This window comes from Paenibacillus sp. 203 (genome assembly GCF_037027525.1).
Classification (GTDB): Bacteria; Bacillota; Bacilli; order Paenibacillales; family Paenibacillaceae; genus Paenibacillus; species Paenibacillus polymyxa_B.
In genome coordinates this window covers 1-96,256 of sequence record NZ_JAXCHD010000016.1, presented here as the reverse complement: position 1 = coordinate 96,256, position 96,256 = coordinate 1, and the positions used below count along the sequence as shown (strand labels likewise).

Below are 96,256 nucleotides of genomic sequence, written 5' to 3'. Positions count from 1 at the left end.
AATTCATGTTTGGTGGCGATAGCGGAGGGGTTCCACACGTACCCATCCCGAACACGACCGTTAAGCCCTCCAGCGCCGATGGTACTTGGACCGCAGGGTCCTGGGAGAGTAGGACGTCGCCAAGCAATAAGTAAAGAGAATCATGATCTCGTTGAGATTATGATTCTTTTTTTTGCATATACGTATATTTTAGAAATATCCTTACAAAAGGAAGGTAACATTTTTGTTACGGAATGTAGGAGTAAACCCTGTATAATATAGGTATTGAATCCCATACACACACGCTGCATTATTGCAGAATTATGCAAACTCCATCATAGGATTTTGTATAGTCAATCAGGCTGGTAAGGAGGGAAGATCATGCGGCGAAATAAATGGCTTGCTCTATTGGTGCTATTCAGTGTCGCTGTCGCGATTCTTACCGGGTGCGTGGAAGAGGAGCCTTCTTGGACATCGTTTGAGGGTGCTGCCAACGAGAAGACGTTTCCGGTTCCTAAAGAAGCTAGTAAAACCGATCGGGCCAGCAGTAATTCGGACATGGACTATGTTCGCTATGCACTGCCAGCGTTGAAGGAAAGTGATAGTCTACCTGCTCCTTATCTAGAGGAGATTGCAGCTTGGGGCTGGACTGAGGAACCGAATTTATCCACCTCGAATCAGAAGGTGTTTCAGAAAAATAAGCATATGGTGCATTTGTCTGTGCATGATGGTTCTTTTACTGTATTGGTTCCAAAAGACAGAAAGGCTGTTGTGAAGAGCAAAAGCGTGGATCTTAATTAGGGACACGGTTTTCAACCGAGTAAGTAGCATAGGATTTATTGTAGATCATATTTATAGTAAACTCAGCATATTGTATGCTGTGTATCATGATGAATGAAGAGATCGGATATGGGGAAGCACTCAGGACTGCCGTTGAGTAGGGAGTGGCTTCCTTTTATATATTTGCATGTTGATCAAATGCTCTACATGAATAACGAGGATAACGATGAGGAAAAGTTACTTGATAAGAGAATAAAGCGATTTTAATTGTTAAACCATAAAAAAAGGAGTAACCGTTTGAGGTTGCTCCTTTTTTATTGCTTCAGTCTAGATTGTTGATAGGTTAGTTCAGACCTGAGTTTTCTATCTGTACGGATAATGAGTGGTTAAATTTACTGTTGATAATATGAGGCATCTTCATCGCTAAACTTCAACATGCCGTCTTTTCTCTCGCCTGTAAGCCGACTGAGGATGTATAGACGCGGTGCAATAAGCCACAGATGCCAGAAGAGTAAGGATACAGTAAAGGCTGGTGGAGACCAGAGAATGAACACGGCTGATAAGCAGATACCGATCCAGAGGGTATGTATGTGCACACGACGAAAGATGCTATAGCCTATGTACTGGTCTGTCATATAGCCTAGCCAAGGTAATTTACGGTGGAATGCCCAGCGTTTGCGGAAGGATGTTCCGCCACCGATGTATAGGACAGATCGTGAGATTACGAAGTGTACCCATAAGGTTAGGAAAAAGGCAAGAGCAAACAAAAACACGCTAGTCCAGGAAAAGGCAAGAAGCAGAAAGAGAAGCATAATAACAGGCAGTGTGATATGACTCCATATTAGTTGACGCGGTATACTGATTTTTTTAATGAGCTTGTAGTGATAGTAGGTAGCTTTGGTTCCGGTTTCCTCTGTCATGCGAACAGTCCTTTCATTAATCTACTGCATCACAAGTGGCTTCCCGTCCACAGCCGGAAAAAGGGACGGTACTTCGCTCATGCCGCTTTAAATAAGCATTTAATCGTTTTTGTAGAAATACAGAATGATCGACATCCAGTGTTAGCTAGCCTACTCTATAATTACTGGAAAAGCTATCACTGATGAAGTGTTCAAGGGCTCCGATGAAAGGGTATCCATACATAAGAGCTTTTCTTATTATATCGGCATAGACGGCTGTTTTTTAAACATACGGGGTACAAACACCATAATGGCCCAGATGGAATATATATAGAGTATTATCGTCGAACTGGGCTATGAAAAGGTTTAAAATAGTAGAAAGTGCCCCATACTAATAGTAAAAGAAACAAGGTGGGATGGATATGCATGATCAAGGCGGCCACCGCTGTATTATATGCGGGCAGCACAAGCATGAAGGCATTTTTATCGTTTCCGAGTTTATCTGTGATACGTGTGAAGCTGAAATGGTGCACACGGATGCAACTGATGCCAAATATCATTTTTTTATTGATCAACTAAAGCAAATCTGGGTACAGAAAAATGCATAATATCCTTTGCTAATTAGTCTTTGAAGGATTGGCATTCTAAGGTCTGTCGATACGGGCCTTTTTTTCTGTGAGTAAAAGTAGGATTCCGCTTGATTTTACGATAAAATAAGGTAGATATAAAGCTTTGTTTGGAAGGATTGCAGAATGATGGGGAAAAAGGCGGTACATGCACCATTAATGGAAGCTCTAATACGTTACCGGACTCAGGGCAATGCTTCTTTCCATGTACCCGGTCATAAAAATGGACAAGTATATGAGCATGAAAATATTGCATCTCTGTTGCAAGAAGTGATGTCTATTGATGCGACAGAAATTACTGGACTGGATGATTTGCATCACCCAGAAGATGTGATTCGTGAAGGGCAAGAGCTGGCTGCAAAGTGCTTTGGTGCTGAAGAGAGCTTTTGGTTAATTGGAGGAAGCACGGTCGGTAATTTGGCTATGATTTTAACTGTATGTACGGAGCCGGGAGATCTACTGCTGGTACAGAGAAATGTACACAAGTCTGTCCTGAACGGTCTCATGCTGTCAGGGGCTAATGCGGTATTCCTAGATCCGGAAATAGATACACGAAGCGGGCTGGCAGTTGCCCCAACGACGGATACAATAAAAGCTGCACTGAAGTCCTATCCTTCGGCTAAAGGGGTGTTACTTACACTACCTAATTACTATGGGATGGGGCATGACCTGAAGGCAACGGCTAAGGCCTGTCATGCAGCCCATGTGCCGCTATTGATAGATGAGGCACACGGTGCCCATTATGGGCTGCATCCTCGTTTGCCAGCCTCTGCGCTATCCTGCGGGGCTGATGTAGTCGTCCAGTCGACACATAAAATGCTTCCAGCCATGACCATGGGGGCCATGTTACATGTGCAGGGAGAGAGAATCCGTCGGGAACTGCTTCGTCAGCGTTTGGCGATGGTGCAAAGCTCTAGCCCTTCTTATCCGTTAATGGCTTCACTGGATTTGGCAAGATGGTATATAGAGGCGTATGGAACAGATGCTTTTACAGGGGGCTTAGCGGCGGTAGATGCTTTTAGAAAGGGCCTGGAGCAGCTCCCACGCTTTCGCTTGCTAGAACCTACACAGCAGGCACTTGGGGGGAAATACGCTCACAGGGGAATCTCTGAGGTCCTAGAAAGGGCTGATGAGGGAATAAGCGGATATTCAACCCAGGATCCTTTTAAATTGGTGCTGTATGATACATGGGGTATACTGGATGGGTTTGGACTCAAGCATGAGTTGGAGACTTACGGATGTGTTCCAGAGATGAGCGACGAAAAACATGTTGTTTTATTGTTTACGTTAGGCTCTACGGCTAAGGATGCGAGTCACCTGTTGCAGGCTCTTATGCATATAGATAATGATATAAGATTTAAGGAGACGGCTGGTGAGCCGGGGGCAACGGAAAAAGAGCAGCAAAGACTCGAATTAGATTTTTCCACGTGGAACAATGATAGAATGAAGGGATACTCTAGTCCGGTGCCGTTTGGGCTTCGACCGATTAGCCCGGATCAGATGGAGACCGTGCCTGTAGACGAATCCGCTGGCAGGGTAGCGGCTGAAATGATTATCCCGTATCCTCCAGGTATTCCACTGCTATATGCAGGAGAAACGATTACAGAAGCGATTGCTTTGCGGATGAGTCGTCTACGTGAGCTGGGAGCCAAGTGGCACGGGGGAGCAGATGAAAGTATGCTTACAATTCGGGTATTCCGTTTACAATAAAGATTAGATACTAGAGACTTAACAAATACAGAAGACTGAATAAAAGAAGCATACGTAGCCTATGGGTGACTTTTATTTTTCAGGCAGGAAAGCAGGGAATAACATGAATCGCAAAGGCATTTTTATCACACTGGAGGGGGGAGACGGCTCCGGTAAAACAACTATGATTCAACGGCTGGCGAAGTTTATGGAGGAAGAAGGCTATCCAGTCATCACGACGAGGGAGCCGGGTGGCATCGAAATTTCCGAAAAGATTCGTTCTATCATTTTGGACCCTGCTCATACCAGTATGGATGCTCGAACAGAGGCACTTTTATACGCGGCGGCGCGGCGTCAGCATTTGGTGGAGAAGGTAAAGCCGGCTATTGAACAGGGAGCTATCGTATTATGTGATCGTTTTGTGGATAGTAGCTTGGTCTATCAAGGATTTGCAAGAGGGATCGGAATTGAAGAGGTAGCTTCAATTAATCGCTTCGCGGTGGATGATTGGGAGCCGGATGCCACATTTTATCTGGATATTGAGCCCGAATTGGGATTGGCAAGAATTAATGCGTCACGAGGAGCAGAAATGGACCGCCTCGACATGGAGAGTATATCGTTTCACCATAAGGTGCGAGAGGCATATTTGGAGTTGGCTCGCAAATTTCCGGAGCGAATTACAATTGTTGATGCATCTCCGGCGCCAGAGCAGGTGGAGCAAGTATTGAAGGATTTGCTGAAAAAGCGGTTTGTTCAGAATTTTAGCATATAATTGTCGAAGGATATACGGTAAAATTGAGCTAGGGACAAGGTTGTCTCTAATATGACTTGAAGGAGGAATACAGGATGAAGCTGATTATTGCGATTGTACAGGATAAGGACAGTAACAGATTATCCAGCGGACTGGTGAAAGCTAATTTCCGTGCTACTAAATTGGCGAGCACAGGAGGATTTCTGCGTGCTGGTAATACCACATTTATGATCGGTGTTGATGACAATCAGGTGGACTCATTAATGAACGTCATTCGCAGCAGTTGCAAGGTTCGTGAACAGCTGGTCACACCCGTTACCCCTATGAGCGGGACGACGGATTCCTATTTACCGTTGCCTGTTGAAGTCCAGGTGGGTGGAGCGACGGTATTCGTGATGCCTGTAGACCGTTTCGAGCATTTCTGAATCTACACAATAGGGCCTATTCTACCGATATGATAGGGGAATCGCCTGTATCTTCTCACATGATGAGAGTGAGGGCAGATCCACTAAAACGGCAGCGCTACAGCGCAGTCCCCGGAAAGCCGAAGAAACCCTGAGTTCTAGATTGAACTGTTCATGAAGGGGGAAAGTGGAAGCATCCGGGGAGAAAGCAGGTTTATATGAAAATAAATCCGGGCTATCGCCCTTTACAAAGTACATTGTCTACAAATGAAATGAGTGCAAAGCCAATTCAGCCCAAGAGCTTCTCCGACGTTATGCAGCAAAATGGGGAACAAGCTTCGCAGGAGGAATTGAATCGACGCTTTAAGGAAATACAAATGCAGGGAGATCGTCTTGCACGTTCAATGACGATTCGTGAGCTGAAGGCCTATAAGATGTTGGTTAAACGGTTTTTGGAAGATACCGTTCGGCGAGGCGTGTCCATGAAGGACACGAAGGGCTGGGATCGCCGGGGACGCAGCAAACGTTATAAGCTGATTGATGAAGTGGATGAGCTGTTGCTCAAAATGGCGGATGAGCTGCTCGAAACCGAGCAAGGCAAGATTGAGCTTTTGCAAGGGGTCGGTGAGATCAGAGGATTGCTAATTAATCTCTCATTTTAATGTAGACTTATGTTATAAATGAATACAGACGGGCTGTTGCCACGAAGAAATAATCTGCTTGCTGATCATGCTGGCAGATTATTTTTGACTATGTACATGCCTGGAAGAACAACGATTTGTTGAGGGATCACAGTTGTTTTCAGTGGAGAAAGTGAGGAAATATGTCTTTTCAACATATAATGGGCCAGGATGTAGCCAAAAAAATGCTGCAAAGTGCACTACGGAATCATACGGTCAACCATGCCTATGTTTTTAGCGGGCCGCCGGGAAGCGGGCAGATGAACATGGCGCAGATCTTTGCTAAGGCTTTATTTTGTGAGCGACAGACGGATGATGCATGTGGGGAGTGTTTGTCATGCCGCAAGGTAGAGCACGGGAATCATCCAGATTTGCATATTGTAGAGCCCGATGGAGCTACGATTAAAATTGATCAGATTCGTGGGCTTCAACGTATATTTTCTTACAAATCTGAAAGCTCCAATCCGAAGGTATATATCATTCGGCAGGCGGATACCATGACAGTGCAAGCTGCTAATAGCCTACTTAAATTTCTGGAGGAGCCCCAGATTCCAGTGGTCGGCATACTCATTTCTGAAAATGGACAGGCGTTACTGCCTACGATTCAATCACGGACGCAGCAGGTTCCTTTCCATGCTTTACAGCCAGAGGTGATGATGCAGGCATTAATTGGGGAAGGCTATACGGCAGGGATTGTCCGGTCGGTCGTTCATATTGCTTCAGGACTGGAATCATGTAGAGAAATTCTCCAGCAGAATTGGTTTGCAGAAATTAGAAACGTAGTGTTACAATTAGTGAAGGAGTCCATGAGTCGGGGAAGCTCGTCTATTATTCTGGCTCAACAGAAGATTTTTAAAACTGGACTTTCTGAACACCTGGATATTCTGTTTCATCTGTTTCATTTGTGGTTTAAGGATATGCTTCATTTCCGTTACGGAAGGCACGAAAGCATTGTTTTCATAGATCATTTGGAGTCCGTCTCCAAATTGGCAATCACCCGCAGCACGGAACAATGGGTCTCTTATATGGATTTGGCCGCGAATTGCAGGAAGAAGCTCCGTTTTCACGTCAACGGGCAATTATGCGTGGAGCAGCTTCTGATTGGGTTGTCCGATACAAGCGGTTCTATCACCGGCTAACAGGAAGGCGCGCTTGTTCCACTCTGCACAATCCGCGACGCCAGGTTCCCGGTTTGTGCGACAGTGAGACTTCAATTGCGGCCATTCGTACAATGTCGGCTTCAAATGAGGTTTAGTGGCATACAAGGGGGTTAATTTTTGTATAGTGTAGTGGGTGTCCGTTTCAAGAAGGCGGGCAAGACTTATTATTTTGATCCGCTGGATCTTCCAGTGGAGAAAGAAAACTGCGTCATTGTAGAGACCGCGCGCGGTATTGAATATGGCAAGGTTGTAGTGGGCAAAAAAGAGGTAAATGATTCGGATGTTGTCCTGCCCTTAAAAAAAGTCATTCGTATTGCTGGGGATGATGACGCTCTTGTTGTAGAAGAGAATAAATTGGCGGCCAAGGATGCATTCGGCACGTGTTTAAATAAAATTAAAGACCATGGCCTTAAAATGAAGCTGGTAGATGTAGAATTTACATTTGACCGAAATAAGATCATTTTTTATTTTACGGCAGAGGGTCGGGTGGATTTTCGAGAGCTTGTAAAGGACTTGGCCAGTATTTTTCGTACACGGATCGAGCTGCGGCAGATCGGCGTACGGGATGAGGCTAAAATGCTTGGCGGAATCGGACCTTGTGGACGTATTCTGTGTTGCTCCTCATGGCTGGGGGATTTTGAGCCGGTATCTATTAAGATGGCGAAGGATCAGAGTTTGTCGCTGAATCCGACGAAGATTTCCGGGTTGTGCGGGAGATTGATGTGCTGTCTCAAGTTTGAACATGATAACTACGAAAGCATGCGAGAAGAGCTACCTCAGGTGGGTAAGATGGTTATCACCTCTTTGGGAGAAGGTAAAGTCGTAGGTGTGAATGCAGGTCATCGCACGGTGCATGTTCAACTATTTGAGATCAGTAAGGTCAAGGAACTTCCAATGGACGATGTAGTCGTCAAGTAAACCATTAGGTTGCTTCGGGGTGGAAACTTGGATAAATTAAATGTTTTTGCGCGTATTCACGAAATGGAAACCCAAATGGGACAGTTGCATAGCGATCTGGGTGAATTGAAACTGGCAGTAAAAGAGCTGCTGGAGGAAAATCAACGACTAACGATTGAAAACGAACAGGTGCGCAAGATGCTCAAACGTGAAACCTCTGGAGAAGAAAAGACGGCAAACAAGCCGAAGCTTCCTCCTCCGATCGTCATTAAGGATGAAGGGCAAACGGGTGAGGTCGTGGGCGAAGGCTACGACAATCTAGCGAGGCTGTATCATGAAGGATTTCATATATGCAACGTGTATTACGGACATTTGCGAACGGAAGGCGATTGCCTCTTCTGTCTGTCATTTTTGAATAAATAAAAACAAGCCGTAGGAGCAAGATGCCTACGGCTTTTTTGTAAGGAAGTATGAGTGAAAAGCGATTTTGGTTATAAAAGATGGGAGAGCACTATGTACGAAAATGAAAAGAAGTCTGAACGAATTGATGATCTGCTTTCACATAATTTGCGCATTATCCAAAGTGATGAAGTATTCAGTTTCTCAATGGACGCGGTGTTGCTGGCACGTTTTGCCGGTATTCCGCAGCGTGGAAAGATTTTGGATCTGTGTACTGGCAATGGGGTTGTCCCGCTGTTGCTAACGACACGAACAAAGGCGTCTATTGAAGGAATTGAGATTCAACCACGTTTGGCAGATATGGCTAGACGTAGTGTCAGCTTGAATGGATTAGAAGCAGCAATTCAGATTCGGGAAGGGGACCTACGTGAGCTGGTTCACACCACGGGACATGGTGTTTATGATGCGATTACCGTGAATCCCCCCTATATGCCGCTAAATGGTAGCGATATCAAGCTGAATCCTCACCAAGCAATTGCCCGTCATGAAGTGAACTGCACACTGGAAGAAGTCATTCAGGCATCCACCCGGCTTGTACGTAATGGGGGAAAGGTATCTATGGTTCATCGCCCGCAGCGGCTGGGTGAGATTATAACCTTGATGCGTAAACATAGTTTGGAACCCAAACGAATACGTTTTGTTCACCCAAGAGTTCATATGGAAGCCAATATGGTCCTAGTTGAAGCATTACGTGACGGTAAACCGGAGGTTCGTTTGTTGCCTCCGCTCATTGTATATCAGGAAAATGGGAATTATACTCAGGAAATAAGAGATATCTATGGAGAAGTAAGCAAGGGGGATTCTGTGTGAAAGCAGCTGTACAAAAAAGCTTTAGTACCAGCGAAGAAGAACGGGGAAAGTTGTATCTTGTTGCGACACCTATTGGAAATCTGGACGATATGACCTTTAGGGCGATTAACACCTTAAAATCATGTAGTATTATCGCTGCTGAAGATACACGGCAGACACGCAAACTGCTCACTCATTTCGAAATTACACCGGATATGCTCTTCAGTTATCATGAACATAATAAGGCTGCTAGTGGGCCTGAACTGATACGTTATATAATAGAAGGAAAAAATTTGGCACTGGTTAGCGATGCAGGTCTACCAGCCATTTCTGACCCTGGTTCGGATCTGGTCAAACTGGCACTGGAAGCGGAAATTAGCGTCATTCCTATCCCAGGAGCAAATGCGGCACTATCGGCTTTAATTGCCTCAGGACTGGATACAGAAAGGTTCACTTTCGCTGGCTTTCCACCACGGGAGAAAAAGGACCTAGAGAAGCTGTTGCTATCGTTTCAGGTATCTCACGGCACAATTATTTTTTATGAATCGCCTCATCGTATTGTGAAGACATTGACGGTGTTGAAGGAAACATTAGGTTCACGCAAAGTGGTGCTTGCGCGTGAGCTGACCAAGCTGCATGAGGAATGGGTGCGGGGAACCGTGGAGCAATGCCTTGCTAAACTAGAGGAGAATCCGCCGATTGGTGAATATTGTCTGGTGATTGAAGGGAAAGACGAAGAGGAAGAGGAACAGGAACGTCAGGCATGGTGGCAGTCTTTATCTTTGGAGTCCCACGTCGCACATTATGAGGCAGAGGGACTCACACGCAAGGATGCAATGAAGCGTACAGCCACAGATCGTTCAATCTCCAAGAGAGATGTTTATAACGCACTCTTATGAATATCTGCCTAAACAAAAAAGGGCCTTCCAACGGTTGGGTTCAAACCGTGGAAGGCAACAAGGAGTATATATGAAAAAGGTTAGAATTAACAATATCTGATAAGTCTATTATATACTAAAATTCTCAGTTTGTCACAGGTGTTGGGATTTCAGAAATGCAATCTTGGCAAACAATTTTTCCTTTGAAGTAAATTACGTTCTCAGCATTGCCGCAGAAGATACAAGCAGGCTCGTATTTTTTAAGCATGATGCGTTCGCCATCAACATAAATTTCCAAAGCGTCTTTCTCTCCGATTCCCAGGGTACGGCGCAATTCGATTGGAATAACAACACGTCCGAGCTCGTCAACTTTTCTTACAATACCAGTGGATTTCATCATAATAAATCAGGCTCCTCTCGCCGTTTAAAATAATATAAGTGTCATGATTCGACAAAATTTTCTCTTTTCTGATATTTACTATACCAACGATTCCCAAAACAGTCAACCTTAAAAATGTAGTAACAGTCTGATTATGCAAAAGTATTTAGATTAAAGAGCTTTACTTGTGTGTATTGCCTTATCTCATTGATGATTTATTCAGTTTGTCGATTTGGAAATGTCGAAAAACTATAATTCGACATATTACGACAAAGAATGTCGAATGAGGGAAACCATTTAGGATTTTATTGTATTTTAATCCATTATTCCGAATATTAAAGGAGCTGATATCTTGCACCAGCCACTTAGTGAAGAAAAAGTTTTTAAAGACCCGGTACATAATTACATCCATGTTCAGGATACTGTGATATGGCGGTTAATCAACACGCCGGAGTTCCAACGTTTACGGCGAATACGGCAGTTAGGAACGTCGTATCTTACGTTTCATGGAGCGGAGCATAGCCGGTTTTCACACTCATTGGGCGTATATGAGATTACGAGAAGTATTATTTCTCAATTTGAACGTGGAGATTTCCCGGATTGGCCGAAGGAGGAAAGACTGGTTGCTCTGTGTGCAGCTCTATTGCATGATGTGGGGCACGGCCCATTTTCTCATTCAATTGAGGAAGCCTTTCATATGAACCATGAGGATTGGACATGCCGCATTGTACTGGGAGACACGAAGATCAACGCCGTGCTACGGCAAGTCGACGAGAAGCTTCCACAAAAGGTGGCTGCGGTTATAGCCAAAACGTATGATAAACCGATTGTTGTCAATCTGGTAACCAGTCCACTAGATGCCGATCGTATGGATTATTTGTTGCGGGATGCTCACTCGACAGGCGTCAACTACGGCACGATTGATTTGGATCGTATTTTACGACTGCTGCGTCCTCATAATGGGAGAATTGTTGTGAAGGAATCAGGTATGCATGCAGTAGAAGATTATTTAATGTCACGCTACCAGATGTATTGGCAAATTTATTTTCATCCTGTAACACGCAGCTCGGAAATCCTTTTACGTAAAATTTTCAAGCGAGCAAAGGAATTGTTTAAAAACGGATATGAGTTTGGATTTCTGCTGAACCCGTTGCCGGATCTGTTGAAGGGAGATCTTACAGTAGAGCAATATCTGATGCTCGACGAGTCATTAATCCAGACCGTATTTAGCCAGTGGAAACGAGAAAAGGACGAGATTTTAAGTGATTTGAGCAGCCGGTTTATGGACCGTAGATTGTATAAATATGTAGAGATTGAAAATATGGATACAGATACCATTGACAGTATTCGAGAAGCTTTGAAAGAGGCTGGTTTGCACCCTGAATATGATTTTGAAATTGATTTTCCGACAGATCTTCCTTATGATGTGTTTCGGCAGGGTGGCTCGACGGACAACCAGATTTTACTGCTTGGACGTCAGGGCGAGGTGAGTGAAATATCCGAAGTTTCGGAAATTGTGCGCTCAATAAGTGGTATTCACCGAGGGAAATATCATATGTATTTTCCCCAGAATAAATTAAACGCGGTAAAAGACAGGCTTCCTGCCGAAATAAGGAATTATTTTGTCAAAGAATAGACAACTATATAGAAATGTAAGTAAAAAAAGGAGATGTAAACCTTGGATTTATTCGACACTCATACTCACTTGGATGCGCCACAATTTGACGAAGATCGTGAAGAAGTTATAGCACGTGCTGTCGAATCAGGAGTAACGCGGATGATCAATATCGGATTTAATCGTGAGACCATTCCATCCACCATGAAATTGGCCGAGACGTATGATTTTATTTATGCGGCAGTTGGATGGCACCCACAGGATGCTATTACAATGCAGGAGGGCGATCTAGAATGGATTGCATCGTTATGCAGTCATAAAAAGGTTGTAGCCATCGGGGAGATCGGTCTGGATTATTATTGGGATACATCACCGAAGGATGTGCAGCATCGGGTGTTTCGAAATCAAATTGGTCTGGCTCGTGAGCTCAAGATGCCCATTGTTATTCATAACCGGGATGCACATGAAGATATTGTTAAGATTTTGCGCGAGGAAAAAGCGAGTGAGATTGGTGGAGTCATGCACTCCTTTTCGGGTAGCTGGGAGACAGCGAAAATGGTGCTGGATATGGGATTTCACCTTTCCTTCGGTGGTCCAATAACGTTCAAAAATGCCAAGCAGCCAAAAGAGGTGCTCGCACAGGTGCCGCTGGACCGTCTGCTCATTGAAACTGATGCTCCCTATCTGACGCCTCATCCGTTTCGTGGGAAGCGAAATGAGTCTGCACATGTGAGACTGGTAGCAGAGGCTGCAGCCCAAATCAAAGGGATTACAGTGGAGGAATTAGTGTCAATAACGACCCGAAATGCCCTGGAACGATTTGACATTCAATGAAAAAGTGAAGAAATCGATCAAAATAAAGAGATAGACGAAGCTAATCATGAATTTGTTGCAGGAAACTCGAGAATATTACAATATTTTAACCGAATATTTTAAAAAATGTACTTGAAACCTGCTTTACAACATGCATAGAAACAGGATATCATCTTTTCAGTGAATTGTTGTTTGAATGTAAACATCAACAAGTCATTTCATGAACCAGTCTCGCTGAGTCCCTTTTACAGGGAACGGGGGAACCGATATGGCTTACAGTAGGTCCGGCGTATGTGCAAGAAGGGAACGTCTCTTCCGCCAGCCGGCTCGACCTAAATTCTTTTCCCGGATGGGATTGAACAGGTGGAGGAGCCGTATTTCGATTTCTTTCTGGGTCTTCGGGGTGAATGTGAAGGCGACCGCCATGAGCGGTTGACCCAAGCTAGGGCGACTCTCTACGTCCGAACCCGACAGCTAACCCCGTAAGCGTAACAAGAGAGAAGCCATCTCGTGCATGAGTTTTCCCGCATATTCACACATGCCGGAAGCCACGAAAGAGCTCTCTAGTCTCTTTCTCTGGCTTTTTTTGTTGTGAATAAAAGAAAATCTGTCATCATACTGTGGTTAAACAGGGGAGGACAGCATGCCGCGAAGACGGGTACATGGTGCAGGACAGTCGTAATTTGGGCTTGTCTTGTAGAAAATCTGTTATAGTCACGTCAAATCTCAACTATGTCTTACTCCAGACGGCGGGCTATGTAAGGAGGACGGAGGAAATGGGCATTTTCCAGAAAAAGGATACCCATGAGTCACGCTCATCCAGCATGTCTTACGTATTGCGTTGGAAGCAAGAGAATGTGCGCCAGGCTGCTTTGGTTGCTATTTTTCTAATCGCGCTAACGATTATGATTTCAATTCTGATGTACACGCAATCTAAAAAACAAGTCTTTTTTGTCATCGATGGCAAGGCGTCTGCGGTAGAAACCCGGGAATCCAAGCTTCAAGATTTGCTGAGCGAGCATTCCATTTCACTTCAGCCGCATGATACAGTTTCCATGCCGCTAAATGGAGCAATACAGGATGGCGATCGCGTAGTCATTAAACGTGCCAATCAGGTTAAAGTATCTTCAGGCAATGAGACGAAAAAGCTGTACACAACAGAAAATACAGTAGAAGGTGCCATTCGTACCTCGGGCTATAAATTATCATCAACGGATAAAGTTTATCCTGCGTTGGATGCCTCTGTTTCGTCTAACATGGACATAAAAATCGTCCGTGTGAAGAAACAGCAGGTCGAACAGAAAAAACAGGTGCCTTATCAGGTCATCAAAACGGCCGATCCGAGTCTTTATAAAGGCGATAATCGGGTCATTCAAAGCGGCAAATCGGGTGTGGTCGTCCAGCACGTTCAAAAGGTATATCATGATGGAAAGTTGGTATCCAAACAGCTGGTTAACAAGGAAGTTGCACAGAACCGTGTGGATAAAGTCATTGCGGTAGGAACGAAGAAAAAACCGGTCGTTCTTGCTGCTTCCGTCGGTCCCAATGATGCGGTTAAGGCAACAACGGTTAGTTCGGGCAGTGCTGTCCGTAAAGCAGGCGTAAATTTTAAATATAGCAAAGTTTTACAAAATGTCTCCATGACGGCGTATTCCTCACAGGAGCCAGGTATCGGTACACGTACTGCATCCGGCGCACGTGTCACGGAAGGACGCACCATCGCGGTCGATCCGAGTATAATTCCAATCGGCTGGTGGGTGTACATCGAAGGGGTGGGCTTCCGTCGTGCGGAGGATACCGGTGGCGCGATTAAAGGCCACAAAATCGATGTGTATTATGAGAGTTTGAGCCGAGCCAACCAATTTGGTCGTAAGCACGGTAAAACCGTATATGTTATCGGACCGGTAAAGCCTGAAATCAACTAAAACAGGTTGTGTATGTTGAGGGCAATGCGATAGTATTAACAACATAGTTATGCCATGCTAAGAAGAGGATATCCTCTTCTTATTTTGTTTTCAAAAGCAGGGAAAGATAAATATAGCTTGCTGTGTAGCAGTGGAGGGAAACGCAAATGATCAAGGAAGTGATCGTGGTAGAGGGCCGGGATGATACGGTGGCCATTCGCCGCGCTGTTGAAGCGGATACGATAGAAACTGGCGGCTCCGCCATTAATAAAATGACGCTGCGTAAAATTGCATTGGCGCAGGAGCGGCGGGGGGTCATCATTTTAACCGATCCCGATCATGCAGGGGAGCGCATCCGTAAGATTATCGCTTCCAAGGTACCCGGCTGCAAGCAGGCCTTTATACCCGAGGCAGAAGCGACGCGTAAAGGAGATATTGGCGTGGAGAATGCCTCACCAGAAGCGATCAGACACGCTCTTGCACGGGTCCATACGACAGTGGAAGGCGCCGACCCGCTGATTGAGTGGGCGGACCTGATTGATGCTGGACTCATCACCCATCCCAATGCTGCTGCACGCCGTATGGCCTTAGGGAATGTGCTGGGTATTGGTTATTGTAACGGAAAGCAGCTACATAAACGGCTCTCTGTATTTCAGATCAGCCGCGAGGAATTTGCCGGGGCGCTGGCACAAATTGAAAGTGAAGGATTGTGATGTCCGTATGACAGGGATTCAAGATATAGCAACACCGCGGCGTACGAAGGAAATTATTCAACGGCACGGTTTTTCGTTCAAAAAGAGTTTGGGACAAAATTTCCTGATTGATCAAAATATTCTCAATAAGATTGTAAATGCTGCTGGATTGGATGAGACGAAGGGTGCACTTGAGATCGGTCCTGGGATTGGCGCTTTGACCGAGAAGCTGGCTCAATCGGCCAAGGCAGTTACCGCTGTCGAGATTGACCAGCGGCTGCTGCCAATTCTCGAAGAGGTGTTGGCCCCTTACGAGCATGTGAAGGTACGTCATGGAGACGTGCTGAAGCTGGATTTGCGAGAGGTGTTCGCAGCCGATTTTGCAGACGTGAGTAAAGTAAGTGTCGTGGCTAATCTGCCGTACTATGTTACCACACCGATTCTGATGAGGCTGCTGGAGGACAAGCTCCCTCTGGAGAATATCGTCGTTATGATCCAAAAAGAAGTGGCTGAGCGCATGGCTGCGTCTCCTGGAACGAAGGATTACGGCAGTCTGAGCATTGCAGTGCAATATTACAGCGAACCTGAATTAGTCTGCACTGTGCCGAACACAGTATTTATTCCCCAGCCAAATGTGGAGTCTGCAGTCATACGGCTGCGTGTACGGGAAGCCCCTCCGGTGGAAGTGGTGGATGAGAAGCACTTCTTTGAAGTGGTTCATGCTGCTTTTGCCCAGCGTCGTAAAACCATTTCCAATAACTTAAAAAGCCGTTTCTTCACCAAAGAGAACAGGGACACGCTGGAGCCGCTGTTGCAACAAGCTGGTATTGAACCCTCCCGTCGAGGAGAAACGCTAAGTATTGAGGAATTTGCGCGTCTCAGCGCTGTGCTGTTGGAGGCAGGTATATCCTAAGCTGGAACCAAACTGTGCATTCACCCATACGATATAGGAGGGGTGATACAGTGTGATGAGTTTAGGGGACTTGGTCGTTCGGAAATCGTACGGCGGAGATGTCACGTTTCGTGTTGAGGACATCCAGCGGGATAAAGCGATCATTAAGGGAATAGAATTTCGGCTGCTGGCCGATTCCCCGGTGAACGATCTGGTCAGAGTGCCTGCAGACCAGATTAGCGGTAAGACTCAGCAGGCCCACATTAAGGCTGGTGAGTCTCTTAATCTGTTGCAACGGGCACGCCAGCAGCAAGCTGCTCGTAGTCAGGCAGCTCTGGTAGGGGACTGGAGTGATCCGGTTGAGTCAACATATTTTGAAATGCCGGGAAAGGTTCTTCACCTGGATGGAGATCCCAGCTATCTGAAAAAATGTCTCAGTTTATATGAACAGCTCCGTGTTCCTGCAGAGGGACATCACGTTCACGAATCGGCAATGGCGGACACGTTGTACCGACTGCTTCCTCGTATCCGTCCGGATATCGTAGTCATTACCGGACATGACGGTGTGCTGAAGCAGCCACAGCCTTACGATTTGTACAGCTTGAAAAGTTATAAAAATTCGCAAAATTTTGTGGCGGCGATTCAGGTAGCAAGACAATATGAACGTCATCTGGATTCGCTGACGATTGTAGCGGGGGCGTGCCAGTCCCATTTTGAGGCGCTGCTACGTGCGGGAGCGAACTTCGCCAGCTCACCAGGGCGTATCCTGATTCACGCGCTGGACCCCGTTTACGTGGCTGCCAAGGCGGCCTTTACTTCGATCCGTGATACGGTCAACATGGGGGACCTGTTTCACCAGACAATCAGTGGCAGTCGCGGAGTGGGTGGAATTGAAACTAGGGGAAGCTATCGCATCGGCCTGCCGAAGCTTGAAAATTTATCAACGCTTAAAGTAACGCCTTCCGCAATCTAGGATTCAAATGTGCCAATAGGATTAACCTGAGCAAAAAGCCTCTGCTTTGAGGCTTTTTGTCATTTTTTATATAAATTATTCCTGTTCGCAAAAAATTAAATTGACAACTTATTTTTCGTGTTGTTATAATATTTAGCTTGATTTGACAATCCCTCTAAAATTCGTTATAATGGACAAGGAAAGAGGTGGTCGTTAGGCAATGGCTAAAAATACGCTGTTGGAAATCAAACGCAGTCTCGACGCACATGTAGGGCAAAAAATTTTGCTGCGGGCTAACGGCGGACGCCGTAAGACCGTCGAACGAACTGGTGTCTTGGAAGAAACGTACCCTTCTGTTTTTATCGTCAAGCTGGATCAGGAGCAACAGACGTTTAAACGTGTCTCCTACAGCTATGCTGACATTCTTACCGAGTCGGTAGAAGTCAGCGTATATGATCCCGACTCCCATACAAGTGTAGTCGAATATTTTGAAACACCTTAATTGATTTCGTGATTTATACCAGCTTTGCAGGTTTAACGACGGCTTCGTCATTTCAAATGACGGGGCCGTTTTGTATATACAGAGCAGGATGAAGCATGACATCTCTGCACATACTAAGCCGGGAATGATCTTCCTTATTCCATTGCCGAAGGAGGCGTATGTATGAGCCGAAGAAGACGGAGTGTCATGTCGGAGGAGCTAAAGTACGAGCTGGCCAAAGATCTTGGATTTTACGACACGGTCAAGGAAGAAGGCTGGGGAGGCATTAAAGCCAAGGATGCGGGCAATATGGTCAAGCGGGCTATCCAACTTGCCGAGCAGGCAGCTTCCCGCAAATCGTAGCTATCGGTGGTGCTGATGAAAAGCGGGGATATCCGGGATTAGACCGGGTCATCTCCGCTTTTTTGAACCTCATGACTTGACACGCTGAGTCTGATATAATATGTTAAGCTGTCTTGAGGGAAAAGTTGAAGGTGGGTGAACGCCTTGAAAATATATGAAAAAGCACCGGCGAAAATCAATTTAATGCTTGATGTTCTACGTAAGCGGGACGATGGTTATCACGAGGTCGAAATGATTATGACCATGGTCGATCTGTCTGACCGATTGACGATGTCTGAGTTACCGCGTGATACCATTATTATTTCAAGTCAAGCTGGGTACATACCATTGGATGAAAAGAACTTGGCTTTTCAGGCTGCTCGTCTGATCAAAGAACGTTATAACGTGTCTACGGGCGTCCACATTCATCTGGATAAGCATATCCCGGTGGCGGCAGGGTTGGCAGGTGGAAGTAGTGATGCTGCCGCAGCGCTGCGTGGACTGAACAAGCTATGGAAGCTTGGTATTTCGGATGCCGAATTAAGGGTGCTGGGTGCGGAACTGGGCTCAGATGTACCTTTCTGTATTACAGGGGGTACAGCTTTAGCAAGTGGACGCGGAGAACTGCTCAAGCCACTTCCGAATCCGCCACAATGCTGGGTGATCCTTGCGAAGCCGCCGATTAATGTATCGACGGCTGAAGTGTATGGTCGTGTCAAAGCAGATCAGATTGCGCACCACCCGTCTGCCCGCCAGATGGAGCATGCGATCCATAACGCTTCTTTTACGGATGTATGCAACGCGCTGGGGAATGTACTTGAGGATGTAACACTAAAGCTGTATCCAGAGGTAGAGCATCTTAAAAACTCCATGATACGCTTAGGAGCAGACGGTGTGCTGATGTCAGGTAGTGGACCTACAGTGTTCGGACTGGTATCGAAGGAAGCCAAAGTGCCACGGATTTACAATGGACTAAGAGGGTTTTGTAAAGATGTGTATGCAGTACGACTTTTGACCTGATTTTAGATATTTCTTTCATATTATAGTGGTAATTGTTGTACAAATACGTACGAAGATGATATATTTACTATTAAATATTCGGATTTTACTATATCACTTACATTCCGCCAGCAACCGGCCAGTCCGCCGGTGCTTTACTGTACAAAGCGGGCGGCAGGAGAATAGATCGCGAGGAATTGTTGTGAAAAAACTTAAAAGAAGCTCACGATTGGTGGAAATGACGCAATTTTTGTTGTCACGGCCGCATACGCTGGTGCCTCTTACTCATTTTGCGGATCGCTACGGGGCAGCTAAGTCCTCCATAAGCGAGGATCTGGCCATCATCAAGGAAGTTTTTGAGGATGAGGGCACTGGCGAGCTTCTGACACTGGCGGGAGCGGCAGGGGGCGTGAAACTGATCCCGAGGCTTTCCAAGCAACATGCGCTTGCGTTTGCGAACGACCTGTGTGCACAACTGGAGCAGCCTGACCGCATATTACCGGGAGGATACCTGTATTTGTCCGATTTGCTGGGCCAACCTGCGATGATGAACGAAGCTGGTAAAATATTCGCGACCGCTTTTGCCAATCGTCAGATTGATGTGGTTATGACGGTGGAGACCAAGGGTATTCCACTTGCCTATGCAACCGGAGCACAGCTTAATTTGCCAGTCGTTCTCGTACGGCGTGATCATCAGGTGACAGAAGGCTCGGCTGTAAGTATTAATTATGTTTCAGGATCACAAAAGAGCCTGCATACGATGTCTTTATCCAGACGTGCGATGCGTGAGAAATCGCGTGTGCTCATCGTAGATGATTTTATGAAGGCCGGTGGCACGATTCAGGGGATGGTCGACTTGCTGGCTGAGTTTGATGCTGAGGTGGCCGGTGTAGGTGTGCTGGTAGAATCAGGCGAGGTGGAGAACGAAGAGCGCCTGCTGCACGATTATATTTCACTGGCGAATCTGACCGCAGTCGATTCTCGAAGCAAGCAAATTACGGTCAAGCTGGGCAATTATTTTGATGAGTGAACAGGGCAGTAAATTGTCACAATCCATCATAAAATACCTAAATATGTCGAAAAGAAATCTTTTCAAAAAAATTACCTGAATTTAGGATACGAATTACCGAAAAAAAGAAGGATTTCGAACTGCTGTGTGGAATGTATACACCAAGTCCTATTTGGAAAAAGGTGGTGAAACACACATGCAGATTACGGATGTTAGACTCCGCCGAGTGAACTCAGAAGGAAGAATGAAGGCGATTGCATCCATTACGATTGATAACGAGTTTGTTGTTCATGACATCCGAGTTATCGACGGTAATAACGGGATGTTCGTAGCTATGCCAAGCAAACGAACTCCAGACGGAGAGTTTCGCGATATCGCTCATCCGATATCTTCAGGAACCCGTGAGAAGATCCAAGCTGCTGTATTGACTGAGTACGAACGTGCAGCTGTGGATGAAGAAGTTGCTATTGAAGAAGGCGCTTAATTCGCCTAAAGCAGGATTGGGGTACAAAAGAAAAAGAGAGCCACTAACTGTGGCTCTCTTTTCTTTTTGTCTGGAATGAGATATATTCTTTAGTGAGTTAACAGTCAGTTTTAAGGCAACTTGGAGCCATCCGGGCTGCCGAAGCGGCTTTTTCATAAGACAGGGACTAGGCAGAGATGCGTCCCGGGGATGAATGTCCAGCACAAGCTGGCCTGAAAAAATAGCCATTAACCAAAGGTTCGCCGTTATTTTTCAGGAGGATTGTGAAAAGTTAAGCAAAATCTGATCTGGGAATTAACGTTTTAGCCAAGGGGTAACTGTTATTTTCAGGATAGGAGGTTGGACTTGTTGGAAAGGTTGGCAGTCATTCTTGCCGCAGGGCAGGGAAAACGTATGAAATCCAAATTATATAAAGTTCTGCATCCGGTGTGCGGAAAACCGATGGTCGGGCATGTGCTCGACACGGTTCGTGAAATCGGTGTGTCCCGAAGTGTAGTCGTCGTGGGTCATGGAGCAGAGGCGGTACAGTCTTATTTGGGACCGTCGGCAGAATATGCGCTTCAGGCTGAGCAGTTGGGAACGGGCCATGCTGTCAAGCAAGCCAAGGACTTGCTCGGTCAGGAAAAAGGTACAACCATTGTCATTTGTGGGGATACTCCTTTGATCACAGCGGAAACGCTGGAGGGCTTGGTGCAACTGCACGAGAGCCGTGGGGCAGCTGCGACGATTCTGACCGCTGAGTTGGACGACCCGAAAGGATATGGACGAGTTATTCGTGATGCTTCCGGGGCCGTGCTCAAGATCGTGGAACAGAAAGATTGTTCACCTGAGGAAGATGCTGTCCGGGAGATCAATACGGGAACGTACTGCTTTGACAATGCCAAGCTGTTTGCAGCGCTGGACAAGGTAACGAACACCAATGCACAGCAGGAATATTACCTGACAGATGTCATTGGTATTTTGCATGGTGAAGGTGAGCAGGTTGAGGCGTATTTGACAGATGATGTGTCTGAATCCATCGGTGTTAACGACAGAGTGGCTTTGTCGGTAGCTGAGGGCTATATGCGTGAGCGCATTGTTCGCAAGCATATGCTGAATGGTGTCACTGTCATTGATCCCTCTTCTACCTATATCGGGAGCGAGGTTGTTATTGGTTCCGATACGGTACTGTACCCGAACACATGGCTGCATGGTCAAACACAAATCGGAGAAGATTGTGTGATTGGTCCACAGGCTGAGATTCAGAATACGATTATCCATTCAGGCGCAACGGTAAAACATTCGGTGTTGAACGAAGCGGAAGTGGGAAGCAGTACATCTGTGGGGCCGTTTGCTTATCTGCGTCCAGGCGCGAAGCTTGGCGAACATGTGAAAATTGGTGATTTTGTTGAGGTGAAAAATGCGACCATTGGAGATCATTCCAAGGTGTCTCATTTGAGCTATGTCGGTGATGCCAAGGTGGGTACAAACGTAAATATTGGCTGCGGGGCAATAACGGTCAATTATGATGGATATAATAAATCCATTACAGAAATTGAAGACGATGCCTTTATTGGCAGCAACGTGAATCTGATCGCCCCGATTAAGATTGGAAAAGGTGCTTATGTTGTAGCAGGCTCCACTGTAACACATGCTGTCCCTGATAACGATCTGGCCATTGCCAGACCACGTCAAGAGAACAAAGCCGGATATGCGGACAAAATCCGCGCACGTGCCAAAGCGAAGAAGAAAAGATCGGAATGACCTTAATCAGCAAGCTGTTGAATCTGTAATGAATGAACCAGCACGGAGGGTTTCTATTAATGACTTATTGCGATTCCAAACTCAAAATATTTACTTGTAACTCCAATCCGAAGTTAGCCCACCAGATTGCGGACTACATCGGCATCCCAATGGGGGAATCCCATACCACATCGTTTAGTGACGGTGAAATCCAGGTTAAGCTGTCGGAAAGCGTACGCGGCTGCCATGTGTATATTGTGCAGTCAACTTGTCTGCCGGTTAACGACAACTTGATGGAGTTATTGGTTATGATTGATGCACTTAAACGCGCTTCTGCCAAAAGTATCAATGTCGTTATGCCATATTATGGTTACGCTCGTCAGGATCGTAAAGCTCGTTCACGCGATCCGATTACAGCGAAGCTTGTCGCTAACTTGATTGAAAAAGCGGGAGCTCACCGCGTAATCAGCATGGATTTGCATGCGATGCAGATTCAGGGATTCTTTGATATTCCAGTAGATCATATGTTGGGAGCGCCAATTCTGGCCCAATATTTCCGTTCCAAGCAAATTGAGAACCCGATTGTCGTTTCACCCGATCATGGTGGGGTTGTTCGTGCGCGTAAGCTGGCGGACTTCCTGAGTGCGCCGCTCGCTATTATTGATAAGCGTCGTCCAGAGCCAAATGTCAGTGAAGTGATGAACATCATCGGGAACATTGAGGGTAAAACGGCTATTTTAATTGATGATATCATTGATACAGCCGGAACGATTGTATTAGGTGCAAATGCGCTTAAAGAAGGCGGCGTAAAAGATGTGTATGCGTGTTGTACACATGCTGTGCTGTCCGGTCCTGCTATGGAAAGACTGGAGAATTCGCCATTAAAAGAGGTGGTTGTGACGGATACAATCCCGATCGTTCACCCGAATCCGACAAGCAAGCTGAAGGTATTATCTGTGGCTCCATTAATGGGAGAAGCTATCATCCGTGTGCATGAAGAATTGTCGATCAGCAAACTGTTTGAAATCGAATAAGCGCTGGCTCATTAAAAAAGGGGTTGCCTTTTCCATATGGAAAAGGTAACCCCTATCAGCATGTCAGGCTAAAAGCCTGGGCGAGATATGAATGTGAAACGTTGACGATTGTATAGTGTGTCCTCTACTTCGACGAAATGCTCATTAAAACGCGCAACGATGCCAATCTGAATATGTACATTCCCGTCATAGATCTGGACAGGAACGGAATGTTTTAAATGATATAGAAAATGGCTGTCATATAAGAGGATATCACCTTGATTGAGCATACCGGCACGCACCTTCCTATTCAATACAACTATTTTACCAAAAAATCAAGACTGCGAAAGAGGGTGTCAAAGTTATGAAGTGGATTGTAGGATTGGGCAACCCCGGTCCCCAATACGAGAAAACGAGACATAATGTCGGATTTATGGCATTGGATGCTCTTGCCTCGCGTCATAACATCCAGATTAACCAAAGCAAATGCAAGGCGTTAATTGGAGAGGGTCACATTGGTGGCGTAAAAACCGTACTGATTAAGCCAATGACCTATATGAATCTATCAGGCGAGTCTCTACGTGCTTATATGGACTATTATAAGGCCGATATGGAAGATCTGATTGTCGTGTACGATGATCTGGATACAGAAGTCGGTAAAATAAGATTGCGTTATCAAGGTAGCGCAGGCGGTCATAACGGCATTAAATCGATCATTCAGCATACCGGCACGCAGTCCTTCAATCGGATTCGTATGGGCATTTCCCGCCCGGAGCCTGGACATGCTATTGTCGATTATGTTCTGGGTACCTTTCCCAAGAAGGAAAAAGAATTACTGGCCGGAATGATCAAGGACACGTGCAACGCCTTAGAACACAGCTTGAGTCATCCGTTTGAACGGACGATGGCTGAATTCAACAAGTAAGTTCAGACGTAGCAGACGGGCTTAAATGGAAGATTGTTGGACATACTGAAAGGTATAGAAAACTTTCAGGAGGCATATACATTACATGATTGTTAATTATGTATGCAGACATTGTCGAACTTTCTTGGGACGAATTGATTCCGCGGCAATAACCGAAGAAAGGTTGGGCTTCCATTCCTTGACCCCTGCCGAACGTAGAGATATAATAGCGTATAATTCGGGTGGTGAAGTGACCGTCAAAGTCATTTGCGAGCATTGCAGTCAGGCATTGGAGAATAATCCAGAGCTGAGTCTGCTCGTTAATCCGCTCCAATAACAGGTATTCAACTGGTAGGATGTACCAGCTTGAGAGGTGAAGCGGCAATTCCGCTTATGGAGCCTTGGCAGCATTGCTGAGGCTTCTTTTTCGGTTTACATGTAACTATTTATAAGCATAAAGGGGTGCCTTTTTTGTTACAAGCACTTATTCAGGCTTTTACGAAGGATGCTGATTATGCATCCATTGCAGCAGGTATTTCATCAGGGATGAAGGAACAACTGATATCAGGTTTATCAGGCTCTTCCCGACAGGTACTGATGGCCGCGCTTGCCGAAGATACCGGACGACCGTTAATGGTCATGACGCACAATATGTTTGCCGCTCAAAAAATAGCAGATGACTTACAGGAAGCGCTTTCTCCTGATCAGGTTTTATTGTATCCTGCTAATGAGCTGGTAGCTGCTGAAGCTGCAATATCCAGTCCAGAGACATTGTCCCAACGAATTGATGTATTGATACGCTGCGCCCAGGGTTTTCGTGGGATTGTTGTCGTGCCGTTTTCTGGTGTCCGACGTCTACTGCCAATCCCGGAAACATGGCGTGAGGCTCGTATTGAGCTGAAAGAAGGCGAAACGATTCAGCTGGAAGCGTTTTTGCTACATATGGTCGAGATGGGCTACCAGCGTGTAGAGCGTGTGGAATCACGTGGAGAGATGAGCGTACGCGGAGGAATTATTGATTTTTATCCAATGACAACCCGTTGGGGCTATCGTGTGGAGCTGTTTGACGATGAAATCGATTCGATCCGTAAGTTTGATCCGCAAGATCAGCGTTCGGTGGAAAAGATTCAGGACGTTACCGTAACACCGTGTAAGGAAGTTATTGCGAATAACCAGCGTATGGACCAGGCGGCGGATGCCGCTGCTATTTTGCTGGAGGAGCAGCTGGGCAAAATGACGGATCGTCAAGCTAAGCAGCACCTGAAAGAAGAGATTCATCGTGAAATTGAGTTACTGCGAGAGCATGTGTATTTTGACGAAATCTATAAATATATCTCCCTGCTGTATCCTGAACGTAAAACACTAGCAGACTATATGCCGGAAGATACGATTCTGATTATTGATGAACCGGCACGTATGCTGGAAACAGCCAAGCAACTGGAACGGGATGAGTCAGAATGGAATCTGCATTTGCTTCAAAACGGTAAAACGTTACCGCAGCTAGAACTGTCAGATGACGCGGACAATCTGCTGTACAACCGGAGATTTCAGACGTTGTTCCTGTCGATTTTTCTTCGTCAGGTTCCTCATACCCAGCCACAAAATATTTTGAATTTCATCTGCCGAGGCATGCAGGATTTCCATGGCCAAATGAATGTGCTCAAGGCGGAGATGGATCGTTGGCGCAAAGCCGGCACACAGGTTATGATGCTGGCAAGTGGAGATGAACGTCTGGACCGGATGCGCCGAGTGCTTGAAGATTACGGTATTGATGAACCGACGATGGCTATCGGCAATCTGCAAAGCGGTTTTGAAATGCCATCTATTCATCTGGCGGTCATTACCGAGGGCGAGATGTTTTCCCAGAAGCAGCGGAAAGCTCGTAAGCAGGGCCGGCATGTGGACAATGCAGAACGGATTAAGAGCTATAGCGAGCTGAAGGTGGGCGACTACGTCGTACACCAAAATCACGGGATCGGGAAGTACATGGGGATCGGCACGCTGGAGGTTGGCGGTATCCATAAGGATTACATGCATGTCCTCTACGCGGGTGGAGATAAGCTGTCAGTGCCGATTGAACAAATTGATTTGATTCAGAAATATGTCGGCTCAGAGGACAAGGAACCCAAGATTTATAAACTGGGTGGCAATGAGTGGACACGGGTTAAAAGTAAGGTGCGCAGCTCGGTTCAGGATATTGCGGATGACTTGATCAAGCTATATGCAGAACGACAGTCGGCACCAGGGTTTGCTTTTGAAAAGGATTCACCGGAGCAACAAGAGTTTGAGGATATGTTCCCGTATGATGAGACACGTGACCAGATTCGGGCCATCGAAGAGATTAAGAAGGATATGGAGCAGAGCCGCCCGATGGATCGTTTGCTATGCGGTGATGTAGGTTACGGCAAAACTGAAGTTGCCATTCGTGCTGCTTTTAAGTCTGCTATTGAAGGCAAACAAGTAGCGGTGCTGGTACCGACGACGATTTTGGCACAGCAACACTATGAGACATTCCGTGAACGTTTTTCAGGGTATCCGTTCAATATTCAGGTATTGAGCCGTTTCCGCTCGCGCAAAGAGCAGAATGAGACGATTAAAGGGGTCCGGCAGGGCACGGTCGATATTGTCATTGGTACCCATCGTCTGTTGTCGCAGGATCTGGTGTTTAAGGACCTCGGAATGCTGATTGTCGATGAAGAACAGCGATTTGGCGTAACTCACAAGGAAAAGCTGAAGAAGCTGAAAACGAACGTAGATGTGCTGACGTTAACGGCAACACCTATTCCGCGTACGTTGCATATGTCCATGCTGGGTGTACGTGACTTGTCAGTCATTGAGACGCCACCGGAAAACCGTTTTCCAGTGCAAACCTATGTGGTTGAGCACAGCCAAACTCTAGTTCGTGAGGCCATTGAACGCGAAATGGCACGCGGTGGACAGGTGTACTATCTGTATAATCGCGTGCAGGGTATTCAGGAGATGGCTGCCGAGATCAATGCGCTCGTACCGGAGGCTAAGGTGGGCGTGGGTCACGGACAGATGTCCGAAACCGAACTGGAGAAAACGATTTTGGATTTCCTGGATGGCGAATACGATGTGCTGGTCAGCACCAGCATTATTGAAACCGGCGTGGATATTCCAAATGTGAATACACTCATTGTGCATGATGCCGATAAAATGGGGCTATCTCAGCTTTATCAGTTGCGTGGGCGTGTAGGTCGTTCCAATCGGATTGCCTATGCTTATTTCACGTACCAGCGGGATAAGGTGCTCACGGAGGTGGCGGAGAAGCGCCTTCAGTCGATTAAAGAATTTACGGAGCTCGGCTCCGGGTTCAAGATTGCAATGCGCGATTTGTCCATCCGTGGAGCGGGTAACTTACTTGGCGCTGAGCAGCATGGTTTCATCGCATCCGTCGGTTTTGATCTCTACTCGCAGATGCTGGCTGAGGAAATTAATAAACGTAAAGTCAGCGTACTTGGAGAAGAGGATCAGTCCAATCGGAATTGGAGTACGTCGATTGATTTAGGCGTCGATGCTTACTTGCCAGGAGACTATATTTATGACAGCATCCAGAAGATTGAGATTTATAAAAAGGTTGCAGCGGTCAGCACCTTTGACGAGGCTTCCGAACTGGAGGATGAGCTGGTCGACCGATTTGGTGATCTGCCAGAGGCTGTGCGTCATTTGCTAGCCGTGGCTCGCCTTAAGGTATATGGACGCATGTATGGCATCGAGTCCATGGTGCAACGGGATGACAATATAGTGCTGAAATTCCATGAAGGGCGCCAGCAGGCGGTACAGACCGCCAAACTTGCCGAGATTGGCAATCGCTTTGAAAGACGTGTACAATTTGAACAGGGCACTTCTATGAGCGCACGCATAAAGGGCAAAGGTCTAAATGATCCACAGTTGCTAGAACTGCTGGAACAATTTTTGAGTGCATTGAAAGAAGCATTCACATTGAAGGAGGAACTGCAAAATGCCACAACTAAATAAAAGAAAACCTTGGAGAATGCTCTCCTTGGGAATGGCAGCGCTGCTAGCTATATCCGTGCTGGCAGCATGTACGAAGCAAGCGGATGAGAACAAGGTCAAGGATGAACCGAAGGACAACAGCAAGGTTGTCGTGACCTATAAGGGTGGAACCATTACCGAAAATGAGTTCAACCAAGAAATCAGCATGATGAAATTCCTTTACCCGGAATATGAGGCTGCGTTAGCTTCCGATCAGGTACGGGAGCAAATTGTAAAGCAGGAAGTGGTGTACAAGCTTCTGGCGGCCAAAGCGGACGACAAAGCCAAGGAGCAGGGTGCCAAAGAAGGGAACGAACAGCTGGAGCAGTATAAAAAGTCAGTCGGAGAAGATAAGTTCAAGACATTTCTGAGTGATAAAAAACTGACCGAACAAGGTGTGAAAGATTACTTCACGCGTGTAATGACGGTAATCAACAGCGAAACCAACAAAGTAACAGATGATCAGCTAAAACAGGAATTTGAGAAAAATAAAGATCAATTCACAACAGCAACTGTGCGCCATGTATTGATTAACTTCGAAGATCCTAAAACGAAGAAACAGCGCAAAAAAGAGGATACCCTCAAGCTGGCCAAAGAAGTGAAGGCGAAGCTGGATGGAGGAGCGGATTTTGCGACGATTGCTAAGAAATATTCAGAAGACCCAGGTTCTGCGTCTAACGGAGGTCTGTATGAGAATGCATCCGTAGCGCAATGGGTACCTGCTTTTAAAGAGGCCGCTGAGACTCAGCCGATTAACAAAATCGGTGAGCCAGTGGAAACGGAATACGGATATCACGTGATCAAAGTGGAGTCCCGCAATGAGCCAACGTTTGATAAATTGAAAGACAACGAAAAGGCAGCCCTGAAAAATAAATTGGCCGGGGAAAGTATCCAAAACTTTAGCGAAAATGATTTGGCGAAACTTGATTTGAAAATCAATCTGCCGAAAGTACCAGCTACGCAAGAGAAAAGCGGTGCAACTTCCGGGGCCGGTAGCACAACTACACCGGGCGCAACAACAAACGGTACAGGCAATACCAACGCAGGAACAGCCAAAGATGGAGCTACAAACGAAGGTAAATAACTGAACATGCATAAGGAATTGGGAACAGATGAATACTATGGTCAGATATCACCATAAACACCATGACCGTGACGTTCTTCGTGACCGCTTCTGGGGGAGTGGAAGCGTCTTTCGATACCGTCAGTAGTTTACTAAATTCTTCTTGAGAAAGTGGGGCAACATGTGAAATGAAAGCTACTGGTATAGTTCGCCGTATTGATGACCTTGGGCGGGTAGTTATTCCAAAGGAAATTCGCCGCACCTTGAGAATTCGTGAAGGAGATCCGCTTGAGATTTTTGTGGATCGTGACGGAGAAGTCATTTTGAAAAAGTATTCACCTATTGGTGAACTTGGTGATTTCGCCAAAGAATATGCTGAGTCCCTGTTTGAAAGCACGGGCCATATTACAATGATTACCGATCGGGACACCATTATTACGGTGGCTGGAGGCTCCAAAAAAGATTTTCTGGACAAGCCAATCGGTAGCATTATCGAAGGTAGTATGGATAATCGCAAAACTGTGCTGGAGACAGCCAGCGGCTCTTATGAGCTAACGCGAGACCACGAAGAAACACTCTCGTCCTTTGTGGCGGCTCCCATTGTTTCCGGTGGTGATCCCATTGGTTCCGTTGTATTGTTGAACAAGGACGAAAATGTAAAAATGTCCGAAATGGAAGTCAAAATGGCTGAAACAGCCGCTGGCTTCCTGGGCAAACAAATGGAACAGTAACATCCCGTTTCACCCCTGTATGACGTACAGAATGGCGAAAGCCGTCCTACGTTGTACAGGGTTTTTTTTCTTTCCGGGAGAAGAGGCGGTATAATAGGACTCGTGAAAGATGCATATTTCAGGTGGGAGTGAAGACGGAGAATGCAGGAAAATCGCGCCGCTTCGCGGCTGCTACGGGGTGCTGTCATTTTGACACTGGCAGCGGTAGCGAGCAAGCTGATCGGCACAGTGCAAAAAATCCCGCTGCAGAATATCGGCGGCGACGGCGTGTTTGGCATTTATAATACGGTTTATCCTTTTTATACGCTGTTCATTACCATTGCAGCTGCTGGATTCCCGGCTGCAATATCCAAATTTGTAGCTGAGTTTGAGGCAGTGGGAAACCGGGCAGCGGGGCAACGGGTTGCTCGGGTATCTTCGCTTGTCTTGGGTGTCTTTGGATTGATCCTGGGCGTGCTGATGTATACGTGTGCGCCGCTCATTGGTCAATGGATCGACAATGCTCACGTCATTCCGTCGGTGAGGGCAGCGGCGTTTGCCTTTTTGTTCGTGCCGGTTATGGCGGGACTGAGAGGATATTTTCAAGGTTTACAAAATATGCTTCCGACTGCTGTTTCCCAAGTGACGGAGCAGGCGATACGGGTAAGCGTGATGATTATGCTGCTGCTGCTCATGCTGTCCCAAGGGGCGGGTGCGGATATGATTGCCGCCGGAGCAGTGTTTGGTTCAGCAGCAGGTGGAGCAGCGGGCTTGGTCGTCATGTTGCTATATTGGCGAAATCACAGGAAGAGGCTTAGAAGGCAAGGGACGGTCATGGCGACAGTGCAAGCACAAACTGGAGAGCTACACCCGGCGGAAAGCAACGGTGCCTTGCTAAAGGCGCTGCTGCGTTATGCCTTGCCTGTTTGCCTTGGAGCGCTAGCCGTTCCGTTAATTAGCCTAGTAGACACATTTACCGTACCTCGCTTGTTAAAGCAGGAGGGTTTGGACGATACTGCGGTTATGGTGGCCTTTGGCGTGTATAACCGAGGTCTGCCGCTGGTACAGCTAGTCATGATGTTTGCCACCACCCTGTCGGCATTATTCATTCCATCGCTGGCTGAGGCCCGGGTAACCGGCGGTACGGAGCTGGCACGTCGCCAGTGCGAGCAATCGCTGCGCTGGTTTTGGTTACTGGGACTAGCCGCTGCGACAGGCTTGATCGTGCTGGCTGTGCCCGTCAATGTGATGCTGTATGCGGACGACACTGGCAGCGGGGTCATGCGCTGGATGGCGCTAACCGCCGTAGGCGGCACGCTCAGCATCATCTCGGCTGCGCTGCTGCAAGGGCTTGGCGCGGTTCGCGCGCCGGCTCTGGCGATGCTCGCGGCTGCAGTAGCCAAGGCACTGCTGAACTGGTTGCTCGTGCCGCAGCTAGGCACGGCTGGAGCCGCCATTGCGGGGGCTGTCGCCTATCTGCTGGCGGCGGTGATCAACATCGTGCTGCTGGCTCGATTGGTAGGCCTGCGTGGGAGCTGGTCCGCCAGCGTGCTCAAGCCGGCGGCACTGCTTATCGCCCTGGCTGGTGCGGCCGGGGCGGCGATGTGGGGCACCAGCGCTGTGCTGGGTGCCTTGGGGTGGGCTGCCGGAGGTCGTGCCACGGCAGCCGCGGAGAGCCTGCTGGGCGTAGCCGCAGGCGCCGTAGTGTTCGTGATCGGCCTCGCACGCTTGAGGCTGATCACGGAAGCCGAGCTTGTGGCGGTGCCCAAGCTCGGACGCCCGCTGGCAGCTGTGCTGCGCAGGCTGCGTGTACTGACATAGCCCAGGCATAGGGCTTTTAGGGCACGAAAGCGGCACAGCCATTTTATGAGCCTATACAACTTTGTGGTATAGTAAATGCCAAAGCAAAGGAAGCGGAAGCGGGTTAGGCCGTGTATTTTTTCGAGCATGAACCTTGTTTCTGCGAAACGGAGGATTGAATATGAGCGTAACATTAACGGTCGTAGGTTTGGGCTCGGGAGACCCGGATCAGCTTACGATAGGGATATTGAACAAAATGCGGGGCGCTTCAGCGCTCTATCTGCGGACCAAGGAGCATCCTGCGGTTCAAGTGCTGAATGAGTTTGAAGTGGCTTTTGAGTCGTTTGACAACGTATATGAGACAAAGGAGTCCTTTCCAGAGGTATACGAGGAAATTACCAGCCAATTAATTACGACGGCTGCTAAGGCGGCAGACGGAAGCGAAATCGTCTATGCGGTTCCCGGTCACCCGATGGTGGCAGAAGCAGCGGTGCAGTTGCTTAAGGAGCGTTGTCCTGCGCAAGGAATTGAACTGAACATTCTGGGCGGCGAAAGTTTCCTGGATGAAGCTTTTGTGCGTCTTGGTTTTGATCCGATTGAGGGTTTCCAGCTGTTGGACGCAGGTACACTGGATGCCAGCTGGCTCCAGCCTCAGCTGCATACGCTGATCGGACAGGTGTATGATACCTTCACGGCATCTGATGTGAAGCTGTGCCTGATGGAGCGGTATCCTGACGATTATGAGGTGTATGTCGGTCACGCTCTTGGGGTGGAAGGTGAGGAGGCGGTGCACAAGGTGCCGCTGTACGAGCTGGATCGAGTAGAGGGCTACGGGAACCTATCCTTGGTATACATACCTCGCAGTGAAGATGAGGCGCTGAAACGGCGTTCTTTTGACCGTCTACACGAGATTGTCGATATTTTACGCAGCCCGGAGGGCTGTCCATGGGATCGTGAACAGACACATCAGTCGATTCGCAAAAATCTGATCGAAGAAACGTATGAAGTCATCGAAACGATAGATGAGGACGACCCTGAGCATATGAAGGAAGAACTGGGTGATCTGTTGTTGCAAATTTTGCTGCATGCCCAAATGGAAGAGGAAGTCGGAACCTTCAATGTGTATGATGTAATTCAGGGGTTGAATGATAAGCTTATTTTCCGTCATCCACATGTATTTGGTGACAATCAAGCGAATGATGCGCAAGAGGCGCTGCAAAACTGGGAGCAGATGAAGGCTGAGGAAAAACGGCTTAAAGGCACGACGGCAGCATACCCTTCCGTACTGGATGGGGTTCCACGTGATCTGCCTGCTCTTATGAAATCGTACAAGCTCCAGAAGAAAGCAGCTAAAGTAGGCTTTAACTGGGATAGCATTGAGGGCGTATTTGATAAATTAGACGAAGAAGTGGCTGAGTTGAAGGAAGCGGTTCGTGAAGGGCATGCCGTGGAAGCCCAGTTGCTGGAGTTAGGCGATGTGTTATTTGTTGCCGTGAATGCAGCCCGGTTCATGGGAGTAGATCCAGAAGAGGCATTGTCCGCCACCAATCGCAAATTTGTCGACCGTTTCCAGTATATTGAGCAGAAATTACGCGAGCAGGGGCGTCGTCCCGAAGAAAGCAGCGTAGATGAAATGGAGACTTACTGGCAGGAAGCGAAAAAGCTCCTTGGCAAAGCGTGATTCCACACATTCGCTTTTGGCTGCACAGACCAGTAAAATGAGACATATGCAGGGTTGAAAGAAGGCTCAGTTTGAGGAGACTTGCCAATGGACAGAGTTTTGTAGTAGGATGTTGGCTTAACTGGGGTCGAATAAAAAAACGCCTGTTATTGCAGGATTTTTACGGACAAGCCAGAATAACTTGTAGTAATTCTGAAAATAACTGTAGCTTATAGTTAAGCGTGTTACAGTGACATTCAGGAGGGCTTCGGCCACAGTTGGACCTCACGTCTGCTCCATGAATGGACATGCAGCGTGATGATTATTTTTTGACATTTGGGAGGCTTTTATCTTATGAACAAGACAGATCTGATCAACAATATTTCCAGCAAAAGCGGTTTGAGCAAACGTGACGTTGAAGCTGTATTGAATGGCGTTCTTGGTGAAATTACAGATGCACTTGCTAGCGGTGACAAAGTGCAACTGATCGGCTTTGGTACTTTCGAAACACGCAAGCGTTCCAGCCGTACGGGCCGCAATCCACAAACCGGTAACACGATTGAAATTCCAGAATCGACCGTTCCTGCTTTTAAAGCCGGTAATAAGCTTAAAGAAGCCGTTAACTAATGCGTCTTGATAAATTCTTGAAAGTCTCGCGGCTGATTAAGCGGCGTACGGTAGCCAAGGACGTCTCCGAGCAAGGGAGAGTGCTGGTGAACGGACGCGAAGCCAAGCCGAGCAGTGCGGTCAAAGTAGGCGATGAAATTACCGTCCAGTTTGGCCAGAAGCTGGTGACCGTGCGAGTGGAACGGCTCGCCGACACTACACGCAAGGACGAGGCTGCAAGTATGTACACTTTGGTAAAGGAAGAGCCTATTGCCAGGGACAATGGTTTGAACTGGTAAGCAGACATCTGATTTTCTCATAACCGTACATGAAAGCATTCCTTCATTATTTTATGAAGGAGTGCTTTTTTTCTTTAGATGACGAGTTTTCGTCCATCATATGCTGATTAACAGCAAAAGCGGTTCTAAATCATACGGCCCCCTTCATAAGCTAAGAACAGAAGGAGGGGTACATGCCATGATTGAACAAGGGAAGTCCAAGCACCATGATCTGCGCATGCAAAGCCGCAAGCAACTCGATATTTCAGGCGTCAGCAATGTGGAGAGCTTTGACAGTGAAGAATTTTTGCTTCAGACCGAGCTGGGCCATCTCACCATTCGCGGACAACATTTACATATCAAAAACCTCAGTCTAGAAGAGGGGCTGTTGTCCATTGAAGGTCTGATTACTTCCCTCGTCTACCTGGAGCCCGGGGCCCCGGCCAAAAACGGAAAAAGCCTATTCGGCAAGATCTTCAAATGAACCCTTACACGCAATGGCTGACGTTGACGTGGATGCTGTTGTCGGGCATAGCCATGGGAGTGGTGTTTGACAGCTACCGGGTGCTGTCCATCCGCTTTCATTTTGCCCGCTGGAGCGTTCATATGTTGGACGTGCTGTACTGGGTGGCCTCGGCTTTGTTTATTTTCCGTGTGCTATACGCGAGTAATCGCGGTGAGCTGCGGTTTTATGTCTTTTTAGGACTACTTTTGGGGGTTTGGCTCTATTTTTGGGCCTTTAGTGTTACAACCCAACGTTTTGTGGTAATGTTATTAGAGATAGTTCGCAGACTGACGTTGATCGTGAACAGCATACTGCGCATCCTGATTGTTCTTCCGGTGTTAGCGCTGTATCGGCTGTTACGCAAGCTGGTCGGATGGACATGGGCACTAATTGTGTTCCTGGGAAGGATGCTGATATACATCCTGATGCCGGTTTGGAAGCCGATCCTATGGCTGATCGGTCCGCTTAAAGCGCGCTGGAAGACTCTAGAGTTGCTCGTAAAGCTAGGTATCAGACTGAAAAACACAGCGAAAAGATGGTTTGGAAGGAGGTAGTATCATGCGTAATTCGTCTGTAGATCGCCATTCATCTTCTACGTCCAAGTCCAACGCGGGCGGGCGCAGGCGAATCATGATTTGGTTGCTATCGCTTGCCGCCTTTGGTAGTTGGGCAATTTTTACCTTTTTTTCTCAAGGCATGATTATGGCCGATCGAAGTGAACAGCTCACCCAGAAGGAAAAACAGAAGCAAGCTGCTACACAAACGGAACAACAGCTTCAAACCGAAGTGAATCGTCTCAAGGACCCTGAGTACATTGGCGAGATTGCCAGAAGCAAGTACGGTCTTTACAAACCGGAAGAGACGCCAATCATCGGAGATCAGAAATAGGAACATTATCGGGCCAATGCTTAGTTGACCTTGGTTCCGCCATTTTGTATAATCAAATCACCACAGCGGGATTTTTTTGCAAAAAAATCGGTTGTATATTTTAAGGGAGGATCATTTTATTCTATGGCAATTGAAGTGGGCACCAAGTTAGAGGGCAAAGTGACAGGCATCACGCATTTTGGAGCATTTGTGGATTTGTCTGGAGGTGTCACGGGTCTCGTTCACATCTCGGAAATCGCCGATAACTATGTTAAGGATGTTAACGACCACCTGAAGATTAATGATGTTGTGACGGTGAAAGTCATTAATGTTGACAAAGATGGCAAAATCGGGCTTTCCATTAAGCAAACGATTGACAAGCCGGCAAGTGAAGCCCGTCCCCCAAGAGCTCCAAGACCGGAGCGTACAGGAGGACCAGGCGGAGGCGACCGTTTCGGCGGTGGAGGTTCAGGTCCAAGTCAAGGACGCGGTGGTGGTGGCGGTGGTTTTAACCGCGATCGTGGAGGCCGTTCTTTCAAGCCTGCACCGGGTAAACCTTCATTTGAGGATAAAATGTCACGCTTCCTGAAAGATAGTGAGGAACGCATTTCGTCGCTGAAAAAGAACACCGAAGGTAAACGCGGAGGACGCGGCGCGAAGCGTGTTTAATTCACTTTGACAACCGTATCAATCATACACGGAAAACCGTACAGTCGAGAGACTGCTACGGTTTTTTTTGCGTTCTACCGACAACAGATGCGATAAGCAGCGGCTGTGGGCGCTGAATCCAGTGGTTAGTCGTACGGGCATTTATGAGATTCGCAATTTTGATGAAGAAGAAAAGAGCTTCGATGCTGGAAAGCAGATGTTTTTTTTGTCGTGAGGACATAATCGTCCGACAAACTCCAACGGTTTTCCGTCTATCTTCTGTGCAAATCGCTAGTTTGGACATCAGGATGAACGACATCGAGAGGTCATATAAGGAGTAGCGGGGCGTTTCTTCCATCGGCTTCCATACGGGCGTAGCTTGATGTTCAGAGTGATGCTCTGTCCTTTCGCGCAGAACGTTTTTTTGTCGGAAATTTCTTGGAATAAGACGTGAGGTTCTGACAAACTTTCTCAGTCGTTCCGGTTTAAGATGAGAACATCAAATTGATGAATGGGGTGCCTGACGCATGATGGAGAAATGGAACGTGGTACATTTTCCGGGGTTAAAATCTAGAAAGTCCAAATCCAAAGAGCGTACGGAAGGTTGGTCTTCCAGACTCAAGAAACGGCTGGATTCACATAAAGTGGTGCAATGGGTAACGGCGCAAAGATGGATGCTGCTATTGTCAGCTATGGGAGTTCTACTGGGACGCGCCACTATTTTGGACGAGCTTTCTCCGTTTGCCCTCGCTTATTTTGCAGTCATAACATTTCTTCGGCGTGATCTGATGCTGCCTGTAGCTGTATCCGTTGTGTTAGGCAGCCTGTTAGCTCCTTACCCATCGTTATTTATGATTGGTGGCGAGCTACTGGTATTTTATCTCCTGTATCGCGGACTACGAACCTTCGACCGTCTGGAATTATCCTATGCCCCGCTTATGGTTTTCTTGTCGGTGTTTATGGTCAATTTATTTAACGCCGTGATGGCTCCAACTTTTACATGGTATGAACTTATCATTGTGGGAACGGATGCGGTTCTCAGCTTTATGCTTACGCTGGTGTTCACGCAGGCCATACCGTTGTTTACGTACCGCAAGAAGACAAGCCAGCTCAAAAATGAGGAAATTTTATGTCTTATTATTTTATTAGCCTCTGTGATGACGGGAGCAGTAGGCTGGACTGTTCATTCATTGTCTGTCGATCACGTGCTGTCGCGATATTTGGTCTTGGTGTTTGCTTTAGTGGGAGGTGCTTCGCTGGGTGCATCGGTCGGTGTAATTACCGGTTTAATTTTAAGCTTGGCCAATATGTCTGCAATTGTGCAGATGAGTTTACTCGCTTTTGCAGGTTTGCTGGCAGGGATGCTGCGTGAAGGGAAAAAGGGTGCTGTTGCGCTTGGGATGCTGCTAGGCTCCTCAATTCTGACAATCTATTTGGACGGGACCGGAGACGTCTTGACATCAACTTGGGAGAGCTGTGCGGCAATTCTATTATTCTTAATAACCCCAAAAAGTTTCTTTAAAGCGGTTTCTACCTATGTTCCCGGTACGCAGGACCACGCCAAATCTCAGCATGAATATGCCAAAAGGGTCCGCGATCTCACCGCAGAGCGGGTAACGAAGTTTTCCCGTGTATTCAGTCAGCTATCCCGCAGCTTTCACCAGATATCTGCGAGTGAGGGCGCAAAAACGGACGGAGAAATCGAACACTTTATGAATGCGGTGGCAGAAGGGACATGTGCCTCCTGCTTCAAGTGTGAGCAGTGCTGGGACGGCAAGTTTATGCAAACCCATCAGTATATGACGGAAATGATGAGCGCTATTGAGGATAATCCGGATTTGGAGCAGGAGCAGATCCCCCCGCAATGGAGCAAGGCATGTGCTAAAACGAGCGCTGTCCTGCAAGTGATGAAGCAGCAGTATAGCCTCTACCAACATAATATGCAGTGGAAGCGCCAAGTATACGATAGTCGTCAGCTTGTTGCTGACCAGCTATCGGGTGTATCACAAATTATGGAGGATTTAGCGCGAGAAATTCAGCGGGAAGGACAGACCATGCATCGGCAGGAGGAGCAAATACGAGAGGCTCTTGATAGACTGGGCTTGTCCATCCAATCCATCGAGATTATTAACCTGGATGCAGGTCAGGTAGAAATTGAGATTGTCCATGCCTATACAAGGGGATTTGATGAATGTCGGAAAATCATTGCTCCACTTCTGTCGGACATACTGGACGAGCATATAGCTGTGATGCGCGAAACGGAGGCAGATCGCCGCCAAGGCTTGGCTACAGTCATGTTCGGCTCCGCTAAAACGTATGAGATTGCTACAGGGGTAGCTAGTGCCGCCAAAGGAGGCGATTTTTTCTCAGGAGACAGTTACAGCATGATGGAGCTAGGGAACGGGACTTTTGCAGTCTCATTAAGTGATGGTATGGGGAACGGAGAGCGCGCGCAGCAAGAAAGCAGTGCAGCACTTAACATTTTGGAGGAATTACTGCAATCGGGTATGGACGAAAAGTTGGCGATCAAGTCGGTTAACTCTGTCCTGATGCTGCGATCACCTGAAGAAATGTATGCTACGGTCGATATGGCGCTGATTGATCAGTACACAGCCCAGACAACTTTTATGAAGATTGGGTCTACGCCGAGTTTTATTAAAAGAGGGGAGGAGGTCATCCCTGTATCTGCCAGCAACTTGCCGATTGGCATTATACAGGATATTGAAATTGACTTGGTATCACTGCAGCTCCAGCCGGGCGATATTCTCATTATGATTACAGACGGTATATACGACTCACCGGGTTACGCGGTTAATAAGGAAATATGGATGAAACGCATGATTCAGGAAATTGAAAGCGAAGATCCTCAGCAGTTGGCCGACTGTTTGCTAGAACGGGTTATTCGATACCAACAAAATCAAATCTATGATGATATGACTGTAGTTGTTAGTAAAATCGACCACTTCCGCCCAGAGTGGGCAACTCTCCATGTACCTGGCATGAGGTGGTTGGAATGTCCACGGACGGTGAGCTAAGCCGACATTGCCCGGGAAATTCCTTACCCATTTTTAAAAATCCGCATCCTTCGTTTGAATCGTTCCGGATTAGGCAAAGATAGAATCTATCGGGATAGATTAAGAGGAAGCGGAGGTCAAAAAACGATGAAGCAAATTTTGATCATTACAGACGGATGCTCAAATGTAGGTGTTAGTCCAGTCATGGCGGCTGCCCAGGCTTTACGGGAAGGTATTACAGTGAACGTCGCCGGAGTCATAGATTATGGAACTATTGGCGAGCTTGGCAGTGCGGAGATTCAAGAAATTGCTAAAGCAGGGGGAGGATTTAGCCAAATCGTAGGGACGAAGCAGTTGGCGCAGACCATGCAGATGATGACGCGCAAGACGGTGGTTCAAACCATTCAGCAGGCGGTTAATAGAGAGTTAACGCACATTCTGGGTGAGGGTGGCGCCAAACATATCGGTGAACTTCCTCCGGCCAAACGAGCCCAAGTGGTTGAGGTGATGGATGAACTGACAGAAACAAGCACCCTGGAGATTGCTTTGCTCATTGATGCAAGTGCGAGCATGAAGCCCAAGCTGCCTGCTGTAGAGGACAGCATCCGCGATTTGCTGCTCAGTTTACAGTCCAGAAGCGGACACAGCCGTATATCTGTATTTCATTTTCCGGGCGGCAAAATGGGAGAAGACGCAGTCATGGATATCGGTTGGACCTCTGAGCTTAACCAGATCAAATCGATATTTGGACGCTTGCGGATGAAAGGGACAACACCGACAGGTCCTGCCATTTTACAAGTGATTGATTATTACCGATATGTTACACTAGGAGAACAGAAAGATCTGGAAGAATCCTATGGCAAAGGAGAAGGGATGCTCGGTGACTACGTCGTCTGATCCCGTTCTTGCACCCGGAACGGTCATCAAGGGCAAGTGGAAGCGGAGCAGCTATGTCATCCAGCGCTTGCTGGGCCGGGGAGCGAACGGAACTGTATATTTGGTAAAAGAAGCACAGGCCGATCGGCAATTTGCTCTGAAAATGGGGAAGAACACGCTTGATCTGCAATCGGAGATTAATGTGCTGACCACATTGCAGTCTCAGGGCACTCAGGCCGCCCTTCAGCGAAATGGAAATCCTTCCTTTTTGTTTGAGGTGGATGATGTAGTGTTACGCAGCGGAGAAATCCCCTTTTATGTTATGCGATATGTTAAGGGTGATCCGCTTCATCGTTTTGTGGCAGCCAAAGGGCCGGAATGGTATGGTGTGGCTGGAACCGGTATACTGAATCGTCTGGCGGATCTCCATCAGGCAGGATGGGTGTTTGGCGACCTGAAGCCGCAGAATATTTTGGTCAATGCCTATGGAGAGGCTGAATTAATTGACTACGGTGGGGTGTCTCTTGCTGGTCGGAGTGTTAAACAATTCACAGAGTGGTATGATAGGGGATTCTGGAATGCTGGCAGCCGAAATGCTGATTCCCAGTATGACCTGTTTGCCTTCGCTCTTCTAACGATTCATATATTGGAGAGCGAATCATTAAAGACCGCTGCGAGTAGGCTGCCACAGCTGCGGAATACGGCAGAATTGACGGTCATTATTCGCCGTAGCCGTATATTACGCCCCTATGCCGAATGGCTACTGGGTGCAGTGCGTGGAGAATATTCCGATACTCGTGTAGCGGCCCGATCTTGGTCACGTTTGGCTTCCGCACATGTCAGGCAATCGTCGGTCAAAAAAGGGAACCCACGCTGGCTGGGATATGCTTTCACGGTATCGCTTTTGCTGCTTGCCGGAGCGCTCTGGATTGCGTTAAGGTAGCAGCAGACTTACATAAGATAACAGATGATCATCATTTTTACGGTCGGGAGAAAAGAGGGTCGTGAATGGGAACAACAAAACCGACCGGTGTTGTACAGGAAGTGCTCGCCTTGGCGCGAGATCATTCACTGTGGAGCCCCGGAGACCGCATTGTGGTTGCTGTATCCGGTGGGCCGGATTCGGTGGCCCTTTTGCACATTTTACATGAAATATCCGTTATACATATGCCTTTACAACTCGTCTGCGCTCACGTTCATCATGGCTTCAGACCAGAGGAATCGGATGCGGAGGCTGAAGAGGTACGCAATATTGCCCGAAAGCTCGAACTTCCATTTGAAATGACTCGGGTGGATGTACCCGCTTATATGAAGGAGAGCGGGAAGGGGCCACAGGAAGCAGCCCGCGAGCTGCGCTACAGTTTTTTACATGATATGGCTACAAAGTGGGAAGCACAGCATATTGCAATGGCTCACCACGGCGACGATCAAGCCGAAACGGTTCTCTTGCACTTGCTGCGTGGTAGCGGCCCAGCAGGTTTGGCAGGTATGCGTTTGGCGCGCAGGGAAAAAAATGTGCAACTCATTCGCCCGCTGCTACGTATGTACAAGGCTGACCTGATTGAGTTTTGTAACTTTTATGATCTTTCCTATGTGATAGACAGCACTAATTTATCATCCAAATACCGTCGTAACGCCATTCGCATGGATGTGCTTCCTTTTTTGGGGCAATATAATGAGCGACTGACACCGTCCCTAAACCGGCTGGCCGAAACGATGGCTGACGAAAATGACTTTATGGAGGCATCCACGCTGTCGGCATACGAGAAAATGGTGCGCTTGGATAATGGCAGGTACATGTTTCCCATCGCTTCATACCGTAAGCTATCCGTTGCTTTACAACGGAGGTTGATTAAACTAATATTAAATTATCTGCCTTCGGACAGTGAAAATTTTGATTTTCGTAAAATTGAGAACGTTCGACTAAGACTTCTCCAAGAGGCATCGTCTACATGGAGTTTGGACTTGGGAGGCGGTGCGGTTGGAGTCCGCGAATATGACCAGGCGGTTTTGTTTGACCGTACGCAAGTCGTTATGGGCGAATGGTGCTATGGACTAAGTGTATTGCCTTTTTCCGGTGAGCTAGAGTTGCCTGAGGCAGGTGGTATACTTCGGTGGCGAAGGGCTTCCTATTCGGATGCGGACCATCCGGCGAATAAGGAGGAAGCGTGGTTCGACGCAGATCAATTGAGTCTGCCTTTGACTGTACGCTCGCGATTACCTGGAGATACCATGTATGTAATGGGATTAAACGGAAGAAAAAAGGTTAAAGATATTTTTATTGATGAAAAAATACCTCCTTCAATGCGTTCCGTTACTCCCATCGTCTGCGACCATGCTGGAGCTATTCTCTGGATTCCGGGCGTACGACGTTCTGTACATGCCGCAGTGCAAAAGCACACGTCTTCGGTTATATATATGTCATGGCAAAGACGAGAGAGTCCGGGGCACCGGTAATTGCGCAGGAACGGCTTTCATAGTATAAACTTAGGAGGTTTACACCGTTGCAAAATGATATTCAGGAAATATTGATCAGCGAAGAAGAAATTCAGAGTAAAATTAAGGAATTGGGTGCACAGCTAAGCGTGAAATATGAAGGTAAAAATCCATTGGTGATTTGCGTACTGAAAGGTGCGTTTATCTTTATGGCTGATTTGGTTAAAACCATTACAGTGCCGTTGGAGCTTGATTTCATGGCTGTATCAAGTTATGGAGCATCCACAAAATCCTCAGGTATCATCAAAATCATTAAGGATTTGGACACATCTGTAGAAGGACGCGACGTTCTGATTGTCGAAGATATTATCGACAGCGGCCTGACGCTGACGCATTTGATTGAATTGCTTAAAAACCGTAATGCCAATTCGGTATGTGTCGTAACCTTGTTCGATAAGCCTGCACGCCGGACAGTTAATCTTGAAGCAGATTATACTGGATTTACGCTTCCAGATGCGTTTGTTGTCGGCTACGGTCTGGACTATGCCGAGCACTACCGGAACCTCCCATACATAGGGATTTTAAAGCCGGAAATCTACACCAGCTAATCTCAGCCTCCAGTCCTAGGACTAAATAAGGCCCTTTGTTGAGAAGGACTTACAGGCTATGGTAAAATAACTTAAGTGTCTCGAGAGGAGGTAGGGGATGAATCGGTTCATCCGGAATTCTGGTTTTTATTTGATTCTTTTTTTAGTTGTGGTGGGTATCGTTCAGTTTGTTAGCAACAGTAACGAAGCCTCCGATCTCCCTAGATATGACCAATTACGGCAAGAGGTTAAAGCTAATAACATCTCTAAAGTAACGGTCCAATTTGACGGTTACGCCTATCTTGTAACCGGTGCATATAAGAAGCAGCCGGCTAATGCTAAATCGACCAATTTTTCCGTATATGTTCCACCAACGGATCAAGCACTAAGTGAACTGGTGAATGCCAGCGAAACGAACGGGTTTGAATACGTGCAGAAGAAAATGGAAGGCGAAAGCATTTGGCTGACGTTTTTGACTTCTATCATTCCTTTGGTGATCATGTTCCTGTTGTTCTTCTTCCTGTTTAATCAGGCACAGGGCGGTGGCGGCAAAGTTATGAACTTCGGCAAGAGCAAAGCCCGTCTGTATAACGAAGAGAAGAAGAAGGTTACGTTCGAGGACGTGGCAGGGGCTGACGAAGAGAAGCAAGAGCTTGTCGAAGTTGTAGAATTCTTGAAGGACCCACGCAAGTTTGCAGCTGTGGGCGCTCGTATTCCAAAAGGTGTCCTGTTAGTGGGCCCTCCAGGTACGGGTAAAACACTCTTGGCGAGAGCTGTTGCAGGCGAGGCTGGAGTACCGTTTTTCAGCATCTCGGGTTCTGATTTTGTAGAAATGTTCGTCGGGGTCGGTGCTTCCCGTGTTCGTGATTTGTTCGAGAACGCGAAGAAGAACGCACCTTGTATCATTTTCATTGATGAGATTGATGCCGTTGGACGTCAACGTGGCGCCGGATTGGGTGGCGGACATGATGAACGTGAGCAGACGCTCAACCAATTGCTCGTAGAGATGGATGGATTCGGCGCAAACGAAGGTATCATCATCGTAGCGGCTACAAACCGTCCGGATATCTTAGACCCGGCGTTGCTTCGTCCAGGACGTTTTGACCGTCAAATTACGGTTGACCGTCCAGATGTTAAAGGCCGTGAAGCAGTATTGTATGTACATGCTCGCAACAAGCCATTAACGAAGGATGTCAAACTGGACGTAATTGCGAAACGTACAACAGGCTTTACGGGCGCTGATTTGGAAAATCTGTTGAACGAAGCTGCCTTGTTGGCGGCTCGTCGAAACCGCAGAGATATTTCGATGCGAGAAGTAGATGAAGCTATCGACCGTGTTATCGTAGGTACCGAAAAACGCAGCCGCGTAATCAGTGACCGCGAAAAACGAATTGTTGCTTATCATGAAGCAGGCCATACGATTATTGGTTTCTTCTTGGAAAATGCGGATATGGTTCATAAGGTAACGATTATCCCACGTGGACGTGCAGGCGGATATGTCATCATGCTTCCGAAGGAAGACCGCATGCTGACAACCAAGCAGGAATTGCTGGACAAAATCACTGGATTGTTGGGTGGACGCGTATCCGAGGAACTGTTCATTGGTGAGATCGGAACGGGAGCCTATAGCGACTTCCAGCAAGCGACAAGCATTGCACGCAGCATGATCGTAGAATATGGTATGAGTGAGAAGCTTGGTCCGATGCAGTTCGGTACTTCACAAGGCCAAGTATTCCTTGGACGCGATATCGGTCATGAGCAGAACTACAGTGATCAGATCGCTTATCAGATTGACCAGGAGATGAATCGCTTCATCACTGAGTCTTATGAGCGTGCTAGAGAACTCCTGACCAAATATTCCAAAGAGGTTCATTTGATTGCTCAAACCTTGCTGGTAGAAGAAACTCTGGAACTTGAACAAATCAAACGTTTGATCGAGACAGGTTCTTTGGATGGTGGCACAACGGAGGGAGAAGGAACACCAGAAAATGGTGAGCCTGTGATCGACAACATTGGAGACGTCCGTGTACGTATTCAAGGTAAGGATGACGAGCCTAAGAATACAACGGATCAACCGAATGATATCCCTAATCTGAAAAAGCCAGAGGATGATAACAATTCGGGCAACTCCGGTGGTACTCCACCGACAACACCCTAATCATCCGATGGATAGTTGAATAAGCGTATAGGTAAGCTCCGGGGAACCAGGTATTATTGGTTTTCCGGAGTTTTTTAAATGGAAGATTATTGCTAATGTGATTTGACAGACATCGGAACGTTGTGTACATTTATTGTTAAATAAACGGCTGTCGTCTTCTTAGCGTATAAAAGCCAACAGTCGCTGCAATCGACTCTCTATCATTTTGAACATATACGTGAGCGCATACTGTAGAACCTATGGTGTGCGCTATTCTTCTGTGAAATCAGGTGAAGGCATGATTCCAAGATATCTAGTTGATTTTGATGTAGCGGACTTGACCCGATTGGAGGCCGACGTGTTAATTATCGGCTCGGGCATTGCGGGCTTATATACGGCGATTAAGGCTGCGGAGAATCGGAAAGTGTTGCTGATTACCAAGAAGACTTTGATGGAAAGCAACACGCGTTATGCTCAAGGCGGCATTGCTGCTGTCACATCGGACGAGGATACACCAGCCTATCATATGGAAGATACTCTGATTGCTGGAGCAGGTCTGTGTGAATCTGAGGCGGTCAGTACGCTTGTCCATGAAGGTCCAGTTGGTATTCAAGAGTTAATACGTATGGGAACGGCTTTTGATCGTGTGGATGGTGAACTAGCGTTGACACGGGAAGGAGCGCATAGTCACCGGCGTATTTTGCATGCGAATGGAGATGCTACCGGTTATGAAATTGTGCGTGCCTTATCAGACCAGGTTGCTGCCCATCCCGGTATCGAAGTGTGGGAAGAATGCATAGTAATTGATCTGCTGACGGAGCATGGTGAGTGTATTGGAGCCCTCGTCCAAAAGCCAGGTGGGGAAAGGTCGTATATCACTGCTAATGCAACGATTTTGTGCTCAGGAGGTAGCGGGCAATTATACCGTTATACGACCAACCCGGATATTGCAACCGGGGATGGTATCGCTATGGCATATCGTGCGGGGGCGATTGTACGGGATATGGAATTCATACAGTTTCATCCTACGGCGTTGTGCCATCCGGGCGCTCCAAGGTTTCTAATTTCCGAAGCTGTACGGGGAGAAGGAGCCGTGTTACGCAATATTCACGGAGAACGCTTCATGGACAAGTATGATTCCCGACAGGAGCTTGCACCCAGAGATATCGTAGCTCGTGCTATCATTCATGAGATGGAACGCACCCAAGCTGCGTTTGTATACCTGGATATTACACACGAGCCGCCTGAGCGGGTGAAGCAACGTTTTCCAACGATTTATCGGACATGTCTGTCATTTGGTTTGGATATGACGACAGACTGGATCCCCATTGCGCCTGCTGCCCATTATATGATGGGTGGTGTTCAGACCAATTTATACGGGGAAAGCTCCATTGCGCGTTTGTTCGCCTGCGGGGAGACCTCTTCTACAGGTGTTCACGGAGCTAATCGACTGGCGAGCAATTCGTTATCTGAAGCTATTGTATTCGCCAGCAGGATTATTGAGCGACTGCATTCATTGCCACCGCTAGTCGGCCATACGTTGATATCTTATAGCGATAACCGTACAGAGTTCCCGGCTTCATCCGTCGCGGAGCAGCGGCATAGGCTGAAAGCAGCAATGGTTCGTTATGCTGGAGTTCGTCGGCACGGCGAAGGGCTACAAGCAGCATTAGATGAGTTGCAAGGGCTAATGCCTATTTTTGAGGCTGTGATCGCTAGCCGTGAAGAGATCGAATTTGCCAATTTGCTCACCTGTGCTTTATTAGTAACAGATGGTGCGCTACTACGTGAGGAGAGCCGGGGAGCGCATTATCGCGAGGATTTTCCTGAGACAGATGATAGCGTCTGGCGAAAGCATGTTCAGCAGCGACGTGAGCAAGGGATAACGGAGGAGTACGTTCATGACATCTAACAGCGAGCTTTATGGAGAGTTTAGTGGATATCAGGAAGAACTGACGGCACAAATTCGCAGCTGGCTGCGAGAAGATACGGGCTCTGGCGATGTGACCACGCGCTGGACAATTGAGCAGGGCCACCAATCCAAGGCTGTCATTCATGCCAAGGAGAGCGGCGTGGTTGCGGGGTTACCCGTGGCTGCCCTTGTATTTCAGGTAGTGGACCCTTCCTTGTCGTTCACTCCGCTGGTAGTCGATGGACAGTGGATTGAAAAGGGGAGCGTTTTGGCAGAAGTAACGGGGAGTACCCATGCAATCCTGACCGGGGAGCGATTGGCGTTAAATCTGCTCCAACGGATGTCTGGTATTGCCACACGGACTCGGGCTTTTATAGATCAATTGCATGGTCTGTCCACTCGCTTGGTGGATACACGTAAAACAACACCGGGACATCGACTGCTGGAGAAGTATGCTGTTCGTGTAGGCGGTGGCTCGAATCATCGTTTTGGCCTGTACGATGCTGTTATGATTAAGGATAATCATATTAAGGGCGCAGGTGGGATTGAACAAGCTGTGAGTCGAGCGCGCGCTAATATACCGCATACGATGACGATTGAAGTAGAGACGGAAAACATGAAACAAGTTCAGGAAGCCCTGGAAGCTGGGGCGGATATCATTATGCTGGATAACATGTCTGCCCCAGATATGAAGGAAGCCGTTCGGTTCATTCGGGAACGGGCACCATATGTCAAAACAGAAGCCTCGGGCAATGTATCGCTGGATACAGTGCGTGAGATGGCTGAGAGTGGCGTAGATGTGATTTCTGTAGGCAGGCTGACATACTCTTTTCATAACCTGGATATCAGCCTTGACCTTAACGCAAAGAAAGATAGGTGACACCCATTGATTCTTGTAGTGGATGTAGGTAATACCAATATTGTTCTGGGGATATACGAAGGGCGGGAGCTGTTGCACCATTACCGGATCAGTACCTCCAGACAGGCAACCGCAGATGAATACGGCGTACTCATACATAATCTTTTTAGTATGGGTGGCGTATTAAAGGATGACATCCAGGGAGTGATTATTTCCTCTGTCGTTCCGCCATTGGTCCGTGTATTAGAAGAAATGTGCGATAAATACATAGGCAAAACGCCGTTAATCGTCGGGCCGGGAATCAAGACCGGTCTTAACCTGCGTTATGAGAATCCTCGTGAAGTAGGTGCGGATCGGATCGTGAACGCTGTTGCGGCTGTCGAACGGTTCGGCGGGCCGCTGGTTGTGGTGGACTTTGGAACAGCGACGACGTTTGATTGTATTGACGATAAGGGAAACTACTTGGGCGGTGTCATTGTGCCGGGGATCGGGATTTCGACGGAGGCACTGTATCAACGGGCTTCCAAGCTGCCCCGCATTGAGTTGGAGAAACCCAAAAAGGTTATTGGTCGTAATACGGTTCATGCCATGCAAGCTGGGATTATCTTCGGTTATGCTGGGCAAGTGGATGGCATTGTGAGGCGCATTAAGGAAGAAATGCAGGTGGAACCTACGGTTATTGCTACCGGAGGTCTTGCAGAGCTGATCGCATCAGAGACAGAGAGCATTCAGAAAGTGTTGCCGATGTTGACGCTCGAAGGATTACGCATCATTTACCAACGTAACGCTGAATAAAAAAAGTGGATATAAGTTGCCGCTGAGTCCAACCGATGATCTTATCGGTTTGGATTAGCGGCGTTTTTCGTCTATACTGAAATATGTTACGTTTTTGAACAATTCGCGTGATCTGTCGATGCAGGTTGTTTATATAATAGGAAATTATGCTTCAATGATGAGCCATACTAACGAAAATAAGCAGCATAGCTGTCCTGGAGAATAGGGGAGGATATCAATATGGAAAATAAGCAGGATCGACTTATTCGTGGCACAGCCATGGATGGAAGGGTTAGAGCTTTTGCTGTTCGGACAACTCAATTGGTAGAGGAATTGCGGAGAAGGCATGATACTCATCCTACGGCAACCGCTGCTTTGGGGCGAACCCTCACAGCAGGTGCTATTATGGGTTCTATGCTAAAAGGCAAAGAGCGATTGACCATTCAAGTTAAAGGTGATGGACCGATTGGGCAAATCGTCGTTGATGCCAATGCTTTAGGGGAAGTGCGAGGTTATGTTACTGAACCGCATGTGCATTTGCCGAGCAATAGTATGGGCAAACTGGATGTAGCGGGTGCCGTAGGTACAGAGGGGTTTATTCATATCATCAAGGATTTGGGGTTAAAAGAACCGTATCGCGGCAGTACTCCGATTATTTCCGGTGAACTGGGTGAGGACTTTACCTATTATTTTGCCAAATCGGAACAGACCCCGTCAGCGGTGGGCTTGGGTGTGCTGGTAGATACTGATAACTCGGTTATTGTGGCCGGTGGATTTATTATTCAGTTGCTTCCAGGCTTGAATGATGATGAGATTACTGCGATCGAAAATGCAGTCAGCTCCATTCCACCCGTTACTGCTTTGCTGGATCAAGGGTTGGAACTTGATGAAATGCTGCGCTGGATGCTGCCGGACGTTCGGATTCTCGATGAATTGGATATTCATTTTCAATGTGAGTGTTCACGTGAGCGCGTGGAAAAAACATTGATCAGTTTGGGAGAAAGCGAATTAGAGCAGTTAATTGAGGAAGAAGGACAGGCTGAGGTCGTATGCCACTTTTGTAATGAGGCTTATCAATTTAATAAAGATGAATTGCAAAATCTGTTAGATCAAGCCAAAGCCTAACCGGATGGGCGGTGCAAGCGATGACTACACGGGAAAAAGGATTATGGACAGCTGTCATTATTCTGACCGTTAGCGTCGCCGCCTTGGGTGGTCTTATCATGCTTCGGGGGCTGTCAAAGCCGGGTGATGTAAGCAAGGATGACGGCGATCATACTGTGGCGGAGATGGGTCAGGAAGGCATATCGGAGGAACAGTGGGTAGCGGAACTGAAAAAGCGATATGGAACCAATACGCTATTGCAAATGTTGAATCGTAAAGCCGTGCAGGCTGAAACCAAGCGTCTCGGTATCAAGATCACCCAAGAGGATCTACAGCAGGTGCTGGAGCAGGATAGTAAAGGGTATGACTCAGATCATGCCTATTTTGATGAAATGCAGCGACAGTTTGGCTTAGGTCCGGTTGATTTGCGGAATGAAGCGGAATACCGGATTGGTTTGGAGAAAATAGCCACGCAGGGTATTCAGGTTCAGGAAGCGGAGATTGACGAGTATTGGGAGCAGCATCCTGAGGAATTTGCCGTCGGTAAGCAGATCCAATTGGCAGCTCTTTATGTAGATAATGCGGAGGAAGCAGAAGCGTTGCTAGATCGGGTTAAGCAGGGGGAGAGCTTCGATGTGCTGATTCAAGAGCATGCAGGTAAGCCTTTCGACAAAGATAGCAGTGGACAGCTGGGATGGGTGGAAGAATATGATCCATTGCAACCGGAGGCGATCATGAAGGCGGCCAGAGAGCTTAGCCCCGGGGATGTTGCAGGTCCGATCTCTGTTAACGATGGCTATGCTGTCATTTATGTACAGGATGTCCGGTTGAAGAATTCTCCGGATAAGCAGCAGATCCGGCAGCAAATTCGCCGATCTCTTGCGCTTGCACAAGCCGCTCCTTTGGAAGAGGTCGAGAAGGGTCTGCGTGATAAATATGGAGCGCGTATTTTATCTGGAAAGAATGCATCCTAAGCTTCTCTGTAACGTAGTGAAAGAATATTGGTTTGAAGGAAGCGCGATGCTGATAACGCGGGTTGACAGCATCGCGGCTTATTCACTCGTATTGACATTGGAATTGAAGATTGTTATGATTAGCGTATAAAACCAACTATTTTTATCGGAAATTAATGAACGGCACAAGATTAAAGTAATTGACTAAGAATCATCTACAATATGATTTCGCAATTTTTAATATATCATCTACAGTCAGGGAGGAATTATCATGGCTAAAGTTGTTAATAACATTACCGAACTTATCGGAGAAACACCCCTCGTTCGCCTCAACCGGATCGTACCGGAAGATAGCGCCGAAATCTATTTGAAACTGGAATATCAGAACCCAGGCTCCAGTGTAAAAGATCGTATTGCGATTAGCATGGTAGAAGAAGCTGAACGTGAAGGTCTGCTTAAGCCAGGCGGTACCATTATTGAAGCAACAAGCGGTAATACAGGAATCGGCTTGGCTATGGTAGCTGCTGCGAAGGGCTATAAGGCAGTCATCGTTATGCCAGAAACGATGAGCATAGAGCGTCGTAATTTGTTGCGTGCTTATGGAGCCGAGCTTGTGTTAACACCAGGATCAGAAGGCATGAATGGGTCCGTTAAGAAAATGGAAGAATTGCTGAGTGAGAATCCGGATTATTTTGCTGCTGAGCAGTTTAAGAACAAAGCTAATATCAAAATTCACCGTGAAACGACCGGTCCTGAGATTGTGGAAGCCATTCGTTCCATTGGCGGAACTCTGGATGCTTTTATAGCGGGAATAGGCACTGGCGGAACCATTTCTGGTGCCGGAGAAGTGCTTAAGAAAGAATTCCCTGATATTAAAGTTGTGGCTGTAGAGCCCGCTTCTTCCCCGCTGTTAGCAGGCGGTAAGCCAGGACCCCACAAGATCCAAGGACTGGGTGCCAACTTTATTCCTGAAATTTTAAACCGTGATATCTATGATGAAATTATTCATGTAGAAAACGATGAAGCTTTCGAGGTAGCACGTAGAGTGGCCAAGGAAGAGGGCATTTTGTCCGGTATTTCATCTGGCGCGGCTGTTCATGCGGCTTTGAAACTTGCTAAGCAATTGGGCAAGGGTAAACGGATCGTTGTCATTGTTCCAAGTAATGGAGAACGTTACCTGAGTACGCCACTATACAATTTCGAGCTGTAATTATGTCGTAATTGTGTATACTATACGTAAGGATTCCCTCATTTCCCTGTTGCAGGGGGGTGGGGGTTTCTTTTTAAGGAGAGAATGTAGACTTATTGAAAAGTAGGGAAGGGGAAGCACACACGGATGAAATCGACAGCTAGAGTGACGGAGGCGCAGTGGCAGGTTTGGCAGGAGGAAGGCTGGAGCATACTTCCCTATATCGCTGAGTACCCATTACCTGTGGGAGGGCTACCGTCATCGTGGCGGAAGGCTTGGGAGGATTCGTCGCCATATGCCTTTTTGCTGGAGAGCGCTAAAGGTGGGAGGTACACCTATCTGGCTTTAAATCCGGTTGCTATATTGGAAGGCAAGGGAGAACATGCAGTTTGGACCGATTTGCAAAGTGGGAAACATGGAGATATACATGGCCAACCTTTGAAAGTCATGAACAACTGGATCGCTCCTTACCGTGCACCGCGTGTACCTGGCATGCCTTTTTTCTCCGGGGGATTTGCGGGTTATCTTGGCTACGATGTAGCTCGCTCGTTGGAGCGTTTGCCATCTCAAGCTGCAGACGATACGGGCATACCTGATTATGTATGGATGAGGGTGAATGAGCTATGGATTTATGATCACGAAAAATCCTGCATATATTGTGCTGTTCATATGCCTGCTCCTGCGCATTCCGATAAAGTCAGCCGTGATACCGATATGACCAATCCCGTTATACGGGATGGGCCAAATCCCATACTTTGCGAGCATTATGCGGAAGCTGCCCAACGTGCAGAACGTATGCTGATTCAGTGGAATAACATCATAAATGCAGGAGAGATTGATCCTGCGTACCCTCGTCGTTGTGCTAGGCTTGCCGAAGAGGGGCTAGAGGCTGCTCATCAAGAATCTGATGGTTGGACAGCGGCATTCAACCAACAAGATTTTGAACATGCCGTAAGACGTGTGCAGGAATACATTGCCCAAGGGGATGTATTCCAGGTTAACTTGTCGATTCGTCAGCAACGTGCCCTTACAGCCCTTCCTGAAAATATATATGAATGGCTTCGTCTGCTGAATCCTTCCCCTTATATGGGTATGCTGCGTATGCCAGATTTACGGATCGTCAGTGGCTCACCAGAATTGTTGGTGAAGCTGGAGGATGGACGTGTGAGCGCCCGACCTATTGCAGGTACGAGAAGAAGGGGGCTAACACCGGATGAAGATGCCGCTATGGCAGCAGAGCTTCTATCAAGCGAAAAAGAACGCGCCGAGCATATTATGCTCGTCGATCTGGAGCGTAACGATATCGGACGGATTGCTGAATACGGATCGGTGCATGTGCCTGAACTGCTGACTGTCGAATACTATTCGCACGTTATGCATCTGGTATCTCAGGTTGAGGGAAAATTAGCCCAGGGTCGTACAGCTATAGATGTAATTGCTGCTACCTTTCCAGGCGGAACCATTACCGGGGCACCCAAGGTGCGCACCATGGAAATTATTGAAGAATTAGAGCCCGTTCGTCGGGGTCCTTATACAGGGTCTCTTGGATGGATTGACTATAACGGCAATATGGAATTAAATATTATAATAAGAACACTAGCTGTTAAAGGCAGCACTGCCTATTTACAGACAGGTGCGGGGATCGTCATTGATTCAGACCCGTACAGGGAATATCGGGAATGTCGGAACAAGGCCAGAGCTGTCATGAAGGCGGTACAATGTGGTGAAGAAGAAGCTGCTTTGAGCAGAAGCGGTATCACAGGAGGGTGAGTCGTATGATTTTGGTGATTGATAATTATGATTCGTTTACGTACAATCTTGTTCAATATTTGGGTGAACTTGGCGAAGAAGTAACCGTAAAACGGAACGATGAGATTGATGTGAAAGGCATAGAAGAGCTGGCACCAGAGCATATTTTGATCTCGCCGGGTCCATGCACGCCGAATGAGGCGGGGATATCACTGGATGTGATCAGCCATTTTAAAGGTCGCATTCCGATTTTTGGCGTTTGCCTCGGCCACCAGGCTATCGGACAGGCTTTTGGCGGTAAGGTTATCCGGGCTGAACGACTCATGCACGGTAAAACATCACCGATTCTTCATCACAATACATCGGTGTTTGAAGGCTTGCCTTCTCCGTTCACAGCAACCCGGTATCACTCATTGCTGGTGGAACGCGAGAGTCTGCCTGAGTGTCTAGAGATTACCGCAGAAACCGCGGAAGGTGAAATTATGGGTTTGCGGCATAAAGAATTTGCCGTAGAAGGAGTTCAGTTCCATCCAGAATCCATTATTACGGATTACGGGCATCAACTATTACGCAATTTCCTAAAACGCAAGGTAGGCGTCTGATTCATGAAATATATCGGAGTCAACGGCGTCCTCACGGAAGCCGCAAAAGCCGTGATTCACGTAAGTGATCACGGCTTTTTATACGGAATGGGCTTGTTTGAAACATTCCGCACCTACAAGGGTGTTCCATTCTTACTGGATCGGCATCTGCATCGACTACAGAAAGGTTGCCGAATGCTCGGCATTCCTTTTCAACCGGATGAGGAGCAGCTTACGAGACACATCCAACATCTGATGGTGGCGAATGGACTGGATGAAGCCTATATCCGCTACACCGTATCAGCAGGCGAAGAGGTGCTAGGATTGCCGACGGGGGACTATACGCGCCCCAACCATATTTTGTTTGCGAAACCGTTACCCTCTACCAATACACAAACCGGGCAATCCATTTCCCCATCGGCGCTTCAGTTGTTGCGAACCCCCAGAAACACTCCAGAGGGTGAGGTTCGTTTAAAGTCGCTCCATTATATGAATAATATTCTTGCGAAGCGGGAACTTCAGCAGTATGCCGAGGCTGTCCGTTATAAGGCTGAAGGAATGATGCTTACGGCCAATGGTTTTCTGGCGGAGGGAATGGTCAGCAATCTGTTTTTTGTGCGGAATAATACGCTGTATACCCCTGACTTGTCTACAGGAATTCTGCCAGGCATTACGCGTGAATTCATTTTGGAGCTGGCGTATCTGCGAGACATTCCTTGTGAGCAAGGTTTGTACCGCTGGGACGAGCTGAAACAGGCTGATGAAATTTTTATGACCAACTCTATACAAGAAATACGGCCCGTGGATTTGTTGTTGGAGCCGGGTGGAGCAACGAACCATGTATCGGTTCCCTTGACGCAACCCAGGTCCATAACAGCTTTGCTGTTGCACGATTATAGACAGAAAGCAGGGATCAAGTGAACATACCGACCCTTTATCAACGTAGTTACCGAATGGGGGATGCCGAGCTTACGCTCGGACACTCCACACAGATCATGGGTATACTGAATGTGACCCCGGATTCATTTTCCGATGGAGGATTACATTATAGTCCCGATATTGCTGTTTTACATGCATTGAAGCTGGTGGAAGATGGAGCCGATATCATTGACATTGGTGGGGAGTCTACCCGTCCGGGTCATGATCCGGTAGGTGTGGAAGAGGAGCTGGCACGGGTCATTCCGGTCGTCCAAGCCATCCATCGTATTGCACCGCACATTCCATTATCTGTAGATACTTACAAAGCCGAAGTAGCGAGAAAGGCACTCGAGGCTGGCGCACATATCATTAATGATGTGTGGGGGTTTAAGGCAGACCCTGATATGGCGCGTGTAGCTGCCGAATTCGATTGCCCGGTCATTTTGATGCATAATCGTCATGATCGTAATTATAGTGATTTGGTTTCTGATATGCTGTCTGATTTAAAAGAGAGTATCCGATTAGCGCTGGATGCGGGGGTACGTGAGGAACAGATCATTTTAGACCCAGGCATCGGTTTTGCCAAGGATTATGATGAAAATATCCATGCCATGACTTCTCTCGATACATTGAGTCAGCTAGGCTTCCCACTGTTATTGGCTACGTCACGCAAAAGATTTATTCGTACAGCACTCGATTTGCCTGTGAATGATGTAGTGGAGGGCACGGCGGCTACTGTTGCTTTTGGCATTGCTCAAGGTTGCCAGATTGTGCGTGTACATGATGTGGCACAAATCAAGCGCACCGTACGTATGTGTGATGCGATGGTGTACGGGTCTAAAAATGCACTGAGTTATGGTGGTTAGAAGACGCTTCATGAATGATTTGATCCTACGATCGCTGTTGCAACGGGATTCTTTGAATTGGTAAAACATATGACTGTAAGAATCCCGTTGCAAAGGCGAGCGCTCCGCTTCTTCGGATTCAAATCCTTCATTACGCTACCACCAGCATAAAGTCACTTGATTAGAAAAATCTAATAAAAAACAGGGGGTCTACCCACGATGGATAAAATGGTTTTGCATCGTATGGAGTATTACGGATATCATGGCGTTTTTCCAGAGGAGCGCAAGCTGGGACAGCGTTTCTATATTGATTTGGAACTGGAGCTTGATCTGCGTGAAGCGGGTGAGCAGGATGCTTTGGACAAAACGGTTAATTACGCCGAGGTACATTACACCGTTAAAGATATTGTAGAAAAGGAATCTTACCAATTGATTGAAGCTTTGGGCGAACGTATTGCATCTTCCCTACTGGACACTTATACTAGTGTCAATGCACTGACTGTTAAAGTCACGAAGCCGCATCCGCCGTTTGATATTCATTTTCAAGGCGTGACGGTTGAGCTTTATCGCGCAAGAAAGTAGGAACGATACATGAATGCACATTCGACCTCTGAGGGATCAGAGGCTTATATTGCTTTAGGGGCTAATTTGGGGGAGCGCGAGCATACCCTGTATGAAGCCATTACGGCGCTGGACGAACATCCGGGTATACGGGTGATGCGGTGCTCCAGCCTTTACGAAACAGAACCTGTTGGGTATCTGGATCAACCTTCTTTTTTGAACATGACGGTAGCCGTATCTACAACACTTGCTCCAGAGGAGCTTCTGGTATATATGCTGGAGGTGGAGAGTCGTCTGGGGAGAGTAAGACATATTCCTAATGGTCCACGAACCATTGATCTGGACTTGTTATGGATGGGAGCGGCGCAACTGGCTAAACCGGATTTGGAGCTTCCTCACCCTCGTATGTTGGAGCGTGCTTTTGTGCTGGTTCCTTTGGCTGACATCGTTCCGAACCAAGATCCGTCCGGTCTGTACAGTATCGTGCATACTGCATTGAATTCTGTGGATGGAAAGGACGGCATACAGCTTTGGAAAACATGCAGCTGGCGCAACGACTCCGCGCCTTTCGGAAGCTAAAAGGGTTCACACAGCAGGAGTTGGCAGAACGTACTGGTATATCTTTGACTGTATTAGGTGCTGTGGAGCGAGGCAATCGTACAGTAGACCCAGACATGCTGAACATCATCGCCCAAACGCTAGAGATTGAAGTCCGGGAATTGACGGATTGACGATAAGTATACGATATAAAAGAAGGAATAAAGGGGTGAACAGATATGTTGAAAATCGGCGATATTGAAATGAAAAACCAAGTCGTCTTGGCACCCATGGCAGGCGTGTGCAATCCTGCTTTTCGCTTGATCGCCAAGGAATTCGGTACAGGCTTGGTATGTGCAGAGATGGTTAGTGATAAGGCCATCATTCACGGCAACAAGCGTACACGTGAGATGCTGTTTGTAGATGAGCGCGAGAAGCCGCTTAGCTTGCAAATTTTTGGAGGCGACCGCAGATCTTTGGTGGAAGCTGCGAAAGTCGTAGACCAGGAGACGAATGCAGATATTATTGACATCAATATGGGCTGCCCGGTTCCCAAAGTGACCAAATGTGATGCAGGCGCTCGTTGGCTGCTTGATCCAAACAAGATTTATGAGATGGTATCGGCGGTAGTGGAATCGGTAAGCAAGCCGGTTACCGTCAAAATGCGTATTGGTTGGGATAGCGAGCATATTTATGCCGTAGAGAACGCTCGCGCTGTTGAACGTGCCGGAGGTCAGGCCGTTAGCGTACATGGCCGTACACGGGAGCAACTGTATACGGGACATGCGAATTGGGATATTATAAAAGAAGTTAAAGAAGCAGTTTCCATTCCTGTAATTGGAAACGGTGATGTGGCATCACCGGAAGATGCCCGCCGTATGCTGGATTTGACCAATTGTGATGGCGTTATGATCGGACGTGGTGCTCTGGGGAATCCGTGGATGCTCTACCGTACGATTGAGTACCTGCAAACGGGCGAGCTGTTGCCCGATCCTTCACCGGAAGAAAAAATTCGTATTGCCATTCTGCATATGGATCGTCTGGTTGCATTGAAGGGTGAAGCAGTAGCTGTCCGTGAAATGCGTAAGCATCTGGCTTGGTACCTCAAAGGGTTTAAAGGTTCGGCACGTATTAAGGATGTCATTATGGAAGAAACAAAGCGCGACGATATGGTACGCATTTTGGATCAATTTGTATCTCAATTGCACATGGTAGATAACGATGAGCCTTTTACAAGTGCTGCTTCTCCTGCTGCTGTTGCGCAATAAGGAAGCTGTTCCGGCCTGTGCACGCGATTGACTTTTCCAATTGCTTGCCCTATAATCGTTCAGTATAAAATCTTGATGTATGCTACAAATTGTGTGCAGCTCTCAAGACAACAGCAGGAAATGTTCTCATTCCCTCAGAGTGGCATATTATGTTTTGAAAGCGTGCATTCCGATGCACTTTTAAACTTTTCCCATGACAGGAGAATCGGTTAAGATGAGCGATAAAGAAGTCATTCTGACACAGGAAGGTCTTAGAAAGCTCGAAGATGAGCTTGAGAACTTAAAGTCTGTCAAACGCCGCGAAGTGGCTGAACGGATTAAGGTAGCCATCGGATACGGAGATATTAGTGAAAACTCCGAATATGAGGATGCGAAGAATGAGCAGGCCTTTATTGAAGGCCGTGTAATTACGTTGGAAAAGATGCTACGCAATGCCCGCATTATCAATAGTGATGAAATTGACACCGATGTTGTGGGAGTAGGCGCAACTGTGACCGTTGAAGATTTGGAATTCGGAGATATTACAGAGTATGCTATCGTAGGTTCAGCCGAATCTGACCCGCTACAAAACAAGATTTCGAATGAAAGTCCGGTTGGCAAGGCAATTCTCGGTAAGAAAAAGGGAACTGTTGTGGATGTCACCGTTCCAGCAGGCGTTATTCAATATAAAATCGTGGATATCAAGAAATAAGACACGGACTTTGGAATTTAGTGTAAAAGCTTCCTTGTGGAAGCTTTTTTTCTCTACACCCGGACGGACCCCGGCCCGTCTATTCATATTGAAGGAGCTGATTTAGCACCATGTCGGATGAAACTACTAACCAGGAATCACAAGAAAATCGCGAGGAATTAAGTGAACTATTGCAAATTCGCCGTGCCAAATTGGACGAGCTTCGCTCATTGGGCATTGATCCCTTTGGACGCAAATACATACGCACGGCTGAAGCGGGCGTACTACTGAGCAAGTATGACAGTTTGACTAAGGAAGAACTGGAAGAAAAGAATATTGAAGTTAGCATAGCAGGTCGTATTATGGCTAAACGTGTGATGGGGAAAGCCAGCTTTGCTCATATACAGGATCTTAGCGGACGTATTCAAATTTATGTTCGTCAAGACACGGTACCTGAATCCAAATATAAAGCATTTGGTATTTTGGATCTGGGCGATATTGTTGGTGTTAAGGGTGTGCTCTTTAAAACCAAAACAGGCGAAACGACAATCAAAGTGCTGGATATTGAGGTCTTGTCCAAATCCTTGTATCCATTACCAGAGAAATATCATGGCCTGAAGGATGTTGAATTGCGTTACCGTCAGCGGTATGTCGATTTGGTTATGAACCCTGAAGTACAAAAAACGTTCATTACACGGTCCCGTATTATTCAATCCATGCGTCGTTATCTCGATTCGCTCGGCTATTTGGAAGTTGAAACTCCAACATTGCATTCTATTGCTGGCGGAGCGGCAGCGAAGCCATTTGTTACGCACCATAATGCATTGGACATGCAGCTTTATATGCGTATTGCTATTGAACTCCATTTAAAACGACTAATTGTCGGCGGAATGGAGAAAGTATATGAGATCGGTCGTGTTTACCGTAATGAAGGTATTTCGACCCGCCATAACCCTGAGTTTACGATGATTGAGCTGTATGAAGCGTATGCTGATTATAAAGATATCATGCAATTGACGGAAAACATGGTTGCACATATTGCGCAGGAAGTACTAGGCACACAGCACATTCAATATCAAGGCCAGGAAGTGGATCTGACGCCGCAATGGCGCAGAGTCTCCATGGTTGATGCTGTTAAAGAAGTAACAGGCGTAGACTTTAGCGTGCAGATGAGTAATGAAGAAGCTCATCGTCTTGCGAAAGAGCATAAAGTTTCGGTTGAACCGCATATGACATTTGGCCATATCCTGAATGCATTCTTTGAGCAGTTCGTAGAGGAAACGCTTATTCAACCGACCTTTATTACTGGACATCCGGTTGAAATCTCACCGTTGGCCAAGAAAAACGAACAAGATCCGCGGTTTACGGATCGCTTCGAGCTGTTCGTGGTTGCTCGTGAGCATGCGAATGCGTTCACTGAGCTGAATGATCCAATCGACCAGCGCCAACGTTTTGAAGCACAATTGCTGGAACGTGAGCACGGTAACGACGAGGCGCATGAAATGGATGATGACTTTATCCGCGCCTTGGAATACGGGATGCCACCAACAGGTGGACTGGGCATCGGCATCGATCGTTTGGTTATGTTGCTGACAGATGCGCCTTCCATTCGCGATGTGCTGCTTTTCCCACATATGCGTAACCAACAGTAGAATAACATAACATTATGAATATAGAGGATCAGCCGGGCTTCCCGTGTCTTGTTCCTCTTTTTCATAAGAACGGATGGAGAGAATACTCTAATGAAACGCAGCGTCAAGCTTAGTCGGTTTGCATCGCCTCCTTTTATATTGGTCATCGGATATTTATTGATTATTGCATTGGGTACTTTGCTACTGATGCTTCCTGTTGCCAATCATAGTGGTCATGCTCCGCATTGGATTGATTCGCTTTTTACGTCCGTCTCAGCCGCTTGTGTCACAGGACTGGTCGTTGTTGACGTCGATTCAACGTATACGATGTTTGGCGAAACTGTCATTTTGGTGCTGATGCAGCTAGGCGGTCTGGGGTTTATGACCTTAGCGACCTTGTTTGCGCTGTTGTTGGGGCGGCGATTATCGTTAAAGGATCGGTTGCTGCTTAAGGAGGCTATTAATGCCGATAGCATGGAAGGGATCGTGCGTATTATTCGCAAGGTGCTGATCTTTTCTTTTACCATTGAGGCGATAGCTGCCGTCGTCTTGGCTTTGCGGTGGATGCGAGAGATGCCTGTCGGACAAGCAATCTATTATGGAATATTCCATTCCGTTTCCCTCTTTAATAACGGGGGATTCGATCTGTTTGGGACTAGCTTCCAACAGTACGCTGGAGATTTTGTTTTCAATATAATTGCATCTGTGCTCGTTATATCTGGAGGCTTAGGTTTCCTTGTACTTAGTGATTTGTTCGATTTTCGCCGTACCCGAAGACTGTCTCTACACTCCAAAATGGTACTTAGCGTGTCGGGAGTGCTCATTGTGATTGGTGCGCTGGTTATATTTATTTTTGAGTTTACCAATGCACGAACCTTGGGCGCGTTGAACTGGGAAGGCAAAGTATATGGAGCTGTCTTTCAATCGGTCTCCACGAGATCATCAGGTACGAGCACAGTCGATATCAGCGGGTTAAGACAGGCAAGTCAGTTTTTTATTATGTTGCTGATGATTATCGGTGCTTCTCCGGGCTCCACGGGAGGAGGAATTAAAACGACTACGTTCCTGCTTATGGTAGGTGCGCTAATCGCCGTCATGCGAGGACAGAAGGAAATTGTATTTTTCCGCCACAGGGTCCCTAACGATATCATGATGCGGGCGCTGACCATTATTGTACTGGCCCTATTTATATTCTCGATTGTGGTTGTACTGCTCCTAATGACAGAGGATGCCCCATTTCTCTCCCTTGCATTTGAGGCTGCTTCCGCAATCGGAACGGTAGGCTTGTCCGTAGGAGTAACGCCAGGATTGTCTGATGCAGGCAAGCTGATTATTTGTGTGACCATGTTTATTGGTCGGATTGGTCCTCTTACGATTGCCTATGCCATTCGTCCACGCTCGACCAAGACATTGTACCGTCGTCCCGAAGGGCATATTGTAATTGGATAGTGTATCTGTAAAAAAGATGTACCCGTGCTGATCAGCATAGGTACATCTTTTTTCATTTCAGATCATCATAATTCTTTATGGGTAGCATATCATGTAAAATGCCCATTTTGAGAACAAAACGAAATGATCTGAACAGATACTGTTTTTCGCAGAAAAAAACGGCTATTTGTTTCCTTTTATGTAATTATAGACAAAATACTAGGAATATTATGTATAATATTGTATGATAGTGGGCATGAAAGGGGGATAGTTGAGGTAAATACCAATTTCTAATTTGAAAGGAATCATCTATTATGTATTTATTTATTATTAGTGCTGAAGTTTTATTTTGGGTTTTTGTTGTTGCAGGCTTGATCGCAAGGTATATGTTTGGCTTGAAGAAGTTAGGCGGTCTTCTTTTACTATTTACCCCCATTATTGATATCCTGTTACTGATTGCGGTGTTCATCACGGTGAAAAGTGGCATGGAGATTACGACTGCTACTGGCTTGGCGGCCTGTTATTTTGGTATTACAGTAGCATTTGGTCATAGGTTAATTAAGTGGGCGGATGTACGGTTCTCCCATTGGTTTGGTAAGGGACCCAAACCTGAACGCAAGTATGGTGCTGCTCATGCAAAAGAGGAACGGATAGGTTGGTTGCTTCACCTTTTGGGTTGGGCTATAGGTAACGCTTTGTTGCTCGCCATCATTGTGTATGTTAATGATCCTCAGCGTACGATGTCTTTGGAGGGCATTATGCAAACATGGGCAATCGTTCTGGCAATCGACTTTGTTGTCTCCTTTAGCTATACTGTAGCTCCCAAAAAACAAAAGCGTAGTCTATAAAGGTTAAGGCTTTACACTTAGATGATATCTGGCTGGTCACTCAGGATGTTCAAATCGGAAGAGTCATTGTTGGTGAAAATGAAGTGGTTACTTCCGGTAGGTGGGTGATTCTGTCATCGGAATGTAAATATTTACAAAAATATGCGGATTTTATGTTTAACTCGCTTTGACAGTCACCTTGTTTTTGCCTCGCTACCTTTTTTCACACACATGTATTCCTTTCGATTTGAACACGACCAACAGAAGCAACACAACTATTTCTTGTGAGATGACAGACAGCATACACGATGTGTTACACAAATTTTAAAATAAATTTTGTGATTTGCCTAAAACGTCGCCTATCCAAGTTTGGCAATTAACGCGATAATATTCCAGGAAAGATTACATATGTCTATAAATGTAGACATACGCAATTAAGTTGTTATTTTGTTTAAAAATGTAAAAAAAGAAAGGTGGTTTCTGTGGCAGTACTACTGAGCGGTAAGAACATTTTGATTATGGGCGTGGCTAATAACAGGAGTATTGCCTGGGGGACAGCTCAATCTTTAGCTGCTGAAGGAGCACAGCTCATTTTTACTTACGAAAATGAGAGGGTTGCAGAGCGGGTACTAAAGCTCGTTGAAACCATTCCGGGAGCACTGGTCTGTCCTTGTAATGTACAAAGCAATGAAGAGCTTGATGCATTGGCGGATTTTCTAAAAGAAAAAGTAGGCGTATTGCATGGTTATTTTCACAGTGTCGCCTATGCTAAGGCTGAGGACTTGGATGGCTTGTTCGTTGACACTTCTCGCGAGGGGTTCGCTGTTGCACAAGAAATCAGTGCCTATTCTCTGGCTGCTGTATCCCGTCGAGTATACCCACTGATGACAGAGGGTGGAAGTATCGTCACCATGACGTATATTGGCGCAGAACGAGCGATCAAAAATTACAACGTTATGGGTGTAGCGAAGGCTTCACTGGAAGCCAGCATGCGCTATCTGTCGAATGATCTGGGCACATATGGCATTCGTGTAAATGCGATTTCCGCTGGTCCGATACGGACCTTGGCTGCCTATGGCATTAAAGATTTTAACACAATGCTCAAACATATTGAAGAAACTACGCCCCTACGCAAGACGGTTGATACGTCGGAAGTCGGAGATACGGCGTTATTCCTATTTTCCCATTTATCGAGAGGCATTACGGGTGAAGTTATCCATGTAGATGCTGGATACCATATTACGGGGATGTAAGGAGGGAACGTTGTGCTTATTACGCATACGGATTGCCGTATTATCTCACCTGAAGGAGTTATGACTAGGGAGCGTCTGGAGCGAGACGTTACGATCTTCTCCCGGATGTTGACGCTCAGAGGAATTCCCGAAGACGGTAGAGTGATTCTGAAAGCGGCCAATTCCTATTGGTTTGTTGTGTCTCTGTTCTCCCTGTGCAATATTGCTGTTTCGGTGACTGTGGTGGACGAGCAGACTGTGCTCGATGAGGTGGCCCAAATCTATGATGAAGCGGGTGCCTGTTGCATCCTTACGGATTCCGATTTAGAACTTCCTCATGCTCTCGTTATTCTGATTCAAGATCTGATTCAAGAAGAAGCAGTACACCCGGATTGGGTGGGAGAGCCAAAGCTTGAAGCCCTCGACTTTAGCAAGTGGTGCGAGAGGTCAGATGCGCTCATTCTGTATTCTTCAGGTACGACGGGCAAACCCAAGGGAATCGTGAAGGCTGGTTCAGCTTTTATGGAGAATATCAGGCATTCCATACACGCCATGAACTACCTACCGTCTGACCATATGCTCCCCGTTGTGCCTTTTTCTCATTTTTATGGAATCTCACTTATCTTCTCCTGGTGGTTAACTTCATGTTCTCTCATCATCTGCAATCCAAAAAACCTCTGGAGCGTCATTGCAAGTATTACGAAAGACCGGGCGACGGTCGTAGACGCTAACCCCTCTGCTTTTTACACCTTGTTGCGTATGCTAAACCGAAAACCCGAACAACTGGAAATGGTCAAGGAAGCTCCGGTGCGCATGTGGTGCGTAGGCGGTTCCCCACTTACCCAGGACCTTGAAGAGAAATTTAACAACATATTTGGACAGCCCCTGCTGAATGGTTATGGCCTTTCTGAACTGGGCAACGTTACGCTGGGGACGCTAGAGTGTCCGAAGGGTTGTGGCCTACCATTACCTGGTGTGGATCTGAAAATACTAGATTCTACAGGCAACCAGCAGGCGGACGGTATCGTAGGCGAAGTGTGGATACGCAGTGCTGGATGCATGGAAGGTTATCTAAATCGTCCAGACCTGACGCAATCCGTTCTACAGGACGGCTGGTTCAAGACGGGGGACCTGGGCTATCTGGATGACGGAATGCTGTATGTCATTGGTCGCAGCGGTAAGACGGTCAACCGGATGGGCTATATGGTCTCTCCAGTCTATATCGAGGACCGAATTGGTTCGCTAGGCTACCGATCCTGCGTGATTACCTTGGAAGATGAGGCTAAAGGGACATTGCTTGTCGCATTCATCGAAAGTGATTCCTCACAGGTCGTGCCTGTGCTCCGCAAAGAGATGAGTCAGGTACTCCCTTCATACATGTTTCCCGATCTTTTGCTTCCGCTCGATCATTTTCCTTTAAATCGCAATGGAAAAGTAGATCGTCTGGAGATGGAGCGTGTTGCTCTAGAGAAAGCTGCTTCTCGCAAAGCATAACAAGATATATACCAAAACTGCATACAGGAAAGGGAGAATGTGCCATGAGTATAAATCCAGAACTGGCAGAAAACACACTGTTTCTGAAAAGGCATGAATCTATTCTGAAATGCCTCAATTATTTGATTGAAAATCGGCAGGAAGTGATGGATATTCTCACACAATTTTCATCCTATCGGGCTGCCAATGCAGAAATTGACTCCACGATCCTCACACTTCAAGGTGCTCTGCAAGAAGTTCAGACCTATCAGCCAAGCTGGCAACAATCTATGGCTGTATTTATGCCTTCCAACGTCATTTTGTACTCCTATGCATTATACCTCTTGATTCCGTCCCTGTACGTTGAAAATATAGACTTTCGTCCTTCTTCTCACGTAAACGAGTACGTTAACATGCTGCATGAAAAGCTTCAGGCTGTACATGGATTACCCATCTATATTCGTAAAGTTAGCCAGAAGGTGTTCATGGAGAATTCCGTGATGCCAGCTGATATTGTGGTGTTCACCGGAAGCTATACCAATGCAGAGAAGATCAAAAAACAGATTCGAAAAGATCAGCTCTACATTTTTTACGGACAAGGACTAAATCCTTTCATCATCGGACCTGATGCAGATCTGGAGCTGGCGGTTACCGATGTGATCCGAATGAGATTGTTCAACTCTGGACAAGACTGCCTAGGCCCCGACATCATTCTGGTACATCAAGATGTGAGTGAGCATTTCAAAGATCTGCTGATTCAACAGCTTGACCAACTCGTGTTTGGTGCCAACGATGATCCGAACGCAAACTATACCCCTATATTCTATAAAGACACGCTATATTCGGTTTCCGAATATTTCAACACGAACGATAAGTTTATTATTTACGGCGGCGGCATTGATTTCCGTACGAAAAAGATGGAGCCAACGGTTGTATATAGTGAATTGGATCAGAATCTGGAGATTATTGAGTATTTTTCGCCAGTCTTCAATGTAGTTAGCTACCAAGACGACGAGCAATTGATCAAGCGTATTTCCTCCAGTTATTTCAGTGAACGTGCAATGGGTTGCAGCTTATACGGATCGGAGCACCTGACTGACGTTCTGCGAAAGAAGCACACGCTGACCATTAATCAGACGCTTGAGGATGTGGATCAAGGTAATAAGCCTTTTGGTGGATACGGCACGATGTCGAACTATATTTTTTACGATTTCAAGCTCATTTCGAAGCCGATCTTGATTTCAGAAATTGTCGCAGAATATTTGTCGGAAAAGAGGAGTTTGGTATGACTGCGAGCTTCTTTCCCTGGGATGCCATCATTGGCTACTTAAAATCGGCTGGGGTTCAGCATCTCTTTGGATTACCAAGTGATGATCTCAAAATCGTATCGTCACTCCCCTCATCCGGTATGGATTTTATCCTGTGCAAAGATCAACGCAATGCTGTGTTCATGGCAGCAGGTTATGCGCTCACCACCAACCAGATGTCTGTGTGTGTTGTGGGGAAAGGCCCTGCGCTCAGTAATACACTCACAGGGCTGCTGGAAGCCAAAAACCTGGGCGCTCCGCTCCTGCTTCTGGCGCTTGGCACTGGCGGAGACAAGCTGGGTACCCGATCCTTTCAGGAAGCGGATCAAATCTCACTCGTGAAGCCGCTCGTAAAATGGGCTTATCGTGTCGAGCATGTGGATCGGCTTGTATGGGCGATGGAGCGGGCTGCCTTTTTGGCTATCAATGGAGCACCGGGTCCTGTCTATATCGAACTCCCTGAAAATCTGATGGACCAGCCTATGCCAACAGGGCTTCAGTTTACCCCACCAGAAAAGCTGTCGTGCTCTCCGTCTCGTCGGGAGTTGGATGCATCGTGGGGAATTATTGAGAACGCCCGCAGGCCACTCATTCTAGTCGGAGGCGGAATGAAGTCAGGTACAGGTGATGTGATTGAGCGGTTTGCTAACCAACATGGAGCGGCCTTGTTCGCAACCGCCTCGGGACGGGGTGTAGTTGATGAAGACCACGAACTCTTCTGTGGTGTTGCGGGACTCTATACAGATCTTAGTCTAAGACAAATCTGGAAGGAATCTGATGTGGTAATCACACTGGGCAGTCGATTGGAAGAAACGGCTACTTTTGAGTGGGATATTTTGCTACAGGATACACCTTTGATTCAAGTCAATGTAAATCTAGAGGATTTTGCACACGAGTACAGGGGTATCAAGGTGCTTGGTGATGGATATGCAGCGGTGGAGCAGTGGCTTGAACGGCGCAGCCAGGAGCCTGATGGAGTGTGGCTTGAAACGATTAGGAGCTGTAAACAGGAGGCTTTTTCTCACAGGGCTATTTATTTGGAAGAGCTGAAAAAGACCCCTGGAATCCACGTTCCTGAGCTGTTGGACATGATTCAGACGGAGTTCCCTGAAAATCTGGTGCTTCTTCAAGAGAATGGATTGCAGGATATGTGGTCCTATTTTTATCCATATTTTCGTTTTGCCCAAGGCTCTCTTTCGATTGTTCCTAGTGATCAAACGAGTCTTGGATTCGGTGCGGCTGCTGCTCTGGGAGCAAGCGTGGCAACACAACGTCCAGTAGTAGCACTCGTAGGTGACGGTGCGTTCAATCTTTTCTGTTCGGATTTTATGACGGCGGTGGAGTATCAAATACCGTTAATCTATCTCGTACTCAATAATGGTGGGTATGGTTGGTTACAGAATCAGATGAATTATAAGCATCTCACAGGGCAGTCCCTCCCGTTTGTTTCTGAGGCGGCTAAGACAGGAATTCAAATTCCTCAGTACGAGTTTGTGGAAAGCCTTGCAATTCGGAGTAAGGGAGAGGCACGCGAACAGCTTCAGCTTGCTTGGCAAAAGTATCAGGAGAACAAGCTTGTGGTCGTCGAGGTATATGCTGATCTTGCGGATGTGCATGAAAAAATCAGTCATGTGTATGGCGACTTTCCTCTCTACGAGCAACAGGCTTCTAAGAATTAATTTCAATGAAGGACGTGGATACAGTGAGAAGACGTGTTGTAGTGACTGGACAGGGAGTCGTAACGCCGGTCGGGCTTAATCTTACGGATTTCTGGAATTCACTGTTGGAAGGAAAAAGTGGAATCGGACCTGTCACTGCTTTCGATACAGCGGACATTCCGACAAAGATCGGTGCACAGGTTACGGGCTTTGACCCATTGCAATATATGAGCAAGAAGGAAGCTAATAAAGTCGCACAGTTCACTCAGTTTGCTTTGGCGGCTGCCCGGCAGGCAGTGGAGCAATCAAAATTAGTGATTGATGAGCGGAATGCAAGCCGCGTGGGAGTTATTGTCGGCTCTGGAGCAGGCGGCCTCGACGTTATAGAGGAGAACTTTGGGAAATTAACAAAGCTTGGTCCCAAAAGAGTTTCTCCTTATTTTGTTTCCTCGATGATGATTAATTCAGCACCTGGTGAAATCTCCATTGCTATTGGAGCCAAGGGGCCTTCTTTTGCTGTGGTTACGGCTTGTGCCACAGGAAGTAATGCCATTGGTGAGGCATTACGTACGATCCAGTACGGCACGGCTGATGTCGTGGTTGCCGGTGGAGCAGAAGCCAATTTTAGTCAGCTTGATCTGGCATCTTTTGCGAATATCCATGCTCTCTCCAGACGTAATGAAGAGCCGCAGAAGGCTAGTCGTCCGTTTGATGTGGATCGCGATGGATTCGTCATCGGTGGAGGAGCAGGAGTCTTGGTGCTGGAGGAGTTGGAGTATGCTTTGAACCGCGGAGCCACCATTCTGGCCGAAGTTGTGGGTTACGGATGCACAACTGATGCGTATCATATCACGGCTCCAGATCCCTCTGGCTCCGGCCCGGCAGAAGCGATCAATATCGCACTGCAGGATGGCGGCTTAACACCGCAGGAAATCGACTACGTCAATGCCCACGGTACGAGTACGCCATTTAATGATCGTATGGAGATTAATGCTATTCAAAAAGTATTCGGGGAGCATGCCCCCCGTTTGGCGATATCGTCTATTAAATCCATGACTGGTCATTTAATGGGCGGTGCAGGGGCAGTCGAATTAATTGCGACTGTGCAGAGTATGATTCACAGCAAAGTACCACCGACACTCAATTGCGACAATCCTGAGGCTCCTGAATTGAATTTTGTGCCGCATGTATATCAGGAACGCGAGGTCCGCGCGGCGATTAGCAATTCATTTGGTTTCGGAGGGCACAACGTCTGCCTTGCTGTTCGCAAGTGGGAAGGGGAATAAGCCTGTGAGCGAAGAGCTAATCCATATCCCGGATGTGCTTCCGCATCGGTACCCATTTCTTCTGTTGGATGGCGTGACCGGGTACGAAACGTCGCAATGGGCGAAGGGATACAAGCTTGTCACCTGGAGTGAGTGGTTCATTACTGACACTAACCCATACATGCCTCCTATGTTGATTGTGGAGTCGCTTGCACAATTAGCGGCATTCGCTGCGATTGATAAAAAAGGCATTTCATACCTGACTAACCTCAATGGAATTCGATTCCACAGCTTGGCCAAGCCTGGAGACCGAATTGATCTCTATTTTGAAGTGATCAAGCGTCGGCGGGGCTATATTCTCGGAAGCGGTCGGGCTTCCGTAGGGGATCGATTGGTGGTTGAGGCGGAAGAAATTGTTTCACTGGATCAATGACGGGGTGGAAGCGCACGTTAAACTGTCCTTTTGTCCTCCTGACTGCCAGGTGCAGCGGGAGGATATTCACATCATGGAATAGGAGTGAATGAGATGAATGACATGCAGTTATATGATTTAACAAATGCGCAGAAGCGTATATGGTATACCGAATTACTCTACCCAGATACGTCAGTGTACCAGCTTTCCGGTACAGCTAAGATGAAGGGGCATATCAATATTGCTGCCTTTATGCAGTCCATTAATTTGATTATCAAACAGTATGATGCGTTCCGCATCCGTATTACCTCAGTGGATGGAGTGCCTCAGCAGTACGTTGTTCCTTATGAAGAGAGACAGTTGGAGTGCCTGGATCTTAGTCACTATGAAAGTGTATCTGAGGTGGAAGCCTTACTTGAGCAACACAAAAGAAACCCCTTGCCCCTGCTCGATTCTGAGCTCTTCCAGTTTTTAATTGTGAAGATTAGCGAGGAAGAGTATTGGATTAATATCAAGATGCACCATATTATTTCTGACGGAATATCAATGGTGGTCTATGGCAATCAGCTGACAGCATTTTATATGGAGTTAATTCAAGGAAATGAACCGGAGCTGGGCGACGATTGCTCGTATATTCAATATATTGCAGATGAGAATGCATACGAACTTTCTGACAGATACCAAAAGGATAAGGCTTACTGGCTGGATAAATTTTCTGATTTGCCTGAGCTTACGGGTTGGAAGTCATATAATCCGTTATCTTTAAGCACCCACGCCGTTCGGGAGCATTTTACCGTACCAGAAGTGCTATATCACGAGCTGCAAGCATTTTGCCAACAGAACAGAATTTCTTTGTTCCAGTTCTTCATGGGTGCGATGTATATCTACATACACAAAATGACGAATCAGCCGGATGTGGTGATTGGAACTTCGTTCGCTAACCGGGGGAACAAAAAAGAGAAGCAAAAGATAGGTATGTTCGTCAGCACCGCTGCTGCCAGAACATACGTCAAAAAGGATATAGATGTATTGAGCTTCCTGCAGGATGTAGCCAGAGATCAGATGTCAGTCCTGCGGCATCAGAAATATCCATACAATCAGTTAATTCAGGATCTTAGAGAAATGCATGGGAACAAGGATATTCAGCGGCTTTTTGGCGTTTCCATGGAATATCGTCTTATCAATTGGGTTGATTTGGATGATGTGCGTATTTTGACAGATTATGATTTCTGCGGGGATGAAGTGAACGATTTCGTGCTTCATATCGTAGAGATCCTGGATGAAGGCGAACTGGTACTGGATGTCGATTATCGGACAGAGCTGTTTGAACGCAGTGAAGTTAAGGACATGGTTTCCCAGTTGCTTACGATCGCCGAGCAGATCATTCATTCACCTCAGCTTTCTATTGCAGAGGTAAACTTATTGGGTGAACCAGAAGAGCAGTCCATTTTGGCTCTTTCGGAAGGCGCCGCAGTCGATTATCCACGTGAGAAGACCATCCATGGCTTATTCGAGGAACAAGCCGAGCGCACGCCAGATCACGTAGCCGTTCAGATGGACGAGCAGAGCATTACATACCAAGCTCTAAACGAGCAGGCTAACCAGCTTGCGAGATATTTGCGCTCCGAGGGAGTAGGAGCAGATACGCTCGTAGGGATTATGGCTGACCGTTCCTTGGAGATGGTCATCGGGATGTTGGCCATTTTGAAAGCAGGTGGTGCCTATGTACCGATTGACCCCGATTATCCCGAAGAACGTATCCATTATATGCTGGAGGATTCAGGTGTCCGTCTGTTGCTCACCCAAAGTCATCTATGGGAGAGCACCGCTTTTGACGGAAAGCTTGTGAGTCTGGACGAAGCTGCAACGTATACAGGAGATGCTTCCAATCTGGAGAGTATTTCGGGACCAAGCCATCTGGCCTATGTTATCTATACGTCGGGTACGACCGGCAAGCCGAAGGGCACGCTGATTGAACACAAAAATGTAGTTCGACTGCTCTTTAACGATAAAAATTTATTTGATTTCAACGCTCAGGATACGTGGACGCTGTTCCATTCGTTCTGCTTCGATTTCTCCGTTTGGGAGATGTACGGAGCGCTTCTTTACGGAGGGAAATTGGTGATTGTTCCATCTCTCACAGCCAAGAGCCCAGCAGCTTTCCTGGAGTTGTTGAAAGACAACCAAGTCACCATTTTGAATCAGACGCCGACGTATTTTTATCAGGTGCTACAGGAAGAGTTAACGCACTCCTCGACAGAGCTTGGCCTTAGAAAAATCATTTTTGGTGGAGAGGCTTTAAGTCCATCTCTTCTGAGGAACTGGCGGGTCAAGTATCCTGATGTGCAGCTGATTAATATGTACGGAATTACGGAAACAACAGTTCATGTCACCTATAAGGAAATCACGGAACATGAGATTGAAGCGGGGAAAAGCAATATTGGCAGAACGATCCCCACACTTAGCGCTTACATTCTCGATGAGCAAAGACGCCTTCAACCTGTTGGGGTTCCAGGAGAGTTATACATTGCGGGGGACGGTCTTGCCCGTGGGTATTTGAATCGGCCGGATTTGACGTCTGAGAAATTCGTTGAGCATCCGTATCGGGCGGGAGAGCGGCTGTACCGAACTGGGGATCTTGCTCGTTGGTTGCCTGATGGCAATATTGAATATTTGGGGCGGATCGACCATCAGGTCAAAATTCGCGGCTACCGAATTGAGCTTGGTGAGGTAGAAGCCCAAATTCTCAAGGCTCCAAGCGTACGAGAAACGATTGTCCTCGCACGGGAAGACGAGCAGGGCCAAAAATTGCTGTGCGCCTACTATGTAGCCTCAAGTGATCTTTCGCCGGGGGAATTGCGGTCTCAGCTGGCTGCGGAACTCCCCGCTTACATGATTCCTTCTTATTTTGTCCGGCTGGAGCAAATGCCGCTTACACCAAATGGCAAACTGGATCGCCGTGCGTTGCCGGCTCCTGAAAGCAGCGTACAATCCGGCGAGGCTTATTTGGCTCCGAGAACTGCTGTGGAAGCTCAGATGGTACTCATCTGGCAGGATATCTTGGGCGTTGCTCGTGTCGGTGTCAGAGATAATTTCTTTGAAATTGGTGGTCACTCTTTGCGGGCAACAGTGCTCGTTTCACGGATTCACAAAGAGTTGGGATGTAGCATTTCGCTGCGTGAGGTGTTTCAGTCACCTACGGTCGAATCCTTGGCGCAACTTGTGAAGAAACACATTCCGACCATGTACGAATCCATCCCACAGGCAACGGAAAGCGAAGCTTACCCAGTGTCCTCAGCGCAAAAGCGGTTATACGTGCTGAGACAGATGGACGGGGGAGAGCTCAGCTACAATATGCCAGGGGTCTTCACAGTGGATGGACCGTTGGATCGCACGCGGCTGGAGTCTGCGTTCCAGGCACTGATCCAGCGTCATGAATCCCTGAGAACCGGCTTTTATATGCAGGATGGAGAACTTGTTCAGCGTGTGCATAGGAATGTGCCGTTCGCGTTGGACTACACAGAGGCTTCGGTGGAGGAGACGGATACGCTCATTCACAACTTTATTCGTGCCTTTGATCTGAGCCAGGCTCCATTACTGCGTGTTAGCTTGGTGAAGCTCCGGGAGGAGCGTCATCTGTTGCTGTTTGATATGCATCACATCATTTCAGATGGGGTTTCTATTCAAATATTGATAGAGGAACTTACTCATTTGTATCAAGGAGAACAGCTACCAGAGCTGCACATCCAGTACAAGGATTATGCCGTATGGCAACGGGAACAGTCAGAGAACCAATGGCAAGATCTTGAGAAATATTGGCTGCAATCCTTTGAAGGAGAGTTGCCGGTATTGGATTTGCCTACAGACTTCCAACGACCTTCAGTTCGGAGCTTCGAGGGTAGCCGAATTGATTTTACATTGGATGAGCCTGGCAATAAGGCGATACAAGAGCTTGCATCCCGTACAGGTACTACACTGTATATGGTATTGCTGGCCGCTTATTCGGTACTACTGCACAAGTACACAGGACAGGAGGACATCGTCGTAGGTTCTCCAGTAGCCGGAAGACCGCAGGCTGAGCTTGAGGGCATCATCGGGATGTTTGTCAACACACTGGCCTTGCGCAGCTACCCGGCAGGAGATAAAACCTTTCAGGATTATCTTCTGGAAATCAAGGAAACGGCGCTCAAGGCGTTTGAGCATCAGGATTACCCTTTTGAAAAATTGGTCGAAAAGCTGGGCGTAGGACGTGATGTCAGCCGCAATCCGCTCTTTGACACCTTATTGGTATTACAAAATACCGAGCAGGAAGAGCAGGAAATGGACGGAGTGCACTTTACTCCTTACTTGATGGACACCGTCACAGCCAAATTTGACCTGTCCCTCAATGTAGAGGAGAAGGGGGCAAAATTAGCCTTTGGCCTCGAGTATAGTACGGCTTTATATCGGCGTGAAACCGTAGAGCGACTTGCAACGCACTTGCTCCGGGTTCTGCATGCAGTCTCGGCTAATCCTCAGTTGCAACTGGCCGAGATAGAAATGATCACACCGGAGGAGAAAGTACAGATCGTTGAAGTATTTAACGTGACATCGGCTCCTTATCCAAGGGACAAGACCATTCATGAGCTGTTCGTAGAACAAGTCAAGCGTACACCAGAGCAGACGGCGCTTGTATTCGGCGATGTCCAGCTAACGTACCTTGAATTGCAAGACAAGGCGAGCCGACTGGCCCAAACACTGCGTCGTTTGGGAACGTTGAGGGAGCAGCCTGTGGCCGTGATGGGCGGACGAAGCATCGAGATGGTCATTGGTATGCTCGCGGTGCTTCAAGCGGGTGGAGCCTATGTGCCGATTGATCCTGATTACCCGGAAGATCGGGTTCGTTATATGCTTAATGATTCCGACGCCAAGCTATTATTGGTGCAAAAGAGCGAGCTTATAAGTGTAGACTACGGTTTACCGATTGTCGATCTTAGCAGTGAAGAGGCCTATGCAGCTGAACCTGCCCAGCCGGAGACTGCTCAGGGATCGCAGGGGCTTGCTTATGTCATCTATACATCGGGTACGACGGGTAGACCAAAGGGCGTTATGGTTGAACATCGGAACGTAGTCCGTCTAGTCAAAGAGACCAACTATGTGGAGCTGAATGAATCCACACGAATTTTGCAAACAGGAGCCGTGGCCTTTGATGCTTCTACATTCGAAATATGGGGAGCGTTGCTCAACGGTGGGCAGCTCTATTTCGTGGAGAACGACGATATCCTGATTGCCGATAGGCTCAAAGCGGCCATTAACAAGTACGGGATTACAACAATGTGGCTCACTTCACCGCTTTTCAATCAGCTTTCCCTGCAGGATGAGTACCTGTTCAAAGGGCTAAAAACATTGCTGGTCGGCGGAGACGTACTGTCCATATCTCATATGAACCGTGTAATCGAGGCTAATCCTGATCTTGTCCCTATCAATGGCTATGGTCCGACAGAGAATACGACCTTCTCCACCACCTACAAGATTCTGGGTCGTGCCGAAGGGGTCGTGCCGATTGGCCGCCCAATTAGTAATTCTACCGCTTATGTGGTCAATGGATCGCTGCAATTACAGCCTATTGGTGCTTGGGGTGAACTCATTGTCGGCGGTGAAGGTGTAGCGCGCGGATATCTCAATCGTCCTGATCTCACAGCAGAGAAATTTGTTCCTAGTCCTGTTAAGGACGGAGAACCCTGCTACAGAACTGGGGATTTGGTACGCTGGCTTCCAGATGGGAATTTGGAGTTTAAAGGAAGAATTGATGAGCAGGTCAAAATACGTGGTTACCGCATCGAACTCCCTGAAATCGAGGCCCAACTGGCCAAGGTGGAGTCAGTAATCGACGCCGTAGTGGTCGTTCGCGCCGATGAGCTTGGCGAGAAGCAGCTTTGCGCTTATTATGTGGCGGATCGTACGCTCACGGCAGGCGAAGTACGCCTTTCCCTATCGCAGGTACTTCCAGGCTATATGATTCCATCCTACTTTATCCAGATGGATCGTATGCCATTAACGTCAAACGGAAAAGTGGACCGCAGGTCTCTGCCGGCTCCTCAAGTAGGCGCGCATACAGGACGGAAGTATACAGCTCCTCGTACACCGGCTGAGGAAGCTTTGGCATCTGTCTGGCAAGGGGTACTGGGTGCCGAACAGGTGGGTATCCATGACAATTTCTTTGAATTGGGTGGAGACTCCATAAAAGCTATTCAGGTGTCGTCACGGTTACTGCAGGCCGGCTATCGGTTAGAGATGAAGCAGCTGTTCAAATCGCCAACCATTGCCGAGCTAGGCGCGGAAATTCAAACGGCTGTGCATATGGCTGAACAGGGAGTTGTGCGTGGAACGACTCGCTTGACTCCAGTCCAACAGTGGTTCTTTGGACGGAAGCAGGCAGAGCCTCATCACTTCAATCAATCGGTTATGTTGTATCGTGAACAGGGATTTGAGGAAAAGGCCTTGCATCAGGTGCTAAGAAAACTCGCTGAGCATCATGACGCCCTTCGCATGGTTTTCCGTCAGACAGAGCATGGCTACGAAGCTTGGAATCGTGATCTTGAAGAAGGAGAGCTTTATAGCCTGTTCACCGCTGATTTACGGAATGAATCCGATCCGACTGCAGCCATTACATCGCTGTCGGATGACATTCAGCGCAGTATCAATCTGACAGAAGGTCCGCTGCTGAAGTTAGGACTTTTCCATTGTCAGGATGGAGACCACCTTCTAATCGTGATCCACCATTTGGTGGTGGACGGAGTATCCTGGCGGATTTTGTTCGAGGATATTGCAGCAGGTTATGAGCAGGTAATTCAAGGACAAGCACTGACATTCCCGCAGAAGACGGATTCCTTCCGTGACTGGGGAGACGCCCTTGCTCATTATTCGGAAGGTCCAGAAATGGCGACTCATCGGGCGTATTGGAGAGAGCTGGAGGATCAGCCACTCGAACAGTTGCCGAAGGATGAGGCTGTGGAAAGCCTTCTTTTACAGGATAGCAAAGTAGTAACAGCACAATGGACTCTAGAAGAAACCGACCAATTGTTGAGAAAAGCCCATCGTGCTTATCAAACAGAGACGAATGATCTGCTATTGACTGCTCTGGGCATGGCGGTATCCAAATGGTCTGGCATCGGAAAGGTTGCTGTGAATCTGGAAGGACACGGTCGTGAGCCGATTATACCGAATATCGACATCACCCGTACCGTAGGCTGGTTTACAAGTCAATATCCGGTGATTTTAGACTTGGGGAATAACCCGGAAGTGGCCTCCTTGATCAAGTCTGTGAAAGAAGGGCTGCGCCGAATTCCGAACAAAGGTATTGGCTACGGGTTGCTCAAAACGATGGCAAGTCAGTTGGATGAAGGCAGCTTCAGCTTGCAGCCTGAAATTTCTTTTAACTATCTGGGGCAATTTGATCAGGATTTGCAAGGAAGCTCGTTGCAGATTTCTCCTTATCCGACCGGAAGCGCGCAAAGCTTGTTGGAGGAACCGGCCTATACGCTAGATATCAATGGCATGGTGACGGACGGAGCCCTGACTCTGACGATTACTTATAACGGAAAACAGTATAAGTCATCTACGATGGAACAGCTCGCTGGATATATTGAAGAAAGCCTGCGGGAACTTCTCCAGCATTGCGTAACCCAAGAAAAAACCGTATTGACACCAAGCGACGTGCTTGCGAAGGGTCTGAGCATTGCCGATCTGGAGGAGCTTTCTAAGCAGACCAGCCACATAGGCGATATTGAGAATGTATATAGTCTGACGCCGATGCAGAAGGGCATGCTGTTCCATGATATGTTTGAGCCGCATACAGGTGCTTATTTTGAGCAGGCCGCCTTTGATTTTAAGGGTAGCTTTGATCCGATCGCCTTCGGGCACAGTCTGGATGCAGTAGTGGAGCGTCATGCTATCCTGCGCACGAACTTTTACAGCGGATGGGGCAGCGAGCCTTTGCAGGTTGTATTTCGACACAGAGGCGCTAAATTGGTGTACGAAGACCTGCGGGAGATGAATGCATCGCAGCGCCAAGCTTACCTGAAGACATTTGGTGCTAAGGACAAAGCACTGGGCTTCAACCTAGCTGAAGACGAGCTTCTCCGTGTATCCATTTTACAAACAGATGAAGAGAGCTTCCGTCTCTTATGGAGCTTTCACCACATCGTCATGGATGGGTGGTGTGTTCCGTTAATTACACAGGAGGTATTTGAACACTATTTTGCTCTCCTGGAAGGAAGAGAGCCGCAGTTGGCAGAGGTCCAACCGTACAGTCGATATATCGAATGGCTCGAACAGCAGGATGAAGCAGCTGCGTCCAACTATTGGAGCCGATATCTGGCCGGTTACGAGCAGCAGACGCTTTTACCTCAAGTCGGTGGAGCAAATAAGGGAGAAGGCTATATAGCAGAAAAGCTGAATTATCCTCTCAGCAGGGAATTGACTGGGTGCCTTGAAAAGGTGGCCAGGGATGCTCATGTCACGATGAATATATTGCTGCAGTCCCTCTGGGGCATTGCGCTTCAACGCTATAACGGTAGCCGAGATGTCGTGTACGGAAGTGTAGTATCAGGCAGACCAGCAGAAATTCCGGGCATTGATCGGATGATCGGTTTGTTCATCAATACGATTCCCGTTCGTGTGAAGACAGAGGAGAATCTCCCCTTCACAGTTCTGATGAAGCAGCAGCAGGAACAATATATGGCTTCTCATATGTATGACACCTACCCGCTGTTTGAGATTCAGGCTCAGACGGATCAGAAGCAGGATCTAATCTCCCATATTATGGTGTTTGAAAACTATCCTGTGGAAGAGGAGGTAGAGCGTCTAGGTGGTGGCGAGGCTGCCTTTGAGATTGAGGAAGCGGAACTTCTTGAGCAAACGAATTATGATTTTAATTTAATTGTCCTCCCTGGCGAAGAAATGAGATTGCTGTTCCAGTACAATGCACTTGTTTATGACCCAGTGACAATTGAACAAATCAAGGGCCATCTGGTTCACCTCATGGAACAAATTGTAGAGAACCCTGCCATTTCCGTGGATGCACTAGAATTAGTCACGCCGCAGGAGAGGGAACAGATTCTGAACGTATGGGGAAATACAAAAGGCATTTACGAGCACTGTAACACGTTCCACGGGCTGTTGGAGGAACAGGCGGGACGAACGCCGGATGCGACTGCCCTTTGGTTCGAGGATGAGATGCTAACCTATGCCGAGCTCAATGAAAAAGCCAACGGACTGGCGAGAAGGCTCCGTACTCAGGGAATCAAGACGGGAGATCTGGTGGGACTGATTGCTGAACGGTCGCTCCAAATGATCGTTGGGATCTACGGCATTATGAAAGCCGGGGGTGCCTATGTTCCAATCGATCCAGAGTATCCGAAAGAACGAATCAGTTACATGCTTGAAGATTCCGGGGCGAAGCTGATCCTTACACAGGCCCATCTTTTGGAGCATCTCGGATGGACGGAAAATGTTTTGCTGCTGGATGAATCATCGACCTATGATGCCGACACCTCGAATTTGGAGGCTACTGCTAGCCCGGATGATCTGGCTTATGTGATCTACACTTCAGGTACGACGGGTCAGCCTAAGGGCGTATTAATCGAGCATCGGGGACTACCAAATCTTTCGGACGTATACGGAACACACTTCGAAGTTACACCGCAGGATCGGATCGTTCAGTTTGCAAGTCTGTCGTTTGATGCATCGGTTTCGGAAATTTTAACGGCGCTGAGCCACGGGGCTGTTCTGTGCATCCCTTCTACACAAGATATTTTAGATCATGCCCTGTTCGAGCAGTTCATGAACGATAAGGGGATTACGGTAGCGACTTTGCCACCCGCTTACGCTATCCACCTTGATCCAGAGCGTTTGCCAACACTGCGGTGCCTGCTAACCGCTGGATCGGCCGCATCGGTCGAGTTGATCGAAGAATGGAGGAAGCATGTACGTTACTCTAATGGCTATGGCCCAACAGAGGACTCTGTATGCACCACAATCTGGTCTGTCCCGGACAGTGAGGAAGCAACGGATATTGTATCTATTGGACGACCTATTGCTAACCATAGTGTGTACATCTTGGATGACCATTTTAGATTGCAACCTGTCGGTGTAGCTGGAGAGCTATGCATTTCGAGTATCGGGTTAGCACGGGGGTATCATAATCGACCTGAGTTAATGGATGAGAAGTTCGTGGACAATCCATTTGCTCCAGGAGAGCGTATGTATCGGACGGGGGACCTGGTTCGCTGGTTACCGAATGGAACCATCGAGTACTTAGGTCGAATAGATCACCAAGTCAAAATCCGCGGCTACCGTATCGAGCTGGGCGAGGTAGAAGCACAAATGCTCAGAGTGCCGTCCGTTCAGGAAGTCGTAGCCATGGCTGTAGAGGGCGATGACGGCTACAAAGATCTAGTCGCTTACTTCGTAGCCGCTCAGAAACTTGAGGTATCCGAACTTCGGGCTGTTCTGTCGGAGATGTTACCTGGATATATGATCCCTTCCCGCTTCATACAACTGGAGGACATGCCTCTGACGTCGAACGGAAAAATCGACCGAAAAGCGCTGCAGGGCGAGCGTGGATGGGCAGCGGCTTCATCTGAGGCTCCGAGGACACCTGTGGAAATTCAATTAGCCGAAATCTGGCGAGAGGTGCTGGGTGTAGAGAGCGCGGGAGTGAAGGATAATTTCTTCCATTTTGGAGGTCATTCACTGCGTGCAGCTCTGCTAGTCTCACGAATTCGCAAGGAAATGAATCGCGAGATTAGTCTGAGAGCAGTGTTCGAGTCTCCTACTATTGAAGGATTGGCTCGTGCCATTGAGGGCTATACACCGCTGAATTTCGAAGAAATACCTACAGCCGGAGCGAGAGAGCATTATCCATTGTCCTCGGCCCAAAAACGACTGTTTATTCTAAGTCAGCTGGAAGGTGGAGAGCTGAGCTACAATATGCCGGGTATCCTTACCGTTGAGGGAGCTTTGGATCGGGAACGGCTAGAGCAGGCATTCCGTCGTCTAATTCATCGTCATGGTTCGCTGCGAACTCGTTTTGTGACTGTGAACGGTGAACCTGTACAGCAGCTCCTGACGGATGTTCCGTTTACTGTGGAATATGCGGAGTTGAGCGAGGAAGAGGCAGGAGCTACCCTTCAGCAGTTCGTCCGTCCTTTTGATTTAGGTGTAGCTCCATTGCTGCGGGTCGGCCTTATTCGAATTGCACATGAGCGCCATTTGCTATTGTTTGACATGCACCATATTGTCTCAGATGGGGTTTCTATGAATATTCTCATAGAAGAGTTTCTCCGTTTCTACCAAGAGGAGGACGTATTTCCTGAGCTACAGATCCAGTACACAGACTATGCTGTATGGCAGCAAGAGCAGCTCGGAAGCGAGCGTCTTAAGGCCCAGGAAGCTTACTGGCTGGATGCTTTCCGTGGAAGCTTGCCAGTGCTGGATTTGCCAGGAGATGAAGTTCGCCCTGCGGTGCGAAGCTTTGCGGGCGATCGAATCGACTTCCAAATTGATTCTTCTCTGAGTGCTTCACTTCAGGAGTTGGCTACCCGAACGGGTTCCACTCTGTTCATGGTACTGCTGGCAGCCTATACAGCGCTCTTGCACAAGTACACAGGTCAGGAAGATGTCATCGTCGGTTCACCTGTGGCAGGAAGATCTCATGCGACACTCGAAGGCCTCATCGGTATGTTCGTCGGCACAGTGGCACTTCGTACTTATCCAGAAGGAGAGAAGCCTTTCGAGGCTTATCTGCAGGAAGTGAAGGAAACAGCGCTGCGGGCCTATGAAAACCAGGATTACCCGTTCGAGGAGCTGGTAGAAAAGCTGGAGCTTCAGCGTGATTTGAGCCGTAACCCGCTATTTGATACCATGTTTGTCCTGCAAAATATTGAGCAGGGAGAACAAGAAATAGAAGGATTGCGCTTCACTCCTTACGATAATGTACATCCGGCTGCCAAATTCGATCTTACGCTGACCGTGAGTGAGGCAGACGGAGCATTGAACTGCACGCTTGAGTATGCGACTGCGATCTACAAGCAAGAGACTGCTGAGCGGATGGCAGGCCACTTTGTACAGCTTATTCGGGAAGCCATCGCCAATCCGGCACTGCCGTTGTCATCCCTTGATATCGTGACACCTCAGGAAAAATCAAGGCTGATGAAAGCACCGGACGAAGCCAAGGCAGATTATCCTCGTGACAAGACGATCCATGCGCTGTTCGAGGAGCAGGCCGCACGTACTCCGAATGCAGTGGCAGTCGTATGTGAAGATGCAACCTTGTCCTACAGCGAGCTGAACGAGCAGGCCAATGGACTTGCCCGAACGCTGAGGGAACGTGGTTTGCAACCAGACGGTTTGGCTGGAATTATGGCGGATCGTTCCCTTGAAATGGTGGTCGGAATTTTAGCCATCTTGAAGGCAGGCGGGGCCTATGTCCCTGTAGACCCTGAATATCCAGAGGACCGCATTCGCTTTATGCTTGAGGATTCGGGAGCCAAGCTACTGCTGACACAAGCGCGTCTGGAGCAACGTGTCTCCTTCGCCGGGGATATCGTAAGTCTGGACAAAACGGCTTCCTACAAGGAGGATGTCTCAAACCTGCAGCCTGCAGCCGGACCGGAGCATCTTGCCTACGTCATCTACACATCGGGTACGACAGGCAAGCCAAAGGGAACACTGATTGAGCATAAAAATGTAGTTCGCTTGCTCTTTAATGATAAAAATATGTTTGACTTTGGTCCTCAGGATACGTGGACACTGTTCCATTCATTCTGTTTTGACTTCTCTGTATGGGAAATGTACGGAGCATTGCTGAACGGAGGACGGTTGGTCATCGTTCCATCGCTTACCGCGAAGAGTCCAGATCGTTTCTTGCAATTGCTTAAGGATCAGAAGGTCACCGTTTTGAACCAGACACCGACGTACTTCTACCAGTTGCTACAGGAAGAGCTCGGTCATCAAGCGGCAGAACTGACCCTCCGTATGATTATCTTCGGTGGAGAGGCATTAGCCCCGGCCCTACTCAAGGACTGGAGAACGAAGTATCCGCAAGTGCAGCTCATTAACATGTACGGCATTACCGAAACGACCGTGCATGTAACCTACAAGGAAATCACAGAGTTGGAAATTGAACAGGGCCGCAGCAATATCGGCACCACGATTCCGACGCTGCGAGCGTACATTTTGGATGAACAATGCCGTCCACAGCCGATTGGCATTCCAGGTGAACTCTATGTGGCGGGCGTAGGTCTGGCGCGAGGTTATCTGAACCGACCGGAATTGACGGAAGAGAAGTTTGTCGCTCATCCGTTTGAAGCGGGCGAGCGCATGTACCGCTCGGGTGACTTGGCACGCTGGTTGCCGGATGGCAGCATGGAGTATTTGGGACGGATTGACCATCAGGTAAAAATCCGTGGTTACCGTATCGAGCTGGGCGAAGTGGAAGCGAAGCTGCTCCATGCTCCGTCTGTAAGGGAGGCCGTTGTGCTCGCCCGAGAGGATGGAAGTGGACAAAAAGTGCTTGTCGGCTATTTCACTGCCGATCAGATGCTGACGGTAGGCGAGTTGAGAAAAGCCTTGGCTGCCGAACTGCCGACTTATATGATTCCATCTTACTTTATGCAATTGGAACAGATGCCTTTGACGCCAAATGGCAAGCTGGATCGCAAAGCGCTTCCGGCTCCAGAGGCCAATGTGCAGACTGGAGCGGTTTATGAACCGCCAAGGACGAAGACTGAGGAAGCCTTGGCTTCCGTATGGCAAGGTGTGCTGGGAGCGCAGCAGGTCGGCATCCATGATCATTTCTTTGATCTGGGTGGTGATTCCATCAAGGCGATCCAAGTGTCCTCGAGATTGTTCCAAGCCGGATATAAATTAGAGATGAAGGATCTCTTCAAATATCCGACAATTGCCGAGCTAAGCCCGTATCTTCAGGCAGCCGGACGTACAGCGGAACAGGGCGAAATTAAAGGTGCAGCAGAGTTAATGCCCATTCAGCGTTGGTTCTTTGAACGCCATACAGCGGAGCCGCACCATTATAATCATGCCGTCATGCTCTATCGGAAAGACGGCTTTGATGAAGCTGCACTCCGGTTGACAATGGACCAAATTGCGATCCATCATGATGCGCTGCGTATGGTTTTCCGGTCTACAGAAGCTGGGTATGCAGCTTGGAATCGGGGAACGGACGAAGGCGAGCTCTACACATTGGACATTGCCGATGTGCGGCAGGCGGAAGACCAGACAGCTGCAGTTCAGGCCCAAGCCGATGCCATTCAGGCAAGCTTTGACTTGGAAGGTGGCCCACTGTTCAAGCTAGGCCTGTTCCATTGTGACGATGGCGATCATTTGTTGATTGTCATTCATCACCTCTTGGTTGACGGCGTATCCTGGCGCATCCTGTTTGAGGACATTGCAGCGGGGTACGAGCAGGCATTGAATGGACAAGCAATCGTCCTTCCACAAAAGACCGATTCGTATCTTGTATGGTCTGAGCAAGCGACGAAGTATGCAGCAGGGCCTGCTCTGGACAAGGAGCGTGCATACTGGCAGCTGATCGAGGAGGCGATTTTGGCCCGACTGCCGAAGGATGAGGATCAGAAGCCGGGCACCATCCGGGATACTGAATCGGTTACGGTAACGTGGTCTGCGCAGGAAACTGATCTGCTGTTGCGGCAAGCGAACCGGGCGTATCATACGGAGACAAACGACTTGCTCTTGACTGCTCTGGGGGCAGCCATTCAGCGCTGGACAGGCATGGAGCAGATTTTGGTCAATCTTGAAGGGCATGGACGGGAAATGATCGTACCAGACCTGGATATTACCCGTACCGTGGGTTGGTTCACAACCCAGTATCCGGTTCTGCTGAACCTGCAAGGCGGACAGGAAGTATCTGCGCGCATCAAGCGCATCAAGGAGAATTTGCGAGAGGTTCCGCACAAAGGAATCGGTTACGGTCTTCTGAAGTATATGGCACCGGAGAAAAGTGTCAGATTTGGCGTGGAGCCGGAAATTTCCTTCAATTATCTTGGGCAGTTTGATCAGGATCTGGAGGGTAATGCCCTTAGCCTATCCACACATTCAGTTGGTAAGGCGCTCAGCGACCTCACACCACAGCAATATGCTCTGGATGTGAATGGCATGATTGCTGAAGGCCAGCTATCACTGACGATTACGTACAGCAGCAGGCAGTATCGTAACGAGACGGTGAGTCATTTTGCTGAATTATTACAGTCAAGCCTTAGTGAGGTCATCCGTCATTGTGTGGCTCAGGAGCGTTCACAGCTTACACCAAGTGATGTTCTGTTCCAAGGATTAACATTGGAGCAGCTTGATCGACTCACGGCGCAGACGGCTCACATCGGAGAGATTGAGGATGTGTACAAGCTGACGCCAATGCAGAAGGGAATGCTGTTTCACAGCCTGCTGGAGCCGGACTCCTCTTCATACTTCGAACAGGCAACGTTTGAGCTGCGTGGTAGCTTCGATGTAGATATCTTCTTCGAGAGCTTCCAGGCTTTGGTGCAGCGACATGCCATACTACGTACCGGATTTTACAACAACATTGCTGATGTACCGCTGCAAGTTGCCTTTAAGCAACGGTTAATCCCTCTGCACTACGTAGATTTGCGCGACGCATCTATGCAGGAACAAGAAGCCCGAATCAAGGCTTATATTGCTGAAGATATGGTTAAGGGGTTCAGCTTGTCAGAAGATCCGCTGATGCGGGTGACCGTCTTGCAGAAGGATCAAAGCTGTCTTGTATTGTGGAGCTTCCACCATATTGTCATGGATGGCTGGTGTATCCCGATCATTACACAGGAGCTGTTCGATTATTATTCTGCCAAGAAACAGCAAGTACAGCCTGTCCTACCGCCAGCTCAGCCCTATAGCCGTTATATCGAGTGGCTTGATGCACAGGATGATCAAGAAGCTTCAACATATTGGAGCCAATATCTTGAAGATTATGACGGGAACACCGTATTGCCGGAAGGTAAAACGAAATCTCAAGCAAAAGAAGCGGGCTATGTTCTAAAAGAGCATGTTCTCCATCTGGGTGCATCTTTGACAGGTAAAATGGATGTGGTCGCGAAGCGCAATCACGTAACCGTCAATACACTCATGCAGACAGCTTGGGGACTGATTCTTCAACGTTATAATGCCAGCTCGGATGTCGTTTTCGGCGGCGTTGTGTCGGGTAGACCCGCTGAGATTGCAGGGATCGAAAATATGGTGGGTCTGTTCATCAATACAGTACCTATCCGTGTACAGTCATCCAAAAACGAAGCCTTTGTCGAAGTGATGAAACGTACACAGGCACAGTCATTGGCTGGTCGTGCCTACGACACCTATCCACTGTATGAGATTCAGGGGAAAACAACCCAAAAGCAGGACCTGATTTCTCATATTATGATCTTTGAAAATTACCCGCTCGACGAGCAGGTGGAGCAATCGGGTAACCAAACGGAGGACAATCTCGAAGTTGCCAACTTCACCATGTTTGAACAAACCAACTATGACTTTAACCTGGTTGTGATTCCAGGCGAAGACATCAAGGTCTGCATTCGCTATAATGCTTCGGTTTACGAGCAAGAAAGCATTGCACGTATCGGAGGACACTTGTTGCAGATGCTCGATCAGGTGGCTGTTCGTCCGCAGGCGACGATACAGGAACTGGAGATTGTAACATCCGAGGAACGGATGAACCTGCTTGACTGGGGCGGCAAGGCACATACCTATCCAAGTGATCAGGGTCTGCATACCTTGTTTGAAGAACAGGTTGTCCGTACGCCGGATAAGATTGCGGCTGTAAATGGGGACACTCAGATTACGTATCGGGAGCTGAACGAGCAGGCGAACAGACTAGCTTCTACCTTGATAGACCAAGGACTACGGAGTGAACAAGTGGTAGGCCTGTTGGCAGATCGGTCTGTAGAGCTGCTTGTCGCCATCATGGGTGTGCTCAAAGCGGGTGGAGCCTATGTACCTATTGATCCTGAATATCCGCAGGAGCGGATTCAGTATATTCTGAAGGATTCTGGCGCTGAAATTCTGCTCACACAGAGCCACCTGACGGAGTTAGCCTCATTTGAGGGGACGGTTATGGAATTGGATTCCCCGCACATTTACGGAACCGAGGTGGATAATCCCAATATTCCTGTTGGAGGAAACGATCTGGTGTACTTAATCTATACCTCGGGTACAACCGGAAATCCGAAGGGAACCATGATTAACCACAAAGGGATCGTGAACTACATCTGGTGGGCCAATAAGGTCTATTGTGCTGGAAAACCAACGGATTTCCCGTTGTATTCATCCATTTCCTTTGACTTGACGATGACATCGATCTTTACTCCATTAATTAACGGAGGAATAGTACGGATTTATGATGGCATAGATAAGGCGGAGGTTGTTCAGCATATTTTGCGCGAAAATGCGGTGGATATTCTCAAGCTGACGCCGACGCATCTCAGTCTGATTAAAGATATGACCATTCCAGCAGAAAGTCGCATTCAGCAGCTCATTGTAGGTGGAGAGAATCTGACCACACATTTGTCAAAAACGATTACCGACCTCTTTGGTGGCAATATCAAAATCTACAATGAATATGGTCCAACCGAAACCGTCGTCGGTTGCATGATTCACCTGTACGATCCTGCGAAGGATATACGTGAATCCGTACCGATTGGTTTGCCGTCAGACAATATATACATTCATATCCTGGATGATCAGCTTCGTCTCGTACCGTTAGGCGTGGAGGGCGAAATGTACATCGCCGGGGACGGGGTAGCCCGTGGATATCTGAACCGTCCTGAGCTTACCGCAGATAAATTCATTAGAAATCCGTTCGCTGCGGAAGGAAATATGTATCGCACCGGAGATTTGGCTCGTCGCCTTCCTAATGGAGACATTGAGTACATTGGACGCATTGACCATCAAGTTAAAATACGGGGCTATCGTATTGAGCTTGGTGAGATTGAGGCCAAGTTGCTGGATATCCCACTTGTCGAGGAAGCTCTCGTTGTTGCGTGGGCAGATGCTCATGGGCAGAAATCGCTGTGTGCTTACTTTGTAGCTAATCGCGAAATGTCTGTCAGCGAGCTGAGAGACGAACTGTCTGCCGGACTGCCTGCATATATGATTCCGTCTTACTTTGTCCAACTGGACGTGATGCCTCTGACACCGAATGGTAAGCTGGATCGCAAGGCACTGCCTGAACCGAACTCGGGCATCAAGGCGGGAGCAGACTTTACCGCTCCGCGCACGGATGTGGAGAACATTTTAGCTTCAATCTGGCAGGGTGTACTCGGCGTGCCGCTTGTCGGCATTCATGATAATTTCTTTGAGCTTGGAGGTGACTCGATCAAATCCATTCAAGTATCCTCAAGGCTTCTTCAAGCAGGCTATAAGCTTGAAATGAAGGATTTGTTCGGTTATCCGACAATTGCAGAGCTGGCACAGCGCGTTAGTGTGGTCAGCCGAATTGCGGACCAAAGCGAGATACACGGAGCGGTAAGACTGGGACCTGCTCAGCACAGATTTTTCGATGAACAGTCGATGGATCTGCATCACTTTAATCAGTCGGTCATGTTGTACCGACGGGATGGCTTCAATACCGATGCGCTCGCCGAGGTTGTTCGGAAAATTGCAGAGCATCATGATGCTTTACGACTGGTGTTCCGCCAAGGAGAGCAGGGATTGGAGGCCTGGAACCGGAGCATGGGTGAGGGTGAGCTCTATAGCCTCCAGATCCACGATTTGCGGGATGAGACAGACCCGGCTTCAGCAATAGAAGCAGGTGCGGAAGCCATTCAGCGCAGCATCTCTCTGGAGGATGGACCTCTCTTTAGACTGGGTCTGTTCCGCTGTGCGGAAGGCGAACATCTGTTGATCGTTATTCATCATCTGGCTGTGGATGGCGTATCCTGGCGTATTCTCTTTGAGGACCTGCAGGATGGCTACGAGCAGGCAGCACGTGGAGAAGCGGTCAAGCTTCCACAGAAGACGGATTCGTACCGTGCATGGGTTGAGGGAATCACACAATTTGCGAATAGTCTGGCGGCTGAACAAGAACGCAGCTATTGGGCAGAGGTAGAGGGAGATGGCTTTGTCCCTCTTCCCAAAGACAAGGTAGACGGCGCTCTTCTCATCAAAGACAGTGAGGCTGTCACGGTGAGATGGTCACCAGAAGAGACAGAGCAGTTCCTGAAAGAAGCGAACCGCACTTACAATACGGAGGTCAACGATCTGCTCCTGACGGCTCTGGGTATGGCTGTTCACGAGTGGACGGGAATCGAACGTGTAGGCATCCTTCTGGAGGGACATGGACGGGAGCCTGTTGTGCCGGAACTGGATATTACTCGCACAATAGGCTGGTTTACAAGTCAATACCCTGTCGCCCTTGAGATGGGAGGGGAATTGGAGATCGGCGCCAGAATCAAGCACGTCAAGGAAGGCTTGCGTCGTATCCCGAACAAAGGTGTCGGATATGGTATTTTGAAATATTTAAGTGACGGTTCCGATGTCTCCTCCTTCTCGACTGAACCTGAGATTACCTTCAACTACTTGGGACAGTTCGACCAGGATCTTGCAGAGGGGGTCATGGAAGTATCGTCTTACTCAGTAGGACCTGAGGTCAGTGAGCAGATGGTGCAGCATCAGGCATTGAACATTAATGGACTGATTGCCGAAGGACAGCTTCAACTTTCGGTCAGCTATAACCGTCATCAGCTCGACGGGGAGTCCGTGACTAAGTTTGTTGGTATTCTGAAGAACCGTCTCAGCGAAGTCATTGGACATTGCGTAAGTAAGGAAAGAACAGAACTTACACCAAGCGATGTACTCCTCAAAGATATCAGCTTAGAAAAGATTGAGGAGATAGAAGAGCAGACACGGCATATCGGCAGTATTGAAAATATGTATAAACTGACGCCGATGCAAAAAGGAATGTTGTTCCACAGCTTGCTGGAGCCTCATTCGGAAGTCTACTTTGAGCAGGCCAAATTTGAAATTCAGGGAGCATTCTATCCTGAGGATTTCAAACGCAGCTTAAAATATCTGATGAAACGGCATGCCATATTGAGAACCAATTTCCACGCCGGGTGGGGCGATTTCCCTATTCAGATTGTGTTCAAAGAAAGAGCGTGTGACTTCGTATACGAAGATCTGCACAAGCTGGAATCCGCTGAAATAGAAGCGCGTCTTGCAGCTTATGTTGCCCAAGACAAAGCAAGAGGCTTTAATCTTGCGAATGAAGCCTTGCTGCGAGTTGCTATCCTACGTACTGCAAAAGAGCATTACCATCTGTTGTGGAGCTCTCATCACATCATTTTGGATGGCTGGTGTATGCCGCTTGTGCTCCAGGAAGTGTTTGAAACATACGGAGCTCTACGTGAGCAAAGGGAACCTGAGCTTCCTGCAGCAGCATCGTACAGCCAGTACATTCAATGGTTGGAGAAGCAAGGTGAGGAAGAGGCATCCTCTTACTGGAGAGGGTACCTGGAAGGCTACGAGCAGCAGACGAAGCTTCCACAAGCCATCACACAGCCATCAGCAAAAGCAGAAGCCTATGTGTCGGAGAAGCTAGTATTCACGTTGGATGCGGAATTGACCGATCGCCTGGAACAGGTGGCCAAACAGCATCAGGTGACGATGAATACATTGATGCAAGCAGCCTGGGGAATCGTGTTGCAGCGCTACAATAGAAGCCAGGATATCGTCTTCGGAAGTGTAGTATCGGGGAGACCTGCCGAGATTCCGGGTATCGAAAGTATGATCGGTCTCTTTATCAATACAGTTCCGGTTCGGGTTCAGGCCGAGGGAAGTGATTCGTTCTCCCATGTGATGAAAAGACAGCAGGAATTATATTTGGCAGGACATGCTTATGATTCCTATCCGCTCTATGAGATTCAAGCACAGAGCGAACAAAAGCAAGATTTGATTTCTCATATTATGGTGTTCGAAAATTACCCGGTAGAAGAGCATCTGGAAGAGAAAATTTCCAGTGAAGAGGCTGAATACAGAATTACGGATGTTCAGATGTTTGAACAGACGAATTATGATTTTAACCTCATTGTGCTGCCGGGCCGTAATCTGGAGTTCTTGTACCGTTACAATGCCCGCGTCTATGATCGGAAGAGCGTGGAACGCATTCAAGGACACTTGACGAGAATTCTGACAAGCGTTGCTGTTCAACCTACCATCCGTATTGATGAGCTGGAGTTGATCACGCCAGAAGAGAAATCGCAGATTATAGAGGTGTGGGGCGATACAGCAGCTCCTTATCCGCGTGAGCAGACCCTTCACGGTATATTTGAGGAAAAAGCAGCGCTCACACCGGATCGTACAGCACTTATTTACGGTGAAACGGAGCTTACCTATGGAGAACTCGATCAGCAGGCGAACCGTCTCGCACGTACGCTGCGTGCCCAAGGGGTCAGACCGGACCAACCAGTCGGCATCATGGTCGAGCGCTCGCTTGAGATGATCATTGGTATTCATGCCATTCTAAAAGCTGGCGGGGCCTATGTACCGATTGATCCGGAGTTCCCAGAAGATCGTATTCGCCACATGCTGGAGGATTCGGGAGCGAAGCTTCTGCTGACGAAGAACCATCTCAAAGATCGTTTTCCGTTCACTGGCACGATCCTGGCACTTGATGATCCGCAGGCGTATCATGCGGATAGCTCGAATCTGGAGCCAATTGCGGGGCCGGAGCATCTGGCGTATATCATTTACACGTCAGGTTCAACTGGCAAGCCGAAAGGGGTAATGATTGAGCATCGCGCTGCCGTCCATACGCTGAGTCAGTTGGAAGCTGAATATCCGATGTTGGCAGGCGACCGTTTCCTGCTCAAAACGACATTCACCTTTGACTTCTCCGTGCCGGAGCTGTTCTGCTGGTTCTTTGGACAAGGGACTCTTGTGATCCTGCCACAAGGCGTGGACAAAGACCCGACGGCACTGCTAGAGGCCGTGGATACGAACCGTATCACGCATCTCAATTTGGTGCCTTCGATGCTCAGTGTGCTCGTCCAATATTTGAAAGAAAGCAGTACCCAAGGGTTCCTTACTCTGAAGTATCTGTTTGCCTGCGGCGAGACGCTGCCTGCCAAACTTGTGGAAGAGTATTATAAAGTATCTCCTTACGCAGTACTGGAAAACATCTACGGTCCTACGGAAGCAGCTGTATATGCGACTCGGTATACAACGAGCCTTGAGACTGCAGCTCTAACGCATGTGCCTATCGGCAAACCGTACGCTAACGTCCAAGTATGGATGATAGACGGCGCCTCTCAGGTATCACCAGTAGGTGTACCAGGAGAACTGTGTATTGCAGGCGAAGGGGTAGCGCGGGGGTATTTCAACCAGCCGGATCTGACGGCAGAGAAGTTCATTCCTCACCCGTACAAACCGGGAGCACGAATTTACCGAACAGGCGATTTGGCCCGATGGCTGCCAGACGGGAATATTGAGTATTTGGGGCGGATCGATCACCAGGTAAAAATCCGCGGTTACCGCATTGAGCTGGGAGAAGTGGAAGCACAAATTCTGAAGGTGCCATCGGTGCAGGAAGCGGTTGTTCTAGCACTGGCTGACTCCACCGGAAGTACTCAACTTTGTGCATACTTTGTGGCCGAAGAGGGGCTTGCAGCGGGCGTACTACGCGAGGCACTGGCCAGCGAGCTGCCAAGCTACATGATTCCGACTGCTTTCGTACAGTTGGCACAAATGCCACTGAATCCGAATGGCAAATTGGATCGCAAAGCGCTACCGGCACCGGAAACCCTTCTGCGGAGCACAGCGGAGTATATCGCGCCGCGTACGCAGACAGAAGTAGAGCTCGCTCAGATTTGGTCTGAGGTGCTCGGCGTACAGGAAATCGGGATCAGGGATCATTTCTTCGAACTTGGGGGCCATTCCCTGAAAGTATTGGGCTTGATCCAAAGGATCTCGTCCAGTATGGGCGTCCATCTCCCACTCCAGGCCGTGTTTAATCTGCCGACTGTGGAAGAAATGGCGCATGAAATTTTCAAGCTGCAGGCAACGAATGCTGCGGATGAACAAGAAATGGAAATTATCCGCTTCCCAGGGAAAGGAACACTTAAAGTATTTTGCTTCCCTCCACGGGTAGGCCACTCTCTGGGGTACTATGAGATGGCCAAGGAGCTGGAAGGGCTTTGCGAGGTGTACGGAATGGAATTTATCGGCGATCGGTACCAGGGTCAAGATATGCTGGATCGATACATTGATGCCATTGTGGATATTCAAGCAGAGGGCCCATATGTATTTCTGGGATACTCACTTGGAGGAAATCTCGCCTTCGAGGTAGCTAAAGCCATGGAAAGCCGAGGTCACCATGTTGGCGACATTATTATGGTAGATGCTATGAGAAAGATGTCCAAGGATGAATCGACACCAGAGGAGCTCGAAGAGATTGTCGAGACGGTACTGGACAGCATCAGGGACCAGTACAAAGCATTCCTCGCCGATCCAGTGGACAGGGAGCGAGTCATGGACAAAATGTTGGTGTACTCCACCTACCGCGATGAGCTTATTAACGCAGGTGAAGTTCATGCGAATATCCATGCTCTGATTGCAGAGGATGATAGTATTGGTCCAGATACATCATTAGATAAATTGTTATGGCAACAGGCGACACTTGGTCAATACAAAGAATACGAAGTCATCGGAACGCATGATGTGCTGCTTGATTCCGGTTTTATCGGGGAAAATGCTAAAGTACTGAGACAGATACTTGGCAAGGTCACAGAGGCTTCATCTAATAACAAGCCCATTTTGTCCTAAGCTCAATCAAGCATAATAAGTGTTAGGCAGCAAAGACGCCCGGATTCCTTTATTATAGAAGGAACTCGGGCGTCTTTTGTTTTTTTAAGCTGTCCTTAACATATAAAGTCCCTAATCATCTGTGTATGCTTTAGACGTGGTTGACTGAAAGTGACTGGTGTTGGTGATGAGTTCACGGATGACTTGGATGACAAGATCCGGTTGATCATGGATGATCATATGCTCGCTTTTCTTGGCAACAATTAATTTGCTGTTTGTAGAGATGTTAAGCATCTCGCGCTGTCCGATTTGCCAGCTTTGTTCAATCTGATTATTTCCGCGTTTACTAATACCGAACTGAGTCAAATCTTGTTGAATGCCCCGAGCAATTACACGTACAGGGAGATTACCCAGATGTTGTCCCCGTATGGCATCTTCGGTAGTGCTCGCTAGGTCACCCTCCTCTGCAACAGACCGAAAGTATTTAGAAGAAGCGACAATATTCACAAAAGATTTTCTATCTTGATATTCGACCCGACCCGTCAGCATAAAATTGGGGAACAGGCGAAAAGCCCCTGATTTTTCTAGGAGAATGGATATTAACGGGGAGGGATTGGCCTTAGGCCGTTCCTTGGCATAGATCTTATTTGTCCGTCGGGCGTCATTCTCAGGCCTGGCATCCACCAGAACCAATCCTGCCACTTCGTCTCTGTACGTCTGCGCGTACAGTCTTGAGTACATCCCCCCGAGGGAATGACCTACAAGGATATAAGGAGGTCGGATGTCCGCATTCTTTAGAGCAGTATGAAGCTCCCGAACGATGTTTTCCCCGGTGCGTGGTGTATTTGCCTCCTCGCTCCATGCATAGCCTGCCCGATCATAGGATACAACGGTGGCGAATGATGACAGCTTTTCGGGAATATCTCTCCAGGAGAGGCTACTTTCCCCGCTCCCTGATTCAAGCAATATTGTTGGAGAACCGTTACCGAGTTTACGAATATGAAGTCGATAGCCCCCGGCATCGACCAATTCCCCCGGAGGTGGGTATTGTGATTTATCCTTCTTGGATGCAATCCACTCATACACAAATCCGGAGATCACGAAAAGCAATAAGCAAGAGATGATAAGAAGCACAATTCTCGTCCATGTTTGCCTTCGTTGCTTCATTAGAAAATCTACTCCTCTATACAGCTATAATTAATCATTACCTAAAGTTGCGTGAAACAATAGCTGCTACTGTATGGTTTGTGGCTAGCTCCTTATCTTTTTACCCATCCTTTCTTTGTCAAATCATCAATATTAAAGAAAAAAACAGAATATGCACTTGAGTTGTAATGAGCAACCCGCGTATTCTTGATCATTGAATGGATATCACGTCGTTCTTGGATGCGGATAACTAAGTCCATTTGGCAAAAGTACAGTGTACACAGGGTAAAATTACAACAATAAAGATAGTAAAAACTATTCATTAAAAAGGGTTGCATTTAAATATGCAGAATGGTATACTCTAATTCCGGCCAAGAAATACGATATTGCGAGCGAGTGTTTCAAAAAAAGATTCTAAAAAATGCTTGCAAAGTTGGTTCGGACATGATATGATATAAGAGTTGATGAGGCGACAAACTGAATCAACGAGAAAAGATGTTTGATCTTTGAAAACTGAACAACGAGTGAGTAAAGCGATTTTGCTTGCAAAATCAAACAAGAGATATTTTTATCTCGTCAGTTTCAAAATGAGCTTATCGCTCTTTCTATAAACCAACTTCGGTTGGTCTTTAATGGAGAGTTTGATCCTGGCTCAGGACGAACGCTGGCGGCGTGCCTAATACATGCAAGTCGAGCGGGGTTATGTAGAAGCTTGCTTCTACATAACCTAGCGGCGGACGG

The 96,256-nt window shown here is 47.7% G+C and carries 73 protein-coding genes, 2 rRNA genes and 1 riboswitch; of the genes, 71 read left to right on the top strand and 4 right to left on the bottom strand.

Translation table 11 applies throughout. From position 1 onward, the window contains the following. The first annotated feature begins 8 nt into the window (after positions 1 to 8). Together rrf and WA407_RS24450 are read left to right on the top strand one after the other, a co-directional pair. A 5S ribosomal RNA gene (gene rrf / locus WA407_RS24455) occupies positions 9 to 125 on the top strand. Between the two features lie 235 nt (positions 126 to 360). Then, positions 361 to 780 carry a hypothetical protein gene (locus tag WA407_RS24450; RefSeq protein WP_013308104.1) on the top strand — a complete coding sequence of 140 codons (420 nt, stop codon included), beginning with the start codon at positions 361 to 363 and terminating at the stop codon, positions 778 to 780. A gap of 371 nt (positions 781 to 1,151) precedes the next feature. Here WA407_RS24450 and WA407_RS24445 read toward each other — a convergent pair whose 3' ends face one another. Then, the gene (locus WA407_RS24445; RefSeq protein ID WP_336078595.1) at positions 1,152 to 1,679 is read right to left on the bottom strand and encodes a hypothetical protein; all 528 of its coding nucleotides are present in this window, start codon (positions 1,677 to 1,679) and stop codon (positions 1,152 to 1,154) included. Positions 1,680 to 2,080: 401 nt separating this feature from the next. On the opposite strand from WA407_RS24445, the gene WA407_RS24440 reads away from it, so the two are divergent. The 10 genes from WA407_RS24440 (at position 2,081) to rsmI (ending at position 10,012) form a co-directional block, all read left to right on the top strand. Beyond that, positions 2,081 to 2,266 (top strand): sigma factor G inhibitor Gin, encoded by a 186-nt coding sequence (locus tag WA407_RS24440; RefSeq protein ID WP_023986422.1) that lies wholly within the window; start codon positions 2,081 to 2,083, stop codon positions 2,264 to 2,266. Between the two features lie 144 nt (positions 2,267 to 2,410). Further along, the gene (locus tag WA407_RS24435) at positions 2,411 to 3,994 is read left to right on the top strand and encodes an aminotransferase class I/II-fold pyridoxal phosphate-dependent enzyme (protein ID WP_336078594.1); all 1,584 of its coding nucleotides are present in this window, start codon (positions 2,411 to 2,413) and stop codon (positions 3,992 to 3,994) included. Positions 3,995 to 4,097: 103 nt separating this feature from the next. Beyond that, a complete protein-coding gene (gene tmk / locus WA407_RS24430) occupies positions 4,098 to 4,745 on the top strand; it encodes a dTMP kinase (RefSeq protein WP_013308107.1) in 648 nt (215 codons plus the stop codon). Positions 4,746 to 4,819: 74 nt separating this feature from the next. Next, positions 4,820 to 5,149, top strand: coding sequence for a cyclic-di-AMP receptor (locus WA407_RS24425; protein WP_007427998.1), 330 nt, complete (start codon positions 4,820 to 4,822; stop codon positions 5,147 to 5,149). 197 nt (positions 5,150 to 5,346) lie between these two features. Continuing rightward, positions 5,347 to 5,790, top strand: a complete 444-nt coding sequence (locus WA407_RS24420) for a YaaR family protein (RefSeq protein WP_013308108.1) — start codon at positions 5,347 to 5,349, stop codon at positions 5,788 to 5,790. A gap of 161 nt (positions 5,791 to 5,951) precedes the next feature. After that, the gene (gene holB, locus WA407_RS24415; RefSeq protein WP_254330489.1) at positions 5,952 to 6,947 is read left to right on the top strand and encodes a DNA polymerase III subunit delta'; all 996 of its coding nucleotides are present in this window, start codon (positions 5,952 to 5,954) and stop codon (positions 6,945 to 6,947) included. Between the two features lie 138 nt (positions 6,948 to 7,085). Beyond that, positions 7,086 to 7,886: a PSP1 domain-containing protein gene (locus WA407_RS24410; RefSeq protein ID WP_013308110.1), complete on the top strand. Its 801-nt coding sequence runs from the start codon at positions 7,086 to 7,088 to the stop codon at positions 7,884 to 7,886. A gap of 27 nt (positions 7,887 to 7,913) precedes the next feature. Further along, entirely contained in the window at positions 7,914 to 8,288 is a 375-nt protein-coding gene (yabA, locus tag WA407_RS24405; RefSeq protein WP_025722558.1) for a DNA replication initiation control protein YabA, read from the top strand. 90 nt (positions 8,289 to 8,378) lie between these two features. Beyond that, positions 8,379 to 9,134 carry a tRNA1(Val) (adenine(37)-N6)-methyltransferase gene (locus tag WA407_RS24400; protein WP_254327482.1) on the top strand — a complete coding sequence of 252 codons (756 nt, stop codon included), beginning with the start codon at positions 8,379 to 8,381 and terminating at the stop codon, positions 9,132 to 9,134. Beyond that, on the top strand, positions 9,131 to 10,012 hold the full coding sequence (rsmI, locus tag WA407_RS24395; protein ID WP_336078593.1) for a 16S rRNA (cytidine(1402)-2'-O)-methyltransferase: 882 nt from the start codon (positions 9,131 to 9,133) through the stop codon (positions 10,010 to 10,012). The genes WA407_RS24400 and rsmI overlap by 4 nt, the downstream gene beginning before the upstream one ends. 124 nt (positions 10,013 to 10,136) lie before the next feature. On the opposite strand, the gene WA407_RS24390 is transcribed toward rsmI, so the two are convergent. Beyond that, entirely contained in the window at positions 10,137 to 10,391 is a 255-nt protein-coding gene (locus WA407_RS24390) for an AbrB/MazE/SpoVT family DNA-binding domain-containing protein (RefSeq protein WP_007428005.1), read from the bottom strand. A 331-nt stretch (positions 10,392 to 10,722) separates the two neighbouring features. Here WA407_RS24390 and WA407_RS24385 point away from each other — a divergent pair, with 331 nt between their 5' ends. The 13 genes from WA407_RS24385 (at position 10,723) to WA407_RS24325 (ending at position 23,309) form a co-directional block, all read left to right on the top strand. After that, entirely contained in the window at positions 10,723 to 12,006 is a 1,284-nt protein-coding gene (locus tag WA407_RS24385) for an HD domain-containing protein (RefSeq protein ID WP_061831835.1), read from the top strand. Positions 12,007 to 12,048: 42 nt separating this feature from the next. Next, on the top strand, positions 12,049 to 12,819 hold the full coding sequence (locus WA407_RS24380) for a TatD family hydrolase (RefSeq protein ID WP_013308115.1): 771 nt from the start codon (positions 12,049 to 12,051) through the stop codon (positions 12,817 to 12,819). A gap of 201 nt (positions 12,820 to 13,020) precedes the next feature. Beyond that, positions 13,021 to 13,303, top strand: a riboswitch (cyclic di-AMP (ydaO/yuaA leader). Positions 13,304 to 13,574: 271 nt separating this feature from the next. After that, positions 13,575 to 14,723 carry a 3D domain-containing protein gene (locus WA407_RS24375; protein WP_061831836.1) on the top strand — a complete coding sequence of 383 codons (1,149 nt, stop codon included), beginning with the start codon at positions 13,575 to 13,577 and terminating at the stop codon, positions 14,721 to 14,723. Between the two features lie 146 nt (positions 14,724 to 14,869). Further along, the gene (rnmV, locus tag WA407_RS24370; protein ID WP_013308117.1) at positions 14,870 to 15,415 is read left to right on the top strand and encodes a ribonuclease M5; all 546 of its coding nucleotides are present in this window, start codon (positions 14,870 to 14,872) and stop codon (positions 15,413 to 15,415) included. Between the two features lie 7 nt (positions 15,416 to 15,422). After that, positions 15,423 to 16,307 carry a 16S rRNA (adenine(1518)-N(6)/adenine(1519)-N(6))-dimethyltransferase RsmA gene (rsmA, locus tag WA407_RS24365; protein WP_103049272.1) on the top strand — a complete coding sequence of 295 codons (885 nt, stop codon included), beginning with the start codon at positions 15,423 to 15,425 and terminating at the stop codon, positions 16,305 to 16,307. A gap of 55 nt (positions 16,308 to 16,362) precedes the next feature. Further along, complete coding sequence (yabG, locus tag WA407_RS24360) at positions 16,363 to 17,259, top strand: sporulation peptidase YabG (protein WP_061831846.1); 897 nt, start codon at positions 16,363 to 16,365, stop codon at positions 17,257 to 17,259. A 199-nt stretch (positions 17,260 to 17,458) separates the two neighbouring features. Then, a complete protein-coding gene (gene veg / locus WA407_RS24355) occupies positions 17,459 to 17,740 on the top strand; it encodes a biofilm formation stimulator Veg (RefSeq protein WP_013308120.1) in 282 nt (93 codons plus the stop codon). 162 nt (positions 17,741 to 17,902) lie between these two features. Further along, positions 17,903 to 18,082, top strand: coding sequence for a small, acid-soluble spore protein, alpha/beta type (locus WA407_RS24350; RefSeq protein WP_007428013.1), 180 nt, complete (start codon positions 17,903 to 17,905; stop codon positions 18,080 to 18,082). Positions 18,083 to 18,226: 144 nt separating this feature from the next. After that, the gene (gene ispE, locus WA407_RS24345) at positions 18,227 to 19,081 is read left to right on the top strand and encodes a 4-(cytidine 5'-diphospho)-2-C-methyl-D-erythritol kinase (RefSeq protein ID WP_069290753.1); all 855 of its coding nucleotides are present in this window, start codon (positions 18,227 to 18,229) and stop codon (positions 19,079 to 19,081) included. A gap of 181 nt (positions 19,082 to 19,262) precedes the next feature. After that, positions 19,263 to 20,090, top strand: coding sequence for a pur operon repressor (gene purR, locus WA407_RS24340; RefSeq protein WP_013308122.1), 828 nt, complete (start codon positions 19,263 to 19,265; stop codon positions 20,088 to 20,090). Positions 20,091 to 20,265: 175 nt separating this feature from the next. Beyond that, entirely contained in the window at positions 20,266 to 20,553 is a 288-nt protein-coding gene (gene spoVG / locus WA407_RS24335; RefSeq protein ID WP_007428016.1) for a septation regulator SpoVG, read from the top strand. 345 nt (positions 20,554 to 20,898) lie between these two features. Next, on the top strand, positions 20,899 to 22,296 hold the full coding sequence (gene glmU, locus WA407_RS24330; protein ID WP_080658680.1) for a bifunctional UDP-N-acetylglucosamine diphosphorylase/glucosamine-1-phosphate N-acetyltransferase GlmU: 1,398 nt from the start codon (positions 20,899 to 20,901) through the stop codon (positions 22,294 to 22,296). A gap of 59 nt (positions 22,297 to 22,355) precedes the next feature. After that, positions 22,356 to 23,309 (top strand): ribose-phosphate diphosphokinase, encoded by a 954-nt coding sequence (locus WA407_RS24325; protein ID WP_013308125.1) that lies wholly within the window; start codon positions 22,356 to 22,358, stop codon positions 23,307 to 23,309. 68 nt (positions 23,310 to 23,377) lie between these two features. On the opposite strand, the gene WA407_RS24320 is transcribed toward WA407_RS24325, so the two are convergent. Beyond that, the gene (locus tag WA407_RS24320) at positions 23,378 to 23,578 is read right to left on the bottom strand and encodes a hypothetical protein (RefSeq protein ID WP_336078592.1); all 201 of its coding nucleotides are present in this window, start codon (positions 23,576 to 23,578) and stop codon (positions 23,378 to 23,380) included. 74 nt (positions 23,579 to 23,652) lie between these two features. Between WA407_RS24320 and pth the strand changes: the two genes are divergently transcribed. The 45 genes from pth (at position 23,653) to WA407_RS24095 (ending at position 94,390) form a co-directional block, all read left to right on the top strand. Continuing rightward, complete coding sequence (gene pth, locus WA407_RS24315; protein WP_336078591.1) at positions 23,653 to 24,213, top strand: aminoacyl-tRNA hydrolase; 561 nt, start codon at positions 23,653 to 23,655, stop codon at positions 24,211 to 24,213. Positions 24,214 to 24,298: 85 nt separating this feature from the next. Continuing rightward, positions 24,299 to 24,529 (top strand): anti-sigma-F factor Fin family protein, encoded by a 231-nt coding sequence (locus WA407_RS24310; RefSeq protein WP_013308128.1) that lies wholly within the window; start codon positions 24,299 to 24,301, stop codon positions 24,527 to 24,529. 134 nt (positions 24,530 to 24,663) lie between these two features. Further along, complete coding sequence (gene mfd / locus WA407_RS24305) at positions 24,664 to 28,191, top strand: transcription-repair coupling factor (protein ID WP_235306843.1); 3,528 nt, start codon at positions 24,664 to 24,666, stop codon at positions 28,189 to 28,191. Continuing rightward, positions 28,175 to 29,293, top strand: coding sequence for a peptidylprolyl isomerase (locus tag WA407_RS24300; RefSeq protein ID WP_235306844.1), 1,119 nt, complete (start codon positions 28,175 to 28,177; stop codon positions 29,291 to 29,293). Before mfd ends, WA407_RS24300 begins: the two co-directional genes overlap by 17 nt. Positions 29,294 to 29,460: 167 nt before the next feature. Next, on the top strand, positions 29,461 to 30,003 hold the full coding sequence (spoVT, locus tag WA407_RS24295) for a stage V sporulation protein T (RefSeq protein WP_061831843.1): 543 nt from the start codon (positions 29,461 to 29,463) through the stop codon (positions 30,001 to 30,003). A 141-nt stretch (positions 30,004 to 30,144) separates the two neighbouring features. After that, on the top strand, positions 30,145 to 31,803 hold the full coding sequence (locus WA407_RS24290) for a putative polysaccharide biosynthesis protein (protein WP_336078590.1): 1,659 nt from the start codon (positions 30,145 to 30,147) through the stop codon (positions 31,801 to 31,803). A 160-nt stretch (positions 31,804 to 31,963) separates the two neighbouring features. Beyond that, positions 31,964 to 33,463: a nucleoside triphosphate pyrophosphohydrolase gene (mazG, locus tag WA407_RS24285; protein WP_336078589.1), complete on the top strand. Its 1,500-nt coding sequence runs from the start codon at positions 31,964 to 31,966 to the stop codon at positions 33,461 to 33,463. Between the two features lie 333 nt (positions 33,464 to 33,796). After that, positions 33,797 to 34,069, top strand: a complete 273-nt coding sequence (locus WA407_RS24280) for an HU family DNA-binding protein (protein WP_007428028.1) — start codon at positions 33,797 to 33,799, stop codon at positions 34,067 to 34,069. Then, positions 34,069 to 34,347: an RNA-binding S4 domain-containing protein gene (locus WA407_RS24275; RefSeq protein WP_016818913.1), complete on the top strand. Its 279-nt coding sequence runs from the start codon at positions 34,069 to 34,071 to the stop codon at positions 34,345 to 34,347. Before WA407_RS24280 ends, WA407_RS24275 begins: the two co-directional genes overlap by 1 nt. A gap of 178 nt (positions 34,348 to 34,525) precedes the next feature. After that, on the top strand, positions 34,526 to 34,810 hold the full coding sequence (gene yabP, locus WA407_RS24270; RefSeq protein ID WP_025721693.1) for a sporulation protein YabP: 285 nt from the start codon (positions 34,526 to 34,528) through the stop codon (positions 34,808 to 34,810). Next, entirely contained in the window at positions 34,807 to 35,385 is a 579-nt protein-coding gene (gene yabQ, locus WA407_RS24265) for a spore cortex biosynthesis protein YabQ (protein WP_336078588.1), read from the top strand. Before yabP ends, yabQ begins: the two co-directional genes overlap by 4 nt. Positions 35,386 to 35,389: 4 nt before the next feature. Beyond that, positions 35,390 to 35,719, top strand: a complete 330-nt coding sequence (locus WA407_RS24260; RefSeq protein WP_013308137.1) for an FtsB family cell division protein — start codon at positions 35,390 to 35,392, stop codon at positions 35,717 to 35,719. Between the two features lie 123 nt (positions 35,720 to 35,842). Then, positions 35,843 to 36,367 (top strand): S1 domain-containing RNA-binding protein, encoded by a 525-nt coding sequence (locus tag WA407_RS24255; protein WP_014279051.1) that lies wholly within the window; start codon positions 35,843 to 35,845, stop codon positions 36,365 to 36,367. A gap of 67 nt (positions 36,368 to 36,434) precedes the next feature. Then, on the top strand, positions 36,435 to 36,581 hold the full coding sequence (locus tag WA407_RS24250) for a hypothetical protein (protein WP_336078587.1): 147 nt from the start codon (positions 36,435 to 36,437) through the stop codon (positions 36,579 to 36,581). A gap of 292 nt (positions 36,582 to 36,873) precedes the next feature. After that, positions 36,874 to 39,381 carry a stage II sporulation protein E gene (gene spoIIE, locus WA407_RS24245; RefSeq protein ID WP_336078586.1) on the top strand — a complete coding sequence of 836 codons (2,508 nt, stop codon included), beginning with the start codon at positions 36,874 to 36,876 and terminating at the stop codon, positions 39,379 to 39,381. Between the two features lie 126 nt (positions 39,382 to 39,507). Continuing rightward, entirely contained in the window at positions 39,508 to 40,257 is a 750-nt protein-coding gene (locus WA407_RS24240) for a hypothetical protein (RefSeq protein ID WP_336078585.1), read from the top strand. Beyond that, entirely contained in the window at positions 40,241 to 41,179 is a 939-nt protein-coding gene (locus WA407_RS24235; RefSeq protein WP_336078596.1) for a protein kinase domain-containing protein, read from the top strand. Before WA407_RS24240 ends, WA407_RS24235 begins: the two co-directional genes overlap by 17 nt. A 65-nt stretch (positions 41,180 to 41,244) precedes the next feature. Beyond that, the gene (gene tilS / locus WA407_RS24230; protein ID WP_336078584.1) at positions 41,245 to 42,693 is read left to right on the top strand and encodes a tRNA lysidine(34) synthetase TilS; all 1,449 of its coding nucleotides are present in this window, start codon (positions 41,245 to 41,247) and stop codon (positions 42,691 to 42,693) included. A gap of 47 nt (positions 42,694 to 42,740) precedes the next feature. Beyond that, complete coding sequence (gene hpt, locus WA407_RS24225) at positions 42,741 to 43,280, top strand: hypoxanthine phosphoribosyltransferase (protein ID WP_336078583.1); 540 nt, start codon at positions 42,741 to 42,743, stop codon at positions 43,278 to 43,280. 97 nt (positions 43,281 to 43,377) lie between these two features. Further along, positions 43,378 to 45,417, top strand: a complete 2,040-nt coding sequence (gene ftsH, locus WA407_RS24220) for an ATP-dependent zinc metalloprotease FtsH (protein ID WP_061831246.1) — start codon at positions 43,378 to 43,380, stop codon at positions 45,415 to 45,417. Positions 45,418 to 45,694: 277 nt separating this feature from the next. After that, the gene (gene nadB, locus WA407_RS24215) at positions 45,695 to 47,308 is read left to right on the top strand and encodes an L-aspartate oxidase (protein ID WP_336078582.1); all 1,614 of its coding nucleotides are present in this window, start codon (positions 45,695 to 45,697) and stop codon (positions 47,306 to 47,308) included. Continuing rightward, on the top strand, positions 47,298 to 48,188 hold the full coding sequence (gene nadC, locus WA407_RS24210) for a carboxylating nicotinate-nucleotide diphosphorylase (RefSeq protein WP_250267112.1): 891 nt from the start codon (positions 47,298 to 47,300) through the stop codon (positions 48,186 to 48,188). Before nadB ends, nadC begins: the two co-directional genes overlap by 11 nt. 6 nt (positions 48,189 to 48,194) lie before the next feature. Next, positions 48,195 to 48,962, top strand: coding sequence for a type III pantothenate kinase (locus tag WA407_RS24205; protein ID WP_013368697.1), 768 nt, complete (start codon positions 48,195 to 48,197; stop codon positions 48,960 to 48,962). Between the two features lie 219 nt (positions 48,963 to 49,181). Next, positions 49,182 to 50,066 (top strand): Hsp33 family molecular chaperone HslO, encoded by an 885-nt coding sequence (gene hslO / locus WA407_RS24200; RefSeq protein WP_165179763.1) that lies wholly within the window; start codon positions 49,182 to 49,184, stop codon positions 50,064 to 50,066. A 20-nt stretch (positions 50,067 to 50,086) separates the two neighbouring features. Further along, entirely contained in the window at positions 50,087 to 51,019 is a 933-nt protein-coding gene (locus WA407_RS24195) for a peptidyl-prolyl cis-trans isomerase (protein WP_336078581.1), read from the top strand. Between the two features lie 250 nt (positions 51,020 to 51,269). Beyond that, positions 51,270 to 52,208 (top strand): cysteine synthase A, encoded by a 939-nt coding sequence (cysK, locus tag WA407_RS24190; RefSeq protein WP_061831241.1) that lies wholly within the window; start codon positions 51,270 to 51,272, stop codon positions 52,206 to 52,208. A gap of 126 nt (positions 52,209 to 52,334) precedes the next feature. Continuing rightward, positions 52,335 to 53,957, top strand: coding sequence for an anthranilate synthase component I family protein (locus tag WA407_RS24185; RefSeq protein ID WP_336078580.1), 1,623 nt, complete (start codon positions 52,335 to 52,337; stop codon positions 53,955 to 53,957). A gap of 5 nt (positions 53,958 to 53,962) precedes the next feature. After that, positions 53,963 to 54,538: an aminodeoxychorismate/anthranilate synthase component II gene (gene pabA, locus WA407_RS24180; protein ID WP_013308153.1), complete on the top strand. Its 576-nt coding sequence runs from the start codon at positions 53,963 to 53,965 to the stop codon at positions 54,536 to 54,538. 3 nt (positions 54,539 to 54,541) lie between these two features. Then, the gene (locus WA407_RS24175; protein WP_336078579.1) at positions 54,542 to 55,438 is read left to right on the top strand and encodes an aminotransferase class IV; all 897 of its coding nucleotides are present in this window, start codon (positions 54,542 to 54,544) and stop codon (positions 55,436 to 55,438) included. Further along, positions 55,435 to 56,301, top strand: a complete 867-nt coding sequence (folP, locus tag WA407_RS24170) for a dihydropteroate synthase (protein WP_336078578.1) — start codon at positions 55,435 to 55,437, stop codon at positions 56,299 to 56,301. Before WA407_RS24175 ends, folP begins: the two co-directional genes overlap by 4 nt. Before the next feature lie 198 nt (positions 56,302 to 56,499). Then, positions 56,500 to 56,862 (top strand): dihydroneopterin aldolase, encoded by a 363-nt coding sequence (folB, locus tag WA407_RS24165; RefSeq protein ID WP_023986457.1) that lies wholly within the window; start codon positions 56,500 to 56,502, stop codon positions 56,860 to 56,862. Between the two features lie 9 nt (positions 56,863 to 56,871). Beyond that, complete coding sequence (gene folK / locus WA407_RS24160) at positions 56,872 to 57,420, top strand: 2-amino-4-hydroxy-6-hydroxymethyldihydropteridine diphosphokinase (protein WP_336078577.1); 549 nt, start codon at positions 56,872 to 56,874, stop codon at positions 57,418 to 57,420. Further along, positions 57,372 to 57,572 carry a helix-turn-helix domain-containing protein gene (locus WA407_RS24155; protein ID WP_235306857.1) on the top strand — a complete coding sequence of 67 codons (201 nt, stop codon included), beginning with the start codon at positions 57,372 to 57,374 and terminating at the stop codon, positions 57,570 to 57,572. The genes folK and WA407_RS24155 overlap by 49 nt, the downstream gene beginning before the upstream one ends. Before the next feature lie 45 nt (positions 57,573 to 57,617). Further along, entirely contained in the window at positions 57,618 to 58,646 is a 1,029-nt protein-coding gene (dusB, locus tag WA407_RS24150; protein ID WP_336078576.1) for a tRNA dihydrouridine synthase DusB, read from the top strand. Positions 58,647 to 58,860: 214 nt separating this feature from the next. Further along, positions 58,861 to 59,337, top strand: a complete 477-nt coding sequence (gene greA, locus WA407_RS24145) for a transcription elongation factor GreA (protein WP_013308160.1) — start codon at positions 58,861 to 58,863, stop codon at positions 59,335 to 59,337. 110 nt (positions 59,338 to 59,447) lie between these two features. Beyond that, positions 59,448 to 60,968: a lysine--tRNA ligase gene (gene lysS, locus WA407_RS24140; protein WP_061831234.1), complete on the top strand. Its 1,521-nt coding sequence runs from the start codon at positions 59,448 to 59,450 to the stop codon at positions 60,966 to 60,968. 90 nt (positions 60,969 to 61,058) lie between these two features. Further along, positions 61,059 to 62,396: a TrkH family potassium uptake protein gene (locus tag WA407_RS24135; RefSeq protein ID WP_336078575.1), complete on the top strand. Its 1,338-nt coding sequence runs from the start codon at positions 61,059 to 61,061 to the stop codon at positions 62,394 to 62,396. Between the two features lie 293 nt (positions 62,397 to 62,689). Further along, complete coding sequence (locus tag WA407_RS24130) at positions 62,690 to 63,223, top strand: hypothetical protein (RefSeq protein ID WP_061831232.1); 534 nt, start codon at positions 62,690 to 62,692, stop codon at positions 63,221 to 63,223. 461 nt (positions 63,224 to 63,684) lie between these two features. After that, the gene (gene fabI / locus WA407_RS24125; RefSeq protein WP_013308164.1) at positions 63,685 to 64,455 is read left to right on the top strand and encodes an enoyl-ACP reductase FabI; all 771 of its coding nucleotides are present in this window, start codon (positions 63,685 to 63,687) and stop codon (positions 64,453 to 64,455) included. A 12-nt stretch (positions 64,456 to 64,467) separates the two neighbouring features. Further along, the gene (locus WA407_RS24120; protein WP_053324333.1) at positions 64,468 to 65,928 is read left to right on the top strand and encodes a class I adenylate-forming enzyme family protein; all 1,461 of its coding nucleotides are present in this window, start codon (positions 64,468 to 64,470) and stop codon (positions 65,926 to 65,928) included. Positions 65,929 to 65,972: 44 nt separating this feature from the next. Continuing rightward, the gene (locus WA407_RS24115; protein ID WP_061831230.1) at positions 65,973 to 67,196 is read left to right on the top strand and encodes an aldehyde dehydrogenase family protein; all 1,224 of its coding nucleotides are present in this window, start codon (positions 65,973 to 65,975) and stop codon (positions 67,194 to 67,196) included. Next, a complete protein-coding gene (locus WA407_RS24110) occupies positions 67,193 to 68,893 on the top strand; it encodes a thiamine pyrophosphate-binding protein (RefSeq protein ID WP_336078574.1) in 1,701 nt (566 codons plus the stop codon). Before WA407_RS24115 ends, WA407_RS24110 begins: the two co-directional genes overlap by 4 nt. Before the next feature lie 23 nt (positions 68,894 to 68,916). Then, positions 68,917 to 70,158: a beta-ketoacyl-ACP synthase II gene (gene fabF / locus WA407_RS24105; protein WP_069290771.1), complete on the top strand. Its 1,242-nt coding sequence runs from the start codon at positions 68,917 to 68,919 to the stop codon at positions 70,156 to 70,158. A 4-nt stretch (positions 70,159 to 70,162) separates the two neighbouring features. Beyond that, positions 70,163 to 70,570: a 3-hydroxyacyl-ACP dehydratase FabZ family protein gene (locus tag WA407_RS24100; protein WP_025721676.1), complete on the top strand. Its 408-nt coding sequence runs from the start codon at positions 70,163 to 70,165 to the stop codon at positions 70,568 to 70,570. Between the two features lie 93 nt (positions 70,571 to 70,663). Beyond that, positions 70,664 to 94,390 carry a non-ribosomal peptide synthase/polyketide synthase gene (locus WA407_RS24095; protein WP_336078573.1) on the top strand — a complete coding sequence of 7,909 codons (23,727 nt, stop codon included), beginning with the start codon at positions 70,664 to 70,666 and terminating at the stop codon, positions 94,388 to 94,390. A gap of 111 nt (positions 94,391 to 94,501) precedes the next feature. Here the strand turns inward: WA407_RS24095 and WA407_RS24090 are convergent, their stop codons facing one another. Beyond that, positions 94,502 to 95,536 (bottom strand): alpha/beta fold hydrolase, encoded by a 1,035-nt coding sequence (locus tag WA407_RS24090; protein ID WP_336078572.1) that lies wholly within the window; start codon positions 95,534 to 95,536, stop codon positions 94,502 to 94,504. A gap of 608 nt (positions 95,537 to 96,144) precedes the next feature. Here WA407_RS24090 and WA407_RS24085 point away from each other — a divergent pair. Next, positions 96,145 to 96,256: ribosomal RNA gene (locus WA407_RS24085) — 16S ribosomal RNA — on the top strand; the annotation flags it as partial.

What these genes read in the sequence shown, in the direction of transcription:
- WA407_RS24450 (WP_013308104.1), top strand. Translation starts at nt 361, where the DNA reads ATGCGGCGAAATAAATGGCTTGCTCTATTGGTGCTATTCAGTGTCGCT.
- WA407_RS24445 (WP_336078595.1), bottom strand. Translation starts at nt 1,679, where the DNA reads ATGACAGAGGAAACCGGAACCAAAGCTACCTACTATCACTACAAGCTC.
- WA407_RS24440 (WP_023986422.1), top strand. Translation starts at nt 2,081, where the DNA reads ATGCATGATCAAGGCGGCCACCGCTGTATTATATGCGGGCAGCACAAG.
- WA407_RS24435 (WP_336078594.1), top strand. Translation starts at nt 2,411, where the DNA reads ATGATGGGGAAAAAGGCGGTACATGCACCATTAATGGAAGCTCTAATA.
- tmk (WP_013308107.1), top strand. Translation starts at nt 4,098, where the DNA reads ATGAATCGCAAAGGCATTTTTATCACACTGGAGGGGGGAGACGGCTCC.
- WA407_RS24425 (WP_007427998.1), top strand. Translation starts at nt 4,820, where the DNA reads ATGAAGCTGATTATTGCGATTGTACAGGATAAGGACAGTAACAGATTA.
- WA407_RS24420 (WP_013308108.1), top strand. Translation starts at nt 5,347, where the DNA reads ATGAAAATAAATCCGGGCTATCGCCCTTTACAAAGTACATTGTCTACA.
- holB (WP_254330489.1), top strand. Translation starts at nt 5,952, where the DNA reads ATGTCTTTTCAACATATAATGGGCCAGGATGTAGCCAAAAAAATGCTG.
- WA407_RS24400 (WP_254327482.1), top strand. Translation starts at nt 8,379, where the DNA reads ATGTACGAAAATGAAAAGAAGTCTGAACGAATTGATGATCTGCTTTCA.
- WA407_RS24390 (WP_007428005.1), bottom strand. Translation starts at nt 10,391, where the DNA reads ATGATGAAATCCACTGGTATTGTAAGAAAAGTTGACGAGCTCGGACGT.
- WA407_RS24375 (WP_061831836.1), top strand. Translation starts at nt 13,575, where the DNA reads ATGGGCATTTTCCAGAAAAAGGATACCCATGAGTCACGCTCATCCAGC.
- rnmV (WP_013308117.1), top strand. Translation starts at nt 14,870, where the DNA reads ATGATCAAGGAAGTGATCGTGGTAGAGGGCCGGGATGATACGGTGGCC.
- rsmA (WP_103049272.1), top strand. Translation starts at nt 15,423, where the DNA reads ATGACAGGGATTCAAGATATAGCAACACCGCGGCGTACGAAGGAAATT.
- yabG (WP_061831846.1), top strand. Translation starts at nt 16,363, where the DNA reads ATGAGTTTAGGGGACTTGGTCGTTCGGAAATCGTACGGCGGAGATGTC.
- veg (WP_013308120.1), top strand. Translation starts at nt 17,459, where the DNA reads ATGGCTAAAAATACGCTGTTGGAAATCAAACGCAGTCTCGACGCACAT.
- WA407_RS24350 (WP_007428013.1), top strand. Translation starts at nt 17,903, where the DNA reads ATGAGCCGAAGAAGACGGAGTGTCATGTCGGAGGAGCTAAAGTACGAG.
- spoVG (WP_007428016.1), top strand. Translation starts at nt 20,266, where the DNA reads ATGCAGATTACGGATGTTAGACTCCGCCGAGTGAACTCAGAAGGAAGA.
- WA407_RS24325 (WP_013308125.1), top strand. Translation starts at nt 22,356, where the DNA reads ATGACTTATTGCGATTCCAAACTCAAAATATTTACTTGTAACTCCAAT.
- WA407_RS24320 (WP_336078592.1), bottom strand. Translation starts at nt 23,578, where the DNA reads ATGCTCAATCAAGGTGATATCCTCTTATATGACAGCCATTTTCTATAT.
- pth (WP_336078591.1), top strand. Translation starts at nt 23,653, where the DNA reads ATGAAGTGGATTGTAGGATTGGGCAACCCCGGTCCCCAATACGAGAAA.
- WA407_RS24310 (WP_013308128.1), top strand. Translation starts at nt 24,299, where the DNA reads ATGATTGTTAATTATGTATGCAGACATTGTCGAACTTTCTTGGGACGA.
- WA407_RS24300 (WP_235306844.1), top strand. Translation starts at nt 28,175, where the DNA reads ATGCCACAACTAAATAAAAGAAAACCTTGGAGAATGCTCTCCTTGGGA.
- spoVT (WP_061831843.1), top strand. Translation starts at nt 29,461, where the DNA reads ATGAAAGCTACTGGTATAGTTCGCCGTATTGATGACCTTGGGCGGGTA.
- WA407_RS24290 (WP_336078590.1), top strand. Translation starts at nt 30,145, where the DNA reads ATGCAGGAAAATCGCGCCGCTTCGCGGCTGCTACGGGGTGCTGTCATT.
- mazG (WP_336078589.1), top strand. Translation starts at nt 31,964, where the DNA reads ATGAGCGTAACATTAACGGTCGTAGGTTTGGGCTCGGGAGACCCGGAT.
- WA407_RS24280 (WP_007428028.1), top strand. Translation starts at nt 33,797, where the DNA reads ATGAACAAGACAGATCTGATCAACAATATTTCCAGCAAAAGCGGTTTG.
- WA407_RS24275 (WP_016818913.1), top strand. Translation starts at nt 34,069, where the DNA reads ATGCGTCTTGATAAATTCTTGAAAGTCTCGCGGCTGATTAAGCGGCGT.
- yabP (WP_025721693.1), top strand. Translation starts at nt 34,526, where the DNA reads ATGATTGAACAAGGGAAGTCCAAGCACCATGATCTGCGCATGCAAAGC.
- yabQ (WP_336078588.1), top strand. Translation starts at nt 34,807, where the DNA reads ATGAACCCTTACACGCAATGGCTGACGTTGACGTGGATGCTGTTGTCG.
- WA407_RS24260 (WP_013308137.1), top strand. Translation starts at nt 35,390, where the DNA reads ATGCGTAATTCGTCTGTAGATCGCCATTCATCTTCTACGTCCAAGTCC.
- WA407_RS24255 (WP_014279051.1), top strand. Translation starts at nt 35,843, where the DNA reads ATGGCAATTGAAGTGGGCACCAAGTTAGAGGGCAAAGTGACAGGCATC.
- spoIIE (WP_336078586.1), top strand. Translation starts at nt 36,874, where the DNA reads ATGATGGAGAAATGGAACGTGGTACATTTTCCGGGGTTAAAATCTAGA.
- WA407_RS24240 (WP_336078585.1), top strand. Translation starts at nt 39,508, where the DNA reads ATGAAGCAAATTTTGATCATTACAGACGGATGCTCAAATGTAGGTGTT.
- tilS (WP_336078584.1), top strand. Translation starts at nt 41,245, where the DNA reads ATGGGAACAACAAAACCGACCGGTGTTGTACAGGAAGTGCTCGCCTTG.
- ftsH (WP_061831246.1), top strand. Translation starts at nt 43,378, where the DNA reads ATGAATCGGTTCATCCGGAATTCTGGTTTTTATTTGATTCTTTTTTTA.
- nadB (WP_336078582.1), top strand. Translation starts at nt 45,695, where the DNA reads ATGATTCCAAGATATCTAGTTGATTTTGATGTAGCGGACTTGACCCGA.
- nadC (WP_250267112.1), top strand. Translation starts at nt 47,298, where the DNA reads ATGACATCTAACAGCGAGCTTTATGGAGAGTTTAGTGGATATCAGGAA.
- hslO (WP_165179763.1), top strand. Translation starts at nt 49,182, where the DNA reads ATGGAAAATAAGCAGGATCGACTTATTCGTGGCACAGCCATGGATGGA.
- WA407_RS24195 (WP_336078581.1), top strand. Translation starts at nt 50,087, where the DNA reads ATGACTACACGGGAAAAAGGATTATGGACAGCTGTCATTATTCTGACC.
- cysK (WP_061831241.1), top strand. Translation starts at nt 51,270, where the DNA reads ATGGCTAAAGTTGTTAATAACATTACCGAACTTATCGGAGAAACACCC.
- WA407_RS24185 (WP_336078580.1), top strand. Translation starts at nt 52,335, where the DNA reads ATGAAATCGACAGCTAGAGTGACGGAGGCGCAGTGGCAGGTTTGGCAG.
- pabA (WP_013308153.1), top strand. Translation starts at nt 53,963, where the DNA reads ATGATTTTGGTGATTGATAATTATGATTCGTTTACGTACAATCTTGTT.
- WA407_RS24175 (WP_336078579.1), top strand. Translation starts at nt 54,542, where the DNA reads ATGAAATATATCGGAGTCAACGGCGTCCTCACGGAAGCCGCAAAAGCC.
- folB (WP_023986457.1), top strand. Translation starts at nt 56,500, where the DNA reads ATGGATAAAATGGTTTTGCATCGTATGGAGTATTACGGATATCATGGC.
- folK (WP_336078577.1), top strand. Translation starts at nt 56,872, where the DNA reads ATGAATGCACATTCGACCTCTGAGGGATCAGAGGCTTATATTGCTTTA.
- dusB (WP_336078576.1), top strand. Translation starts at nt 57,618, where the DNA reads ATGTTGAAAATCGGCGATATTGAAATGAAAAACCAAGTCGTCTTGGCA.
- greA (WP_013308160.1), top strand. Translation starts at nt 58,861, where the DNA reads ATGAGCGATAAAGAAGTCATTCTGACACAGGAAGGTCTTAGAAAGCTC.
- lysS (WP_061831234.1), top strand. Translation starts at nt 59,448, where the DNA reads ATGTCGGATGAAACTACTAACCAGGAATCACAAGAAAATCGCGAGGAA.
- WA407_RS24135 (WP_336078575.1), top strand. Translation starts at nt 61,059, where the DNA reads ATGAAACGCAGCGTCAAGCTTAGTCGGTTTGCATCGCCTCCTTTTATA.
- WA407_RS24130 (WP_061831232.1), top strand. Translation starts at nt 62,690, where the DNA reads ATGTATTTATTTATTATTAGTGCTGAAGTTTTATTTTGGGTTTTTGTT.
- WA407_RS24115 (WP_061831230.1), top strand. Translation starts at nt 65,973, where the DNA reads ATGAGTATAAATCCAGAACTGGCAGAAAACACACTGTTTCTGAAAAGG.
- WA407_RS24110 (WP_336078574.1), top strand. Translation starts at nt 67,193, where the DNA reads ATGACTGCGAGCTTCTTTCCCTGGGATGCCATCATTGGCTACTTAAAA.
- WA407_RS24095 (WP_336078573.1), top strand. Translation starts at nt 70,664, where the DNA reads ATGAATGACATGCAGTTATATGATTTAACAAATGCGCAGAAGCGTATA.
- WA407_RS24090 (WP_336078572.1), bottom strand. Translation starts at nt 95,536, where the DNA reads ATGAAGCAACGAAGGCAAACATGGACGAGAATTGTGCTTCTTATCATC.